129 protein-coding genes and 1 rRNA gene (1 of these 130 cut by a window edge) are annotated in these 114,933 nt (G+C 29.8%); 44 read left to right on the plus strand and 86 right to left on the minus strand.

Going from position 1 to position 114,933, the window contains the following annotated elements; all coding sequences use genetic code 11:
• The 9 genes from M6G78_RS08775 to M6G78_RS08815 all read right to left on the minus strand — a co-directional run.
• Nucleotides 1-691: the 5' end (the start) of a hypothetical protein gene (locus M6G78_RS08775; protein ID WP_138268195.1), read on the minus strand. It extends 710 nt beyond the left edge of the window; the window shows 691 of its 1,401 coding nt (coding positions 1-691); the start codon lies at nt 689-691; its stop codon lies off the left edge, out of view.
• A 15-nt stretch (nt 692-706) separates the two neighbouring features.
• Nucleotides 707-1,150, minus strand: a complete 444-nt coding sequence (gene rimI, locus M6G78_RS08780; protein ID WP_138268196.1) for a ribosomal protein S18-alanine N-acetyltransferase — start codon at nt 1,148-1,150, stop codon at nt 707-709.
• A gap of 1 nt (nt 1,151) precedes the next feature.
• Complete coding sequence (tsaB, locus tag M6G78_RS08785; RefSeq protein WP_253230188.1) at nt 1,152-1,862, minus strand: tRNA (adenosine(37)-N6)-threonylcarbamoyltransferase complex dimerization subunit type 1 TsaB; 711 nt, start codon at nt 1,860-1,862, stop codon at nt 1,152-1,154.
• Nucleotides 1,855-2,322: a tRNA (adenosine(37)-N6)-threonylcarbamoyltransferase complex ATPase subunit type 1 TsaE gene (tsaE, locus tag M6G78_RS08790; RefSeq protein ID WP_138268198.1), complete on the minus strand. Its 468-nt coding sequence runs from the start codon at nt 2,320-2,322 to the stop codon at nt 1,855-1,857. The genes tsaB and tsaE overlap by 8 nt, the downstream gene beginning before the upstream one ends.
• A gap of 124 nt (nt 2,323-2,446) precedes the next feature.
• Nucleotides 2,447-5,872 (minus strand): pyruvate carboxylase, encoded by a 3,426-nt coding sequence (locus M6G78_RS08795; protein ID WP_138268199.1) that lies wholly within the window; start codon nt 5,870-5,872, stop codon nt 2,447-2,449.
• A 166-nt stretch (nt 5,873-6,038) separates the two neighbouring features.
• Complete coding sequence (locus M6G78_RS08800; RefSeq protein WP_171020556.1) at nt 6,039-7,292, minus strand: glutamate-5-semialdehyde dehydrogenase; 1,254 nt, start codon at nt 7,290-7,292, stop codon at nt 6,039-6,041.
• Between the two features lie 5 nt (nt 7,293-7,297).
• Nucleotides 7,298-8,083: a glutamate 5-kinase gene (gene proB / locus M6G78_RS08805; RefSeq protein WP_138268200.1), complete on the minus strand. Its 786-nt coding sequence runs from the start codon at nt 8,081-8,083 to the stop codon at nt 7,298-7,300.
• A gap of 45 nt (nt 8,084-8,128) precedes the next feature.
• Complete coding sequence (locus M6G78_RS08810; protein WP_138268201.1) at nt 8,129-8,437, minus strand: hypothetical protein; 309 nt, start codon at nt 8,435-8,437, stop codon at nt 8,129-8,131.
• 165 nt (nt 8,438-8,602) lie between these two features.
• A complete protein-coding gene (locus tag M6G78_RS08815) occupies nt 8,603-9,634 on the minus strand; it encodes an alcohol dehydrogenase catalytic domain-containing protein (protein WP_371922838.1) in 1,032 nt (343 codons plus the stop codon).
• 145 nt (nt 9,635-9,779) lie between these two features.
• On the opposite strand from M6G78_RS08815, the gene M6G78_RS08820 reads away from it, so the two are divergent.
• Entirely contained in the window at nt 9,780-11,093 is a 1,314-nt protein-coding gene (locus M6G78_RS08820; RefSeq protein WP_138268202.1) for a CCA tRNA nucleotidyltransferase, read from the plus strand.
• 7 nt (nt 11,094-11,100) lie between these two features.
• Here the strand turns inward: M6G78_RS08820 and M6G78_RS08825 are convergent, their stop codons facing one another.
• Entirely contained in the window at nt 11,101-12,309 is a 1,209-nt protein-coding gene (locus M6G78_RS08825) for an AI-2E family transporter (protein ID WP_138268203.1), read from the minus strand.
• Nucleotides 12,310-12,442: 133 nt separating this feature from the next.
• Between M6G78_RS08825 and lspA the strand changes: the two genes are divergently transcribed.
• From lspA to M6G78_RS08850, 6 genes are all read left to right on the plus strand, one after another.
• Nucleotides 12,443-12,904, plus strand: coding sequence for a signal peptidase II (gene lspA, locus M6G78_RS08830; protein WP_138268204.1), 462 nt, complete (start codon nt 12,443-12,445; stop codon nt 12,902-12,904).
• Nucleotides 12,905-13,030: 126 nt separating this feature from the next.
• Complete coding sequence (gene uvrB / locus M6G78_RS08835) at nt 13,031-15,019, plus strand: excinuclease ABC subunit UvrB (RefSeq protein WP_138268205.1); 1,989 nt, start codon at nt 13,031-13,033, stop codon at nt 15,017-15,019.
• A gap of 80 nt (nt 15,020-15,099) precedes the next feature.
• On the plus strand, nt 15,100-15,381 hold the full coding sequence (gene yabP, locus M6G78_RS08840) for a sporulation protein YabP (RefSeq protein WP_138268206.1): 282 nt from the start codon (nt 15,100-15,102) through the stop codon (nt 15,379-15,381).
• A complete protein-coding gene (gene yabQ / locus M6G78_RS10375) occupies nt 15,381-15,956 on the plus strand; it encodes a spore cortex biosynthesis protein YabQ (RefSeq protein WP_138268207.1) in 576 nt (191 codons plus the stop codon). The genes yabP and yabQ overlap by 1 nt, the downstream gene beginning before the upstream one ends.
• Nucleotides 15,865-16,236 carry a septum formation initiator family protein gene (locus M6G78_RS08845; RefSeq protein ID WP_138268208.1) on the plus strand — a complete coding sequence of 124 codons (372 nt, stop codon included), beginning with the start codon at nt 15,865-15,867 and terminating at the stop codon, nt 16,234-16,236. Before yabQ ends, M6G78_RS08845 begins: the two co-directional genes overlap by 92 nt.
• Entirely contained in the window at nt 16,229-17,005 is a 777-nt protein-coding gene (locus M6G78_RS08850; RefSeq protein WP_138268209.1) for a TatD family hydrolase, read from the plus strand. The genes M6G78_RS08845 and M6G78_RS08850 overlap by 8 nt, the downstream gene beginning before the upstream one ends.
• A gap of 12 nt (nt 17,006-17,017) precedes the next feature.
• Here the strand turns inward: M6G78_RS08850 and M6G78_RS08855 are convergent, their stop codons facing one another.
• From M6G78_RS08855 to M6G78_RS08870, 4 genes are read right to left on the minus strand one after another with little or no spacing between them, the layout of a single operon-like run.
• Nucleotides 17,018-17,674, minus strand: coding sequence for an HAD-IA family hydrolase (locus M6G78_RS08855; protein WP_138268210.1), 657 nt, complete (start codon nt 17,672-17,674; stop codon nt 17,018-17,020).
• A gap of 16 nt (nt 17,675-17,690) precedes the next feature.
• Complete coding sequence (locus M6G78_RS08860; RefSeq protein ID WP_138268211.1) at nt 17,691-18,338, minus strand: HAD-IA family hydrolase; 648 nt, start codon at nt 18,336-18,338, stop codon at nt 17,691-17,693.
• A 23-nt stretch (nt 18,339-18,361) separates the two neighbouring features.
• Nucleotides 18,362-19,009 (minus strand): HAD-IA family hydrolase, encoded by a 648-nt coding sequence (locus M6G78_RS08865; protein WP_138268212.1) that lies wholly within the window; start codon nt 19,007-19,009, stop codon nt 18,362-18,364.
• A gap of 16 nt (nt 19,010-19,025) precedes the next feature.
• A complete protein-coding gene (locus tag M6G78_RS08870) occupies nt 19,026-20,240 on the minus strand; it encodes a S41 family peptidase (RefSeq protein WP_253230189.1) in 1,215 nt (404 codons plus the stop codon).
• Between the two features lie 184 nt (nt 20,241-20,424).
• Between M6G78_RS08870 and M6G78_RS08875 the strand changes: the two genes are divergently transcribed.
• Both M6G78_RS08875 and prmC read left to right on the plus strand, forming a co-directional pair.
• Nucleotides 20,425-21,558: a class I SAM-dependent RNA methyltransferase gene (locus M6G78_RS08875; protein WP_138268214.1), complete on the plus strand. Its 1,134-nt coding sequence runs from the start codon at nt 20,425-20,427 to the stop codon at nt 21,556-21,558.
• A gap of 1 nt (nt 21,559) precedes the next feature.
• Nucleotides 21,560-22,396, plus strand: coding sequence for a peptide chain release factor N(5)-glutamine methyltransferase (gene prmC / locus M6G78_RS08880; RefSeq protein ID WP_138268215.1), 837 nt, complete (start codon nt 21,560-21,562; stop codon nt 22,394-22,396).
• A 136-nt stretch (nt 22,397-22,532) separates the two neighbouring features.
• Here prmC and M6G78_RS08885 read toward each other — a convergent pair whose 3' ends face one another.
• The 3 genes from M6G78_RS08885 to M6G78_RS08895 all read right to left on the minus strand — a co-directional run bounded on the left by M6G78_RS08885 (nt 22,533) and on the right by M6G78_RS08895 (nt 24,016).
• A complete protein-coding gene (locus M6G78_RS08885) occupies nt 22,533-22,703 on the minus strand; it encodes a YjzC family protein (protein ID WP_138268216.1) in 171 nt (56 codons plus the stop codon).
• Between the two features lie 100 nt (nt 22,704-22,803).
• Nucleotides 22,804-23,493, minus strand: coding sequence for a formate/nitrite transporter family protein (locus M6G78_RS08890; protein WP_256476328.1), 690 nt, complete (start codon nt 23,491-23,493; stop codon nt 22,804-22,806).
• Nucleotides 23,494-23,524: 31 nt separating this feature from the next.
• Nucleotides 23,525-24,016 carry a peptidylprolyl isomerase gene (locus M6G78_RS08895; protein ID WP_138268218.1) on the minus strand — a complete coding sequence of 164 codons (492 nt, stop codon included), beginning with the start codon at nt 24,014-24,016 and terminating at the stop codon, nt 23,525-23,527.
• Nucleotides 24,017-24,129: 113 nt separating this feature from the next.
• Between M6G78_RS08895 and glmU the strand changes: the two genes are divergently transcribed.
• The 6 genes from glmU (at nt 24,130) to M6G78_RS08925 (ending at nt 30,612) form a co-directional block, all read left to right on the plus strand.
• Nucleotides 24,130-25,491, plus strand: a complete 1,362-nt coding sequence (gene glmU, locus M6G78_RS08900; RefSeq protein ID WP_138268219.1) for a bifunctional UDP-N-acetylglucosamine diphosphorylase/glucosamine-1-phosphate N-acetyltransferase GlmU — start codon at nt 24,130-24,132, stop codon at nt 25,489-25,491.
• A 104-nt stretch (nt 25,492-25,595) separates the two neighbouring features.
• Nucleotides 25,596-26,549, plus strand: coding sequence for a ribose-phosphate pyrophosphokinase (locus tag M6G78_RS08905; RefSeq protein ID WP_138268220.1), 954 nt, complete (start codon nt 25,596-25,598; stop codon nt 26,547-26,549).
• Nucleotides 26,550-26,554: 5 nt separating this feature from the next.
• Nucleotides 26,555-27,391, plus strand: a complete 837-nt coding sequence (locus tag M6G78_RS08910) for a transketolase (protein ID WP_371922840.1) — start codon at nt 26,555-26,557, stop codon at nt 27,389-27,391.
• On the plus strand, nt 27,391-28,326 hold the full coding sequence (locus M6G78_RS08915) for a transketolase family protein (protein ID WP_253230191.1): 936 nt from the start codon (nt 27,391-27,393) through the stop codon (nt 28,324-28,326). The genes M6G78_RS08910 and M6G78_RS08915 overlap by 1 nt, the downstream gene beginning before the upstream one ends.
• On the plus strand, nt 28,326-28,997 hold the full coding sequence (locus M6G78_RS08920) for a TVP38/TMEM64 family protein (protein ID WP_253230192.1): 672 nt from the start codon (nt 28,326-28,328) through the stop codon (nt 28,995-28,997). The genes M6G78_RS08915 and M6G78_RS08920 overlap by 1 nt, the downstream gene beginning before the upstream one ends.
• 10 nt (nt 28,998-29,007) lie before the next feature.
• Nucleotides 29,008-30,612 (plus strand): CTP synthase, encoded by a 1,605-nt coding sequence (locus M6G78_RS08925; RefSeq protein WP_253230193.1) that lies wholly within the window; start codon nt 29,008-29,010, stop codon nt 30,610-30,612.
• A 27-nt stretch (nt 30,613-30,639) separates the two neighbouring features.
• On the opposite strand, the gene M6G78_RS08930 is transcribed toward M6G78_RS08925, so the two are convergent.
• Together M6G78_RS08930 and M6G78_RS08935 are read right to left on the minus strand one after the other, a co-directional pair.
• Nucleotides 30,640-32,676, minus strand: coding sequence for a HAMP domain-containing sensor histidine kinase (locus tag M6G78_RS08930; RefSeq protein WP_253230194.1), 2,037 nt, complete (start codon nt 32,674-32,676; stop codon nt 30,640-30,642).
• Nucleotides 32,651-33,352: a response regulator transcription factor gene (locus M6G78_RS08935; protein ID WP_253230195.1), complete on the minus strand. Its 702-nt coding sequence runs from the start codon at nt 33,350-33,352 to the stop codon at nt 32,651-32,653. The genes M6G78_RS08930 and M6G78_RS08935 overlap by 26 nt, the downstream gene beginning before the upstream one ends.
• A 316-nt stretch (nt 33,353-33,668) precedes the next feature.
• On the opposite strand from M6G78_RS08935, the gene ftsE reads away from it, so the two are divergent.
• The 4 genes from ftsE to M6G78_RS08955 all read left to right on the plus strand — a co-directional run bounded on the left by ftsE (nt 33,669) and on the right by M6G78_RS08955 (nt 37,713).
• A complete protein-coding gene (ftsE, locus tag M6G78_RS08940; protein WP_138268227.1) occupies nt 33,669-34,349 on the plus strand; it encodes a cell division ATP-binding protein FtsE in 681 nt (226 codons plus the stop codon).
• On the plus strand, nt 34,318-35,247 hold the full coding sequence (ftsX, locus tag M6G78_RS08945; RefSeq protein WP_253230196.1) for a permease-like cell division protein FtsX: 930 nt from the start codon (nt 34,318-34,320) through the stop codon (nt 35,245-35,247). Before ftsE ends, ftsX begins: the two co-directional genes overlap by 32 nt.
• 11 nt (nt 35,248-35,258) lie before the next feature.
• Complete coding sequence (locus tag M6G78_RS08950) at nt 35,259-36,419, plus strand: murein hydrolase activator EnvC (RefSeq protein WP_253230197.1); 1,161 nt, start codon at nt 35,259-35,261, stop codon at nt 36,417-36,419.
• 85 nt (nt 36,420-36,504) lie between these two features.
• Entirely contained in the window at nt 36,505-37,713 is a 1,209-nt protein-coding gene (locus tag M6G78_RS08955) for a murein hydrolase activator EnvC (protein ID WP_253230198.1), read from the plus strand.
• Between the two features lie 26 nt (nt 37,714-37,739).
• On the opposite strand, the gene M6G78_RS08960 is transcribed toward M6G78_RS08955, so the two are convergent.
• A complete protein-coding gene (locus tag M6G78_RS08960) occupies nt 37,740-38,735 on the minus strand; it encodes a dipeptidase (RefSeq protein ID WP_253230199.1) in 996 nt (331 codons plus the stop codon).
• Between the two features lie 162 nt (nt 38,736-38,897).
• On the opposite strand from M6G78_RS08960, the gene hslO reads away from it, so the two are divergent.
• Genes hslO through M6G78_RS08985 form a run of 5 tightly spaced genes read left to right on the plus strand, consistent with a single transcriptional unit; the run spans nt 38,898 to nt 42,597 of the window.
• Entirely contained in the window at nt 38,898-39,773 is an 876-nt protein-coding gene (gene hslO, locus M6G78_RS08965; RefSeq protein ID WP_253230200.1) for an Hsp33 family molecular chaperone HslO, read from the plus strand.
• Between the two features lies 1 nt (nt 39,774).
• Nucleotides 39,775-40,593 carry a PHP domain-containing protein gene (locus tag M6G78_RS08970; RefSeq protein ID WP_253230201.1) on the plus strand — a complete coding sequence of 273 codons (819 nt, stop codon included), beginning with the start codon at nt 39,775-39,777 and terminating at the stop codon, nt 40,591-40,593.
• Between the two features lie 24 nt (nt 40,594-40,617).
• The gene (locus M6G78_RS08975) at nt 40,618-41,202 is read left to right on the plus strand and encodes a hypothetical protein (protein ID WP_253230202.1); all 585 of its coding nucleotides are present in this window, start codon (nt 40,618-40,620) and stop codon (nt 41,200-41,202) included.
• Between the two features lie 8 nt (nt 41,203-41,210).
• The gene (locus M6G78_RS08980) at nt 41,211-42,026 is read left to right on the plus strand and encodes a hypothetical protein (RefSeq protein WP_253230203.1); all 816 of its coding nucleotides are present in this window, start codon (nt 41,211-41,213) and stop codon (nt 42,024-42,026) included.
• Between the two features lies 1 nt (nt 42,027).
• The gene (locus M6G78_RS08985; protein ID WP_253230204.1) at nt 42,028-42,597 is read left to right on the plus strand and encodes a thymidine kinase; all 570 of its coding nucleotides are present in this window, start codon (nt 42,028-42,030) and stop codon (nt 42,595-42,597) included.
• A gap of 260 nt (nt 42,598-42,857) precedes the next feature.
• On the opposite strand, the gene rho is transcribed toward M6G78_RS08985, so the two are convergent.
• From rho to rpmE, 7 genes are all read right to left on the minus strand, one after another.
• Nucleotides 42,858-44,429: a transcription termination factor Rho gene (rho, locus tag M6G78_RS08990; protein WP_253230205.1), complete on the minus strand. Its 1,572-nt coding sequence runs from the start codon at nt 44,427-44,429 to the stop codon at nt 42,858-42,860.
• Between the two features lie 497 nt (nt 44,430-44,926).
• Nucleotides 44,927-45,559 carry an RNA-binding cell elongation regulator Jag/EloR gene (gene jag / locus M6G78_RS08995; protein WP_253230206.1) on the minus strand — a complete coding sequence of 211 codons (633 nt, stop codon included), beginning with the start codon at nt 45,557-45,559 and terminating at the stop codon, nt 44,927-44,929.
• Entirely contained in the window at nt 45,525-46,298 is a 774-nt protein-coding gene (locus tag M6G78_RS09000; RefSeq protein ID WP_253230207.1) for a YidC/Oxa1 family membrane protein insertase, read from the minus strand. Before M6G78_RS09000 ends, jag begins: the two co-directional genes overlap by 35 nt.
• A gap of 18 nt (nt 46,299-46,316) precedes the next feature.
• Nucleotides 46,317-46,538, minus strand: coding sequence for a membrane protein insertion efficiency factor YidD (gene yidD, locus M6G78_RS09005; protein WP_138268553.1), 222 nt, complete (start codon nt 46,536-46,538; stop codon nt 46,317-46,319).
• On the minus strand, nt 46,531-46,869 hold the full coding sequence (gene rnpA, locus M6G78_RS09010; RefSeq protein WP_253230208.1) for a ribonuclease P protein component: 339 nt from the start codon (nt 46,867-46,869) through the stop codon (nt 46,531-46,533). The genes yidD and rnpA overlap by 8 nt, the downstream gene beginning before the upstream one ends.
• 60 nt (nt 46,870-46,929) lie before the next feature.
• A complete protein-coding gene (gene rpmH, locus M6G78_RS09015; RefSeq protein WP_138268555.1) occupies nt 46,930-47,064 on the minus strand; it encodes a 50S ribosomal protein L34 in 135 nt (44 codons plus the stop codon).
• Nucleotides 47,065-47,091: 27 nt separating this feature from the next.
• Nucleotides 47,092-47,292 carry a 50S ribosomal protein L31 gene (rpmE, locus tag M6G78_RS09020; RefSeq protein ID WP_138268556.1) on the minus strand — a complete coding sequence of 67 codons (201 nt, stop codon included), beginning with the start codon at nt 47,290-47,292 and terminating at the stop codon, nt 47,092-47,094.
• Between the two features lie 204 nt (nt 47,293-47,496).
• Here rpmE and lepA point away from each other — a divergent pair, with 204 nt between their 5' ends.
• Together lepA and hemW are read left to right on the plus strand one after the other, a co-directional pair.
• Nucleotides 47,497-49,302 (plus strand): translation elongation factor 4, encoded by a 1,806-nt coding sequence (gene lepA / locus M6G78_RS09025; protein WP_138268557.1) that lies wholly within the window; start codon nt 47,497-47,499, stop codon nt 49,300-49,302.
• Nucleotides 49,295-50,425: a radical SAM family heme chaperone HemW gene (gene hemW, locus M6G78_RS09030; protein WP_138268558.1), complete on the plus strand. Its 1,131-nt coding sequence runs from the start codon at nt 49,295-49,297 to the stop codon at nt 50,423-50,425. The genes lepA and hemW overlap by 8 nt, the downstream gene beginning before the upstream one ends.
• Before the next feature lie 26 nt (nt 50,426-50,451).
• On the opposite strand, the gene orr is transcribed toward hemW, so the two are convergent.
• Nucleotides 50,452-51,528 carry an ornithine racemase Orr gene (gene orr / locus M6G78_RS09035; RefSeq protein WP_253230209.1) on the minus strand — a complete coding sequence of 359 codons (1,077 nt, stop codon included), beginning with the start codon at nt 51,526-51,528 and terminating at the stop codon, nt 50,452-50,454.
• Nucleotides 51,529-51,658: 130 nt separating this feature from the next.
• Between orr and M6G78_RS09040 the strand changes: the two genes are divergently transcribed.
• Both M6G78_RS09040 and argF read left to right on the plus strand, forming a co-directional pair.
• Nucleotides 51,659-52,876 carry an arginine deiminase gene (locus M6G78_RS09040; RefSeq protein WP_138268560.1) on the plus strand — a complete coding sequence of 406 codons (1,218 nt, stop codon included), beginning with the start codon at nt 51,659-51,661 and terminating at the stop codon, nt 52,874-52,876.
• A gap of 9 nt (nt 52,877-52,885) precedes the next feature.
• Nucleotides 52,886-53,893, plus strand: a complete 1,008-nt coding sequence (gene argF / locus M6G78_RS09045; RefSeq protein WP_253230210.1) for an ornithine carbamoyltransferase — start codon at nt 52,886-52,888, stop codon at nt 53,891-53,893.
• 31 nt (nt 53,894-53,924) lie between these two features.
• Here the strand turns inward: argF and recA are convergent, their stop codons facing one another.
• The 4 genes from recA to M6G78_RS09065 form a co-directional block, all read right to left on the minus strand.
• The gene (gene recA / locus M6G78_RS09050; protein WP_138268562.1) at nt 53,925-54,944 is read right to left on the minus strand and encodes a recombinase RecA; all 1,020 of its coding nucleotides are present in this window, start codon (nt 54,942-54,944) and stop codon (nt 53,925-53,927) included.
• A gap of 55 nt (nt 54,945-54,999) precedes the next feature.
• On the minus strand, nt 55,000-56,247 hold the full coding sequence (locus tag M6G78_RS09055) for a competence/damage-inducible protein A (protein WP_253230211.1): 1,248 nt from the start codon (nt 56,245-56,247) through the stop codon (nt 55,000-55,002).
• Nucleotides 56,248-56,375: 128 nt separating this feature from the next.
• Nucleotides 56,376-59,189 carry an excinuclease ABC subunit UvrA gene (uvrA, locus tag M6G78_RS09060; protein ID WP_253230212.1) on the minus strand — a complete coding sequence of 938 codons (2,814 nt, stop codon included), beginning with the start codon at nt 59,187-59,189 and terminating at the stop codon, nt 56,376-56,378.
• 146 nt (nt 59,190-59,335) lie between these two features.
• Nucleotides 59,336-60,502 (minus strand): aminotransferase class I/II-fold pyridoxal phosphate-dependent enzyme, encoded by a 1,167-nt coding sequence (locus M6G78_RS09065; RefSeq protein ID WP_138268565.1) that lies wholly within the window; start codon nt 60,500-60,502, stop codon nt 59,336-59,338.
• Nucleotides 60,503-60,652: 150 nt separating this feature from the next.
• Here M6G78_RS09065 and M6G78_RS09070 point away from each other — a divergent pair, with 150 nt between their 5' ends.
• A complete protein-coding gene (locus tag M6G78_RS09070) occupies nt 60,653-61,084 on the plus strand; it encodes an HD domain-containing protein (protein WP_138268566.1) in 432 nt (143 codons plus the stop codon).
• Between the two features lie 9 nt (nt 61,085-61,093).
• Here the strand turns inward: M6G78_RS09070 and M6G78_RS09075 are convergent, their stop codons facing one another.
• The 40 genes from M6G78_RS09075 to rpsJ all read right to left on the minus strand — a co-directional run bounded on the left by M6G78_RS09075 (nt 61,094) and on the right by rpsJ (nt 83,520).
• Complete coding sequence (locus M6G78_RS09075) at nt 61,094-61,921, minus strand: prephenate dehydratase domain-containing protein (RefSeq protein ID WP_138268567.1); 828 nt, start codon at nt 61,919-61,921, stop codon at nt 61,094-61,096.
• Nucleotides 61,922-62,021: 100 nt separating this feature from the next.
• The gene (locus M6G78_RS09080) at nt 62,022-63,656 is read right to left on the minus strand and encodes an Ig-like domain-containing protein (protein WP_253230213.1); all 1,635 of its coding nucleotides are present in this window, start codon (nt 63,654-63,656) and stop codon (nt 62,022-62,024) included.
• 164 nt (nt 63,657-63,820) lie between these two features.
• The gene (gene rpsI, locus M6G78_RS09085; RefSeq protein ID WP_253230214.1) at nt 63,821-64,213 is read right to left on the minus strand and encodes a 30S ribosomal protein S9; all 393 of its coding nucleotides are present in this window, start codon (nt 64,211-64,213) and stop codon (nt 63,821-63,823) included.
• A 9-nt stretch (nt 64,214-64,222) separates the two neighbouring features.
• Nucleotides 64,223-64,663, minus strand: a complete 441-nt coding sequence (gene rplM, locus M6G78_RS09090; protein WP_138268570.1) for a 50S ribosomal protein L13 — start codon at nt 64,661-64,663, stop codon at nt 64,223-64,225.
• Between the two features lie 160 nt (nt 64,664-64,823).
• Nucleotides 64,824-65,558 carry a tRNA pseudouridine(38-40) synthase TruA gene (gene truA, locus M6G78_RS09095; protein WP_253230215.1) on the minus strand — a complete coding sequence of 245 codons (735 nt, stop codon included), beginning with the start codon at nt 65,556-65,558 and terminating at the stop codon, nt 64,824-64,826.
• A complete protein-coding gene (locus M6G78_RS09100) occupies nt 65,558-66,373 on the minus strand; it encodes an energy-coupling factor transporter transmembrane protein EcfT (protein ID WP_138268572.1) in 816 nt (271 codons plus the stop codon). Before M6G78_RS09100 ends, truA begins: the two co-directional genes overlap by 1 nt.
• A gap of 10 nt (nt 66,374-66,383) precedes the next feature.
• The gene (locus M6G78_RS09105) at nt 66,384-67,223 is read right to left on the minus strand and encodes an energy-coupling factor transporter ATPase (protein WP_138268573.1); all 840 of its coding nucleotides are present in this window, start codon (nt 67,221-67,223) and stop codon (nt 66,384-66,386) included.
• Nucleotides 67,214-68,047: an energy-coupling factor transporter ATPase gene (locus M6G78_RS09110; RefSeq protein ID WP_253230216.1), complete on the minus strand. Its 834-nt coding sequence runs from the start codon at nt 68,045-68,047 to the stop codon at nt 67,214-67,216. Before M6G78_RS09110 ends, M6G78_RS09105 begins: the two co-directional genes overlap by 10 nt.
• A gap of 124 nt (nt 68,048-68,171) precedes the next feature.
• A complete protein-coding gene (gene rplQ, locus M6G78_RS09115) occupies nt 68,172-68,519 on the minus strand; it encodes a 50S ribosomal protein L17 (RefSeq protein WP_138268575.1) in 348 nt (115 codons plus the stop codon).
• A gap of 25 nt (nt 68,520-68,544) precedes the next feature.
• On the minus strand, nt 68,545-69,492 hold the full coding sequence (locus M6G78_RS09120) for a DNA-directed RNA polymerase subunit alpha (protein WP_138268576.1): 948 nt from the start codon (nt 69,490-69,492) through the stop codon (nt 68,545-68,547).
• A gap of 54 nt (nt 69,493-69,546) precedes the next feature.
• A complete protein-coding gene (gene rpsD / locus M6G78_RS09125) occupies nt 69,547-70,137 on the minus strand; it encodes a 30S ribosomal protein S4 (RefSeq protein WP_138268577.1) in 591 nt (196 codons plus the stop codon).
• Nucleotides 70,138-70,197: 60 nt separating this feature from the next.
• The gene (gene rpsK, locus M6G78_RS09130; protein ID WP_138268578.1) at nt 70,198-70,593 is read right to left on the minus strand and encodes a 30S ribosomal protein S11; all 396 of its coding nucleotides are present in this window, start codon (nt 70,591-70,593) and stop codon (nt 70,198-70,200) included.
• A 46-nt stretch (nt 70,594-70,639) separates the two neighbouring features.
• Nucleotides 70,640-71,005, minus strand: a complete 366-nt coding sequence (rpsM, locus tag M6G78_RS09135) for a 30S ribosomal protein S13 (protein WP_138268579.1) — start codon at nt 71,003-71,005, stop codon at nt 70,640-70,642.
• A 123-nt stretch (nt 71,006-71,128) separates the two neighbouring features.
• Complete coding sequence (gene rpmJ, locus M6G78_RS09140; RefSeq protein ID WP_002509257.1) at nt 71,129-71,242, minus strand: 50S ribosomal protein L36; 114 nt, start codon at nt 71,240-71,242, stop codon at nt 71,129-71,131.
• 28 nt (nt 71,243-71,270) lie between these two features.
• Nucleotides 71,271-71,495, minus strand: a complete 225-nt coding sequence (infA, locus tag M6G78_RS09145; protein WP_138268580.1) for a translation initiation factor IF-1 — start codon at nt 71,493-71,495, stop codon at nt 71,271-71,273.
• Nucleotides 71,496-71,510: 15 nt separating this feature from the next.
• Nucleotides 71,511-71,780 carry a KOW domain-containing RNA-binding protein gene (locus M6G78_RS09150; RefSeq protein ID WP_138268581.1) on the minus strand — a complete coding sequence of 90 codons (270 nt, stop codon included), beginning with the start codon at nt 71,778-71,780 and terminating at the stop codon, nt 71,511-71,513.
• 8 nt (nt 71,781-71,788) lie between these two features.
• Nucleotides 71,789-72,538 carry a type I methionyl aminopeptidase gene (gene map / locus M6G78_RS09155; protein ID WP_138268582.1) on the minus strand — a complete coding sequence of 250 codons (750 nt, stop codon included), beginning with the start codon at nt 72,536-72,538 and terminating at the stop codon, nt 71,789-71,791.
• Nucleotides 72,538-73,185: an adenylate kinase gene (locus tag M6G78_RS09160; protein ID WP_138268583.1), complete on the minus strand. Its 648-nt coding sequence runs from the start codon at nt 73,183-73,185 to the stop codon at nt 72,538-72,540. The genes map and M6G78_RS09160 overlap by 1 nt, the downstream gene beginning before the upstream one ends.
• 12 nt (nt 73,186-73,197) lie before the next feature.
• Nucleotides 73,198-74,454: a preprotein translocase subunit SecY gene (secY, locus tag M6G78_RS09165; protein ID WP_138268584.1), complete on the minus strand. Its 1,257-nt coding sequence runs from the start codon at nt 74,452-74,454 to the stop codon at nt 73,198-73,200.
• 4 nt (nt 74,455-74,458) lie between these two features.
• The gene (gene rplO, locus M6G78_RS09170) at nt 74,459-74,899 is read right to left on the minus strand and encodes a 50S ribosomal protein L15 (protein ID WP_138268585.1); all 441 of its coding nucleotides are present in this window, start codon (nt 74,897-74,899) and stop codon (nt 74,459-74,461) included.
• Nucleotides 74,900-74,915: 16 nt separating this feature from the next.
• Nucleotides 74,916-75,113, minus strand: coding sequence for a 50S ribosomal protein L30 (rpmD, locus tag M6G78_RS09175; protein WP_138268586.1), 198 nt, complete (start codon nt 75,111-75,113; stop codon nt 74,916-74,918).
• A gap of 5 nt (nt 75,114-75,118) precedes the next feature.
• Nucleotides 75,119-75,622, minus strand: coding sequence for a 30S ribosomal protein S5 (gene rpsE / locus M6G78_RS09180; protein WP_138268587.1), 504 nt, complete (start codon nt 75,620-75,622; stop codon nt 75,119-75,121).
• 17 nt (nt 75,623-75,639) lie between these two features.
• Entirely contained in the window at nt 75,640-76,008 is a 369-nt protein-coding gene (gene rplR / locus M6G78_RS09185) for a 50S ribosomal protein L18 (protein ID WP_138268588.1), read from the minus strand.
• A gap of 12 nt (nt 76,009-76,020) precedes the next feature.
• Nucleotides 76,021-76,560, minus strand: coding sequence for a 50S ribosomal protein L6 (rplF, locus tag M6G78_RS09190; RefSeq protein ID WP_138268589.1), 540 nt, complete (start codon nt 76,558-76,560; stop codon nt 76,021-76,023).
• 25 nt (nt 76,561-76,585) lie between these two features.
• On the minus strand, nt 76,586-76,984 hold the full coding sequence (gene rpsH, locus M6G78_RS09195) for a 30S ribosomal protein S8 (RefSeq protein ID WP_138268590.1): 399 nt from the start codon (nt 76,982-76,984) through the stop codon (nt 76,586-76,588).
• Nucleotides 76,985-77,023: 39 nt separating this feature from the next.
• The gene (locus M6G78_RS09200; RefSeq protein ID WP_007050816.1) at nt 77,024-77,209 is read right to left on the minus strand and encodes a type Z 30S ribosomal protein S14; all 186 of its coding nucleotides are present in this window, start codon (nt 77,207-77,209) and stop codon (nt 77,024-77,026) included.
• An 11-nt stretch (nt 77,210-77,220) separates the two neighbouring features.
• On the minus strand, nt 77,221-77,763 hold the full coding sequence (gene rplE, locus M6G78_RS09205; protein WP_138268591.1) for a 50S ribosomal protein L5: 543 nt from the start codon (nt 77,761-77,763) through the stop codon (nt 77,221-77,223).
• Nucleotides 77,764-77,779: 16 nt separating this feature from the next.
• Nucleotides 77,780-78,088: a 50S ribosomal protein L24 gene (rplX, locus tag M6G78_RS09210; RefSeq protein WP_138268592.1), complete on the minus strand. Its 309-nt coding sequence runs from the start codon at nt 78,086-78,088 to the stop codon at nt 77,780-77,782.
• 13 nt (nt 78,089-78,101) lie between these two features.
• Nucleotides 78,102-78,470, minus strand: a complete 369-nt coding sequence (gene rplN, locus M6G78_RS09215) for a 50S ribosomal protein L14 (protein WP_138268593.1) — start codon at nt 78,468-78,470, stop codon at nt 78,102-78,104.
• 29 nt (nt 78,471-78,499) lie between these two features.
• Nucleotides 78,500-78,754, minus strand: coding sequence for a 30S ribosomal protein S17 (gene rpsQ / locus M6G78_RS09220; RefSeq protein ID WP_007050812.1), 255 nt, complete (start codon nt 78,752-78,754; stop codon nt 78,500-78,502).
• 20 nt (nt 78,755-78,774) lie between these two features.
• Nucleotides 78,775-78,975 carry a 50S ribosomal protein L29 gene (gene rpmC, locus M6G78_RS09225; protein WP_138268594.1) on the minus strand — a complete coding sequence of 67 codons (201 nt, stop codon included), beginning with the start codon at nt 78,973-78,975 and terminating at the stop codon, nt 78,775-78,777.
• On the minus strand, nt 78,975-79,412 hold the full coding sequence (gene rplP / locus M6G78_RS09230; RefSeq protein ID WP_138268595.1) for a 50S ribosomal protein L16: 438 nt from the start codon (nt 79,410-79,412) through the stop codon (nt 78,975-78,977). Before rplP ends, rpmC begins: the two co-directional genes overlap by 1 nt.
• A gap of 34 nt (nt 79,413-79,446) precedes the next feature.
• On the minus strand, nt 79,447-80,088 hold the full coding sequence (rpsC, locus tag M6G78_RS09235) for a 30S ribosomal protein S3 (RefSeq protein WP_138268596.1): 642 nt from the start codon (nt 80,086-80,088) through the stop codon (nt 79,447-79,449).
• 16 nt (nt 80,089-80,104) lie between these two features.
• Entirely contained in the window at nt 80,105-80,440 is a 336-nt protein-coding gene (gene rplV / locus M6G78_RS09240; protein WP_138268597.1) for a 50S ribosomal protein L22, read from the minus strand.
• Between the two features lie 22 nt (nt 80,441-80,462).
• Nucleotides 80,463-80,744 (minus strand): 30S ribosomal protein S19, encoded by a 282-nt coding sequence (gene rpsS, locus M6G78_RS09245; protein ID WP_138268598.1) that lies wholly within the window; start codon nt 80,742-80,744, stop codon nt 80,463-80,465.
• A gap of 10 nt (nt 80,745-80,754) precedes the next feature.
• Nucleotides 80,755-81,588, minus strand: coding sequence for a 50S ribosomal protein L2 (gene rplB, locus M6G78_RS09250; protein WP_138268599.1), 834 nt, complete (start codon nt 81,586-81,588; stop codon nt 80,755-80,757).
• Between the two features lie 14 nt (nt 81,589-81,602).
• The gene (gene rplW, locus M6G78_RS09255) at nt 81,603-81,890 is read right to left on the minus strand and encodes a 50S ribosomal protein L23 (protein ID WP_207734408.1); all 288 of its coding nucleotides are present in this window, start codon (nt 81,888-81,890) and stop codon (nt 81,603-81,605) included.
• Entirely contained in the window at nt 81,890-82,507 is a 618-nt protein-coding gene (rplD, locus tag M6G78_RS09260) for a 50S ribosomal protein L4 (RefSeq protein WP_138268601.1), read from the minus strand. Before rplD ends, rplW begins: the two co-directional genes overlap by 1 nt.
• A 25-nt stretch (nt 82,508-82,532) precedes the next feature.
• Nucleotides 82,533-83,168, minus strand: a complete 636-nt coding sequence (gene rplC, locus M6G78_RS09265; protein WP_138268602.1) for a 50S ribosomal protein L3 — start codon at nt 83,166-83,168, stop codon at nt 82,533-82,535.
• 43 nt (nt 83,169-83,211) lie between these two features.
• Nucleotides 83,212-83,520: a 30S ribosomal protein S10 gene (gene rpsJ / locus M6G78_RS09270; protein ID WP_253230217.1), complete on the minus strand. Its 309-nt coding sequence runs from the start codon at nt 83,518-83,520 to the stop codon at nt 83,212-83,214.
• Nucleotides 83,521-83,928: 408 nt separating this feature from the next.
• On the opposite strand from rpsJ, the gene M6G78_RS09275 reads away from it, so the two are divergent.
• Nucleotides 83,929-84,285: an arsenate reductase family protein gene (locus tag M6G78_RS09275; protein WP_138268604.1), complete on the plus strand. Its 357-nt coding sequence runs from the start codon at nt 83,929-83,931 to the stop codon at nt 84,283-84,285.
• Nucleotides 84,286-84,307: 22 nt separating this feature from the next.
• Here the strand turns inward: M6G78_RS09275 and M6G78_RS09280 are convergent, their stop codons facing one another.
• Nucleotides 84,308-84,571 (minus strand): DUF6809 family protein, encoded by a 264-nt coding sequence (locus M6G78_RS09280; protein ID WP_138268605.1) that lies wholly within the window; start codon nt 84,569-84,571, stop codon nt 84,308-84,310.
• A gap of 239 nt (nt 84,572-84,810) precedes the next feature.
• On the opposite strand from M6G78_RS09280, the gene M6G78_RS09285 reads away from it, so the two are divergent.
• Complete coding sequence (locus M6G78_RS09285; RefSeq protein ID WP_253230218.1) at nt 84,811-85,389, plus strand: DUF5662 family protein; 579 nt, start codon at nt 84,811-84,813, stop codon at nt 85,387-85,389.
• 27 nt (nt 85,390-85,416) lie between these two features.
• Here M6G78_RS09285 and M6G78_RS09290 read toward each other — a convergent pair whose 3' ends face one another.
• Nucleotides 85,417-86,637, minus strand: a complete 1,221-nt coding sequence (locus M6G78_RS09290; RefSeq protein WP_253230219.1) for a DNA polymerase IV — start codon at nt 86,635-86,637, stop codon at nt 85,417-85,419.
• 187 nt (nt 86,638-86,824) lie between these two features.
• On the opposite strand from M6G78_RS09290, the gene M6G78_RS09295 reads away from it, so the two are divergent.
• The 3 genes from M6G78_RS09295 to M6G78_RS09305 all read left to right on the plus strand — a co-directional run bounded on the left by M6G78_RS09295 (nt 86,825) and on the right by M6G78_RS09305 (nt 90,814).
• On the plus strand, nt 86,825-87,049 hold the full coding sequence (locus tag M6G78_RS09295) for a FeoA family protein (protein ID WP_138268608.1): 225 nt from the start codon (nt 86,825-86,827) through the stop codon (nt 87,047-87,049).
• 1 nt (nt 87,050) lies between these two features.
• Nucleotides 87,051-89,060: a ferrous iron transport protein B gene (gene feoB / locus M6G78_RS09300; RefSeq protein ID WP_253230220.1), complete on the plus strand. Its 2,010-nt coding sequence runs from the start codon at nt 87,051-87,053 to the stop codon at nt 89,058-89,060.
• Between the two features lie 131 nt (nt 89,061-89,191).
• Entirely contained in the window at nt 89,192-90,814 is a 1,623-nt protein-coding gene (locus M6G78_RS09305) for a hypothetical protein (RefSeq protein ID WP_253230221.1), read from the plus strand.
• Nucleotides 90,815-90,857: 43 nt separating this feature from the next.
• Here the strand turns inward: M6G78_RS09305 and M6G78_RS09310 are convergent, their stop codons facing one another.
• The 4 genes from M6G78_RS09310 to M6G78_RS09325 all read right to left on the minus strand — a co-directional run bounded on the left by M6G78_RS09310 (nt 90,858) and on the right by M6G78_RS09325 (nt 96,146).
• A complete protein-coding gene (locus M6G78_RS09310; protein ID WP_138268611.1) occupies nt 90,858-91,253 on the minus strand; it encodes an SRPBCC family protein in 396 nt (131 codons plus the stop codon).
• 188 nt (nt 91,254-91,441) lie between these two features.
• Nucleotides 91,442-91,981 carry a CDP-diacylglycerol--glycerol-3-phosphate 3-phosphatidyltransferase gene (pgsA, locus tag M6G78_RS09315; RefSeq protein WP_138268612.1) on the minus strand — a complete coding sequence of 180 codons (540 nt, stop codon included), beginning with the start codon at nt 91,979-91,981 and terminating at the stop codon, nt 91,442-91,444.
• Complete coding sequence (gene rimO / locus M6G78_RS09320) at nt 91,981-93,312, minus strand: 30S ribosomal protein S12 methylthiotransferase RimO (RefSeq protein ID WP_171020575.1); 1,332 nt, start codon at nt 93,310-93,312, stop codon at nt 91,981-91,983. Before rimO ends, pgsA begins: the two co-directional genes overlap by 1 nt.
• Nucleotides 93,313-93,323: 11 nt before the next feature.
• Nucleotides 93,324-96,146 carry a DNA translocase FtsK gene (locus tag M6G78_RS09325; protein ID WP_253230222.1) on the minus strand — a complete coding sequence of 941 codons (2,823 nt, stop codon included), beginning with the start codon at nt 96,144-96,146 and terminating at the stop codon, nt 93,324-93,326.
• 328 nt (nt 96,147-96,474) lie between these two features.
• Between M6G78_RS09325 and M6G78_RS09330 the strand changes: the two genes are divergently transcribed.
• The 3 genes from M6G78_RS09330 (at nt 96,475) to M6G78_RS09340 (ending at nt 97,987) form a co-directional block, all read left to right on the plus strand.
• Nucleotides 96,475-96,918, plus strand: coding sequence for a cell wall hydrolase (locus tag M6G78_RS09330; protein ID WP_253230223.1), 444 nt, complete (start codon nt 96,475-96,477; stop codon nt 96,916-96,918).
• Nucleotides 96,919-96,931: 13 nt separating this feature from the next.
• The gene (locus M6G78_RS09335; protein WP_253230224.1) at nt 96,932-97,321 is read left to right on the plus strand and encodes a hypothetical protein; all 390 of its coding nucleotides are present in this window, start codon (nt 96,932-96,934) and stop codon (nt 97,319-97,321) included.
• 147 nt (nt 97,322-97,468) lie between these two features.
• On the plus strand, nt 97,469-97,987 hold the full coding sequence (locus M6G78_RS09340; RefSeq protein WP_253230225.1) for a CarD family transcriptional regulator: 519 nt from the start codon (nt 97,469-97,471) through the stop codon (nt 97,985-97,987).
• 53 nt (nt 97,988-98,040) lie between these two features.
• Here the strand turns inward: M6G78_RS09340 and M6G78_RS09345 are convergent, their stop codons facing one another.
• Together M6G78_RS09345 and M6G78_RS09350 are read right to left on the minus strand one after the other, a co-directional pair.
• Entirely contained in the window at nt 98,041-100,782 is a 2,742-nt protein-coding gene (locus M6G78_RS09345) for a UPF0182 family protein (RefSeq protein WP_253230226.1), read from the minus strand.
• Nucleotides 100,783-100,859: 77 nt separating this feature from the next.
• Entirely contained in the window at nt 100,860-102,338 is a 1,479-nt protein-coding gene (locus M6G78_RS09350) for a phosphomannomutase/phosphoglucomutase (RefSeq protein ID WP_253230227.1), read from the minus strand.
• Nucleotides 102,339-102,485: 147 nt separating this feature from the next.
• Here M6G78_RS09350 and M6G78_RS09355 point away from each other — a divergent pair, with 147 nt between their 5' ends.
• The 3 genes from M6G78_RS09355 (at nt 102,486) to M6G78_RS09365 (ending at nt 103,873) form a co-directional block, all read left to right on the plus strand.
• Entirely contained in the window at nt 102,486-103,103 is a 618-nt protein-coding gene (locus M6G78_RS09355; protein WP_138269580.1) for a manganese efflux pump, read from the plus strand.
• 70 nt (nt 103,104-103,173) lie between these two features.
• The gene (locus tag M6G78_RS09360; protein ID WP_253230228.1) at nt 103,174-103,485 is read left to right on the plus strand and encodes a hypothetical protein; all 312 of its coding nucleotides are present in this window, start codon (nt 103,174-103,176) and stop codon (nt 103,483-103,485) included.
• Between the two features lie 217 nt (nt 103,486-103,702).
• A complete protein-coding gene (locus M6G78_RS09365; RefSeq protein ID WP_138269578.1) occupies nt 103,703-103,873 on the plus strand; it encodes a DUF362 domain-containing protein in 171 nt (56 codons plus the stop codon).
• Between the two features lie 44 nt (nt 103,874-103,917).
• Here M6G78_RS09365 and M6G78_RS09370 read toward each other — a convergent pair whose 3' ends face one another.
• The 3 genes from M6G78_RS09370 to serS are packed head-to-tail and all read right to left on the minus strand — an operon-like array spanning nt 103,918 to nt 107,105.
• On the minus strand, nt 103,918-104,775 hold the full coding sequence (locus M6G78_RS09370; RefSeq protein ID WP_371922839.1) for a S66 peptidase family protein: 858 nt from the start codon (nt 104,773-104,775) through the stop codon (nt 103,918-103,920).
• A gap of 53 nt (nt 104,776-104,828) precedes the next feature.
• Nucleotides 104,829-105,827, minus strand: a complete 999-nt coding sequence (locus tag M6G78_RS09375) for a hypothetical protein (RefSeq protein ID WP_253230230.1) — start codon at nt 105,825-105,827, stop codon at nt 104,829-104,831.
• 12 nt (nt 105,828-105,839) lie between these two features.
• The gene (gene serS, locus M6G78_RS09380; protein WP_253230231.1) at nt 105,840-107,105 is read right to left on the minus strand and encodes a serine--tRNA ligase; all 1,266 of its coding nucleotides are present in this window, start codon (nt 107,103-107,105) and stop codon (nt 105,840-105,842) included.
• A gap of 178 nt (nt 107,106-107,283) precedes the next feature.
• On the opposite strand from serS, the gene M6G78_RS09385 reads away from it, so the two are divergent.
• From M6G78_RS09385 to yyaC, 4 genes are all read left to right on the plus strand, one after another.
• On the plus strand, nt 107,284-108,708 hold the full coding sequence (locus M6G78_RS09385; protein WP_138269574.1) for a hypothetical protein: 1,425 nt from the start codon (nt 107,284-107,286) through the stop codon (nt 108,706-108,708).
• A 54-nt stretch (nt 108,709-108,762) separates the two neighbouring features.
• A complete protein-coding gene (locus M6G78_RS09390; RefSeq protein WP_138269573.1) occupies nt 108,763-109,605 on the plus strand; it encodes an N-acetylmuramoyl-L-alanine amidase in 843 nt (280 codons plus the stop codon).
• 14 nt (nt 109,606-109,619) lie between these two features.
• Nucleotides 109,620-110,324 carry an ATP-binding protein gene (locus M6G78_RS09395; RefSeq protein WP_138269572.1) on the plus strand — a complete coding sequence of 235 codons (705 nt, stop codon included), beginning with the start codon at nt 109,620-109,622 and terminating at the stop codon, nt 110,322-110,324.
• A 74-nt stretch (nt 110,325-110,398) separates the two neighbouring features.
• Complete coding sequence (gene yyaC, locus M6G78_RS09400) at nt 110,399-110,947, plus strand: spore protease YyaC (protein ID WP_171020664.1); 549 nt, start codon at nt 110,399-110,401, stop codon at nt 110,945-110,947.
• Nucleotides 110,948-110,970: 23 nt separating this feature from the next.
• On the opposite strand, the gene M6G78_RS09405 is transcribed toward yyaC, so the two are convergent.
• From M6G78_RS09405 to rrf, 3 genes are all read right to left on the minus strand, one after another.
• Nucleotides 110,971-112,005, minus strand: coding sequence for an alcohol dehydrogenase catalytic domain-containing protein (locus M6G78_RS09405; RefSeq protein WP_138269570.1), 1,035 nt, complete (start codon nt 112,003-112,005; stop codon nt 110,971-110,973).
• A gap of 974 nt (nt 112,006-112,979) precedes the next feature.
• Complete coding sequence (locus M6G78_RS09410; RefSeq protein ID WP_253230232.1) at nt 112,980-114,401, minus strand: L,D-transpeptidase family protein; 1,422 nt, start codon at nt 114,399-114,401, stop codon at nt 112,980-112,982.
• 422 nt (nt 114,402-114,823) lie between these two features.
• A 5S ribosomal RNA gene (gene rrf, locus M6G78_RS09415) occupies nt 114,824-114,933 on the minus strand; the annotation flags it as partial.

Here is a 114,933-nt window from a genome sequence, read left to right on the forward strand (position 1 = left end):
GAATATTAAGACCTAAATCTTTTTTTTCTACTCCTCCTTTTATCTTGCTTTCTTTTGTCTTAACTATAGGATTTTCACTTTCATATATAAGTTTACCTTCTATCTCAGCTTCTTTTCCTATTACAAGTTCATTACATCCAACCTTAACATCACCATTTATTTTACTGTTAATTGTTACGCTATCCCCAACAATAAAAACATTTCCGTTAACAGTTCCTTTTAAAAGAACATCATCCACAAATACATTTACATCTTCTTTTATAAATGTTTTTTCGTTTGTAATTAATTTATCTCCATATACAATTAAATCACCGTTTATTGTAGCATTATTTAGATATAAATTATTATAAAAGCCTATTAAATCTTTATTGATTGTACCTGTAGAATTAAATTCAGGTGAAAATGATATAACACTTCCATCAATGTATCCCTTATTTTCCATATTGCTTGTAAGTGCTATTACATTACCGTTTATCTTTCCTTCATTTACTATATTTGTATAAACTCCCATAAAAATGGATTTATCATATGTATCTTTTTTATTTAATGAAAAAAAGGTTCTTGTTGTATTTGTTTTTTTTTCTTCTGTCCCATCAGTTTTTGATGCAGCAAGAATAAATGAAGGCACCATACAAAGTACCAATATAATTAATATAAAAATATTTATCTTATTCTTAAATTTTTTTGTCATTATATCTCCCCAAAATTATTCTTCAAATCGCCACATTATATAAGCATCTTCATGATTATCCGCATAATAATTTTTTCTTTTTCCGTAAATTTTAAATCCAGCACTTTCATATAAATTTATTGCAGGCTCATTAGATTCCCTAACTTCCAAAGTCATTTCATTAATGCCTTTTTTTAATGCGTGCTTTATAAGGATAAGCAAAAGATCCTTTCCATACCCTTTTCCTCTTCTGTTTTCCTTTATACCCATTGTCGTAATATGCCCTTGCCCGACAATATCCTGATAACCTCCAAAAGCTATAAGCTCATCTTTATCATAAAAAACTATATAATAACTTTTATCGTTTATAAGCTCTGAAAAAATAGAATTATCAGACCATGGATTTGCAAAACAACCTTTTTCAAACTCAATTATATCTTCTATATCGGTAATTACCGCTTCTCTTACCAAAATACTCATATTATACTCTTTTATTCTTTTCCAATCTTTGTTCTTCAGCTGCAGAAGGTCTTATATAATTCGGCAAGAAATTGTCATAACGGTAAATATTTTTATTTTCCTTTAAATGTTCTTTTGCTACTATACAAACACCGCTTGCCTTTGGAAGATAATTATAAGTAGTGGCAAATATAGCTTTATCTTTAAGTTTTTCCTTAATTTTATCTTTATATTTTATTATCCCGTCTCCAGCAAATAAAACCCTATCAAAGTCTTCTGCCTTTGAAATAACCTCTTCAATATTTTTTATTCCATCTTCATACTTAGCTGATAATTTAGAATCTTTTTCAATAAACATATTAAAATAAGTATCATTTCTTTGTGCATCAAAAATAACAAAAATAACATCATTTAGTCCTTTTACATTGTTTGCACAAGCTTCCAAAGAAGAAACAGAAATAATAGGCTTATTTTTTGTTTGAGAAAATGCCTTAACTGTAGCTGCCGCTATTCTAAGTCCCGTAAAAGACCCAGGACCATTGCCTACAGCAAAATAATCAATATCATCAATAGTAAGTCTTACGTCTTCAAGAAGATGTTTTATCATAGGAAGAAGTTTTTCAGAATGTTTAAGTTTATACGCAGTATATTCTTCTCCAAGTATTCTATCATCTTCCAAAATTGCAACGCTTGCCGCAACCGTTGAAGTATCTATTGCAAGTATTCTACACATACATTTCCTCCAATTTATCTATAATATCTTTAGACTCTTCATCTAAAGCTTTTATATTTATATTTCTTTCATTAAAATCATTTGTTGATTTTTCTATATTTACAATAATACCGCTATAATCAAGTTCATCCATTATCATGTCTGCCCACTCAATTATCATTTTATGTTTTTTATAAATATCATAAAATCCTATATAATCAAGTTCGCTTATATCTTCAATTCTATAAGCATCCATATGATAAAGAATATTAACGCCATCTTTATATTCGTTTATTATGGTATATGTTGGAGAAGAAAATTCTGATATTAATCCAAGACTTTTAGCAATACCTTTGCTAAGCTGAGTTTTACCGCTTGCCATTTCTCCAATCAAATAAACAGTCGTATTATCCTTTAAAAGTTTCCCTATATTTTCTCCAAGTTTCGTAGTTTCAATATCATTTTTTGTTACTAAATTCATAAACTTTTCCTATTCTATTTTAAACTTAAAGTATATTATATCAAAAAATAATATATTAATAAATATATAACGCATATTTCATAAATAAAAAAGAAGCGGTTAACCGCTTCTTTAAATTGATATTTTATTCAAATTCTATTAATAATTGACCGGCTTTTACATTGTCAAGTTCTTGAACCAATACGTCTTTTATTACACCGTCACATGGAGCAACAACTTCAGTTTCCATCTTCATTGCTTCAACAACACATACAGATTGGTTTTTCTTAACTTCTTCTCCGATTGCAACATTTACTTTAATTACAGAACCAGGAATTGGAGAACCTATATGTTTTTCATTTTTAGGATCAGCCATTTCAATTATTTTATCAGTTGTTTGATTAACCACAAAGTTTGGATCATTTACATATAAAACTCTTCTGAAGCCGTCAACTTCATAAACCATTCTTCTTGTTCCGTCAGGATGAGTATTACCGATTCTTACAAGTTTAATTACATGACTCTTACCTTCACCAAAGAATATTTCTGTTTCTTCGCCTAGTGCTAGCCCTGTAAAGAAAGCATCTGAAGGCATATAAGTTAAATCACCATAATCTTCTTTGAATTTTAGATAATCTTTATAAACTTTTTTATAAAGTGCTGCAGAAAGAACTTGTTTTTCATTTAATTCCATACCGAATTCTTCTCTAAATTCTTCTCTTATCTTATCGAAGTCTTCATCTGGAAGAAGTTCACCTGGACGTTTTGTAATATATTCTGCACCTTTAAGAACAACTTCTCTTAATTTTTCATCAAAGCCCCATTCAGGTTGACCAATCATTCCTTTAAAGAAATCTACAACACTGTCTGGGAATGCTAAGTCTTTTCCTTTTTCATAGATATTTTCTTTATCTAAATCATTTTGTAGCATAAAAATTGCAAAGTCACCTACAACTTTTGATGTTGGAGTTACTTTGATTATATCACCAAGAAGTTCATTTGCTTGTTTATATTTTTCAAGAACATCTGTAAATCTATGTCCAAGTCCGAAACTTTCAACTTGAGATTTAAGGTTACTGTATTGTCCTCCGGGAACTTCATATTTATAAATTTGAGTTGTTCCTGTTTTTAAGCCTGATTCAAATCCTGTATAGTATTTTCTTGCTTTTTCATAGTAGTCACTTACGATTTGAATTTCATCTAAATTAATATTACTTTGTCTTGGAGTATATTCAAGACCTGCAACTATTGCTTCAAGAGAAGGTTGTGATGTAGTTCCACTCATTGAAGAAAGAGCACCTTCTACAATATCTACTCCTGCGGCACTTGCCATTAACATACTTGAAACACCGTTTCCTGCTGTATCATGAGTATGGAAATGAATTGGAATATTTACTTCATCTTTTAATGCTTTTGCAAGTTTCATTGCTGCAGCAGGTTTTAATAAGCCTGACATATCCTTAATTGCAAGAATATGCGCACCCATTGCTTCAACTTCTTTTGCTTTTTTAATGTAGTAATCCAATGTATATTTAGTTTTGTTTTTATCTAATATATCTCCAGAATAACAAATTGCAACTTCTGCAACTTTTCCAAGTTTTAATACTTCTTCAACAGAAGGTTTAATTTGATCTAACCAGTTAAGAGCATCAAACACTCTAAATACATCAACACCGCTTTTTGCACTTTGTTTGATAAATTCTTTAATTACATTATCAGGATAGTTTTTATATCCTACGGCGTTTGAACCTCTAAGAAGCATTTGGAATAAGATATTTGGAATCATTTCTCTTAATAATTCCAGTCTTGCCCATGGAGATTCTTTTAAGAAACGATAAGATGTATCAAATGTTGCTCCACCCCATACTTCAAGAGCATAAACATCTTTTTCATAGCGGCTTACGCTTTCTGCTATTTTCAAGAAATCAACGGTTCTCATTCTTGTTGCAAATAAAGATTGTTGCGCATCACGCATAGTTGTATCCATGAATAAAAGCTGTTTTTGATCTTTTATCCATTTTACAAGTCCGTCAGGACCTTGTTCATCAAGAATTTGTTTTGTTCCTCTAAGAGCAGGCATGTCTTTAAATCTAGGAACTTCTATTTTTGGTATAATTTCTTTATTTTGATTATCATGTTTTAATGTTGTTTCAGATAAATATGTAAGAACTTTTGCAAGTTGATCATCAAATTTTTCAATATTGAAAAGTTCAGGATGATCTTCAATAAAGTTTGTATTACATATTCCTTTCTTAAAGTCAGGATGTTTTAAAACATTGATAAGGAAGTCTTTGTTTGTAGAAACACCTTCGATTTCGTGTTCCTTTAAAGTTCTTATCATTTTCTTTCTTGCTTTGTCAAAGTCTCTTGCATATGTTGTTGTTTTAACAAGAAGACTGTCAAAGTAAGGTGTTATTTCAGAACCGGCAAAACCATTACCACCGTCAAGTCTTACCCCTGGACCTGCACCTGTTTTGTATATTGTAATTTTACCTGTATCTGGCATAAAGTTATTTAATACATTTTCTGTTGTAACCCTACATTCAATTGCCGCACCACTCATTTTTATATCATCTTGAGATTGAATGTTTATTTCTTCATCTGTAAGTTTATATCCTTCGGCAATTAAAATTTGAGCTTGAACCAAGTCTACATTTGTTACAAGTTCTGTAACAGTATGTTCAACTTGGATTCTTGGGTTAACTTCCATAAAATAATGTTTTTCATTTTCATCAACCAAGAATTCAACTGTACCTGCATTTGTATATCCAACGTGTTTTGCAAGGTTTACTGATTCTTCACAAATTGCTCTTCTTGTTTCTTCACTAATTGATTGTGAAGGTGAAAATTCAATAATTTTTTGATGTCTTCTTTGAATAGAACAGTCTCTTTCAAAAAGATGAACAATATGCCCGTATTCATCGGCTAAGATTTGAGCTTCAACGTGTCTTGGAGAACGAACATATTTTTCAATAAAAACTTCTCCATTGTTAAAAGCTTTTTTTGCTTCTCTTACGGCAGATTCAAATTGACCTTTTAAATCTTCTTCCCTTTCACAAACTCTCATACCTCTTCCACCGCCGCCGGCACTGGCTTTTATTATAACAGGGTATCCGATTTTTGCACTAATGTCTTTTGCTTCTTCAACCGTATCTACTTTTATACCATCAAGAACACTAACTCCGGCTTCTATCGCTGCATTTTTGGCATTAACTTTATTTCCAAGAAGTTCGATAACTTTTGAATTTGGTCCGATAAATTTAATACCGGCCTTTTCACATTCTGCCGCAAATTCAGGATTTTCTGATAAAAATCCATATCCTGGATGTATTGCATCAATATTTTTAGCCTTTGCAAGTTCAATTATTGCTTCTATGTTTAAATAGGCGTCCGTTGGTGAATTGGTACCTTTAATTAGATAAGCCTCATCTGCTTTACTTCTAAAAAGTGATAATTTGTCTTCTTCGCAGTAAATACAAATAGCTTTCATTCCAAGTTCTTGTACCGCTCTTATTATTCTAATTGCAATTTCACCACGGTTTGCGATTAAAACTCTTTTAAAATTTTTCATCATGCCCTCCTCTTTCCATATATTCTAAATATTATACTAAATTTTCTTAATTTTTAAAAGACTTTTTATACCATTATTATAAAAAAATATATATTTATTAATTTTTTGTAATATTTATGCATAAATTATCTAAATTATATAAAAAAAGCAGCTTAAAGCTGCTCTTTTATTTTCTAATTTGTCCATTACCGGTAATAATATACTTAATTGTTGTAAGTTCATTTAATCCCATAGGACCTCTTGGAAGAGTTCTTTGTGTTGCTATTCCAATCTCACTTCCAAAGCCAAACTCTTCTCCGTCGGTAAATCTTGTAGATACATTTACATAAACACAAGCACTGTCTATTTTTGATGTGAACATATTCATTCTTGAAATATCATTTGTAACTATACATTCTGAATGTTTTGTAGAATATTTATTTATATGATTTATTGCTTCTTCAATACTTTCAACAACCTTTACAGCAATAATATAATCATTGTATTCTGTTTTATAATCATCTTCAGTTGCTTTTTTAACAGCCTTGCTTCCAAGGATTTTTATTGTCTTTTCGTCTCCCCTGAATTCAACATTATGCTCTTTTAATCTATTATATATTAAAGGAAGAACTTCTTTTGCTTTCTTTTCATGAACAAGTAATGTTTCAAGAGCATTACATACACTTGGACGTTGAGTTTTCCCGTTATCTGTTAAATTCACAGCCATTTCATTATCGGCAAATTCATCTATATATATATGGCAGTTTCCCGCTCCTGTTTCAATAAAAGGAACTGTTGCAATGTCTTTTATCGATTTTATAAGTCCTGCACTTCCTCTTGGAATTAAAACATCTATATAATCTGTTAATTTCGCCATTTGAGAAACATATTTTCTGTCAGTATCTGTAACAAGCTGTATAATGTCATGATTAAGCCCTGCTTTTCTTATTGCTCCTCTCATAATTTCCACAAGCTTTGTATTTGTGTTTATAGCTTCTTTGCCACCTCTTAAAATACAAGCATTACCCGATTTTAAGCATAAACATCCGGCATCAACCGTAACATTAGGACGAGACTCAAAAATAATTCCAACTACTCCATAAGGAACTCTTTTTATTACGATTTCCATTCCATTAGGCCTTTTTGAGCCTCCGGAAACAATCCCAACAGGGTCGCTTAAATTTATAACTTTATCAATAGAGCCTGCAATTGCTTTTATTCTGTCTTCGTTAAGCATAAGTCTATCCACCATAGACTCCTTTATTCCGTTGATTTTCGCAGCAGAAATATCTTCTGTATTAGCTTTTATTATTTCTTTCATATGAAGAATAAGTTCTTCTTTAATGCTTCTTAAAGCCTCGTTCTTTTTATCAGTATTCAAATCCATAAGACTTCTGCTTGCAATTTTTGCTTTCTTTCCCAAACTTGCCATATTAAACATTAAAATCACCTCACCTTAAATAATGTTCCTTTGTTTTCACCGTCGAATAAATTATATAAATCATTTGGATTTTTTGATGAAAGAATAACCATATCAAAATTATTTTCAAAAGCAATTTGCCCTGCTTTTATTTTTGTAATCATTCCGCCCGTACCAAGATTATTCACAGCGCCACCACAACAATCTATAATCTCATCGGTAATTTCTTCGACAACTTCAATTCGTTTTGCATTTTTATTTTTCTTTGGATTATCAGTATAAAGTCCATCAATATCCGTAAGAATAACAAGAAGGTCTGCTCCTATTATTGAACTTACAACGGCAGATAAAGTATCATTATCACCAAACTCCAACTCTTCCGTACTAACAGTGTCATTTTCATTTACTATTGGAATTACATTATATTTTAAAAGCTGTTCAAAAGTATTATATATATTTGAAATATCAGCATTTTCACCAACAACGTCATTTGTCAAAAGAACCTGCGCTACATTGTGGTTATATTCACCAAACAACTTATCATACAGATACATTAATTCACATTGTCCGATTGCCGCAAGAGCCTGTCTTTTTGATATTGTTTTGGGCTTTTTATCAAGACCAAGTTTCCCCATTCCAACCCCAACAGCACCTGAAGAAACCAATACAATTTCTTTTCCTGAATTTTTAAGGTCAGAAATAATCTTTACCAAATGTTCCACTCTTCTTATGTTTATATTCCCCGTTTTGTGAGTCAAAGTGGATGTTCCGATTTTAATTACGATTTTTTTTGCTTTTACTACGTTTTCCATATTATGTCCTTATTTTTATTTTATATTAATTTTATTATTGATAAACTAGAAAATACCTTTATTGTATTTAAACTGTCCGTAAAGCATGATAACTAGCCCAATTATTATCCCTAATACAACTAAGTGCTCAATTATGTCAGTTTTAAAAACAAGTTCAAAAATAGCACAAACGACAAAAGAGAACCCTATTATTAAACTTCCAACCCCCATACATTTACCATATTTAGGAATATCAGCTTTTACAACTTTTCTTCTGTTATAACTATGAATAGTGGAAATATTTCCCCTTATATTTAATATACCGCATACTAAAAGAATAATACCAATAAGAATAAATGTAATAAATTTTTCCATTGCTTTTCCCTTTACTAAAAATCAAAAATTAATATGTTATTTATTATAAACTTTAAAACAAATACGGTTTAAATATAGTCATACAGATTTTTATTTATTATATAAAAATTCCCTAATAAAGTAAAGCAAGAAAAAATAAAATAAAAACTTGGCAAAGCCAAGTTTTTAATATGTTATGTAATTTTTTATTACGTTTCCTTCATGATGATTCATTAAAGCTTCTTTTATATCTTCAAGCTTATATTCATTATATACAAAATCTTTTTCATCTATTACTTTCATTTTCAAAAGTTCAAATGCTTGATTTACGTATAAAGGAGTAGTATGGTAAAGACCTTTTATTGTAACTTGTGAATAATGAAGAAGTTTTGTGTCAACAGTTAGAACCTCTCCTGCTTTTGTTCCGCCGTATAATAAAACAAAACCTCCGGGACGAACCATATTAATTGACATTTCCCAAACTTTTACGCTTCCTGCCGCTTCAATTGCTGCATCAACACCTCTTCCTTCAGGTGTAAGATCTTTTACTGCTTTAACTTGATCTTCAACTTCATCTATATTAATCACATCATAAGCACCAAGTTTTTTTGCTGTTTCAAGTCTAACTTTACTTCTGTCACAAGCTATAACTCTCGCACCTTTTAAATATAGAAGTCTTATAAACATAAGACCTGAAGGTCCACATCCGTTAACTGCAACATAATCTCCTTGTTCAACAGGAACTTGAGAAACTCCATATACGCTACATGCAAAAGGTTCTAATAAAGCTGCTTGTTTAAAACTCATATCATCTGGAATATGGAACATATTTTGTTTAACAATTCTTTCAGGAATAAGTTGATATTCACTAAAAGCACCATTTTTCAACTGATTTGCAAGGAAATCTTCACACATACAATGAATACCTTTTTTGCAATAATAACATTCATTACATGGTGCAGAATTGTGAGCAACAACTCTATCTCCAACTTTAAACTTAGTAACCCCTTCACCTACACTATCAACAATACCGCTTGCTTCATGTCCAATATTATAAGGAGGTGTATGTTTTGCATATCCTCTTAAATAACTTTTTACATCAGAACCACAAGTAAGAGAAACTTCGTTTTTAATTAAAACTTCGCCCTTTCCAGGTTTTGGCTTTTCACATTCGATAATTCTTAAATCCCCCGGTTCATGCAACATTACTTTTCTCAATTTAACGTACCTCTCTTTAAATTAATATGCTATTCATAGTTTATCATTAAACGGTATCATTCATCAAGAAATAAATTTATTAAATTTTACAAAACTACTGTTAAAATGTTTAGGCTAAATGTTAAAATACATTTAGGTGGATATTATGAATTTAAGGATAGATACAAAAGCGGAATACATTTTAAATAAATTAAAAGAAAACGGATTTGAAGGTTTTATTGTCGGTGGATGTGTCAGAGATTTAATTTTAGGAAAAACACCAAAGGACTATGACATAACAACAAACGCAAAGCCAGAGAAAATAATAGAAACATTCAAAGACCATAAAACAATATTAACGGGAATAAAATACGGAACCGTTACTGTTTTAATAGATAAGATACCTTTTGAAATAACCACATATAGAAAAGAACAAGAATATATAAACAACAGAAAACCAAAAAGTGTTATATTTTTATCTTCAATAGAAGAAGACTTATACAGAAGAGATTTTACAATAAATTCCATGGCTTATAATAATGATAAAAAACTAATAGATTTATACGGTGGCGTAAATGATATACAAAAAGGTATTATAAGAGCAATTGGAAACAAGGATAAAAAATTTGAAGAAGATGCAATTAGAATTTTAAGAGCATATAGATTCGCAGGAAGATATGATTGGAAAATAGAAGAAGAAACAAAAAATGCAATGTTAAAAAACATGAATTTACTTAATAACATTGCAAAAGAAAGAATCATACCTGAGCTTAAAGAAATATTTGAAAGCGGTATGGATATTAACAAAATGGAATTTATTACAACTTTATTCCCTGTAATAAAAGATTGTTTTAATACCTATCAAAATAATAAATATCATATGAGTAGTGTTGGAGAACATATTTACAATACATTTAACAATATAGATAATGTATTTCATTTAAAAATGACCATGCTTCTACATGATATAGGAAAAGTTGACACGAAAACGACAGATCAAAACAATGTTGACCATTTCTACAATCATGCAGATATTTCCCGGGAAAAGTCAAAAATAATTCTAAATGAATTTAAATTCGACAATAACACAAAACATAAAATACTTACATTAATAGAAAATCATGATAAGTATATGGCACCTGATCCTAAATATATAAAAAAAATGTTAAACAAAATAGGCGAAGATTTGTTTTTTGATTTAATTAAAGTAAGAATTGCAGACGACAGTGCAAAGAATCAAGAATTGGTTAAAAACAATATAAAGATTTTCAATGAAACTTTAACTCTTACAAAAAAAATCATAAAAGAAAAACAACCTTATAGTATTAAAGACCTTGATATTTCAGGCAAAGACCTTATAGAACTTGGATATGAAGGCAAAGAAATTGGAGAAAAATTAAATTATTTATTAAGTAAAATAATTGAAGCTCCATCTTTAAATAAAAAAGAAACGTTAAAAAAGTTAATAATAAAAAAATAAAAGCCTGTTATTCAGGCTTTTTATTTTCAAGTAATGGCGGTTTGTTTTCATCTTTTCTATCACTAAGCCACTGAGAAATCAAAATCTTAAGAACTGCAAATATAGGAATACCTATAACCATACCCACAACGCCAAACAGACTTCCACAGAAAATAATGGATACAATAACCCAGAAACCGTTAAGTCCAACCACATCACCAAGAATATTCGGAGCAAGAACATTTTGATCTATTTGTTGTATAAATATAATGATTAATACCATTATAATCCCCTGAACAGGTCCACCGGAAATCATGGCAAAAATAGAACAAGGTATTACGCTGAAAATAGGACCAAACAACGGAATCATATTTGTTATGGTTATTATAAAAGCAATTAATGTTGCATATTTAATTTTAAATAATGTTGCAAGAGCAAGACCTAATGCCCCAACTATTAAAGAACAAATAGCTTTACCGGATAAAAATTTAAAAAACATATAATCCATAAGTCCCAGAACATAAGAAGCTCTTCCATACATTCTTTCAGACAAAATAGCTTGAGTAAATCTTTTTAATTGACTTAATAGAATTTCTTTGTCTATAAGCATATATAAAGCTATAAAAATTGCTATAAAAACATTATATATTGTTTTACCAAGGCTCATTGTGGCATTAAATAAATTTGCACCAAGTCCTTCAACCCAAGTTTTAAAGAAACTTAAAGTATCGAGTATTGTAGCATTCATTCCATTTGAGGTAGATATGTCTATATTGAATATATTACAAATACTAACAAACACAGGATGATTTGCTAACCTTGTGATAAAACCTTCAATCTGCCCCATGTTTTCCTGAACAGAAGCTATAAGAGAACTTATACTTGTAATGGTACTCGGTAAAACTATATAAACAATTAAAGTAATTATCAAAAGAGCTATAATCATTACAATAAGAGAAGATAAAACTCTTTTTGCTCCATCTTTTTTTATGTTTGTCCTTTTTTCTAAGATATCATGTAATTTATCAACCGGCTGATATAAGAAAAAGGCAATAATAAAACCTATTAAAACGGGCTTTAACGGAATATAAAATATATTCCATATATCTTTTAATTCTTCAAGAAAAGAAGATATGTTTTGAATTCCAAAATAAAAAGCTATAATGAAACAAGCTGAAAGAGTAAACAGAATTGCATATTCTTTATATTTTTTGTCTATGTTTCTAAATTTTTTCATTAAACCACTCTCTTTTAAATATTTATGGATAATATTATACCATACATATTAATTAAAATATTTAAAAATCCTATTTTTAAATATAATTTATGATATAATTAAAAAAATTTTAATAATTTTAAAAGAGGTTGAAATGATTTATTATTTAATTGTAATTTTATGTATAATTATAGACCAAATAAGTAAATATATTGTTATAAATAATTTAAAGCCGATTGGAAGCATACCTATAATAGAAAATGTTTTCCATCTTACTTACTGTGAAAATACCGGAGCCGCTTTTAGTATGTTTTCAAAAAACACAGCAGTGTTAACAGTAGTAAGTTTAGTATTTATTTTTCTAGTATTTTTCTTTTTATTAAAAAGCATCAAAAAGGGAAAAACATCAAAAATCATGTCTTTCGGTCTTGCTTTTATATTAGGAGGAGCAATTGGAAATTTCATAGATAGATTCTTCCATGGTTTTGTTACAGACTTCTTTGATTTTAGACTTATAAATTTTGCTATTTTTAATGTAGCAGATATATTTATTACAATCGGGGCAATACTATTTTGTATATATGTTATTTTTACAAAAGACGAAAAAATATTTTAAAAAGAATAGACAAAAGTTTATTCTTTTTATTTTAATAATAAAAGAACAAATGTTCATTTTGTTATATACTTTATAAACACTATATGATAAAATATGTTAATAAAATATTTTTAAAAAGGAGAAAAAATGCCAAAATTTAAAGTACATTCACCTTTTGAACCTTCAGGAGGACAGCCTGAAGTAATAGAAAAATTATCTAACAGCATATTAAACAACGAAAGAGATCAAACACTTCTTGGTGTTACAGGCTGCGGGAAAACTTATATTATGGCAAAAATAATAGAAAAAGTTCAACGTCCTGCTCTCATAATGGCACATAACAAAACATTAGCAGCTCAACTTGCAAATGAGTTTAGAAGTTTCTTTCCTGAAAATGCGGTAGAATATTTTGTAAGCTACTACGATTATTATCAACCGGAAGCATATGTTCCCGGTAGAGATTTATATATAGCAAAAGACTCAAGCATAAACGATGATATAGATAAACTTCGTCACTCAGCAACATCTGCATTATTTGAAAGAGATGACGTAATAATCATTGCATCTGTAAGCTGTATATACGGACTTGGTAGCCCAATTGACTATAAGGAAATGGTTTTATCATTAAGACCCGGAATGATAAAAGAACGAGATGATGTAATAAGAAAGTTAATTGATATACAATATACAAGAAATGATATTGATTTTCACAGAGGAACTTTCAGAGTAAGAGGAGATAGCGTTGAAATATTCCCTGCAAACAGCAGTGAAGAAGCAATAAGAGTGGAATTTTTTGATGATGAAATAGACAGAATCGTTGAAATAAACTCTATTACCGGAGAAATTTTAAGAAGTTTAAAACATGCTTTTATTTATCCTGCAAGCCACTATGTTACAAACGAAGAAAACATAAACAGGGCAATAAAATCAATAAGCGAAGAGTTAAAAATTAGAGCAAAAGAATTTGAAGATAATGGGAAATTATTGGAAGCACAAAGAATAAGGGAAAGAACCAATTATGATATTGAAATGTTAAGAGAAATTGGTTCTTGCAAAGGAATAGAAAACTATTCAAGACATATAAACAATCTTCCTGCGGGAGCACCTCCTTATACTCTTTTAGACTACTTCCCTAAAAATTATGTAACTTTCATAGACGAATCCCATGTTACCGTCCCTCAAATAAGAGGAATGTATGCAGGAGACAGAGCAAGAAAAATGAATCTTGTTGATTATGGATTCAGACTTCCTTCAGCTTTAGATAACAGACCTCTAAACTTTGAAGAATTTGAAGAAAGAATGAATCAATTAGTCTATGTATCTGCAACCCCTAATGATTATGAAAAAGACTTATCAACAACAATAGCAGAATGTATTGTTCGTCCAACAGGTCTTATTGACCCTAAAATTACCGTTAAGGAAACAAAAGGGCAAATTGAAGATTTAATAGGAAGAATAAAAGAAAAAACTGCTAAAAAAGAAAAAGTTCTTGTAACAACTCTTACAAAAAGAATGGCAGAAGATTTAACAACATATTTAAGTGAAGTGGGAATAAGAGTTGAGTATCTTCACTCTGATGTAGACACAATAGAAAGAATGAAGCTTATTAAAGACTTAAGAGATGATGTTTTTGATGTTTTGGTAGGTATAAACCTTTTAAGAGAAGGACTTGATATACCGGAAGTATCCTTAGTTGCTATTTTAGATGCCGATAAAGAAGGATTTTTAAGAAGTGAAACATCACTTATTCAAACAATAGGAAGAGCCGCAAGACATTTAGACGGCGAAGTTGTAATGTATGCAGACACAATAACAGCTTCCATGGATAAAGCCATAAAAGAAACTCAAAGAAGAAGAAAAATACAAACAAAATATAACAAAGACCATAACATTACGCCTAAAGGAATAGTAAAATCTACGGATAATGCTATGTCTGCACTGTCAATGGAAGATATCGAAGATAAAAAATCAGCTAAAATCCAAAAGAGAAATAAAAAAGACTTTAACAAAGATATTGATGAAGAAATTGAACTTCTTACAAAACAAATGAAATTATATGCTAAAAATCTTGAATTTGAACTTGCTGCAAAAGTCAGAGATGAAATTGAACAATTAAAAAAATTAAAAACAAAATAAACTCCATAAGGGAGTTTTTTTGTTCTATTTTTTTATAAAGCCAATATATATTAATAAATAATATTTTTAGGAGAAAAACTATGGACAACAAAAATATAACAGATCAAAGACTTGAATTATACAACAGAGGCAATTTAAAAATAAATGATTGTCTTGATGTTCATAACTTTAATGACGAAACGGTGGTTCTTGAAACATCTCTTGGAATTCTTACCATAAACGGAGAAGAATTAAAAATTGAAAAACTAAATTTAGAAGAAGGAGAAATTGCATTAAACGGAAATATATATGCTCTAAATTATGATGATGACATAACATTTATGGAAAAATCCTCAGGATTATTTTCCAAGATATTCAAATAATGACTGATACTATTTATTCTCAATACCTTATCCTTTTTGAAACCTTTTACGGAGGTTTTATTTTAGGAATCATGTATCACACAATAACTATAATAGTTTATGCCATAACAAAAAAAATAAATTTATCGGATTTATGTTTTTGCCTTGTAGGAGCAGTATTTACCATTGACTTATTCTTTAAAACCACATATTTTGAATTACGATATTATAGTATTGTAAGTTTTATTATGGGATTTGTAGCTTATTACTTTATAATATCCCCTATTTATAAAAAACTTTTATTTTTTATTACTTCAAAAATAGGACGTACAAACAAAAAAATAAAAAGAAAAATAAACATGAAAAAAAATAGAATAAAAAATAAATACAAAGGTCCAATAATAAAAATTAAAACTTTATTAAAACATATTTTATCTATTCCATTAAAAATAAAAATAAGTTATAATACATTCAGAATATATAAAAAAGAAGGAATAGGTATTAATGAGAAGAGAAAATTATTCTTTACAAAATACCAACAACAGCATAGACGCAAAAAGAAGAATAGTAAAAAGAAAAAAAAGACGTGCGGGTAAGAAAAAAAGAGTTATAACTTTAATTCTAATTGTTACCTTTGTTCTTTTTGCGGGCAGAATGCTTACGCTTGAGTATAAATATTATACTTTAAACAAAACAAAAGAAGAACTTTCTCAACAAATAGAAGAAGAAAATTTAAAGTCAAAAGAATTAAGTGAAGAACTTGAGAATTCAAACAGCAAATCATATATAGAATACCTTGCAAAAAAATATTTGGGACTTATATATCCCGATGAAAAAGTATACGTAACAAACGAAGGGGACAATAAAAGTGAGTAGTTTTTTATTTGACACACATGCACATCTTAACGATGAAGCTTTTGATAAAGACTTAACAGATGTAATAAAAAAATTACAAAATGAAAATATGGATGGGGTTGTGAATGTCGGTTATGATCTTGAATCGTCAGTAAAAGCCATTGAGCTTAGTAAACAATACGATTTTTTCTATGCATCGGTAGGGCTTCACCCTCATGACAGCAAAGACTATAACGAAATTCTTGAAAATGAATTTATTAAGCTTATAAAAGAAAATGAAAAAGTAGTTGCTTATGGAGAAATAGGACTTGATTATTATTATGACAATTCTCCAAGAGATATTCAAAAAGAAGTATTTATAAAACAAATCAAAGCTGCAAATAAATTAAATAAACCTATCATAGTACATTCGAGAGACGCCGTAAAAGATACATATGATATTTTAAAAGAATATTTAGGTAATAATACAGGAATCATTCATTCTTGTTCGGCTTCTGCGGAAATGGTAAAAGAATATTTAAAACTTGGGCTTTATATATCTTTTTCCGGAAGCGTTACATTTAAAAATGCTGAAAATGTAAGAAATGCGGCAAGAGCTGTGCCTTTAAACAGACTTCTTATTGAAACAGACTGTCCTTATCTTACTCCGGTACCTCATAGGGGAAAAAGAAACGACCCTTCCTATGTAAAACACACTGCAAAACAACTTGCAGAGATTAATGACGTAAGTTATGAAGAATTAGTTGAAATTACAAATAATAATGCAAAAGAATTATTTAGAATAAAATAAAAAAGGAATGTTTTACATTCCTTTTTTTAATACGATATCACATATTTCCATAGGAGAAGAAACTATATAGTCAGGTTTATATTTTTCAAGTTCAGCCCTTGAACCATATCCGTAAGTAAGACCAATGGTACTTAGTCCATTTTCTTTACCTCCCTCAATATCATTGTATCTGTCTCCTACCATACATACCCTGCTTATATCATTTACTTTCATTTCCATCATTGCCATTTTGATAAATTCACCTTTTGTTCCTCTATTTTCATCCCAGTTATTTCCAACAACAACATCAAAATATTTTATAAGATCAAAATATTTTAACTGAGAAACAGAAGCCTCTTCAGGTTTATTTGTAGCTATAGCAAGTTTTACATTATAATCCTTTAAAGTTTTTAACATTTCAGGAATTCCTTCATATACACTGCATTCATAAATACCTTTTTCCATAAGTCTTTTTCTATGAAGTTTCATAGCTTCAATTCCATCTTCTTTACTTAAACCGTAAACTTTTACTATCGTCTCAGATAAAAGAGGACCTAAATGATTTTTTATATTGCCAATGCTTTCTTCTATGCCATAAGCCTTAAGTGCTGATTGAAATGACCTGCAAAGACCTTCATGTGAATCCAAAATAGTTCCATCCAAATCAAATATCAGATATTTAAATTTCATATTATCATATATTTTATTAATTTAATACAATATCAGCAATATCAGAAGGTTTTTTTGCAATATGAGTAGGTTTGCAATTAACAATTTCTTCTTCAGAGCCATATCCGTAAGTTACACCAATTGTATCAAGTCCATTTTCAACACCACCTTCAAGGTCGTTGTATCTGTCCCCTACCATGCAAACTTCACTTTTATCCTCTACACCCATATGGTCCATAGCCATTCTTATAAAATCGCCTTTTGAACCTCTGGTTTGAGTCCAGTTATTACCAACAATAATATCAAAATATTTTGCAAGTTTTAAATGTTCTAATTGTAAAACAGATGCTTCTTCAGGTTTATTAGTAGCAATTGCCATTTTTACGCCATTATCATACAAAGTCTTTAACATTTCAGGAATTTCATCATATATTTTACATTCATAAATACCTTTTTCCTTAAGTCTCTTCATATGTATTTTCATTGCAGCTGCACCGTCTTCTTCACTAAAACCATACTTTGTTATGATTGTTCTTGAAAGTGGAGGACCTAAAAGTTTTTTAATATTATCAACGCTTTCTTCAACTCCGTATGCTTTAAGTGCTTTTTGGAAACACTTACAAATACCTTCATGTGAATCTAAAATTGTTCCGTCTAAATCGAATACTACATATTTATATCTCATTTTATTACCTCATTTAATGTTTATTAGTTTAATACAATATCTGCTATTTCAAGAGGTGTGTTTGCAATGTAAGTAGGTTTACAATTTTCTATTTCCTCTTTTGAACCATATCCATAAGTTACACCAATTGTGTCAAGTCCATTTTCAACGCCGCCTTCAAGGTCATTGTATCTGTCTCCTACCATAACAGCTTCTTTTTTATCCTTAACGCCAATAGCGTCCATAGCCATTTTTATAAATTCTGCTTTTGTTCCTCTTGTTTGTTCTTCATTATTACCAACTATAAAATCAAAATAATCTTTTAGTTTTAAATGTTCAAGTTGTTTTATTGAAATTTCTTCAGGTTTATTTGTAGCAATGGCTATTTTAATGCCGTTTTCTTTTAGCTTATCAAGCATTTCAAACATTCCATCATAATACTGAGCATCGTAAATACCTTTTGTTTTAAGATAATTCATATGAAGTTTCATTGCTGCTTTTCCGTCTTCTTCGCTAAAACCGTATTTTGTTATAATTGTTTTAGATAAAGGAGGACCTAAAAGTTTCTTTATATTTTCCAAACTTTCTTCTACTCCGTATGCTTTAAGTGCACCTTGGAACCCCTTACAACTGCCAAGTTGTGAATCTACGATTGTTCCGTCAAGATCAAATATTACGTATTTGTATCCCATATTACTTCTCCTTTTATTATTTTATTTGTTGTTTTAAATATGATAACGCTTTTTGTAACTGATTATCTTCGTCAAGCGTTAATTTACTTATTGCTTTGTCGCTATTAGCTTTAACTGTAACGTCAGGTGTGATACCTTTTTTATGAATTTGATGTCCTTTTGGGCTTAAATATTCGTCTATTGTTACTGTAATTCCAGAACCGTCATTAAGAGGTTTTACTTCTTGGATAATTCCTTTTCCATAAGATTTTTCACCTATAATCGTAGCCATTTCATTATCCTGTAAAGAACAAGATAATATTTCTGAAGCAGATGCAGAATTTCCGTTTACTAAAACTACAACAGGAACTTTTGCATATTCGTCAGTAGTATCCTTTTCCGTTTGAGTTTCCCCAGATTTATTTGTCGTAGATATAATTGTCATATCTTTTTTAAGTAAAATATTAGCTATATCAGTAGCTTCATTTACAAGGCCCCCCGGGTTATCCCTTAAATCAATAATAAGACCTTTCATATTTTCACTTGTAAATTTGTCATAATAAGTTCTAAAGTCCTTTGCAACATCACTTGAGAATTCGCTGATTCTAATATATCCCATATTATCAATCATTTTTCCGCTAACGTATGTTGCTTTAACTTTATCTCTTGTTATTGTCATTTTTACTTCTTTATTATTTCTTAAAACAACAACATCTACTTTTGTTCCCTTTTTCCCTCTTAGTTTGTTTGAGGCTTCTGATACACTTACGTTTGATGAATCAAAGTCATCAATTTTTATAATAATATCTCCGGCTTTCATTCCGGCTTCTTCGGCAGGAGAACCTTGGAATACGGAATCAACCAAGACTGCACCGTCTTCATTGTTCATTATTTGTACCCCGATACCGTAAAACTCACTATCAAGCTCCGAAGTATATTCTTCAAACTCTTCTTCAGTATAATAATTTGTATACAAGTCTCCTGTACCCTTTGCAAGACCTTTAAATGCATAATCCCATAAATCTTGTTCGTCTAATTCTTTATAATAATCTTCCTGTATTAATTCTTCCAGTGCAATCAACTTTGTGATATTTTTTGCACTTTTAGAACTTGGAGTGTTTATAAGCACTTTATTACCAATTGCCATATTACATGATGCCGTTACAAGAAATGTTAGAAGGTTTGTTATAATAAGCAAACTCATAACAACGGCTATTACAATAATTTTACCTTTATTTTTTTTGTTTTCCATATTTACTTTCCTTTATGTCTATTTAACTACTATATTATATGTCATCACTTTTTTAATATCAACATTTAAAAATAAAAACCTGATTTTTAATTTTTGAAATATACAATAATCATTTTATCACTTTAAAAATTTATTTTTTTCTGATACACTTTATTTTGATAATTTATAAAAAAGGAAATTTCAAATGGATAAATTAAATATAGTTGCTACATGCACTTTTGGGCTTGAAAGAGCATTAAAAAGAGAAATTATAGATTTAGGATATGATATAGATAAAGTTGAAGATGGGAAAATATATTTTAAAGGAAACCGCAATGACATGATGAAAGCAAATCTTCATCTTAGATGTGCCGACAGAGTTCTTATTTTCCTTACAAGCTTTGATGCTTTTTCTTTTGATGAACTTTTTGACAAAACAAAAGATTACCCTTGGGAAAACATTTTTGATAAAAATGCAGGATTTAATCCTACAAAAATAACAACGGTAAAATCAAAACTTTATTCAAAAAGAGACATACAAAAAATAATAAAAAAAGCAATAGTAGAAAGACTGAAAAATAAATATCATACAAAAAGACTAAGCGAAGAAGGAGCATATTATCAAATAATCGTAAACATAAAAAAAGATAAAGTAAGTTTATTTTTAAATACTTCCGGAGAAGGTCTTCATAAAAGAGGATACAGAGAAAACGCACTAAAAGCTCCTTTAAAAGAAACATTGGCAAGCGGAATAATAGAACTAAGCGGATATAGAGGAGACCGACCATTTAGCGATATAATGTGCGGAAGCGGAACAATAATAATAGAAGCAGCAATGAAAGCAAAAAACATTGCTCCGGGACTTAACAGACATTTTGCCTTTGAAAACTGGAAAGACTTTAATAAAAAAGAATTTGATCTAATTAAATTACAGGCAAAAGAAAATATTGTACCTGCTCCTATAAGGCTACTTGGGAACGACATAGATTACAAAGCAATAAAAGTAGCAAATGAAAATGCAAAAAAAGCAGGTGTTGATGATGCCGTGGCATTTCAAAAAATGGATATGAGAGAATTCAGATCAAAGAAGAAAAACGGAACAATGATTGTAAATCCTCCTTATGCCGAAAGAATCGGAGAAGAAAAAGAAGTAATAAAATTATATAAAGATTTTGGCAAAGTATATGAAAACTTGGAAGATTGGAAATTATTTGTACTTTGCGCACATCCTCTTTTCCAAAAGCACTTTGGGAAAAAAGCGGATAAAAACAGAAAACTGTTTAACGGCAACATGCTTTGTTACCTATATCAATATTATCCAAATAAAGGAAATAAGTAAAATGATAATAAAAGAAGCTCTTATGAAAGCAAGTAAAAAACTTGAAGAAAATAATATTCCAGGTTCACTAAACGAAGCAAAATATCTTTTAAAATTTCTACTAAAAAAAGATGATATATACTTTATTACAAATTTAGATAAATCTTTAAATGACGATGAGCTAAAAAAATATAAAGAACTGGTTAACAAAAGATGTAAACATGTTCCTTTCAGCTATATTACAGGAGTAAAGGAATTCATGGGACTTGAATTTTTTGTAAATAATCAAACTTTAATACCTCGTCCAGAAACAGAAATTATAACAGAATATGTTATAAATAATTTTAAAGATAAAAAACTTGATATTTTAGAAATTGGTGTTGGAAGCGGATGCATAAGCATATCCATAGCAAAATATTTAAGTAATGTAAATATTTTAGGCGTAGATATAAATGAAAAAGCAATTGAAGTTGCCAACAAAAATATTAAATATAATAATGTAGAAAATAAAGTTAATTTTATAAAAAGCGACTTATATGAAAATGTAAAAGGAAAATTCGATATTATAATTTCAAATCCACCTTACATCAAAAGCGATGTTATTAAAACCCTTGAAGATGACGTAAAAAAATACGAACCGATTTTAGCTTTGGATGGAGGAAATGACGGGCTTTACTTTTATAAAAAAATAATAAATGATGCAGATAAATTTTTAAAAGATAATTCCTACATTATTTTTGAAATAGGTTACGACCAAGGTGAAGATGTAAAAACACTTTTAGAAAAAAAACAATTCAAAGAAATAGAAATAATCAAAGATCTTGCAGGTTTTGACAGAACAATAATTGCAAAAAAATAAAAGACAGCTAAATGCTGTCTTTTTAAAATATCACAAAACATAACACTTATATTAATAAAAAACTTTCTTAAATTTATAGTGATATTTTTAATCTTATTCTTTTCAGAAAAATATAAATAATAAAACAAACACATTATTAGTTTTCTTCTTTCATCCAACGTCTGCCTTTTTTGCCTGTCGGTGGAAGTCTATCCCCTTGTTCTATATTGACTATTCTTCCATTTTCAATATAAGAACCGTCTTTTTCTACTTCTCTGTATTCACCTGCAGGTAAATCATCAGTACCGGGTTTATATAAATTACTCATAATCTTTTCCTTTCATAATTTATTCTCGATATTATTTTTCATCAATTTTTGTTAATTATTCAAAAAATATGATGTTAAAATTTACAAAAAAAAGATATCCTTAAGATATCTTCCTTTCACTTTTTTCTTTTATTATTTTACAAACGGGAAAAATAAGTCCGCCAATACTATTACCCAAAGTTATTACTAAAATTGAAATAAAAGTATTAACATTCCATATTCCGGCAACAGAAAAATAGAACATATCGGCAATACTATGTTCAAAGCCACATAGTATAAAACCCATAACTCCAAATATAAGCCCTAAATATTTACCTATTTCCGTTTTATTGCTTTTATAACCGTCAACTGCTATGTAAATAAGAATATTACAAAGTATTGCAAGAATAAATAAGCTAAGCAAATTCCCGCTTAACTTTGTATTACAAAGATTTACGGCACTCTCATAAAGATTGACAGTTGAGCCAGGAGTATTAAAAAATCTTGTAAGTTTAATCATATTAGCAAGCAAAAATGCTCCAATAAAATTGCCAATCCAAACAATTATTAAATTAAAAGCATACTTTTTATCATTTTCAAATAAATACAAAACTTTTCCAGTAAATAAGTTAAGCTCAAAAGTACAAACACTAAAAAGTCCAACGGAAAAGAGAAACGCACCTATTACATGGTTTTCCATAGATAAATAAGCACATCCACCAATTCCTATCATAATTCCTGCTAAAACTGCATATATAAATACAACTAATCTACTTTTACTCATTTTTACCTCTTTATTTTTGCAAAACAAAGTTCAGTGAAATATCACTGAACTTTGTTAATTATTCTTCTATTATTTCTATTTTCTTTATTTTTCTTTCTTCAAGAGGTTTATCCATATAATCTGTAGGAGTTTTTGCAATTTCATCAAGAACATCAAAACCTTCAGTAAGTTTACCAAAAGCAGCATATTCACCATCTAAGTGAGGTGCATTTTGGTGCATTATAAAGAACTGACTTCCTGCAGAGTTTTTATCCATGCTTCTTGCCATAGATATAACGCCTCTTTCATGTTTTAAATTATTTTCAACTCCGTTTGAAGCAAATTCACCTTTAATTGTATGCCCAGGGCCACCCATTCCATTACCGTTTGGACATCCTCCTTGAATCATAAAACCTTCTATTACTCTATGAAAGATTAATCCGTTATAAAATCCATCTTTTACCAAATTAATAAAATTTTCACATGTTATAGGAGCAATATTTTCATATAATTCAACAACCATTACTCCGCCGTTTTCCATTTCTATTTTAGCTTTTGTCATAATAACCATTCCTTTCTTTTTGTAAGGAGTATTTTACCATATATATTAAATAAATAAAACAAATTTAAAATTTTTGTGTACTTTTTTCAACTTCTTTATTATAATGTTGGTTGGGTGATTATATGGAAAAGAAAAATAATAATGTATCTGCTTTAATCCTTGCAGGAGGATTAGGCACAAGAATGAAATCAGAAAAACCAAAAGTTTTACATGAAATATGCGGTGAAACTTTACTTAAACACGTAATTTTAAACGTTGAAGAAGCAAATATTGACGATATAGGTGTAGTAGTAGGATACAAAGCCGATATGGTTAAAGAAGTTACTGGAGAAAAATACAGTTATTATCTTCAAGAAGAACAACTTGGAACAGGTCATGCAGTAATGATGGCAAAAGACTTTCTAAAAAACAAGAAAGGTAAAATCCTTGTTCTTTGCGGAGATGCTCCTTTAATCAATAAAAACGTAATAAATGATTTTATAAATTATACAGATGAAAACAGCTTGGATCTTTGCGTTCTAACTGCAATATTAGATGATGCAAAAAGCTATGGAAGAATAGTTAGAAAAGACGATAGACTTGAAAAAATCGTAGAACTAAAAGATGCAAATGAAGAACAAGCAAATATAAAGGAAGTTAATTCAGGTACTTACATTTTTGATGTAGAAAAACTATTAAAACATTTGGATGAACTTTCAACAAACAATGCTCAAAAAGAATATTACATTACAGATATGATTGAAATATTCAAAAACAACGGTTATAACGTTGATGCATTTGCCGCAAAAGAAAGCAGTATAGTTGAAGCAGCAAACAACAGATATGAGCTTTCAAAATGTGAGGAACTTTTAAGAGAAGAAATAAATAAACAACATATGCTTGAAGGGGTTACAATTATAAATCCAAAAGCAACTTACATTGACAGAAACGTTAAAATCGGTGTTGATACAGTAATTTATCCAAATACAATAATTAAAAAAGGAAGTATCATCGGTGAAAGAAACGAAATATATGCTTCAAGAATAGAAAACAGCTGTATTGGAGACGAAAATAAAATAGATAACTGCGTAATAACAGATGCAAAGGTAAGTAACCAAAACCAAATAGGTCCTTATGTACATTTAAGACCAAATGCCGATATAAAAGACGGTACAAGACTTGGCAACTTTGTTGAAGTTAAAAACTCAACAATCGGAAATGGCACAAAAGTAAGCCATTTAACATATGTTGGAGATGGTGAAATCGGAGAAAACACTAACGTAGGATGCGGTGTCGTATTTGTAAATTATGACGGTAAAAACAAGTATAAAACAAAAGTAGGAAACAACTGTTTTGTAGGATGTAATGTAAATCTTGTTGCTCCTATAACAATAGAAGACAATGTATATATAGCTGCAGGTTCTACCTTAACAGATGATGTGGAAAAGAACTCTCTTGCCATTGCAAGAAGCAGACAGACTATAAAAAAAGATTATAAAAAATAATAAATTTTAGATTTACAATTTAAAAACATATAAAATTTTGTTATAATGTGTTTATAAATAGTTTAAAACTATTTTAAATAAATATAATTTATGGGGAGTAGAAAATGATAGAATCTTTTTCAGACATTTGTTTACTTGCAGGTAATTCAAATAAGGCTTTAGCACAAGAAATAGCAGACAATTTAGCATTACCTCTATGTTCAGCAAAAATCGGAAAATTCTCTGACGGAGAAATTAATGTTACAATTAATGAATCTGTAAGGGGAAGGGACGTTTTTGTTATTCAATCGGTTTGTTCGCCGGTTAACGATAATTTAATGGAATTATTAATTATCATTGATGCATTAAAAAGAGCTTCGGCAGGAAGAATAACTGTTGTTATGCCATACTATGCTTATGCAAGACAAGACAGAAAGGAAAAAGGAAGAGTTCCTATTACCGCAAGACTTGTTGCAGATATGCTTACAACAGCAGGAGCAGACAGAGTAATATCAATTGATTTACATGCTGATCAAATTCAAGGATTCTTTAATATACCTTTTGATAGGTTATTCGGCAGACCAATCATTGCAAATTACATTCAATCTCAAAATGAATCAATGGAAAATGTAGTCGTTGTATCACCTGATGCAGGAAGCGTAAAACGTTCAAGAAAATTAGCCGAAGATTTAAACGTACCTTTGGCAATCATCGATAAAAGAAGACCTAAAGATAATGTTGCGGAAGTAATGAATGTTATCGGTGAAGTAAGAGGCAAAAAAGTTATAATGATTGATGATATGATAGATACGGGAGGAACTATAGTTGGAGCTGCAAATGCTTTAGAACAACTTGGAGCAGACAGAATAATTTGTGCTTGTACACATCCTGTTTTATCAGGACCAGCTGTGGAAAGGATTGAAAATTCTGCTATTGACAAATTAATAGCAACAAATACTATCCCATTAACATCTGATAAGAAAATTGACAAGATTACCGTATTATCTGTTGCACCGCTGTTAGCAAAAGCAATTAAGATTATACATACAGGTAAATCTATCAGTTCAATTTTTTCATAAAAAATATAAAACGAAAGGAAATAAAAATTATGGATTTAAAAACAATTGCTAGTAATGTCAGAGTTGGCATTATTACAGAAGTAGCCGCTGCACAAAGTGGACATCCAGGCGGATCTTTATCAAGTGCTGATATCGTTACATATCTTTATTTTGAAGCTATGAACATCAATAAAGATAATCTTGATGATCCAAACAGAGACAAATTTATTTTAAGTAAAGGACATGCATCGCCTGTTTTATATGCTGCTCTTGCAGAAAAAGGAATCATCGAAAGAGATGAACTTAAAACATTTAGAAAAATCAACACAAGACTTCAAGGACATCCAGCTATTCATAAATGTCCAGGCGTTGATATGACTGCAGGTTCTTTAGGTTTAGGTTTCCCTGTTGCTGTTGGTCTTGCTCTTGGTAACAAAATTGACGGAAAAGATTCAACAGTTTACTGCTTATGTGGTGATGGTGAAATCCAAGAAGGTTCAATTTGGGAAGCTGCTATGGCTGCAAGCCACTACAAATTAGATAACTTAATCTTATATGTAGACAACAACAACTTACAAATTGATGGACCTATAACAGATGTTATGTCTCCATATCCAATTGATGAAAAATTTGCTGCATTTGGTTTCAATGTAATCAATGTAGAAGATGGTCATGATTTTGATCAACTTAGAGAAGCAAACGAAAAAGCTAAAGCTTGTAAAGGAAAACCTAGCGTAATTGTTTGTAAAACAGTAAAAGGTAAAGGTGTTTCATTCATGGAAAACCAAGTAGGTTGGCATGGAAAAGCTCCTAGTGAAGAACAAGCTAAAGAAGCTATTGAAGAATTAGGAGGTTGGAAATAATGAGTAAAATTGCTACAAGAGAATCTTACGGAAACGCTGTAACAGAACTTGGTAAAGAAAATCCTAATATCGTTGTATTAGATGCTGACTTAGCAGGTGCTACAAAATCAGGCGTATTTAAAAAAGCTTTCCCAGAAAGACATTTTAATGCTGGTATTGCTGAAACAGATATGGTTTGTTTAGCTGCAGGTTTATCTCTTGCAGGTAAAATCCCATTTGTTTCTACATTCGCTGTATTCGGTACAGGTAGAGCTTATGATGCTGTAAGAAACGCTGTATGTTATCCAAACTTAAATGTTAAACTTGCTTTAACTCATGCTGGTTTAACAGTAGGTGAAGACGGTGCTACTCACCAAATGTTAGAAGATATCGCTTTAATGAACGCTCTTCCAAACATGACAGTTATCGTTCCAGCTGATGATACAGAAGCTAGACAAGTTGTTAAAGCTGCTGTTGAAATCAATGGTCCTGTATTCATGAGATTTGCAAGAGCTGCTACTCCAGTAGTATTCGGCGATGACTATAAATTTGAAATCGGTAAAGCTGCAACAATTAAAGAAGGTAACGATGTTACATTAATCGCTTGCGGTATCATGGTTCAAAAAGCTTTAGAAGCTGCTGATGAACTTGCTAAAGAAGGAATCAACGCAAGAGTAATCAATATGGCTACTATCAAACCTCTTGATAAAGATGCTGTAATTAAAGCTGCTAAAGAAACAGGTGCTATCGTAACATGTGAAGAACACTCTATCTATGGTGGTCTTGGAAGCGTTGTTTCTCAAGCTTTAAGTAGTGAATGCCCAGTTCCTATGGAATACGTTGCAGTAAGAGATACATTTGGAGAAAGTGGTACACCTGATGCATTACTTGCTAAATACCACATCGATACTCCAGACATTATCGAAGCTGCTAAAAAAGCTGTTGGTAGAAAATAATGGACAAAAAACGGATTACTAAAGTATCCATAATAACTTTGATTATTATCGCTTTATGTATATTCGTTATAGACAAAGTAGGGTACGGTTTCTTTACCGACCCTACAAAACTAAAGGAGTTCATTTCCAGCTTTGGCATATGGGCACCTTTTGTTTTTTTTAGTTTGCAGTTTTTACAGGTTATTATGGCCTTCATTCCGGGAAATGTTCTTGGAGTGGTTGGAGGCGGGTTGTTTGGTCATTTTAACAGCTTTTTACTTAATTCAAGCGCCATTTATTTGGGAAGCATTGTAATGTTTATGCTTGGAAAACATTTTAGTGAAAAAGTTGCGTTAAAGTTTGTAAAACAAGAAACCTATGATCACTACTTAGAAATAGTGTCCGGTAAAAAAGGTAAACTTACATTATTTATTGCATTTTTATTACCATTTTTTCCTGATGATGCTTTATGTTTAATTGCCGGAAGCAGTAATTTAACATATAAAGAGTTTCTTATTTTTTTATTTTTAGGAAGAACTCCGGGAATAATTTTCCCAACTTTTCTTGGTGCAGGAATAATGGGAAAAGATTATAAATTGTTAGTTGCAATAAGTATTGTTTATGGTATTATATTATTTATAATATATTTTTTTAGAAACAAAATAATAAAAGATGATATAAAAGATGAGTAAGGAGTAAAGTATGCAACCGTATTATATTTTTGTAACAGGTGGAGTAGTTTCATCACTAGGAAAAGGCATCACAGCAGCAAGCTTAGGTAGACTTTTAAAAGCAAGGGGAATTAATGTTTTTATTCAAAAACTTGACCCATATCTAAACTTTGACCCTGGTACAATGTCTCCTTTCCAACATGGGGAAGTATTTGTAACAGAAGATGGTGCCGAAACTGACTTAGACCTTGGACATTATGAAAGATTTATAGACATTAATTGTTCAAATAAGAGTAATATTACTACAGGTAAAATATACTGGTCAATAATCTCTAAAGAAAGAAAAGGAGATTTCCTTGGTGGAACAGTACAAGTTATACCTCATATTACAAACGAAATTAAAGATTTTATTAAAGCAGCAGGAGAAGAATCAGGTGCTGATGTTGTTATTAGTGAAATCGGCGGTACGGTTGGAGATATAGAAAGCCAGCCTTTCCTTGAAGCAATCAGACAAATGAAAAGCGATTGCCCGGGAAGAGTATTGTACATTCATGTTACTCTTCTTCCATATCTTGGAAAAGCAATGGAGCTTAAAACAAAACCTACACAACATTCTGTAAAAGAACTTAGAAGCATAGGTATTCAACCAAATATCATTGTTCCAAGAAGCGAACTTCCTGTAAGCGAATCAATCAAAGAAAAAATTGCTTTATTCTGCGATGTTCCAAAAGAAGCTGTTATTCCTAACTATGATGCTGAAACTCTATACGAAGTACCAATGTCACTTGAAGATGAAGGTCTTGCAGATTACGTCATAAAATGCTTAAATATTCCTGCCAAAGAGCTTGATTTAAGTGAATGGGAAAAAGTAGTAGATAAAGTTAAATCAATGAACAAGAAAGTTAAAATTGCTCTTGTAGGTAAATACGTAAGCTTAAGAGATGCTTATTTATCTGTTGCGGAAGCTTTATATCATGGCGGAATAGAAAATGGGACAGAAGTTGAAATAGACTGGATAGATTCAGAAGAAATAAATGAATCAAACGTTAATGATATTCTTAAAGATGCAAACGGAGTTATCGTTCCAGGTGGATTTGGAACAAGAGGAATAAAAGGTAAAATGCTTGCATGTAAATATGCAAGAGAAAATAAAGTTCCTTTCCTTGGACTTTGCCTTGGAATGCAAGTTGCTGTTATCGAATTTGCAAGAAACGTTCTTGGAATAGAAGATGCAACAAGCTCCGAATTTGATGAAAACACAAAAAATCCTGTAATAGATTTAATGCCTGAACAAAAAGATGTTGATAAAAAAGGTGGCACAATGAGACTTGGCTCTTATCCTTGTGATTTAAAAGAAGGTACAAAAGCTTATGAAGCATATGGAGAAGAACATATCTCTGAAAGACACCGTCATAGATATGAAGTAAATAACGAATATAAAGACAGATTGGAAGAAGCAGGAATGATTATTTCCGGTCAATCACCAAATAGACTATTAGTTGAGATGGTAGAAATAAAAGACCATCCTTGGTATGTAGCAACACAAGCTCATCCTGAATTTAAAAGCAGACCTAACAGACCTCATCCTTTATTCAGAGAATTTGTCAAACATGCACTAAACAATAGTGTACAGTAATAAAATCAAAGACCGTTTAATGTTATATTAAACGGTCTTTTTCATATTTTCATCATTAAATACTAATTTTGCTTTAAATAAATCTTTATCAATGGATATGGAAAAATCAATATTCATTAAATCAGTAAAACTCTGTACGATTGATAAACCAAGTCCAAACCCTTCTAAATCTCTGGCTTTATCGGCTCTTGCAAACCTTGTTAATATTTCTTCACTTGTAAAATTCATTTCATAATTTGAAATATTGCTTATAATTATAGAAGGTTTATTCTCTTGTCTTTTAAGATCTATATATATTCTTGAACCCGTAAGAGAATATTTAACTGCATTTTGAATTAAATTTTCAAGGATTCTTCCAAGTTTTTCCCCGTCAGTATTAACAACAAAGTCATCTTCAAAATCAACTTTAACTGTTAATCCATTTTCTTCGATTTTATCGCTAAATTCTCCAATACTTTGGTTTATTATGCTTTTTAAATTTATATCACTATTGTTTAATTTAATATTTCCGCTGGATGCTTTTGATATTTCAAAGATATCTTCTACCAGTTTTTTTAATTTCTGAGATTTATTATCTAAAATTTCCAAATATTCTTTTGCTTTATCAGGCTTAATATCTTCTCTTTTCATTAAGTCCACATAGTTTATTATAGAAGTTAGTGGTGTTTTTAAATCATGGGAAACATTTGTAACAAGCTCGCTTTTCATTTTTTCACTTTTAACTTGTTCTTCAACGGTATTTTTAATATGCTCTTTAAGACTGTTTAAATTATATTCTATTTCTTTATAATAACTTTCGTCATTTAAATGTATATCAGTATAAAGACTTCCCTCTCCTAAACTTTCTATGTAATAATAAACTTCATCTATATCTCTTATGCTTTTAATGGAATAAACATATAACTTAACAATGGAATATAATAAATATATTAAACAGGCAAAGAAAAATCCTGTCATTAAATCGCTATAATATCCCATTCCTACAATAAGCAAAATTAAAATTATAAAAGATAGTCCTCCTGATATAACACATCTGGTAATTGAACCTATTATTCTTGAGCGGACTTTTTTACTGAAATTTGCTCTAACCTTAGTTGTTTTATATGAACTTGTTATATATTTATATAAACTGCAAGATATAATATTTGTATAATCATATTTAACAGCACAAATTATAAGAATTGCAAAAATAACAAGAACTATTTTAAATTCAAAAGCATTTATATTCATTAAAACAAAAAGTAAAATTAATATTCTTATTTCAATAAATGTATCATTAAATAATTTACCTAAAACTTCAAAAGTTTCCTTTAACCCAAATTTATCTTTTATAACTTTAAATAAAACAATTGAAAGTATCAAAAAGAAAATAAAATTAGATATGTTCATATAGGCATTTTTTCTATAATCGTTTAAACTTGAACCAAAGTATCCGTCTTCACTAAAATCATGGCTTATGGCAACATAAACGGTAGGAGGTTTTACAACATCTCTTAGAAAATAATTATCTGCATTATTCATATCAAAATTATTTGAAAGATTATATGATACACTTATATACTTTTGGACATTATTTATATAAACATCTGTTGCATTATTGGTAGTATTTATGAAAGTATATCCCTTTTTCTTATAATTACTTTCAAAGGTTTTAAGTGATGCTAAAGTAGTATTTGTATAAATTTCTCCGTTATTATTATCAACAATAAAATATAAAACCTCTGCCCCGTAGTTTTCAATTGTGTTAAGTTTTATTGAAGACCTTAGGGTCGTGGATAATTTTTTTATTTCAGCATTTTTATCTTTTACGGAATTATCAACATATACTTGATAATACTGATAATAAATACTGTTATTTAAATTTGCATGAAGATTATCAAGCTGAGATGCATATTCGGAAGAATTCAAATATCCATTTGAATTTACTACCTCATAGGAACGATTACTAATTATATCAGCAAAAGAATTTATCATTATCAACACTGATAAAAACATTATTAAACATATAGAAACCTGGCTAAATAATGTTTTATCTTTTCTAATATTTTTCAATTTTATATCCAATTCCCCACACCACCTTTAAATATTTTGGATTTTTAGGGTCTATTTCTATTTTTTCTCTTATATGTCTAATATGAACCGCAACGGTATTATCTGTCATATAAGAAATTTCACCCCATACGCTTTCATAAATTTCTTCAATTGAGAAAACTTTATTAGGTCTATTCATAAGTAATTTTAAAATTTTATATTCTGTACTGGTAAGTTTAACCTCTTCCCCATCAATAAAAACCTGTGCTGTTTCTGTATTTAAACTTAAACCTCCCGTAGTTAAAATATTGCTCGTTTCAGCTTTTGTCATATTACCTAAAACCGTATATCTTCTTATTAATGATTTAACTCTTGCAATAAGCTCCAATGGATTAAAAGGTTTTGTAACATAATCATCGGCACCTATATTTAGTCCTATTATCTTGTCAGTATCCTCTGACTTTGCGGAAAGAAAAATAACTGGAACATTTTTTTCTTTTCTTAATTTTGTTAGTGTTGATATTCCGTCTAATTTCGGCATCATAATATCCAATACAATCAAATGAATTTCCTCCTTTTTTACTACTTCCAAAGCAGCATAACCATCGTAAGCTTCAAATATGTTATAGCCTTCATTTGAAAGATATATATTTATTGCTTTTACAATTTCTTTATCGTCATCTACAACTAAAATATTATATGTGTCCATTTTATATCTCCTATTGAAATCTTGATATGATTATAAAACAAAATTTTTAATATTGATTATGGAAAAATATTAATATTTTATTAATATTTTATAATTTCAAATTCAAAAGAATTTCACTTTAACTTTTTTTATTTTTCACTTTTATTTCATTTTATTATTTTTTGGAATATATTACCGATTCAAAATTATTAAAATTCGACAATTTAATTGATAATGTAACAAATTATGTTATAATGATTAAATAAACGTCTAATAAAATTCTTAAAAAAATTAGATGTGTATTTTTGGTATTCAAAAAAACAGGACAGGAGTAAACATGATTACTTTAAAAGACGTATCGTTGATATATGAAGGCGGAGAAAATCCAGCTCTTAAAGATGTTAATATCAACATTGACAAAGGCGAATTTATTTTTGTTATAGGAAAGAGCGGCGCAGGAAAATCTTCATTAATAAAGTTAATTTTAAAAGAAATTGCACCTACAACAGGAGAAATTACCGTTGCAGGTTATGATTTAAATAAACTAAAAAGCAAACAAGTTCCATTCTTAAGGCGTCATGTTGGAGTTGTATTCCAAGATTATAGACTTCTTGAAAACAGAACTGTTTATGAAAATGTAGCTTTTGCAATGGAAGTTATGCAGCATAAACAAAGCAAAATACAAAAAAGAGTTCCAAACGTTCTTAGAATGGTAGGACTTAAAGATAAAGCAAGAAAATATCCCAACCAATTATCAGGTGGAGAGCAACAAAGAGTTGCAATTGCAAGGAGTATTATAAACAATCCTAAAATACTTATTTGCGATGAACCTACAGGTAACTTAGATCCACAAACCTCAATTGGCATTATGAAACTTCTTCATGATATTAATAAAAGAGGTACAACTTTACTTGTTGCAACACATGATAAAACTATCGTTGATGCTATGCAAAGAAGAGTTATAGCATTAAAAGACGGAGTAGTAATTGGAGACAGAAAAGGAGGATACGGCCATTAAACCATCAACTTTAAAGGTTTTTATAAGAGATTCCTTTCAAAATATAAAAAGAAATTCATTAATGAGTGTTGCTTCTATATTATCAGTAGTTGCCGCACTTATAATAATCGGTGTATTTTTAGTATTTGCACTTAATTTAAATTATATGACACAAGGCATTGAAGATAACCTTGAAATAAAAGTTTATCTTAATGACAACTTAAATGATACTCAATTAAGTCAAATAAAAACACAGCTTGAAAGCAGTAAACTTTGCAAAAGTGTAACTTATGAATCAAAAAATGATGCTCTAACTAATTTCAAGCAAGACTTTGGAGATAAATCATATCTGTTAAATGGATATGAGGGCAAAAATAATCCATTACCTGCATCTTATATAGTAAAAGTTACAGACTCTACAAGACTAAAAGATATGTATGAATATTCAAAAAATATAGAAGGCGTAAAAGATGTTGTTTACGGCGAAGAAGTTGTTGATAATTTGCTTAAATTCAACGACATGGCAAGTATAGTATGCATAATTATTTTTATAGTTTTAAGTATTGTAAGTATTTTTATTATTTATAACACAATCAAACTGACCGTTTATGCAAGAAGAAATGACATTACCGTTATGAAATACGTTGGTGCAACAGACTGGTTCATAAGATTTCCATTCTTAATAGAAGGAAGCATACTTGGATTACTGGGCTCTAGTGTATCAATATTAATAATAAGAAATATTTATTATTATGTGGTAGGTTTTATTCAAGGCGGTGGTACGGGACTTCCTATAGGAAGCAGCATAGCACCTCCTGGATTTATTATGGGGGAAGTTACAATTCTTTTTATAGTATATGGAATTATAATAGGAGCTGCAGGAAGCGCTTTTTCAATTAGAAAATTCTTAGACGTATAAAGGAGATAGACATGAAAAAGAAGATAATTCCCTTAATTTTGGTAATGGCTTTTATTACTACTTTGGTATTTTCACCAAATATAATAAATGCAAAAACCACAAAACAACAACTAAATGAAGTTGAAGATGAACTTGATACAAAAAAAGATTCTTTAGAAGACAAAGAAAATACCGCAAGCGATTTGGAAAATCAAATTGAAAGTTATGATACAAAAATTTCTAATTTAACAGAAAAAATTAATGAACAAGAAAAAAACAAAGAAGAAATTGAAAAAGAATTAGAAAAATCACAAAAAGAACTTAGAGAAGCAAAAGAGAAAAGAAAGAAATATCAAGATTTACTTTCAGAAAGAATGGAAGTAATGTATATGTATGGAGATACCGGTTATCTTGATTTAATATTCTCTTCTAAAAGTTTTTCCGATTTAATAAGTAAAGTTTCAACAGTGAAATCACTTGTAAGCTATGATCAAAGCATAGTAAAAGAACTTCAAGAAGTTGAAAATGAAATAAATACTAAAACAGAAAAAATTGCAAAAAACAAAGAAGAGTTGGAAAAAGTCATTGCTGACTTAACAGAAAATAAAGAAAGCCTGGATACATTAAGGGTTGCAAAAAATGCAGAACTAACAAATGTTAATGGAGATATTGATGATTTAAATGCAGAAATTGCAAAACTTGAAAAAAAGAAATCAGAACTTGACAATAAAATTGCTGCTCAAAGCGGTTCATCATCAAACAATAATTATAACTCTGGAACCGGAAAAGGGGCCCTCGGATGGCCAACACCGGGGAATTATTATATAACCAGTTATTTCGGATATAGAGATCAGCCTACCGCAGGTGCCAGTACAAATCACGGCGCGGTTGATATTGGAGTAAGTACGGGAACCCCTGTATTATCACCTGGAAATGGAGTCGTTACATATTCAGGATGGAACGGCGGATATGGTTATGCAGTATCAATAGACTGCGGAAATATAGGAGGAGATCATATTACAGTTCTACTTGCACATAACAGTTCTTTGGCAGTATCGACAGGACAAAAAGTTTCAAGAGGTCAAGTAGTTGCATATAGCGGAAGTACAGGTATTTCGACAGGACCGCATTTACATTTTGCCGTATATTGTAACGGTTATGCAGTTGATCCACTTAATTACGTAGACATTTAAAATTATAAATATAAAAATAAAAATAAAAAGGGGTTTTGAATAAATTCATTACCCCTTAAAACGCCTTTAAAAGCGGAGGGGAAAAATGTTAAAAAAATTTATTTCTTTTGCACTAATTTTATCAATAATAGTTTCTGTTACATTTTTACCAAATAATGTAAGTGCTAAAACTACACAAGAAAAATTAGATGAAGTTGAAGAACAAATCGACAAAAAAAAGGGAACGCTAAATTCTAAAGAAGATACCGCTAATATTTTGATAACAGAAATTGGTGATTATGAAACTGCAATAAGCGAGCTTACAACAACAATTAATGCACAAGAAGAAAAACAAACAAGTCTTGAAAAGGAGCTTAAAACATTACAAGAAGACTTAAAAAAAGCAAAAGATAAGAAAGTAAAATATCAAGATTTATTTTCTGAAAGAATGGAAACAATGTACATGTACGGAAATACCGGATATCTTGAATTAATATTTTCTTCAACGAGTTTTTCTGATTTAATAAGCAGAATTGTAACAATACAATCTCTTGTAAGTTATGACCAAAATATTATTTCTGAACTTGAAAAGATTGAAAGTGAAATAAATACAAAGACAAATCAAGTTGCATCTGATAAAAAAGAACTTGACACATTAGTTTCTAATTTAGAAAAAAACAAGCAAACAATGAACTTGGTTAAAGTTGCTAAAAATGCAGATTTACAAAATGTAAATGGTGATATAAACAGCTTAAAGAAAGAAATTGAAAACCTTGAAGCAAAACAGGAATCTTATAGTAATCAATTATCTGCCGACAGCGCAACAGATACAGATACTGTTTATGAAGAAAATACAAACAGTAATAAAAATGATGGTTCCAGTTCTTCGGGAAGTTCTTCAAGCAGTTCAAGCAGCAAGCTTTTATGGCCTACACCAGGAAATTACACTGTAACAAGCGAACAAGGCTGGAGAATTCATCCAATATTCGGATATGAAAAATACCATTCAGGAATGGATATAGGTTTAAGCTATGGTGATAAAGTAGTTGCTCCCGCAAGTGGAAAAATAACAAGAGCTTCTGATTATGGCGATGGATATGGAATTGCAATATCTATTGACTGCGGGAAAATAAACGGAAAACATGTTACTATTTTATTAGCTCATAACTCAAGAGCCGCAGTATCTGTTGGGCAAACAGTAAAAAAAGGACAAGTTGTTGCATACGGAGGTGCAACAGGATGGGCAACAGGTCCTCATTGTCATTTTGAAGTTCATGCCAATGGAGTAGTTCAAAATCCAAGAAATTGGTTATAAAAAAAGAGGTTTAAAACCTCTTTTTTTTATAACACATCGTTAAAAACTCTAAGTGCATTCCTATAAAATAATTTTTCTATTTCGTATATATTAAATCCTCTTTTTTCAAGAATAGGAATAAGTATTGGAACACCTGAACAATCTTTCATTTCAAGTTTACAGCTTATGCCGTCAAAATCACTTCCAAGAGCAATAACATCGCTTCCTCCAACATTTTTTATATATTCAATATGTCTTACAATATCTTCGTTTTTGCTTTCAAAAGTTGACATTAATTTATCCAAAGCATCATAGTCTTTTTTATTTAAAAGAGAAAATAAACTTTTTTTAGTTTCTTCATCTATATCCCTTAAAAATAAACTATAAAAATTTATCCCTATTACTCCCCCTTTATCTGCAATTTTTCTTATCATATCATCTGTTAAATTCCTTGAATTATTGCATAAACTTCTGGCACAGGAATGAGAAGCAATAAAAGGATGTTTACTTATATCATATACATCATAAAATCCTCCATCGTTTAAGTGAGATACATCTACAATCATACTCAGTTCGTTCATATATTCTACTGCTTCCCTGCCAAATCTTTTAAGCCCTAAGCTTTGCTCCATTGTATTTGGATAACCTATACAGTTTTCATAATTCCATGTAAGAGCAGCCATTCTAATCCCACAGTCATAATAATATTTAATATTATCAAAACTATTATCTACACTTCCCATATCTTCATTTGAAAGTATAATATTCTGCTTATTATCTTTTGTATCTTTTATAGATTTTATAAAGTTTATTTTTTCTTCATTTTCTTTTATCATTTTATGAGAAAAGTTTATTAGCTTTTTATAATTATCAATTTTATAATCTGATTTATCTTTTTCATCGAATAATGCAAATACTTGAATAAATGAATCCGCTTTTTTTAGTTTATTTAAATCAATATGTAAATTATTACTGTCAAAATCCAAAATATTTTCATAAAACATTTTAGAAAAAGTATCACAATGTAAATCTATTAATTTCATACAACCACCTTTTTTTAATCTATTTTATATTTTTATTGAAATATATACCTATATATTATATCATTATATCTCATATAAAACACAAATAATTACATTATCAAAATATAAGATAATTTGAAAAAAATTCTTAAAAATAGTATACTAATTTAACGAGGTGATTATATGGACTACATGATAAGAGGAAATTTAAAAAACAGACCAATAAGATTTTTTGTTATTTCTGCAAAAGATACAATAGAAAAAATGAGACAAATACACGAGGCAATGCCTAACGCTTCCGCTTGCGCAGGTAGAAGTTTAATGGCAACTGCATTAATCGGATATACAATGAAAAATGATGATGACATAGTTACTACAATTTTAAATTGTGATGGAGAAATTGGTAAAGTAACATGCACAGCTAACAACAAAGGACAAGTTAAATGCGACATAATAAATCCTAAAACAAATATATATTTAAACGAACTTGGGAAATTAGACGTAAAAAAAGTTGTTGGTAACGGAACTTTAAGGGTAATAAAAGATATAGGTTTAAGAGAACCTTATGTAGGAGAAACAGATATTGTAAGCGGTGAAATTGCTCAAGATTATACTTACTATTTTGCAATGAGTGAACAAACACCAAGTGTAGTGTCTCTTGGTGTACTAGTTGATAAAGATAAATTTGATATAATGTATGCAGGAGGGCTTATAATACAATTACTTCCCGGTAATACAGAGGAAGATATTGAATATCTTGAAGAAAAAGTTTCTCATTTAAAATATATGACTACACTCTTAAGCGAAGGAAAAACTCCCGAAGACATTATTAAAGAAATTTTCAATGATGAAGAAATTGAAATAACAGACAAACAAGATGTTGTTTATTTTTGTAACTGTTCAAGAGAAAAAATAGAAAAAGTTGTAATAGCGCTTGGGAAAAAAGAACTTGAGGATATTATTGCTACAGATCATAAAATAACTTTAAAATGTCATTTCTGCGGTAAGGAATATACATTATCAGAAGAAGAATTAAATAATTTACTAAAAGAGGCTTAATATGAATAAAGCTGATTTACACGTCCATACAATAATGTCAGATGGTATGCATACCGTAGAAGAGCTTATAAAAATGTGCAAAAAAAGAGGTATCACAACTATAGCAATCACTGACCATGACACAACAAAAGCCTTACAAAACATTCCTTCTTCATCTGATGTAAACATAATAAACGGAATTGAACTTTCCACAACATTTGACAATAAGAGCGTGCATATTTTGGGATACTATATTAATCCTGAAGATAAAGCTTTAAACGAAAAACTAAAATTTCTTAGAGAAAAAAGGAAAACCAGAGCAAAAAGAATGGTTGAAAAGCTGAAAGAAATTGAAGGTATAAACATTGATTATGAAGAAATAAAAGAAAAGAATCCTAAAAGTGCAATTGGAAGAGTTCATATAGCAAAAGAACTTTTTGAAAAACATTATGTCAAAAATATTGCAGATGCTTTTGAAAAATATATAGGAGATGATTCTCCCTGTTTTGTTAGAAACGAAAAACTTACCATAGAAGAAGCCGTTAATTTAATTAAAAATGCCGGAGGTATAAGCTTTTTAGCTCATCCTGGATTAATAAAAGATATGGAAAGTTATGAAGAAATTCTAAAGTATGGCATAGAAGGAATAGAAGTATTCTATCCTAAACACTCTGAAAAACAACGTCAGTTTTTTTATGATTTAGCAATAAAAAACAACCTTCTAATAAGCGGAGGTAGTGATTTTCACGGTCTTAAAATGAAAGGCAAGAATAAGCTTGCCAGTGCATATCTTACTGATAAATATTTAAATCAAATAATAAATTACCATAATAATATTTAATTTATTTTAATAAGGAGAAAAATAATGTTAAATGAATTAAAAAACATAGATAAGAATAAGGAGTTTATCATTAATGCTTTTATTAAAGCTAAAAATTTAAAAGTAAAAAGAATAACATATATATCAAATGAAGGATATGGCAGCGGAGTAAATATATATATTGCAAAAAAAGATAAATCTTTATTGCCTGTTGAAGTCTTTTTAGGACTTTGGTTAAAAAACACATTATGGGAAGAAGAATTAAACGACTTTAATTATTCAAAAAACGAATGTGAAACCATTTTTGAGGAATTATTTAAAGACATAGCAAATGAATATACATTAAAAAAATTAGCACCTAAAGATGCTTCAATAATTCTTGCAAAAGCCATTAAAAATGAACTTGACAATATTAAAAAGGAAAATGTTGAAGTAAATAATCCTGAAAATATAGAATTTTTAGATGTATCAGGTATTTATGTGAATAAAAAATATACACTTTCTACTCCTTTAATTTTAAGAAATACAGATGAAATAATTGATGCAATAGAACTTTTCTCCAATAATATAATGGGACAATATGAAGAAATGTTTTTGGAAAGTAAAGAAAGATATATATATTTCTTTTAGGTAAAACAATGAAAAAGTTCTTATTTATTTTAATGATATTATTTTTAGTATTTTCGTTTTGCGGTTGTAATAATTTAATTAACGATGAAGACGGAAAGATACAAAGTGATGATATTGCTCATAAATATATAGACGGAGAATATTATATATTTTCATCTAAATTTGATAATGATGCAAAAGCTGCTTATATGTCATTAAAGGTAAAAAACAGTATTATTACAAATATAGATTTTAACTATATATACCAAAATGAAAAATTATATATAAACAAAAAAAATATAAGCAATGAGATAACTTTTTATGTTAATTCTTTAAATACACAACTCCTCCAAAATCAAGAGACAATAAAAAACACAAATCCTGATTTTGAAGAAATATTTTCTGACTACTCAAAATTATTAACAGAAGGTCTTAACCTTGCAAAACAAGGAACAATTAAGTTAAGTTATGTTAATATTGACTATACTTATAGTGAAAAAACCACAAAATACGATAAAAATGGTTATGATGGAGAATTAATAGTCACATATAAAAATGGACTAATAAACAGTATATCTTATACAAAAAGAAACAATAAAAATGAAGTTGTTACATCAAACAATGATTTTTTAAGAACATTTAAAGATACAAATAATATTAATTATCAAAAATACATTCAAAATATTATAGATATGTCAATAGAAAAAGAAAGTATTGTTCTATCTACAAATAATTTAGATATAGATAAAGAGTACAACAGTCTTGCAAATAAAATAAACGAAAAATCAAAAGACTTCGATTATACAAAATATAAAATATTTAATAATATTGGAGAAAGTATTTAATATGGCACAATTATATTTTAGATATTCTACAATGAATGCAGGAAAATCAATTGAAGTATTAAAAATAGCTCATAATTACGAAGAACAAGGGAAAAACGTACTATTATTTACTTCTGAGCTTGATAATAGATATGGAAAAGGATTTGTTGCATCTAGAATAGGAATGAAAAAAGAAGCTATTGTTTTTAATGATGAAACAGATTTTAAACAAATTGTCCAAATGCAGGAAAAAGAAATTCATTGTATTTTAATTGATGAAGGTCAATTTCTAACAGGACAACATGTTTTAGATTTAACACAAATAGTAGATTATATGAATATACCTGTTATTGTATATGGATTAAAAAATGACTCTCAAAATAATTTATTTGAAGGAAGTTTAAACCTACTTATTTATGCCGATAAAATAGAAGAAATCAAAACTGTTTGCTGGTTTTGTAATAAAAAAGCCACAATGAATTTAAGAATAATAGATGGGAAACCTAATTATTCAGGAAAACAAATCCAAATAGGTGATAATCAAAACTATCTTCCGGTTTGCAGAAAATGTTATGGAAATCCAAAATTATAAACAATTTAAAAAGCTCCTCTGTTGAGGAGCTTTTTATGATAAAATGAGGGAATGATATGAAAATTTATTTACATATCATTTAGGGGAAATTATGAAAAAGTTTTTCAACTTTTTACTCTGTTAGTATACTATTACAAATTGATATCATATTGTTTTTAATGTGAAATTTTTAAGAATATTTTATGTCTTTTATTCTACATTTTATTTAGAAAACATATCATATATTTTTTTATATATCGCTATTTTATGTTATTACTCAATTAAATATTTTTAGTACAAACATTTATAAATTCTTTGTTATTTCTTGTCTTTTTCATTAGGTTAATTACTCTTTCAGAAAGCTCCAAGCTGTCCATAGAGTTTCTTCTTAAAAGATTAGCACAATTAAGTTCATCTTCTCTTAAAAGTAAATCTTCCCTTCTCGCTCCTGATTTTACAATATCAATTGCGGGAAATACTCTTCTTCTTGCGAGCGATTTATCAAGCACAAGTTCCATATTTCCGGTACCCTTAAATTCTTCAAAAATCAAATCATCCATTCTGCTACCCGTTTCAACCAATGCAGTAGCTAAAATCGTAAGACTTCCGCCATTTTCTATATTTCTTGCCGCACCAAAAAATTTCTTAGGATAATAAAGACTTTCCGGATCAAGTCCTCCAGATAAAGTTCTTCCTGAAGATGGAACAACAAGGTTATTTGCTCTTGTAAATCTTGTAATACTATCCATTAAAATTACAACATCTTCACCTATTTCAACAAGTCTTTTAGCCCTGTCTAAGACCATTTCAGCCGCTTTTATATGATTTGCAGGGTTTTGATCAAAGGTAGAATAAACCACGTCAGAATCAATGCTACGTTGTATATCAGTTACCTCTTCAGGACGTTCATCTATAAGTAAAACTATTAAATGTATATCAGGATTATTTACTCTTATTGCCTTTGCTATTTGTTTAAGAAGAATAGTTTTTCCTACCTTTGGCGCTGCTACTATAAGTCCTCTTTGCCCTTTTCCGATAGGAGAAAAAATATCTATCAATCTGGTTGAAATAATATTTTTTTCTGTTTCAAGATTTATTCGCTCGTCAGGGAAAATAGGTACAAGCTTTTCAAAATCTTTTCTTCCTACAATACTTTCAGGTGCTTTTCCGTTTACTTGTTCTACATATAATAGCGCATCGAACTTTTCACCTTCTCCCGAAAGCCTTATTCTTCCTCTTACCAAATCCCCTGCTTTAAGTTTATACTTTCTTATATGCTGTGGAGCCACATATATATCATTTTCACCTTGAAGATAATTATTTGTTCTTAAAAATCCATAACCGTCTGATAAAATATCCAAAACCCCTTCATGAGCTTCTGAATATAAAGTCATATCTTTTTCATCATTTTTTTGAAGTTTTTGTTTTTCTTCTTTTAGAATATCACTTGTCTTTCTTCCGTTTACACCTTCTAGAAAAAGCATTGCATAATACTTTTCACCTTCTTTTGGAGGTCTTACCTTTCCTGATAAAATATCTCCTGTCTTAATTTTAAACCTTTGAACCTGACTTGCAGCAACATAAACAGCATCTTCAGGCTTTTTCATATCCTTAGGACGTAAAAAAGCAAAGCCTTCAGGTAAGACTTGAACTTCACCTTCCATATTAAAACTATTTGAAATTGGATCTTTAAGTTTTGAATATCGTTTATTTTCTTCTTCTTCGTTTAGTTTTTCTAATATTAAATCAATAATTTCTTGTTTTTTTAACCCACTTATTTTTGTAATACCATATTCACAGGCTTTTTCTTTAAGCTCCGTTACTTTTAATTTTGATAATTCAATACTATTCATAAATACCTCCGGGAAAATGAAAAGAATAAAAATTAAATATATAAATATTTTGAAATTCAATATAAGATATCTACTATTTTACTATGATAAAAAAAATAAATCAATCAAATTGTTCTTATTTAAGTTTTTGTTAATATAATTTATAAAGGAGAAAAAAATGTGGATAGGAATTAATATTAATAAAATTATTTTTTATATATTTTTTTTAATAATACTTTATTACCTTACAAAAAAATTATTATTAAAAAGATAAATTACGGATTATTTAATATTCTAATCTAATTTTAATAAAAAAAGTGTAATTTTTTCCTTTTTTTTTCACAATTAAAACAACAAAGTATCATAGCATAATACTATACTAAATACCGTAAAACAAATAAGTTTTACAAATACAATTTCCCCTTTAATTTTAAAAATGTTATGATTTTCTTTAATTTAGGAAAGTATCCTTTAACAGGAAGAAATAAATAACAAAAAAAAGACCGTAAGGTCTTTTTTTATTTAGTATATTCTATTATTAAATGTCTGTTTGTACCTTCATCAACAGAATATGTTGTTATATGTTCCCTGCCTTGAAGATATGAATGAATAATTCTTCTTTCATATGGATTCATTGGTTCAAGTTCAACATTTTTTCTTCTTTTTACGGCTTTAGTAGCAAGTTTATCTGCCAAATGTTCCAAGGTTTCTTTTCTTTTTTCTCTATAATTGTTTATATCAAGAATTACTCTAATATAATTTTCAGAACTCTTATTTACAACAAGACTTGTTAAATATTGTAAAGAATCTAATGTTTGACCATGTTTTCCAATTAATACACCTGTATTTTCTATATCAAGAGAAATAAACATATTTTCATCTTTTTCATCATAATCAATGCTTATAGAATGTTCAATACCCATTTTATTTAAAACACTGTCTAAGAATTCTTTTGCAATTTCATCAAATTTTTCAATTAAAAATACTTCTACCTTAGCACTTTTTGCACCTATTCCCATAAAACCTGAAGTAGGCATTTCTAAAACTTTTGTATCAACTTCTTCGCTTGTTGCATTAAGTTTTTCAAGAGCATCTTTTATTGCATCTTCAATTGTCTTACCTTTTCCTATTGCGCTTTTTCTTCTTTCCATTAGATACCTCCGTATAATTACTTATAGGTTTTACATGTAAAGATTCAGCTGTTACAGGCATAAATTTATACATAATTTCTGTTTGTAAAATACCAAGTAATGTCGTTGCTGCCCAGTATATAGCAAGAGCTCCTGGGAATGTTAAAGACATCCAGCCTATCATTAATGTCATAACAAAATTCATCATTTGCATACTGCCGCCCATTTGATTAGGTTGGTTAGCCATTGATTGTTTCATTTGAATATAAGTAGCTAAAGTAGTAATTATAGGAATAATTAGGGCATATAAAGTATCAAGAGAAAACCCGGTTGTTCTAACAATATCCATTGCAGATATACTTATATCTTTTAACCAGAAAAATGACATAGAGATATTTGTCATTCCCTCAGTAAAAACATATGCTTCTGGTTGTCTTATAACACCAAATAAACCAATGATTATAGGAAATTGAATTAACAAAGGAAGACAACCACTCATTGGATTATAATTATATTTTTCGTAAACTTTCCACATTTCTTCGCCTTGTTTGGCTTTATCATTTTTATACTTTTCCTGAACTTTCATAACTTCAGGATTGATAACTTTCATAATTTGCGTTGATTTAATTTGTTTGTATGTAAGTGGAAGCAAAATGATTTTTGCAAATAAAGCAAAAAGAATAATTGCAAGCCCGTAGTTACCTATAAAATTATAGAGAAACAACAAAACTTTTCCAAATAACATATATAAATACGACATGTTTTTTCTTTTTTCCTCCTATAGAAATTTTTCCGGTACCGGGTCGTATCCCCCTTTTGAAAAAGGGTTACATCGTAAAACTCTGTATACACTTAATATAGTGCCTTTAAAAAAACCATGTTTTTTATAAGCTTCAATAGCATAATTTGAGCATGTTGGAATATACTTACAACACGGTCTTTTTAATCCAGATAAATATTTTTGATAGAAGATTACCAGTTTAGTCATCAATTTAGCCATTTTCATTCACCTTTAATAATCCAAGTTTTTTAATCAAATGAAGAAATGAATTATTCAATGTTTGATAATCAATATCTTTTGCTTTAACTCTGACAATGCATATTATATCATAGCCGTCTTTTATTTGGTATGCATTTAACCTAGAAATTTCCCTAAGTCTTCTTTTTATTTTATTTCTGGTTACCGCATTGCCAACTTTTTTACTTACCGAAAAACCTATTCTGCTTTCATTATCGGTTTTTAAAATATATAAAACCAAATGTCTGTTTGCAAAAGATTTTTGGTTATTGTAAACTTTTTTAAAATCTATACTGTTTTTTAATCTTTGCATGATTTACCCTTATCATATATAAAAAAAGGCTACATTTACAGTAGCCCTAGCAGTTAATATCTAAGCAGATAATTGTTTTCTACCTTTTCTTCTTCTATTTCTGATTACATTTTTTCCGCCTGGAGTAGACATTCTGCTTCTGAAACCATGATTTTTCTTTCTTTTATGATTGTTTGGTTGAAAAGTCCTTTTCATAAGAATATGCCTCCTTCTATATTATACTTAGTCCAAATTATATCTTTTCTTAAATCTATCAACTCTACCGCCTGTATCTACAAGTTTTTGTTTTCCTGTATAGAATGGATGACATTTTGAACAAATTTCCACACGGATTTCGTCTTTTACAGAACCTGTTTCAAAAGTATTTCCACAAGCGCAAGTAACTGTGCATTTACCATAGTTTGGATGGATTCCTTCTTTCATTTCTTTCACCCCTTTTGACAAATTATTATATAAAAATAATTTTATATTCTTTTACTATATTCGTAGCCTAATAAGTATACTATTTTTTTTACAATAATGCAAATGTTTTTTTTATTTTTTATAATATTTTTTTTATCATGCTTTTACTTATGTTTATTTTATGGTAAAATTTATTAGCATTATTATAATAATATAAGGTGAAAGATGAAAAGTAAACAAGAAAGAACAAGAAATTTTTGCATTATTGCACATATTGACCATGGTAAATCAACCTTGGCAGACAGATTAATAGAAAAAACAGGCTTAATAGCCAAAAGAGATATGACAAGTCAAGTTCTTGATAAAATGGACCTTGAACAAGAAAGAGGAATAACTATTAAACTTCAAGCTGTAAGACTTGTTTATGAAGCAAAAGACGGTGAAGAATACTATCTAAATCTTATAGATACACCGGGACATGTTGACTTTACTTATGAAGTATCACGTTCTCTTGCTGCATGCGAAGGTGCAATATTAATAGTAGACGCAACTCAAGGAATTCAAGCACAAACAATGGCAAATGTATACCTTGCTCTTGAAAACGACCTTGAAATTATTCCTGTAATAAATAAGATAGACCTTCCAAGCGCAGACCCTGAAATAGCAAGAAGGGAAATTGAAGATTATATCGGTCTACCTGCAGATGAAGCACCTCTTATTTCAGCGAAAGAAGGAATAAATATAGAAGATGTTTTAGAAGCAATCGTAAAAGATATTCCATCTCCAAAAGAAAACAACAAACAACCACTAAGAGGACTTATTTTCGACTCATATTATGATCAATATAAAGGGGTTGTTATAAGTACAAGAATAGTTGACGGTGAAATAAAAAAAGGCACAAAAATTAGATTTTACGCAACAGGAAAAGAATTTGAAGTTGAAGAAGTTGGAATCTTTACAAGCACTTTAACTCCTGTAACAAAACTTGAAAGTGGAGATGTAGGATATGTTTGTGCCAGCATAAAAAATGTTGAAGACACAAGAGTTGGGGACACAATAATGGATGCTCATAACATGGCAAGTGAACCTCTACCTGGATATAAAAGCATTACTCCAATGGTTTACTGCGGTATCTACCCTGCTGACGGAAGCAAATATGAGGACTTAAAGGAAGCTTTGGGAAAACTTAAATTAAACGATGCTTCTTTATTATATGAACCTGAAACTTCCGTTGCTCTAGGATTTGGTTTTAGATGCGGATTTTTGGGACTTTTACACTTAGAAGTAACACAGCAAAGAATAGACAGAGAATATAATATAGATATTGTAACAACAACTCCAAGCGTTATATATCATGTAACAAAAACAGACGGCAGTGAACTTAAAGTAGACAACCCTACAAATCTTCCTCCAATTCAAGAAATAAGTTACATGGAAGAACCTTTTGTTGATGCCAATATAATGCTTCCAAGTGAATATGTTGGAGCTGTTATGGAAATTTGTCAAAATAAAAGAGGCATTTACAAAACAATGGACTACATTGATGAAAACAGAGTTAACTTAAAATATGAAATGCCTTTAAATGAAATTATTTACGATTTCTTTGATACATTAAAATCAAGAACAAAAGGATATGCTTCTCTTGATTATGAACTACTTGATTATAGAAAGTCAGACCTTGTAAAACTTGATATACTTCTAAACGGAGAAATGGTAGATGCACTTTCATTTATCGTTCACCGTGACAAAGCTCAAGCAAGAGGAAGACTTATTGTAAAAAAACTTAAAGAAGAAATTCCAAGACAAATGTTTGAAATCCCTATTCAAGCAGCAATAGGCGGAAAAATCATTGCAAGAGAAACCGTAAGAGCTTTAAGAAAAGACGTTTTAGCTAAATGTTACGGTGGAGATATTTCAAGAAAAAGAAAGCTTCTTGAAAAACAAAAAGAAGGGAAAAAGAAAATGCGTCAAGTTGGTAAAGTTGAAGTTCCTCAAGATGCATTTACGGCAGTGCTTAAATTAGATGAATAATATTTCAATATATATACACACACCATTTTGTAAACATAAATGTTATTACTGTGATTTTGCTTCTTATGCAAATAGTGAAAACTACATTAGAGATTATTATGAAGCATTAGGTAAAGAAATTCTTTTAAAAAAGGAACAGCTAAAGAGTAGAAGTATTTCTACTCTTTATTTTGGCGGAGGAACTCCAAGTTATGTAGACAGCCAATATATAGGTCAAATCATAAATATCATTAAATCAAATTTTAATTTTGAAGATAATGCTGAAATAACAATAGAGCTTAACCCCGAAAGTGTAACAAAAGAAAAACTTCAAGATTACAAAAATTTTGGTTTTAACCGACTAAGTATGGGATTACAATCTGCAAATAATGAAACTTTAAAAAAGATAGGAAGAATACACACTGTAGAGAAATTTAAAGAAGCTTTTCTCCTTTCAAGAGAAGAAGGCTTTAACAATATAAATGTAGATTTAATGTTTTCTCTACCGAATGAAAAATTAATAAATTTTATTGATTCTTTAGAATTTGTATTATCCCTTAATCCAGAACATATTTCTACCTATTCTCTTATATTGGAAAAAGGTACAAAGCTTTACGATTATTACCAAAACAACAATATAGAGCAAAACGATAATTTAGACAGACAAATGTATCATTATTTAATACAAAAATTAAATGAATATGGATATAATCAATATGAAATTTCGAACTTTGCAAAAGATGGATATGAAAGCAGACATAATTTAAGATGTTGGGACTTTTATGATTATGTAGGATTTGGGAGCAATGCTTCAAGCTTTAATGATAATAAACGGAGTACAAATAAAGAAAATATAAAAGATTATATTGAAGACATAAAAAAAGATACTATTCCAATAAAAGAAGAACATATACTTACAAATGAAGAATTAATTGGAGATTATATTATGCTAGCATTAAGAAAAACAAAAGGCTTAGACATAGATGATTTTAATAAAAAGTTTAATTTAGATTTTGAGGATATATATAAAGACAAAATAAATAAATTTAAAGAAATGGGACTTGTACAAATAAAAAACAATCATTTTTCTTTAACATATAAAGGACTGGATTTTGCAAATGTTGTAATGATGGAATTCATATAAAAAAAAGCACTGAAATCAGTGCTTTTTTATTTTGATTTAAAATGAACATATTCTCTTTCAACATAATTACTTGTCATTGCCGCAAGAGCTGCACCATAATCAAGTTTAAAAGATATTACATCACCAAACTTATACATATTATCGGCATTTGTTAAATCAAGTATAGTATGGTCACTGCTCGCTCCCAAAATTTCTATATCACTATCAACAGGTTCCATCCCCTCTATCTTTACATCTTGTCTTCCTAAAGCAACAATTGCTCTTCTCATTGTTCCTTTATTCGTAAATTCAGGAGTATTCCCAAATGCATCCATACCAATTTCTCCAATTGGAACAGAAGGTTTTTCTTTTAATTCCACTATTTGAGCTTCTAAAATAAAGTTATCATGATAAAGCCCCTCTACAGGTTTACCATAAGTTGTTTCATTACCTAATAATATAACTTCACCAAGTCTTAGATTGTTTATTCCGCTTATCATCTCTCCACTTTCAACTAAAGTATAAGAACTTGAATTACCTCCTGAAACAACTTTTAACTCAATATCAAAATCTTCTTCAATTCTTTCTTTAATTTTAACAAGTTTTGAAAGATTATCAGGTCTTGGAATAACACCACCAAAACAAGTAAGATTTGTTCCTATTCCATAAAGCTCAATATTTTTAAGCTGTAATATTTTATCTATATCACTATATAAATCATCAGTACTAAAATAACCTTCCCTTAAATCCCCAAGATCTACCATTAAAATAACTTTATGTACTTTATTTTGTTTATATGCTTCTTTATTTAATAGTCTTATTGTTTTTAATTCGCTGTTTAAAGATACATCACTATATCTGATAACATCTTCTATTTCACATTCCATAGGAATTCTTATAAGCCATTTTTGCATATTGAAACAACTTAACTTTTTAAGATTTTCAATTCTGGAATCACCAAATGCATTTGCTCCACCTGTAACAAAACATTCTGCAATATTCTCGTCTGCCAAAAACATCTTTGTTACAGCCGTTACATTAATATCGTACTTTGCACATTTTTCACATACTTTTGAAGTATTCTCCCTTATTCCTGCTAAGTTTATTTTAATTTTGGGAAACATAATATTACTCCTTTTATATAAAGTTTTATAAATTTTTTTCAATCTTGTTTCAATACCATGTTATAATATGTTAATATATTACAGTATAGATATTATTATATCAAAAAAAAAATAAAAAAAGTAGGTTATTATGGATAAATTATTGATTAACAATGAAATTGGTAAGTTAAAAAAAATATTACTTCATAGACCGGGCTTTGAACTTGACAGAATTACACCTGACGATCTAAAAGAAGTTTTATTTGATGACATCCCTTGGATGAGCAGAATGAGAAAAGAACATGACGGTTTCGCAAATATCCTAAGACAAACAGGAACGGAAGTATTATATGTAACAGACTGTTTACTTCATGTTATAAGTAATAATAAGCAGGCAAAAGAAGAGCTTGTTGATATTGTATTAAGGGAAGTACAATATGACGATATAACTGTTATGGGACTTAGGGAATTTTTATTAAGCCTTGATAATAAAGAACTTATAAGATGTGTTATTGCAGGACTTAGCGAAAGCGAAATAAAATCAAACAGAGTTACATTATCTGATTATATGCAAGATAAATATCCTTATTATTTTAAACCAATACCAAATCTTTACTTCATGAGAGACGTAGGTGTTGTAATAAAAAACGGTGTTGCTTTTTCTAAAATGAGAACTCATATCAGAAGAAGAGAAAGTTTAATAATAAGACTTATTTATAAATATCATCCTGATTTTTCAGGTTCCCCTGTATATTTTGACAACGAAAGAGAGAGAATGACACTTGAAGGCGGGGACGTTCTTATTTTAAGTAAAGAATGTGTTCTTGTAGGTTTTTCAGAAAGAACATCTCTTGAAGGAATAGACAGGCTTGCACAAAATCTTTTAACTTCAGGTAGTGGAGTTAAGAAAGTATTAGCCGTAAAAATTCCACATGAAAGAGCATTTATGCATCTTGATACGGTATTTACAATGGTAGACTATGATAAATTCATAATCTTCCCTAATATATTAAAAGACATTGAAGTGGTAAGTATAACAGCAGGAGAAAAAAATACATTAAAATACGAACAAGAAGAAAGCTTAAAAACAGCGCTTGCAAAAGCTTTAAATCTTCCAAGCGTAAAACTTATAAAAAGCGGTGGCAGCAGCAGTGTTATTTCAGCCAGAGAACAATGGAATGACAGCACAAACACACTTGCTATTTCCCCTGGAGTTGTTATAACATATAACAGAAATGAAATTTCAAACGAAATACTTGATAGAAACGGTATTAAAGTTCTTTCAATAGAAGGAAGCGAACTTGTAAGAGGAAGAGGCGGCCCAAGATGTATGAGTATGCCTTTAGTTAGAGAAGACATAGATTTTTAGGAGGAACAAATGAGCGTTAATTTAAAAGGAAGAAGTTTTTTAACACTTAGAGACTATACAACAGAAGAAATCAAATTTTTACTTGATTTGGCAAAAGAACTTAAAGCAAAGAAAAAAAGAGGCGAAATCGGTGATTTACTAAAAGGTAAAAACATCGTCTTACTTTTTGAAAAAACATCAACAAGAACAAGATGTGCATTTGAAACAGCAGCATATGACGAAGGTGCTCATGCAATATTTTTAACAAATTCACAAATGGGTAAAAAAGAATCTTTGGAAGATACAGCAAAAGTTCTTGGCAGAATGTTTGATGGTATTGAATTCAGAGGTTTTAAACAAGAAACAGTTGAAGACCTTGCCAAATATTCAGGGGTTCCTGTTTGGAATGGACTAACAGATTTATATCATCCAACACAACTTCTTGCAGATGTTCTTACAATGTATGAAAACATAGATAAAGAAAACAACAACGACATGAAACTTACTTATGTTGGAGATGCAAGAAATAACGTATCAAATTCTCTATTAATTGGATGCGCAAAACTTGGAATAAATTTTGCTGCGGCAGCTCCAAAATCTTTATGGCCTGATGAAAATTTAGTTAAAGAAATGGAAGAAATCGCAAAAGAAAACGGAAGCACAATTCTTATAACTGATAATGTTGATGAAGCCGTTAAAGATTCTGATGCAATATATACAGATATTTGGGTATCAATGGGTGAAGAAGATAAATTTGAAGAAAGAATCAATCTTTTAAAAGATTATCAAGTTAACATGGATATGCTTAAAAAGACAGGAAATGAAAATGTAATATTCTTACACTGCCTACCTTCTTTCCATGATTTAAATACTGAAATAGGAAAAGATGTTTATGAAAAATACGGATTAAAAGAAATGGAAGTAACTGATGAAGTATTCAGAAGTAAACATTCTAAAGTATTCGACGAAGCAGAAAACAGAATGCATACAATTAAAGCGGTAATGTGTGCTACACTTTCAGATAAATTATATGAATAATATAAAAAAGAACAGCTAAGCTGTTCTTTTTTTATTCTTCAATATTTTCTTCTTCTTCATGAGTTCTTCCAAGAACTTCATCTAATACTAAGTTTTCTATAATCTTAGCAGTTTCCGGATTATCTTTAAGGAATTGTTTTGCCTTATCTCTTCCCTGTCCTATTTTTTCATCTTGATAAGAATACCAAGCTCCTGCCTTTTTGATAATACCGTATTTTGCCGCCATATCAACTATATCGCCTTCTCTTGATATTCCTTTTCCATACATAATATCAAATTCAGCAATTTTAAATGGTGGTGCAACTTTATTTTTTACGACTTTAACTTTTGTTCTGTTACCTATAATGTCTTGACCGCTTTTTATTGAATCAACTCTTCTCACTTCAAGTCTTACTGAAGAATAGAATTTTAAAGCTCTACCTCCCGGAGTAACTTCAGGATTACCAAACATTACCCCTACTTTTTCTCTTAATTGATTTATAAATATAGCTGTTGTATTTGATTTATTTATTGCTCCCGCAAGTTTTCTCAAAGCTTGAGACATAAGTCTTGCTTGTAAACCTACATGACTATCTCCCATATCTCCTTCGATTTCAGCTTTTGGAACCAATGCCGCAACAGAGTCCACAACTACAACATCAATTGCAGAACTTCTTACAAGTGCTTCTGTTATTTCAAGAGCTTGTTCTCCTGTATCAGGCTGAGAAACAATTAATTCATCTATATTAACACCAAGAGCTTCTGCATATACAGGGTCAAGAGCATGTTCAGCATCTATAAAAGCGGCAACTCCGCCGGCTTTTTGTGCTTCTGCAACAACGTGTAATGCCACTGTTGTTTTACCTGAAGATTCAGGTCCATATATTTCGATAATTCTTCCTCTTGGAAGTCCGCCTACCCCAAGGGCAGCATCAAGAGAAATTGAGGATGTAGAAATTGTATCAATAGTAACAGCCGGCTTGTCACCAAGCTTCATTATCGCACCTTTCCCAAAACTGCTTTCTATATTTTTCATTGCAAGCTCTAAGGCTTTTTCTTTATCTGGATTCATATCTTAACGTCCTTTCAAACATTTGTTCTTGTATATTATACAATTACTTTAAAAATTAGTCAATATTTTCATCAATTATTTTTAATATATTATTAATTGCATAATATGCGCTTCTTGTTTGAACTCTTTTTCTTTCACCTGTTATGTTGTAAAGTTTTGAAGTTACTTTTCCATTATAATAAAATCCCATATACACTGTTCCTACAGGTTTTTCTTCACTTCCTCCTCCCGGGCCTGCAATACCGCTTATGGAAATTGCAACATTAGTGTTAAAACGTTTGGCACATCCTACAACCATCTCTTCTACGCAGTTTGCACTTACCGCACCATACTTCTTTAGAGTTTCTTCTTTTACACCAAGAAGGGAGTGTTTTACTTCGTTTGTATATGTAACTGCACTACCCATAAAAACTTCACTTGCTCCTGCAATTTCTGTAATATAACTTGCAAGAAGACCTCCCGTACAAGATTCTGCACAAGAAAAAGTAAGTCCTTTTTCTTTTAATGTTGCAATTAATTTTTGAGGAAGAGTTTCTCCTTTAACAGAATAAATATATTCTTTAAAGTTACTTGTTATTATTTTATCTACCTTGTCTAAGTTTTCAACAGCATGCTTTAAGTTATCAGCTTTTGAAACAGCTTTAACTTTTACACCGCTGTCATTAAAGTATGTATTTACATTTACTCCTTCAATATCAGGAAGCAAATCTCTAAGTTTATATTCTATTTCAGATTCACCAATACCTGAAGTCATATAATCTTTTACGGCAAAGAATTTATTTAATTTATTAACCAAGTATTCTTTAATATGTTTATAATACATATTTGTATTTTCTCTTGGTGGTCCAGGAAGCATAATAATCATTTTATCTTCAATTTCAAGAAGCGCTCCGGGAGCAGTTCCTCTGTCGTTATCTAAAATTTTTGCTCCTTTTGGGAATAATGCTTGTCTATAATTATTAGGTGTTAAAACGTAATCTTTTCCTTTTCTGATAAAATAACTTTCAACGTGTTTTCTTGCTTCTTCATTCTCTTCCAAAGGTCTGTTTGTAACCTTTGCAATGGCTTCTTTTGTCATATCGTCCAAAGTTGGTCCAAGACCTCCTGTTGTAATGATAACATCACTTAATTTAACCGCATCCATAAATGCGCCTTCTACCATATCTTCGTCATCACTTACAACCACATGTTTAACAACTTCAATTCCTATTTCAGTAAGTTCTTTTGCAAAAAAAGTACCATTTGAGTTTAATACATCTCCACATAAAACTTCATCGCCTATGCACATTATTGTCGCTTTCATATTTTCTCCTTTAACACATAAATTTACATTGCTATTTTAAATTATACTATTTAAAAATTCAAAATTACAGTATATATAATTAAATTATTCATTATTTTTATAAAAAAAAGACTCTATTAAGAGTCTTTTTATTTTAATATTTTCTTTAGATATTGTCCCGTATAACTATTTTTAACTTTAGCAACCTCTTCTGGTGTTCCCGTTGCAATAACTTCGCCGCCGTTATCTCCTCCGTCAGGACCTAAATCAATTATATAATCTGCACATTTTATAACATCAAGATTATGCTCTATTATAAGAATAGTATTTCCACCTTCTCTTAACCTATAAAGAACTTCAAGGAGTTTTTTTACATCTTCCATATGAAGACCTGTTGTAGGTTCATCAAGAATATATAATGTTTTGCCTGTTTGACGTTTTGATAAATATGTTGCAAGTTTTATTCTTTGAGCCTCTCCTCCCGATAGAGTTGTAGAAGGTTGTCCAAGTTTTATATAACCAAGCCCTACATCATAAAGAGTCTGTACTTTTGATTTAATTGAAGGGATATTTTCAAAGAAATCAAGAGCTTCTTCAACACTCATATCTAATACATCGGCAATGGTTTTCCCTTTATATTTTATCTGTAAAGTTTCATCGTTATATCTTTTTCCGCCGCAGACTTCACAAGGAACATAAACATCAGGTAAGAAGTGCATTTCAATTTTTATTATTCCATCTCCCTTACAATGCTCACATCTTCCACCTTTAACATTAAAACTGAAGCGTCCTTTTTGATAACCTCTCATTTTTGCTTCATTAGTTGATGCAAAAACATCTCTTATCATATCAAACATTCCCGTATAAGTTGCAGGATTTGACCTTGGCGTTCTTCCTATCGGAGATTGGTCTATGTCTATTATCTTATCAAGATACTCTGCCCCTTTTACTTCCTTATGTTTTCCCGGTCTTTCAAGGGAACCAAGAATCTGTTTCCTTAAAGATTTAAACAGTATTTCATTTACAAGAGTACTTTTTCCTGAACCTGAAACACCTGTAACACAAGTCATTTTACCAAGTTCTATCTTAACATCAATATTTTTAAGGTTATTTTCCTTTGCCCCTATTATTTCAAGATACTGACCGTTTCCTTCTTGTCTTTGTTTTGGAACCTCTATTTTCTTTCTTCCAGAAAGATAATCTGCTGTTATAGAGTTCTTATTATCAATGATTTCTTCAAGAGGACCGCTTGCAACAACTTCTCCACCATGAATTCCTGCTCCCGGACCTATATCGACTATATAATCCGACTCACGCATTGTATCTTCATCATGTTCCACTACTATTATCGTATTTCCAATATCTGTTAAATCACGAAGTGTCTTTAATAATTTATCATTATCTTTTTGATGAAGCCCTATACTTGGTTCATCTAAAACATAAAGTACTCCTGTCAGTTTTGAACCAATTTGTGTAGCAAGTCTTATCCTTTGACTCTCACCACCTGATAAAGTTGATGCAGCCCTGTCTAAAGTAAGATAATCAAGTCCAACATCTATTAAAAATCCCAGCCTTGATTTTATTTCTTTTAATATAAGTTCCGCAATCTTAGCTTCGTTTTCTGTTAAAGTTAAATTATCAATAAATTTCTTACAGTCTTTTATCGACATTTCCGTAAGCTCAATTATGTTTACTCCGTTTATCTTCACTGCAAGAGAGTTTGGATTAAGCCTTTTTCCGTGACATGAACTACAAGTTATATTTGATAAGAATTTAGCAAATTTCGCTTTTATATATTCACTGTTGCTTTCAAAATATCTTCTTTGAATATTGTTTATTATTCCTTCAAACTCTACTTCTCTTTCTTTGTATCCTCCAAAATGAGAATTAAATCCTATTTTAATTTTACCTTTATCTCCATATAAAAGAGCATTCATAAATTCTTCGCTTGCTTCTTTTAAAGGTTTTTCCAAAGAAAAATCATATTTCTTTGCCAATTCTTTTACTATAACAGAATAATAAGTACTGTCATCAGAACTTATAAAGTTTGAAAGAGCACCTTCCCTTATTGAAATATCTTTATTTGGAATAACAAGGTCTGGGTCTATGGTTTGATGATATCCTATACCATTACAGTCCATACACATACCAAAAGGAGCATTAAAAGAGAAGTTTCTTGGCTCAGGCTTTTCCATTGCAATTCCACAATCCATACATGCAAACTTTTCCGAATAAAGTTTATCTTCATCGTTAAATTTACATACAACCAAACCATCAGTAAGTTTTAATGCCGTTTCAACAGAATCATTAAGTCTTGATTTTATTCCTTCTCTTATTTTAAGTCTGTCAATTACAACGTTTATGTTATGTTTTTTATTTTTTGAAAGTTTTATTGAATCATCAAGGTCAAACATTTCCCCGTCAATAAATGCTCTTAAATAGCCATCTTTTTTTAAATGTTCTATTAAATTTTTATGAGTTCCTTTTTCTCCTCTTACTACAGGAGCCAATATTTGAACCCTTGTACCCTCTTCATGAGATAATATATCTTTAATAATAGTATCTATACTTTGACTTTCTATTTTTTTACCGCATTTTGGACAGTAAGGGATACCTATTCTTGCATATAAAAGTCTGAAGTAATCATATATTTCTGTTACTGTTCCAACGGTAGAACGAGGGTTTCTGTTTGTTGTCTTTTGATCGATAGAAATAGAAGGACTTAAACCTTCTATGCTCTCTACATCTGGTTTATTTGTCTGACCTAAAAATTGTCTTGCATATGCAGATAAACTTTCAACATATCTTCTTTGTCCTTCTGCATATATAGTATCAAAAGCAAGAGATGATTTACCGGAACCTGAAAGTCCTGTAAAAACAATAAGTTTATCTCTTGGAATTGTTAAATTTATATTTTTTAAATTGTTTTCTTTAGCGCCTCTTATAACAATTTTATCTGACATTGTCCCCTCCTTTTTTACATTAAACTGATATTATCATAAAAATTTTTTATTTACAATAATGAGAAAAATTTTCCTTATTTCTTTTTATTTTTCCCCTATAAAATATAAGAATGTACAAAGAAATAAATCAATGTACATTCAAAATTTTATTTTAATATATCGCTGTTTTTTATGCTTTCAATTGCTTTTTTCATCTCATCTTCATCTTGAACAAGTGCCATTCTCACATGCCCTTCTCCCGATGGTCCAAAAGCACTTCCGGGAGTAACCAAAACTCCGGTTTTATCAAGAAGTTCTATACAAAATTTCTCTGAAGAAGTATACTTGCTTGGAATCTTTGCCCATACAAACATTGTTGCAGGACATCTATTCATTTTCCATCCTATTTCATTTAATCCGTCACAAAGAATATTTCTCCTGTTTTCGTATGCTTTTCTTACGGTTTCAACACAAGATTGATCTCCTGTTATAGCAGCAATTGCCGCCTTTTGAACAGGTAAAAACATACCATAATCCATATTTGACTTTAAATTTGATAAGTTTTTAACTACTTCTTTATTACCAATACAAAAACCTACCCTTGCCCCTGCAAGTCCATATGTTTTTGACAAAGAATTGAATTCTACCCCTACATCTTTTGCACCTTCATAACAAAGGAAACTTCCACAGGTATTCCCGTCAAAAACCAAATCGCTGTATGCATTGTCATGAAGAACAATAATGTCATATTTTTTTGCAAAAGCTATTAGCTTTTTATAGAAGCTGTCAGGCGCCATAGCTGTTGTTGGATTATTAGGGTATGAAACTACCATAAACTTAGCTTCTCTTCTTATATCCTCCGGTATCTCGTCTAAATCAATTATATAACCATTCTCTTCTCTTTGAGGCATATAGTATAGCTTTGCCCCTGCAAGTCTTGGACCGTCGGCAAAAACAGGATAGCATGGATCCGGAACTAAAACAGTATCTCCAGGATTGACTATTGAAAGTGCTATATGAGCAAGACCTTCTTGTGAACCAAGTAAAGATGTAACTTCACTTTCAGGATCAATATCAACGCCGTATCTATTTTTATACCATACTTTCACAGCCTGTTTTAAATCTTCTTTATCATTTAAAGGATACAAATAACTTTCCAAATTCCCGGCTTGTTTTATTAAAGCATCTACAATATGCTTTGCAGGCGGAATATTTGGAGCGCCTACGCTTAAATCAATTACATGCATTCCCTCTTTTATTTTTTCTTCTTTTAAATGAGCAAGTTTGGAAAAAATCCCTTCTTGGAACATATCCATTCTATCTGCAAACTTCATTATTACCCCTCCTATTCAGATACTTGCTTCAAAATAATATAGCAAAATATATGCCATATCTATGTATTATATTCGTTTTTTTTAATAAAGTCCACTAATGCACAAATTTAATCAAATTTTTTTATGATATAATATAAAAGAGGTAATAAAATGCAAAATAAAAACATAGAAAAAGCTCTGAAAATTGCATATAAAGCACATGAAAATCAATTTGATAAAGGTGGAAAGCCCTATATAAACCATCCTATTCATATTGCAAAAATGCTAAATTGCGAAGATGAAATAATTACTGCACTTTTACATGATGTAATGGAAGACAGTAATATTACAAAAAAAGATTTAATAGACTTTGGCTTTAATGAAAATGTAATAAATGCTTTATCTTGTTTAACAAGAAAAAGAAATGAAGATTATTTTTCTTACATAAATAAAGTTAAATCAAATACACTAGCTAAAAAAATTAAAATTTTAGATCTTGAACATAATCTTGATGTAAAAAGATTATCTAAAATTACAAACAAAGATTTACAAAGGATAGAAAAATATAAGAAAGCACTTGCCATATTAAAAAAAGACCGCTAAATCGGTCTTTTATATTGAATAAAATCCTAATACTTTTAATCCGTATTCTTTTCTAATGTTTTCCAAAGATCTTTGTACAATTTCCATCTGATTGGAATCTCCATTAATCTCCAAATAAAAATTATATTTCCCCATATCTGTCTTTGTTGGTCTAGACATTATTGCAACCAGGTTTATTTTATTTATAGAAAACTCATGTAATATATCAAAAAGGATTCCGGGTCTATCTATATTTGGCATAATATACATTGGAACTTTAAAATTCTTATTTTCTTGAGCCGCATATTCATTTTCACCTTTTTCCACAACAACAAATCTTGTAAAATTATTAGATGCATCCGTTACATTTTCTATTTTACATTTAGCATTTGCATATTTTAGCATATGCATAGGTATTATACCGCCTTCTGCCAATATCCCCTTACTTACGTTATTATAAGATTCCATATTACTGTCGGTTGTAATAATATTTACATCATCTAACGAATCTAAAAACTTTCTGCATTGACCATTTGTTTTAAATTGTACATATATTTTTTTTATTTGCTCGATATTTTCACTGTTACCTATAAAAGAAAACTGAACAGGAACACTTATTTCTCTTACAATATGAACATCCATTTCAAGAAGTAAATCAAGCGTTCTTTGAACGAATCCATCAAGTGTATTTTCTATTGGAATTATTCCCATATCGCATTCTTTACCAATGCTGTGAAAAGTTTCATCAATGGTATTATAATATACTACATCAAAATCTCCGTTTTCTTCATTTAAAAATAAACTGCAAGCATTATCGCTGAATGTTCCCTTTGGTCCAAGTACTGCTAATTTTCTCAAATTCTTTCTCCATATTTTTTAATTACCATAAAAAAGGATATCAAAAATATACATTTTATTCAATAGCAAGTAAAATAAAAAACATCCATAAGGATGTTTTTTATTTTACTTTTACTTTATATACTTTTGAGAAAGAACCTTTTGTACTTCCGTTTACGGCTCTTACTTTGTAGTAATAAGTTTTCTTTGATGTAAGTTTTTTATTCACATATTTTGTTGATTTCACAGTTGCAACTTTTTTAAATCCTGTTGATGTATTTGTTGATCTGTAAATTTCATAATATTTTGCATTTGAAGCTTTTGAAATTGTGATTGTTGCACTTTTCTTTCCACTTGCTATTTTTAATGAATTTACTTTTCCAACTGTAATTTTCTTTTTTGGTAGATTAACTTTAACATTGCAATATGCTATTTTTCCGTCTTTTGTTTCAGCTTTAATAACAGCGCTTCCGTCTGCAACAGGTGTAATTTTACCATTTTCAACTTTTGCAACTTTTGTATTGCTACTGCTCCACTGTATTGTCTTATCATCTGCATTTGAAGGATAAACTTCTCCTGTTAAATATACAACATCAGTTAACTTATTTAATTGTACACTTGTTTTATTTAATTTAATACTTGTTGTTTTTACTTTTTTTACGTTAATACTGCAAACCGCAACAATATTTCCATTTTCTTTAGAAATTGCTTTAACTTTTGTATTTCCTGAATTTTGAGCTGTTACAACTCCATTTTCATCTACATTAGCAATATTAATATTTTCACTTTCCCATTTTACATCTTGATTTTTAGCATCTATTGGATAAATTGATGCATTTAATTTTACAGTATCGTCTACATCTAATGTTACATTTTCTTTATCAAGAGAAATACCTGTTACCTTTTTTTGTGAAACATTTACTTCAACTGTTTTTACAATATTATTTACTGTACTTGCAGTAATTATTGTTTTCCCTTCTTTAATTGCTTTTATTTTACCATTATTATCAACTGTTGCAATTTCAGGATTAATGCTTTCCCATTTTACTGTTTTATCAGTTGTATTCTTAGGCAAAACTTCATATGTTACAACTTTTTCTTCCTCTTTAAATAAATTTAAAGTACTGTAATCAAGTCTTAAAGAACTTGCCATAACAGGTTTTACACTAACTTCAAAAGATGTACTTACACCATTTCCCATGTTAACTTTTATTGTTGTAGTACCTACTTTTTTTGCTGTTAGTTTAAAGCTGTTTGAACTGTAGAATGATTTTGGATATGATACAATATCTTCATTTGATGATGTTAAAGTAACGTATCTGTCTGTAGTATTTGAAGGTAAATATTTAATAAAGTAATAATCTCCACCACCCATGTAAATACTTTCAGGACCTATTACATTAACTCCATTAATTTTAACTTCATTTACAGTTACTTTACATTCTGCTTTTTTACCGTTTGCTGTCATTGCAAAAATAGTACCTGTCCCAACCCCTGAAGAAACAACAACACCATCTGCATCTACACTTGCAACATTTTTATCAGTACTGTTCCAGTAAATTAAGTCTTTATCATATGACGCAGGCTCAATCGCTGCCTCTAATTTAAATGATTCTCCTATACCGTTTAATACTAATTCATCTTTGTTAAATGTAATATTTGTAGCATTAACGTTTTCTTCGTTAGATGCATAAATAGGGGGTATAATACTAAATACTAGCATCACTGTAAGAAATATACTTAATATTCTTTTCATGATTCCCTTCACTTTTTTTCAATATGTTTTTCAAAATTTTTCATATCCTACCATATCTGTAGGAAAAAGTACCCCCCCCTTTTTCAATTTAAAAATATTCAGACTATTTATATTTTCGTAATAAAAAAAGAACAGCCATAGGCTGTTCCCATATATATAATATATTATCTTTTTGAAAATTGTGGAGCTTTTCTAGCTTTCTTAAGACCATATTTTCTTCTTTCTTTCATTCTTGAATCTCTAGTTAAGAAACCTGCTTTTTTAACTTCTTTTCTTAAGTCAGGATTTTCTGCAACTAAAGCTCTTGAAATACCATGTCTGATTGCTCCTGCTTGACCAGAAATTCCACCGCCGTATACATTTACACTTATATCATATTTATCAGCATTATCTGTTAAAACTAATGATTGTCTAACAATTACTTTAAGTGTATCATTACCGCCGAAATATTCTTCTATATCTCTACCATTAATAGTTATCTTTCCACTACCTTGTTTTAAAACTACTCTTGCAACAGAATTTTTTCTTCTGCCTGTAGCCATAACTTGTTCTGCCATCTATTCCTCCTACTTAATATCAAGTACTTCAGGTTTTTGTGCTGCATGTTCATGTTCGCTACCTGCATATACTTTTAATTTCTTAAATTGAGCTCTTCCAAGTTTATTTTTTGGAAGCATACCTTTAACTGCTTTTTCGATTACAAATTCTGGTTTATTAGCAATTAAATCTTTGTACATTACTTCTTTTCTTCCACCAGGATATCCTGTGTGTCTGTAATATTTTTTGTCTAATAATTTATTTCCAGTAAGATGAATTTTTTCTGCATTAATTACAATTACATAATCCCCAGTATCAATATTAGGTGTGTAACAAGGTTTGTTTTTACCTGTTAATACTTTTGCAACTTCACTACATAATCTACCAAGTGTTTTGCCTTCAGCATCTACTACATACCATTTTTTATCAATTTGTTGGGGTTTAGCAATACTAGTTGACTTTGTTAACATTTCGTTAAACCTCCACAATACGTATAATATTTTTTATTTTAGATTATCTGCTCTACACTTTCCATGCACGGGGCTAACGATACACGAAAAATATCTAGCCTATATATTTTAGATTATTTTACCTTTTATGTCAATATATTTTTTTATAATATGTAAGTTTTTAGTAAAAAACTTCCTTTAAATAAAGCCCTTCCGCAGGTGCCGTAACATTTGCCATGCTTCTGTTTTTACTTTCTAAGATTTCATCTATTCTATTTTCGTCAAATCTTCCTCTTCCTATATCAATTAGACTTGCAACAATGATTCTTACCATATTATATAAAAAGCCATTACCTTTTATTTTAAAAATAATTAAATCATCTTTTTTAGTTATTTTAACATCATATATTTCTCTTATGGTACTTTTAACATTACTGCCACTTCCCATAAATCCAGCAAAATCATGCTCACCAATAAGTTTTTTTGAGGCTCTAGTCATCTTATCCAAATCAAGTTTATAAAAAACATGAGTTGCCCTTCCTATAAAAAGAGGATTCATTATACTGTTATTATAAATTAAATACATATATTCTTTCCCTGTGGTATCATATCTGGCATGAAAATTCTCATCTTTTTCTTCTGCCTCTATTACCCTTATATCCTTTGGCAAAAATGCATTAATACCATAAGGAAATTTATCTATGGATATATTAGAATTTGTATAAAAATTTGCTCTTTGCCCTAATGCATGTACTCCGCTGTCTGTTCTTCCACTTCCGTAAAGTTTAACCTCTTCTTTTACAAGACTTTCAACAGCTGTCTTTACTTTCTCTTCAACACTCATTCCGTTATTTTGCATCTGCCAGCCAACATAATTTTTACCGTCATATTGTATTGTAAGGACTATATTTTTCATTAAATAATCCCCTTAGTATAAAGAATATTTGTTACTACTGTAAAAATTATCATGAATACAATATATAAATAAGTATAAAAATCATTTTTTGTATACTTTAATTCTTTCATTCTTGTTCTGTTTTCTCCGCCGGTATAACACCTTGCTTCCATTGCAAGAGCTAAATCCTCTGCTCTTTGAAAAGCAGATAAGAATAAAGGAATTAAAACCGGAATAAAAGCTTTTGCTCTGTTTATAAGATTTCCGCTTTCGAAATCTGCACCCCTTGATTTTTGGGCATTAATAATCCTTGTTGTTTCTTCCATAAGTGTTGGAATAAATCTAAGTGCAATACTCATCATCATAGATAGTTCATGTGCATATTTTTTTAATAAAGGTACTTTTTTCATTAGTCTTTCTAAGCCATCAGTAAGAGATATAGGCGATGTTACAAGTGTTAATAAAGAAGTACCCGTAACAAGCAAAACAAGCCTTACAGCCATTAATATGGCGTTATGAAGTCCTTTATCGGTAATCTTTAAAAAACCTAATTGATATATTACATTACCGGGTGTCATAAACATATTAAGACAAACGGTAAATAAAATAATAATAATCAGTGCTTTTAAACCTCTAAGAAGATATCCTACCGGAACTTTTGAAATAATTAAAGGAATTAACAATAAAATAAACATTCCCAAAAATCCAATAAAAGATTTAACAAAAAAAAGTAAAATCATATACAAAAAAGTAGCCATTATTTTACTTCTCGGATCTAATTTATGAATCATCGATCCGGTTGGATAATATTGTCCTATTGTAATATCATTTAACATATTTATCCCCTTAAATAACTTTTTCTATTTCTTTTATTACTTCATTAAATGTAAATAAGTTTGTATCTACATTAATTCCTTTTTCTTTAAGTTTTAACATAAGTTCTTTTCCTTCCGGAACATTTAAACCTATGCTTCTTAAAAGTTCAACATTTTTAAAAACTTCTCTTGGTGTATCATAAAGTTTTAATTCTCCCGAAGAAAACACCATTATTTTACTTGCATATTCACATACGTCTGTCATTGAATGAGATACTAAAAAAGTTGTCAAATTATTTTCTTTATGAAGTTTATATATATTATCAAGTATCTCTTTTCTTCCCACTGGATCAAGTCCGCTTGCAGGTTCGTCCAATATAAGTACATCCGGGTCCATAGCAATAACACCGGCTATTGCAACTCTTCTTTTTTGACCTCCCGATAAATCAAAAGGAGATTTATCTTTATAAGTTTCAAAATCCAACCCAACCATATCCATTGCTTTTCTTACTGCTCCGTCAATATCTTCCATGCCTATATTTTTAGGACCAAAAGCAATATCTTTATATATTGTTTCTTCAAATAATTGATATTCAGGATATTGAAATACAAGACCTACTTTTGAGCATATATCTTTCATTAATACGCCTTTTTCATTTATATTAAGCTCATCTAAATATATATCCCCGCTTGTGGGTGTTAATAACCTGTTTATATGTTGAATCAAAGTGGATTTTCCGCTTCCCGTATGACCTATAATTCCAACCAATTCACCATTATTAACTTCAAAATTTATATTTTTTAAAGCCTTAAACTCAAATATACTGTCTTTTCCGTATGTATGACATAAATCTACAACTTTTACTGACATATTTCCTCCACTAATTCATCTAACGTAAGGATTTTATCATTTTTTATTTTTCCTTGTTTTTTTAACTCATATGCAACTTTAGTAGCATATGGAGGTTCAAGCATTAGTTCTTTTAAAATATCACCCTTTGCAAAAACTTCCCTTGGTTCATCTTCAAGGACCTTTACTCCTCTATCAAGAATTATTACCTTGTCTGCATTTACTACTTCTTCCATATAATGCGTTATTAAAACAATGGTTGTACCTTTTTCATTTAATTTTTTGATTGTATTAATTACTTCATTTCTTCCTTTTGGGTCTAACATGGCTGTAGGCTCGTCCAAAATAATACATTCAGGGTTCATAGCAAGAATTCCTGCGATTGCAATCCTTTGTTTTTGTCCTCCGGAAAGTTCGTGAGGCTTTTTATCTTTAAATTCGCTCATGCTTACGCTTAAAAGAGCTTCATCGACTCTTTTTCTTATTTCACTTGGCTCAACCCCCAAATTTTCAGGTCCAAAGGCAACATCTTCTTCTACTATTGTTGCAACCATTTGATTATCAGGATTTTGAAATATCATACCGGCTTTTTGTCTAATATCCCATATCTTTTTTTCATCTTTGGTATTCATTCCGTCAATTAAAATATCGCCGCTTTCAGGAAGTAAAATACCATTTAACAATTTTGCAAGGGTTGATTTTCCGGAACCGTTTCTTCCGATTATACCAACAAAACTTCCCTTTTCAACACAAAAAGAAACATCTTTCAATGCTTCTACAATCGTTTTTCCTTCATTATCCTTATAAGAATAATTAACGTTTTTTATTTCTATCATTTCGCTCATATTTTTTCTCTCTTATATATATTATAAACTTACACAATTTCAAATTATACAAATTTATAATATATATTATATAGAGCTAAAGGAACAGTGCTTATACTGTCCCTTTGTACTATATTTTATTAGATTATTCACTTACTAACTCTAAAATCGCTGTTTCAGCGCCGTCACCACGTCTTGCACCAAGTTTATAGATTCTTGTGTATCCACCGTTTCTGTTTTCATACTTTGGAGCAATTTCATTGAATAATTTATCAACTACACGTTTGTCATAAATGTAAGCAAGAGCTTGTCTTCTAGCATGTAAATCGCCACGTTTACCTAAAGTAATCATTTTATCAACGATTTTTCTTGCTTCTTTTGCACGAAATAGAGTAGTGTTTATTCTTTCATATCTAAGTGTATCTGTTACTAAACCTCTTAGCATAGCTTTTCTTTTATCACTAGCTTTACCAAGTTTTCTATATCCTGACATTATAAACCTCCTTTATTAGTGTTTACTATTCATCACCTTGTCTAAATGATAAACCAATTTCGGCAAGTTTCTTTTTAATTTCATTTAAAGATTTCTTACCTAAGTTTCTTACTTTAGACATATCTTCTTCACTTCTTGAAATTAATTCTTCAACCGTATTTATACTAGTTCTCTTTAAGCAGTTGCTTGAACGAACAGAAAGTTCTAATTCGTCAATTGACATTTCTAAAACTTTTTCTTTTTCGTTTTCTTCTCTTTCAACCATTAAACTAGCATTTGGTAAATTTGCATTCATATCTATAAATAATTGAAGATGGTCATTGATTACTTTTGCTGCAAGTGAAACAGCTTCTTCCGGAGAAATAGTTCCGTCTGTCCAAACTTCAATATTTAATTTATCATAATCAGTAACATTACCAACTCTTGTATTTTCAACAGTAAAGTTTGCTTTCTTTACAGGTGTAAAAATACTATCCACCGGAAGTGTACCTATTGGCATATCTTCCTTTTTGTTTTTTTCGCTTGGAACATATCCTGTACCGCTATCAATAGTGATAGTCATATCAAGTACAGCATCATTCATAAGTGAAGCTATATGCAAATCAGGATTTACAATTTCAACATCGCTATCGCAAATTATATCTCCCGCAGTTACTTCTCCTTCTCCTTCAGCGTGAATATGAACATCCACAGGTCCATCAGAATGTAACTTTACAGATAGTTCTTTTAAATTTAGAATAATTTGCAATACATCTTCTGCTACACCATCAACTGTAGCAAATTCATGTAATACATTTTCAATTTTAATGTTTGTTACAGCAGCACCAGGTAATGATGATAACATAATTCTTCTAAGAGAATTACCGATTGTCATACCATATCCTCTTTCAAGTGGTTCTACAACAAACTTACCATAAGTTCTATCTGCACTAATTTCCGCAATCTCAATATTAGGTTTTTGAAATTCTAACATATATAAAACCTCTCAATTCCTTAAATATAACCAACAATATATCAAAACTATATCTTATCTAGAATATAATTCGACAATTAAAATTTCATTTACAGGAACATCTATTGCTTCACGTTTAGGAAGTTCTTTGATAGTTCCGCTTAATTTTTCAATGTCTACATCTAGCCATTCAGGAACTACACGTGAACCAGTCACTTCAACAATTTCTTTATATCTTGGAGATTTTTTATGTTTTTCTTTAATTTCGATAACATCTCCTGCTTTTGTTAAGTATGATGGAATGTTAACTTGTTTACCGTTAACAAGTACATGTTTATGATCAACGATTTGTCTTGCTTCACGTCTTGTTCTAGCAAATCCCATACGGAAAACGATGTTATCAAGTCTTGATTCTAATAAAGTCATTAGATTTTCACCTGTAGCACCACTCATTTTTTCAGCTTTTTTGTAGTAATTTCTGAATGGTTTTTCTAATACTCCGTAAATGAATTTCGCTTTTTGTTTTTCACGTAATTGAAGACCGTATTCGCTTAAATTACCAGATCTTTTTGCTTGTCTGTTTGACTTTTTATCAATTCCTAAATATACAGGATCTAAATCTAAAGATCTGCATCTTTTAAGAACAGGAACTCTATCTACAGCCATATTAATTTTTTCCTCCTACAAATTTTCAATTCTTTATAATACAAATTTAACTAACCCAAATTAGACTCTTCTACGTTTAGGTGGTCTACAACCATTGTGAGGGATAGGAGTAACGTCTTTAATTGAAATAACGTTTAGTCCAGCAGCTTGAAGTGCTCTGATTGCAGCTTCTCTACCTGAACCAGGTCCCTTTACAAATACATCAACAGTTTTTAAACCATGTTCCATAGCTCTTTTAGCAGCTTCTGTTGCAGCTGATTGAGCAGCATATGGAGTACTTTTTCTTGAACCTTTGAAGCCTAATTCTCCGGCACTTGACCATGCCAAAGCATTACCTGCAACGTCAGTTAAAGTAACAATTGTATTGTTAAAAGTAGAGCGAATATGCGCTTGTCCTTTTTCAATGTTTTTCTTAACTCTCTTTTTTCCTCTTCTAACTACTTTCTTTGCAGCCAATTTTAAATCCTCCTTAATTTGTGAGAATAATAATCTATCTATTTATTTATTTTTTTCTACTTACAGTTTTCTTAGGACCTTTTCTTGTTCTAGCGTTTGTTTTACTTTTTTGACCTCTAACAGGTAATCCTCTACGATGTCTAAGTCCTCTGTAACTACCAATTTCCATTAGTCTTTTTATGTTAAGTGAAACTTCTCTTCTTAAGTCACCTTCAACAGTTACTTCTTCATCAATAAGAGCACGAAGTTTGTTAACTTCATCTTCTGTTAAATCTTTAACTCTTGTATCAGGATTGATTCCTGCTTTTGCCAAAAGATTATTAGAAGTAGCTTGACCAATTCCGTAGATATAAGTTAAACCTATTTCTACTCTTTTATCTTTAGGTAAATCCACGCCGGCTATTCTCGCCATCAATCGCACCTCCGTATGATTTTTTAAGTTTAATGTTTAACTATTATTTTCTAAAAATTTATATATATAAAAGATTTTGTCAGATAAATTCCAGCCGCGACAAAATACTTTATACCAAATTAATTAACCTTGTTTTTGTTTGTGTTTAGGATTTTCACAAATAACCATTACTTTGCCTTTACGTTTAATAACTTTGCATTTTTCGCAAATAGGCTTAACACTAGGTCTTACTTTCATTATTTTTTCCTCCTACTATATAGTAATTTTATTTACCTTTTTCTCTCCAAATGATTCTACCTTTTGTTAAATCATATGGGGAAATTTCTAAAATTACTTTATCTCCCGGTAATATTTTAATGTAGTTCATTCTTAATTTTCCAGATATATGTGCTGTAATTTCGTGTCCGTTATCCAACTTTACTTTAAAAGTAGTATTAGGCATTGCTTCAACAACAATTCCTTCTGCTTCCACATAATCACTTTTACTCACTTAAAACACATCCTCCTACAATTCTTCTTTAATTCTCTCAATTTCTTTTCTAATAAGTGCATTGGGAATTTTTTCATTACATTTTATTTTATCACAAATTAATGTACTTTTTACATTTATTTTGGAAATATGTTTAATTTTTTTTAGTTTCGGCTTTTCTATTTTTCTTGATTTTCCATCAGCAAGAAAAACCATTTTATCATCCAAAACACCAACCACAATTAGAAAACTTGCTTTATCTCTTCCGGCTTTTGATAACACCAAATCGCCTATTTCATATTTCATATTTCACCTTATAATAAAGTTAAAATTATGGGTTCACCATCCGTAACAGCTACGGAATGCTCATAATGGGCAGAAAGTTTACCATCATCGGTAACAACTGTCCAACCATTATCCAAAACATGAACATCGTATGTTCCTTGATTAACCATTGGTTCAATGGCTATAGTCATACCTTTTTGAAGTCTTGGACCTTTTCTCATTCCAACATAATTTGGAACTGAAGGATCTTCATGCATGTTTTGTCCAACTCCATGACCTGTATAATCTCTGACCAAACTAAAACCATAACTTTCAGCGTAATCTTGAATAGCTCTTGATACATCACTTATTCTGTATCCTTCTTTTACGAATTTCAAACCTTCATAAAAGCTTTGTCTTGTTACTTCTACAAGTTTTTTTGCCTCTTCAGACACATTGCCTACCATAAAAGTTTTCGCTTGATCTCCAACATAACCTTCATAAGTCGCTCCGATATCAACACTAACTATATCTCCATCTTTAATGATAACATCTTTGCTTGGAATTCCATGTACAACTTCATTATTAACTGATGCACATATATTTCTTGGATAATCCATATAGCCTTTGAATGTTGGTATAGCATTATTAGATAAGATAACATCTTCAACTATCTTATCTAATTCAAGAGTGCTCATACCAGGTTTAATATATTTTTTTACAGCTTCATGAGCCTTTGCTGTTATCTTTCCGGCTTTTTTCATAAGCTCTATTTCATGATTTGATTTTAATATAATCATTATTTACACTCATCAAGAATTTTTGAAATATCTTCAAATACTTCTTCAACTGTTCTTGACCCATTTACTGTTTTTAGTATATTTTGTTTTTTATAATAATCTACTAGAGGTTGTGTCTTTTCTTCATATTCTTTCAATCTTTTTACTACAGTATCTTCTTTATCGTCGTCTCTTTGGTATAATTCTCCACCGCATTTATCGCAAATACCTGCAGTTTTTGGTGGTTGAAATTCTACATGATAAGTTGCACCGCATTTGCACATTCTTCTGCCAGTAATTCTCTTTGTAAGTAGTGAATAATCTGCTTCGATACAAAGGGCCAAATCTAATTTTTCACCATTTTTTTCAAGAATTTTATCCAAAGATTCTGCTTGAGAAATTGTTCTTGGGAAACCATCAAGCATATAGCTTCCTTCTATATCATCCCAAGATAATCTATCTTCAACCATTTCAACCGTTACATCATCAGGAACAAGCAAACCTTTATCCATATATTCTTTTGCTTTTTGACCAAGAGGAGTATTTTCACTTAAATTTTTTCTAAAAATATCTCCTGTAGAAATATGAACTAAATTATATTTATCAACAATCTTGCTTGCTTGTGTGCCCTTTCCAGCTCCTGGAGGGCCTAAAAGTATTAATTTCATTTTAATCACCTACTATTTTAAGAAACCTTTGTAGTTTCTCATAATCATTTGTTGTTCTAATTGATTTACAGTTTCAAGAGCAACACCTACAACGATAAGCAAACTTGTACCACCGAATTGTAAACTTAAATCCATTACATTACCTACGATAATAGGAAGTACAGCTATAACAACTAGGAATAAACTTCCGGCAACCATAAGTCTGTTTAATGTTCTTTTTAAATAAACAATCGTAGAATGACCGGGTCTGATACCTGGAATAAATCCACCGTATTGTTTTAAGTTTTTAGCAACATCATCAGGATTAAATGTAACAATAGTGTAAAAATATGTGAAGAATATTATTAACACTATATAAAGTATAGTAGAAGCTGTTCCTCCCCATGCTAAGGCTTTGCTTAGCCATGCTGAAAATCCCCAGTTAGGGAAGAAAGATGCAAGTGTTGATGGGAACATTGTAATTACACTGGCGAAGATAATAGGCATAACCCCTGATTGATTTATCTTTAGAGGAATATGTGTATTTTGTCCACCATACATTTTTCTACCAACAACTCTTTTTGCATATTGAACAGGAATTTTTCTAACTCCTTGATTTATTTCTACAACTCCCGCTACAACTAAAATAGCGAATACTAAGAATAGTATAAGCATTACTGAACTAATCGCACCAGAAGTTACTTGTTCATACAAGTAACCTAAAGCTGATGGAATATTAGCTATAATACCGGCAAAGATAAGAATTGATATACCATTACCGATACCATGTTCAGTTATATTTTCTCCAAGCCACATTAAGAATGTTGTACCAGCTGTTATTGCAAGTGCAACCATAACCATTGCAAGTGCTGAATCACTAGTTAAAATTTCTTTAAAACTAAATGAAATTCCAAGTGCTTGAATTAATGCCAAAACAACAGTCAAATATCTTGTATAAGAAGAGATTTTCTTTCTTCCTTCTTCTCCTTGGTGAGAAAGTCTCTCTAACGCCGGAATAGCTATTGTCAATAATTGCAAAATAATTGATGCATTGATGTAAGGTGTAATTGACATAGCAAAAATAGAAAATGTTCTAAAGTTATTACCAGAGATAATATTTAAAAGTCCGAACATTGAATTGTTATTTACCATTGAGTCTACTGCAGCTGTATCGATAAACGGAACGGTTATAAAACCGCCAAGTCTAAAGATACAAAGCATAGCAAGTGTAAATAAAATTCTTTTTCTTAATTCTGGGATATTCCAGGCATTTTTGATAGTTGTAAGCATTCTATTATACCTCTACTTTCCCGCCTGCTGCTTCTATTTTTTCTTTAGCTGATTTACTTACTTTATCAACTTTAACAGTTAAAGGAACAGTAATTTCTCCGTTTCCTAAAACTTTAACATATTCATATTTATTTTTAACCATACCTAGTTCTTTTAAAAGATCATTAGTTACAACGCTGTCTTTTTCAATTTCATTTAATCTGTCAAGATTAACAACAGCAAATTCTTTTTTGAAAGGATAGTTAGAGAAACCTCTTTTAGGAACTCTTCTTGTTAGTGGCATTTGACCACCTTCAAATCCAGGTCTTACTCCGCCGCCTGAACGTGATTTTTGTCCGTCTTGACCTCTACCTGCAGTTTTACCTCTGCCTGTAGCTGTACCTCTACCTTTTCTAATAGTCTTTCTTGTTGAACCTTCAGCAGGTTTTAGCTCGTGTAATCTCATTATTGCTAACCCCCTATTATATTTCTTCAACGTCTAACATGAAGTCCATTTTTTGACAAATACCTCTCATTTGAGGATTATCTTGTTTTACAACGCTTTGACCGATTTTTCTTAGTCCTAAAGCTTCAATACTTCTTCTTTGTTTTTCATTTCTACCTATTAAGCTTTTCTTAAGCGTAATCTTTAATTGTTTTTCTCCAGCCAATTCTCTCACGCTCCTTATCCTAAGATTTCTTCTACAGTCTTACCTCTTTTTTTAGCAACTTCTTCAACTGTTACTAAACCAGATAAACCTGCTAATGTGGCTTTTACCATGTTGCTTGCATTGTTTGAACCTAAAGATTTAATTCTGATATCTTTGATTCCAGCAAGTTCGATTACTGCACGGGCAGGACCACCAGCGATAACTCCTGTACCTTTAGCAGCCGGTTTCATTAACACTTTTCCGGCACCAAATCTTCCGATTGTTTCGTGAGGAATTGTTGTGCCTGATAAAGAAACTTCAATCATGTTCTTTTTAGCATCAGCAATACCTTTTCTGATTGCTTCAGGAATTTCAATGGCTTTACCAAGGCCTACACCTACGTGGCCGTTTTCATCGCCTACTACTACAAGAGTACTAAAACGGAAATTTCTACCACCTTTAACAACTTTTGTTACTCTGTTTATGGCAACAACTTTATCTTTTAAATCTAATTCTTCAGGATTAAAATTTTTATTCATTCTTCCCTTTAGCCTCCTTAAAATTCAAGTCCAGCTTCTCTTGCACCTTCAGCTAGAGCTTTTACTCTACCTTCATATACATATCCGCCTCTATCGAAAACGCATTCGCTAATGTTATTTTCTTTAGCATTTTTAGCGATTTCTTTACCAACCAATGTTGCACTTTCAAGTTTTGGTAACTTAGCGCATTCTTCTTTGATTGTAGCATCTAAGCTTGAAGCAGCTGCAAGAGTTACTCCGTTTACATCGTCAATAAGCTGAGCATAAATTTGCTTATTGCTTCTAAAAACATTTAGTCTTGGTCTTTCAGGAGTGCCGCTAATCTTATTTCTTACTCTAAGATGTCTTTTCTTTCTGATTTCATTTTTATTAACTTTTGATATCATCTATTCGCCCTCCTATTTACCTGATTTTCCTTCTTTAATTCTTACTCTTTCGTCAGCATATCTAACACCTTTACCTTTGTATGGTTCAGGACTTCTTTTAGCTCTGATATTAGCAGCATGTGCGCCAACGAATTGTTTATCAATACCTTTAACGATAACTGTGTTTTGTCCTTCAACAACAGTTTCGATGCCTTCTGGATCTTCCATTTCTACTGGATGAGAATATCCAAGGCTAAGTACTAATGTTTTACCTTGTTTTTGTGCTCTGTAACCAACACCAACAATTTCAAGTTTCTTTTCAAAACCATTAGTAACACCAATTACCATGTTTTGAATTAAAGCTCTTGATAAACCATGAAGTGAACGATGTCTTTTGTCGTCACTAGGTCTTTTTACTTCTAAAACATTATCATTAATTTCAATAATGATATCTTTATCTATAGCTTGTGTTAATTCACCTTTTGGGCCTTTTACTGTAACTACGTTATTTTCGTCAACTTTTACATCAACTCCAGCTGGTAAATTAACAGGTGCATTTCCTACTCTAGACATAATCTATTTCTTCCTCCTATTTTTTCTACCATACGTAGCATATTACTTCGCCGCCAACGTTATTTTTTCTAGCTAATTTATCTGTCATAACGCCTTTTGAAGTTGATATAATTGCTACCCCTAAACCATTTAAAACTTTTGGTAAGTCTTCATTTGAAGCATAAATTCTAAGACCTGGTTTAGAAATTCTCTTTAAGCCTGCGATTACTTTTTCACCGTTTTGACCGTATTTCAAAGTAATTTTAAGCATGCCTTGTTTATTATCTTCTATAAAATCTACTTTCTTTATATAACCTTCTTCTAATAAAATGTTTGCGATAGCTTTTTTAATATTAGAAGCTGGAACCATTACATCTTTGTGTCCTGCGTTATTTGCGTTTCTAATTCTAGTTAGCATATCCGCAATTGGATCTGTCATAGACATATTAGAAAACCTCCTTAATTACTTTCTTTAAAATTATTTCTACCAACTTGCTTTCTTTACGCCAGGGATTTCACCTTTGTAAGCAAGTTCTCTAAAACATATTCTACAAATACCATATTTTCTTAGGTAAGCATGAGGTCTTCCGCATATTTTACATCTTGTATATGCTCTTGTTGAATACTTTGGTGTTCTTTTTTGCTTTTCTACCATTGCTTTTTTAGCCATATCTTATCCTCCTATGCTTCTTTGAAAGGCATACCCATTAATTTAAGTAATTCATAGCCTTCTTCATCTGTATTTGCTGAAGAAACGAATGCGATATCCATTCCTCTTAATTTTTCAATTTTATCATAATCAATTTCAGGGAAGATAAGTTGTTCTTTAATACCTAAAGAATAATTTCCTCTTCCGTCAAAACTCTTTGGATTTACACCTCTGAAGTCTCTGATTCTTGGAATAGCAACATTTAGAAGTCTATCAGCGAATTCATACATTCTTTCACCTCTAAGTGTTACTTTCGCACCGATTGTCATACCTTCTCTTAATTTGAAGTTTGATACTGATTTTTTTGCTTTAATCATAACTGGTTTTTGTCCAGAAATTAAAGCAAGTTCGTTTGCAGCTGCTTCCATTTGTTTAGAGTTGTCTTTACAATCCCCAAATCTCATGTTAATAACGATTTTTTCAAGTCTTGGTACTTGCATTACGTTTGTATAGCCGAACTTTTCAGTAAGTGCATTTATAACTTCAGCTTTGTATTTTTCTCTTAATCTACTCATTAATTACTGCCCCCTACTATTTAAAAGTTGCATTGCATTTTTTGCAGTATCTTTCTTTTTTGCCGTCGTTAACTTTTACACCTGTTCTAACACCTTTTTTGCAAGTGTCACAGTATAATAAAACGTTTGAAGCATCAATAGGACATGCTTCTTCGACAATACCTGCTTGTTGCATTTGATTTGTTGCTTTTAAATGTTTTTTTCTTACATTTACATTTTCAACTATTACTCTGTTTTCTTTTGGAAAGCTTTTTATAACTTTGCCAATAGTTCCTTTATCTTTACCAGAAATAACAATTACTTTATCATCTTTCTTTACATGCATTATAAAAGCCTCCTTATAGTACTTCCGGAGCTAGTGAAACGATTTTCATAAATTTCTTACTTCTAAGTTCTCTAGCAACAGGTCCGAAAATACGTGTTCCTCTTGGTTGATTATCTTCTTTTAATATAACAGCAGCGTTTTGATCAAATTTGATATAAGTACCGTCTGGTCTTCTAACACCGCTTACTGTTCTAACGATAACAGCTTTTACAACATCACCTTTTTTTACCATTCCGCCTGGAGCAGCACTTTTAACACTTGCTACGATAACATCACCGATGTTAGCAGTTTTCTTTTTGCTTCCTCCAAGAACTCTGATACATAATAGTTCTTTTGCACCACTGTTATCAGCTACTTTTAATCTACTTTCTTGTTGTATCATTCTTTAAACCTCCTTAAAACGCCGAAAGGCTATTTAACCTTTTCTACGATTTCAACTAATCTATGACGTTTTGATTTGCTAAGTGGTCTTGTTTCCATAATTTTAACAATATCGCCAACATCACACATGTTTTGTTCATCATGAGCCATAAACTTAGTTGTTTTCTTTACACGCTTTTTATATAATGGATGGTTTACCATTGTTTCAATAGCAACAACGATGCTTTTATCACCTTTGTTTGAAACAACCTTACCAATTCTTACTTTTCTATTTCCTCTTTCCATATTATCCTACCTAAAAATTACTAAGCGTTAGCTTGTAATTCCCTTTCTCTAAGCACAGTTTTCACTCTAGCGTAGTCTTTCTTAACTTCCTTAATTTTTAAAGGATTATCAAGTTGTCCTGTTGCATGTTGAAAACGTAGATTGAATAATTCTTCTTTTAAAGAGATAAGTTGATTATTTAATTCTTGTTCACTCATATTTCTAATATCTTGCGCTTTCATTATGCTTCACCACCTACTAATTTTTCTTGTTCTGCTCTAGTGATAAATTTTGTCTTGATTGGTAGTTTATGTTGAGCAAGTCTCATAGCTTCTCTTGCTGTTTCTTCATTTACACCAGCAAGTTCAAACATAACTCTACCTGGTTTTACAACCGCTACCCAATATTCTGGAGCACCTTTACCTTTACCCATACGAGTTTCGGCTGGTTTCTTTGTTACAGACTTATCTGGGAAAATTTTAATCCAAACTTGTCCGCCTCTTTTGATATATCTTGTCATGGCGATACGGGCTGCTTCAATTTGATTTGAAGTAATCCAAGCTGGTTCTAATGCTTGAATAGCGTATTCACCGTAAGTTATTTTATTACCTCTCGTAGCTTTTCCTTTCATTCTGCCACGATGTACTTTTCTATGTTTTACTCTTTTAGGCATTAACATAACTGTTATTTATCCTCCTTAATTGAAATACTGATTATTCACCTTTAGTTGGAAGAACTTCGCCTTTGTTTATCCAAACTTTTACACCGAGTTTACCGTATGTTGTATCTGCTTCCGCAAAACCATAGTCGATGTCGGCTCTTAATGTTTGAAGTGGCACGTTTCCATCACTATATTGTTCAGTTCTAGCCATTTCAGCACCGTTTAATCTTCCTGAAACGCTTGTTTTAATACCTTCAGCGCCACCTCTTAAGGCTCTGCCGATAGCTTGTTTCATAGCTCTTCTGAAAGAAATTCTTCTTTCAAGTTGTGCTGCTATGTTTTCAGCAACTAATTGAGCGTCACAGTCAACATTTTTTACTTCGATAATGTTGATATAAACATTTTTGCCTGTCATTTTTTGAAGTTGTTTTCTTACAGCTTCAATACCTGAACCGGCTTTACCAATAATCTTTCCAGGTTTACCTGTATAGATAAAGATTTTAATTTTTTCACCGAATCTTTCGATTTCGATTCTTGAAATACCTGTATTGTATTGTGTTGTTTTAATATATTTTCTAATATTGTAATCTTCTACTAATAAGTCTCCAAAGTCTTTATCTTTAGCATACCATCTTGAAGACCAATCTTTGATTACGCCAACTCTTAAACCATGTGGATTTACTTTTTGACCCATTTAGATTTTCTCCTCCTTATGCTCTTTCTTTAAGAACTACACTAATGTGTGAGCTTCTTTTTAATATCATAGACGCTCTACCTTGAGAACCAGCTCTAAATCTTTTTAGTGTAGGTCCTTGATTAGCACTAATTTCAGAGATATATAGCTTTGTAACGTCCATATCATGATTATTTTCAGCATTTGCTGCTGCTGATTTTACTACTTTTTCGATTTCTCTTGCAGGTTTGTTACCTGTAAGTTTTAAAATATTAATAGCTTCGCCTAAATCTTTACCTCTTACTAAAGAAGCAACTCTTTTTACCTTAATAGGTGAAACTCTTAAATATTTTGCAGTTGCTTTTGCTTCCATTTACTTTTCCTCCTATTAAGCCTTATTTTTTAACTCCAGTTTTCTTTTCGCCTGCATGGCCTCTGAATGTTCTTGTTGGTGCAAATTCACCAAATTTATGTCCTACCATATCTTCAACAACAAAGATTGGAACATGTTTTCTACCGTCATGAACTGCTACGGTATGTCCTACCATTTGAGGGAAGATTGTACAATCACGAGACCAAGTTTTTACTACTTGTTTATCGCCGCTTTCATTCATTGCTTCTATTCTTTTTAGAAGTCTTTCATCCACGTAAGGGCCTTTTTTAGTTGATCTACTCATCTCCTACCTCCTATTTACCGTTTCTTCTTCTTACAATGTATTTATCAGAATGTTTATTTTTCTTACGAGTTTTATAACCAAGTGTTGGTTTACCCCAAGGAGTAACAGGACCACTTCTACCGATTGGAGCTTTACCTTCCCCACCACCGTGTGGATGGTCGTTAGGGTTCATAACAGAACCTCTTACTGTTGGTCTAATACCCATATGTCTTTTTCTACCAGCTTTACCGATAGTAATAATTTCATGTTCAAGATTTCCTACTTGACCGATTGTAGCTCTGCATTCTTTTCTTACAAGTCTCATTTCGCCAGAAGGAAGTCTTAATGTTGCATAGTTACCTTCTTTAGCCATTAATTGAACATAAGTTCCGGCACTTCTTGCCATTTGAGCACCTTTTCCTGCTTTAAGTTCAATATTGTGAAGAATTGTACCAACAGGAATATCTTCAAGATTTAATGCATTACCTACTTTAATATCAGCATCTTTACCTGACATTACTGTATCGCCAACTTTTAAGTTGTTAGGAGCGATAATATATCTTTTTTCGCCGTCAGCGTAGAATAATAATGCAATGTTTGCACTTCTGTTTGGATCGTATTCGATAGCATTTACTTTTGCTGGAATACCATCTTTATTTCTTTTAAAATCAATGATTCTATATTTTTGTTTAGCACCGCCACCATGATGTCTAACAGTGATTCTACCGTTGTTGTTTCTTCCGGCAGTTTTTGTTTTCTTAGAAACAAGTCTCTTTTCTGGAGAAGTCTTTGTGATTTCTTCAAAAGTAGAAACTGTCATACCTCTAAGACCTGGTGAGGTTGGTTTATATTTTTTAATACCCATCAGTAATAGCCTCCTTAGATATTTTCAAAGAACTTAATTTCTTTACTAGCTTCTGTTAAAGTAACAATAGCTTTTTTCCAATTAGCTCTTCTACCTTGTGTTCTACCCATTCTTTTAACTTTTCCGTTCATGTTCATAACATTAACTTGTTTAACATCAACATCGAAAATTGCTTCTACAGCATCTTTAATTTGATACTTGTTTGCATTTTTCATAACTTTGAATGTGTATTTTTTGTTTGCTGCATCAATCATACTTTGTTCTGTAACGATTGGTTTAATAATAATATCATGAGGATTCATTATTTATATACCTCCTCTATTTTGTTTAATGCATCTTTAGTTAAAACTAAATTGTTGTATTTTAACATTTCATATGCGTTTAATGTTCCAACTGTTGAACATTTAGCATCTTTAATGTTTCTTACTGAATTAACAACATTTACGTCATTTTCATCAATAACAACTAAAGTTTTGTCAATGTTTAAGTTTTTGAACATATCAACAACTACTTTAGTTTTTGGAGCTTCAAGCTTAAGTTCATCAATGATGAATAATTCTTTATCGCTTGCTTTAGCTGAGAATACAGATTTCATAGCTAATCTTCTCATTTTTTTGTTAATGCTTTGAGAATAATCTCTTGGTTTTGGAGCAAATGCTACCCCACCACCAGTCCAAACTGGGTTTCTTGAAGAACCAACTCTAGCTCTACCTGTACCTTTTTGTCTCCATGGTTTTCTTCCGCCTCCACGCACTTCTGCTCTTGTTTTAGCACTTTGAGTACCTTGTCTTTGATTAGCAAGGTAAGCTTTAACATATTGATGAACAACTGGCATGTTAGGCTCTATTTCAAAAATTTCAGCGTTTAAGTCAACGCTTCCAACTACTTCGCCTTTTATGTTTAATACATCTGCTTTCATTTCTATCCTCCTTACCTAGTACTCTCTATTTAGAAGCCTTGATACTATCAGTAATTGTTACGATAGAACCATTAGACCCTGGAACAGCACCTTTAACAAGGAGCATGTTATTTTCACTATCAGCTTTAACAACAGTTAAGTTTTGAACTGTTACTTTTTCGCTACCCATATGTCCGGCCATTTTCTTACCCTTCATAACTCTACCAGGGAAAGAAGCTCCACCCATAGCACCAACTACTCTATGAGATTTACTACCGTGCCCCATAGGACCTCTTGATTGACCGTGTCTTTTGATAGCACCTTGGTATCCTTTACCTTTGCTGATACCTGTAATATCAATTTTATCTCCGGCTTCAAATACATCAGCTTTGATTTCATTTCCAACTTCATAACCTGAACAATCTTCAAATCTGAATTCTTGGATTTTTCTTACAGGTTTAACACCTGCTTTTTCAAAGTGACCTTTCAAAGGTTTGTTTACATTTTTTTCGTTAATTTCACCGTAACCAAGCTGTACAGCTTCATAACCGTCCTTTTCGATTGTTTTAACTTGTAATACACAGCAAGGACCAGCTTGTAATACAGTTACTGGAATAACTCTTCCGTCTTCTGCAAAAACTTGAGTCATTCCGACTTTTTTAGCCATAATAGCTTTTTTCATGTTTTTACCTCCATTAGCGGACTACTTTTTGGTAGTCATAATTTTATAACTTGATTTCAATGTCAACACCAGCTGGTAAGTCTAATTTCATTAAAGCTTCAACAGTTTTTGGTGTTGGGTTAAGGATGTCTACAACTCTCTTATGAGTTCTCATTTCAAATTGTTCTCTAGAATCCTTATCTTTATGAACCGCTCTGATGATTGTAACTACTTCCTTTTGTGTTGGAAGTGGAATAGGACCAGATACTTCCGCTCCTGTTCTTTTTGCTGTGTCAACAATTTTAGCTGCTGACTTGTCAATCACTGCGTGATCATAGGCTTTTAGCTTAATTCTGATTTTTTGATTTGCCATACTTTCTTCCTCCTAATTATGATTCGACAGTACGACCATGCTTGATACACTGTTCCGTGTGTTTCACTTGTGAGTTAGACGCACAAAAACACCAAGCATGCCGCCCCATTCTAGATGGTGACATACTCCACGGAAAAACCCGTTCACACGGCAACCTCCCGCTTCAACGCATTTTCTTCTGTCATAGCTTACTAATAATACACTATAAAACCCTATAATGCAAGGCTTTTTTTACATTTTTTTTTATTTTTTTTATAAAAATTTTACGTAAAAAAATTGTAACATTTATCAATAATTTTTACCATATTTTTTATTAATAAACAAAATTTTTTTTAAAAATTTATTTTTTTTATTTTTTTATGTATAATAAAATATGAAATAAAATAAAAATATTATGGAGAAATTACAATGAAATATTTATTTTTAGAATACCCAAAATGTTCTACTTGCAAAAAAGCAAAAAAATGGCTTATTGAAAATGATATTGATTTTACATCAAGACATATAATCGAAAATAACCCTACAAAAGAAGAACTTACAGAGTGGATTAAAGAAAGTAATCTACCAATAAAAAGATTTTTTAATACAAGCGGCATGAAATACAGAGAACTTAACCTAAAGGATAAATTAAAGGAAATGAATGAAGATGAAATGATTTCTCTCTTGTCCACTGACGGCATGCTTGTAAAAAGACCTATAATAATAGGTAAAGATAAAATACTTACAGGATTTAAAGAAAAAGAATGGGAAGAATATATAAAATAAAAAAAGAGTATGCTCCTTTTTTTTATTTATAAACTTCTGCCATCATCTTTACCCCAAGTTTATATCCTTTTATATATGCATCTCTAAGCTCTAAAGGATATAAACTTATCCATCTTTCTATAATTTTATAAAATTCATTTTGCATATCTTCATCCAGCTTTTTTATAAAATTCTCTTCCGTTTTAGTCATCTCTCTAAGTTCTAAAGCATATTCATCCAAAGCAATTTTCATCTCTGCATAAGGATTTATATTGCCCTCATATAAATCTTTCAATATACTACTCATACCAATCCCTCATTTTTATCAATATTATTTTTTTATCATAAAATAATATGAATAAAATTTTATTCTGATTTTATTATATACACGAAAAACATTTAGACAATAATATGAAGCAAACAGGTCACATTTTAGTCACAAAAGTTACATTTGTCTTAAAAAAGTAAAATTTAATATTTTGAATAACATTATAAGTTTATTTCTGCTATAATAAAAATGCAGATTTATAAAACAGGAGTGAAACAATGAGCAAAATTTGGGGACATTTTTATACCATCACAAGACACAAAATTATAGTTTTAAAAACCTGTTTTAAAGCAGGATTATATAAACAAGGTTTGCTTCATGACCTTTCAAAATACAGCTTTATAGAATTTGGACGAGGCGTAAAATACTACCAAGGAGGCAAAAGAAGCCCAATAAACAAAGAAAAAGAAGTTAATGGATATGCTCTTGGCTGGCTTCACCATAAAGGAAGAAATAGACATCATTTTGAATATTGGATAGATTATAAACCTAATCCTCACGAAGGAATAACGGGCGTAAAAATGCCTAAAAGATATGTTGCAGAAATGGTAATTGATAGAATAAGCGCTTCAAAAAATTATTTAAACGGAAATTACAAAGAAGACGAACCTTTAAAATACTGGCTAAAAGGAAAAGACTTCTATATTATTGACGAAGACAGCAAGAAACTTACAGAATATCTTCTTATTATGTTAAGAGATAAAGGTGAAAAAGAACTTCTACATTTTATAAAACATACATTAATGAAAGAAAAAAATAAAGATTATAAGTTTGACGGAGATAAATTAGTATTATAAAAAAAGAGAATATTAATATTCTCTTTTTTATTCCCATTTATCTTTTATTGATTTACTAACCTTTCCCTCAGGCATACCTCTTTTTATTATATCTTTACCATAACTCTCTCTAAGTTTATCCATAACTTTCTCCACTTTTCCCATTTTATCATTTTCAGCATTATTTTCAATTAATGACAGCTGAGATACCGTATTTTCACTTACTCCGGATATACTAACACCAAGCAGTCTTACACTGTTTCCGTTCCATAATTCATCAAACAATAATAAAGCCTGCTTATAAATTGTATCAGTGGAGCTGGTATAAAATGACAAGGTCTTTCTATGTGAAAATACTTTAAAATTACTATATTTTATTGTAACAACAATAACATTTCCTTTTACATTTTTCTCTCTAAGCCTTGAACCTATGCTATCGCATAAAGCAAGAATAATTTTTCTTATTTTTAAAATATCAGAAGTATCTTCACTTAAGGTTGTACTATTTCCAACAGATTTTATTTTTCTTTCAATTTCTACTTTAGAATCATCTATGCCATGAGAATAATTATAAAGCATTATCCCCTGTGAATTTTTAAAGTGAGTAATAAGATACTGCAGGGAACAATTACTAAGTTCACCAATTGTATTTATTCCAAGCTTATTAAGTTTTTCTTTTGTTTTTTTACCGACCATAAATAGATTATCTATACCAAGGGGATATAATTTTTCTTCAAGCTCATCTGGGAAAAGAGTTATTACTTTATCGGGCTTTTCTAAATCCCCTGCCATCTTTGCAAGAAGTTTATTACAGGAAACTCCCACGTTCACACTAAATCCAAGCTCTTTTTTTATTCTTTCTTTTATTTTATATGCAACTTCAACAGGCTGACCAAATAGCTTTATACTCTCGCTCATATCCAAGAATCCTTCATCAATGGAAAACCTCTCTATTTTATCACTATACATTGAAAGAAGTTCAAACATTTTATTTGAATACATCCTATAAATTTTAAAGTCAGGTTTAGCTATTACAAGATTAGGACAAAGCCTCTTTGCTTCAAATAAACTTATTCCCGTTTTTATACCATACCTTTTCGCCTCTTCTGATTTTGCAAGAACAACACCTTTTCTTGCTTCTTCATCGCCACCTATCACAGAAGCAACTTTCCTTAAATCCAAAAATTCCGGATTGATTTTTTTATTATACGCACAGTGCCATGATAAAAACGCAGAATTAACATCAATGTGAAATATAATTTTCTCCATTTTTCTTACTCACCTTTCTTATAATAAAAATATACCACACAAATGGGAATAAAACAAACATTTGTTCATAGATGAAAATATTTTGTTAGTTTTCACTAATAACAATGCTCTTTCCCATTGACTTAAATATTATATTGAATGTATAATCAAAAACGGAACAAACGACATAAAAAAGAAGGGATAAAAAATGACTTTAGACAAACTTGAAATTGGTCAAAAAGCAGTAATAAAAAGTACAGGCGGAGAACCTGCCATAAGAAGAAGACTTTTAGATATAGGACTAATACCTAAAACAGTGGTATTTATCAGAAAAGTAGCCCCTCTTGGAGATCCGATAGAAATAAATCTAAGAGGTTTTGAACTTACTTTAAGAAAAGAAGACGCAAAAAAAATTGAAGTAGAGGTGCTTTAATATGAAAAGAACCTTTGCACTTGTAGGTAATCAAAACTGTGGTAAAACGACATTATTTAATGCCCTTACGGGAAGTAATGCTCATGTTGGAAATTTCCCAGGTGTTACAGTAGACAAAAAAGAAGGTCCAATAAAAGGACATGAAAACATAAACCTTGTAGACCTGCCGGGTATATATTCACTTTCACCTTATACAAGTGAAGAAATAGTTACAAGAGACTTTCTAATGGAAGAAAAACCTGATTTAATAATAAACATCATAGATGCTTCCAATATAGAAAGAAATTTATATCTTACACTTCAACTACTTGAATTAAATATTCCAATGGTTATTGCACTTAGCATGATGGATGAAGTGATAGCCTGCGGAAATAGTATAGATATTGATACAATCTCAAAAAGATTAAATGTAGAATGTATTCCTATACAAGCCGCAAAGAATCAAGGAACAGAAGAACTTATTGCCGTTGCAACGGACTTACTTGAAGAAAATGCGTATAGAGGCAAAATTGATTTTTGTAGCGGATATATTCATAAAGCAATACATTCAATATCTCATATAATAGAAGCAAATGCAGAAGAAAAAAATCTTCCTGTAAGATTTTGTGTTTCAAAAATAGTTGAAGGTGATTCCTTAATGGAAGATAAACTTGAACTTAGCGATGCGGACAAAGATATAATAATGCACATTGTAGACGAAATGGAAAAAGATGTAGGTCTTGACAGAGCCGCTGCAATTGCAGAAATGAGATATGATTTTATAGAAAACCTATGTAGTGACACTGTACATAAAGTCTCTCATACAAAAGAACATATTAAAAGCGTAAAAATAGATAATTTCCTTACAAACAAATACTTTGCAATACCTATTTTTATACTTATTATGGGAGCAATATTTTATCTAACCTTTGGAGTTATCGGCGCATTTTTAAGCGATGCATTTGAACTTTTACTTGAACACATAAAAGTTCTTTTAAACGGAGGACTTACAACACTTCAAATAAACCCAACACTTCGTTCATTAATAATAGACGGAGCATATAACGGAATATCATCTGTATTATCGTTCTTACCTATCATTATAACGTTATTCTTCTTCTTATCATTACTAGAAGACAGCGGATATATGGCAAGAATAGCATTTATCATGGACAAACCTTTAAGAAAAATAGGTTTAAGCGGTAAAAGCTTTGTTCCTATGCTAATAGGTTTTGGATGTTCTGTTCCGGGAATTATGGCAACAAGAACTCTTACAAGTTCAAGAGACAGAAAAATGACGGTGCTTTTAACACCTTTTATGTCATGCAGTGCAAAACTTCCTATATATACTGTATTTGCAGCAGCATTTTTTGGAGATAATCTTCCTCTTGTAATGATTTGTTTTTATCTGCTTGGAATATTAACAGCTGTATTTTCAGGATTTTTATTAAAAAATACAATTTACAAAGGAGAATCAATGCCTTTTGTAATGGAACTTCCTCCATACAGACTTCCATCAATCAAATCTCTTACAAGACTTAGTTATGAAAAAGCAAAAGATTTTGTAACAAGAGCATTTACTATAATATTTGTTGCCAGTGTACTTATATGGTTACTTGAAAACTTTGATTTTAGATTTAATATGGTGGACAACCCATCTTCAAGCATACTTGCTTCAATAGGAAACTATCTTGCAATAATTTTTAAACCTTTAGGTTTTGGAGATTGGAAATTCGTAACTTCACTTATTGCGGGATTTAGTGCAAAAGAGGTCGTTGTAAGCACACTTGCAGTGCTTACGGGAAGTACACTAAATACATTACCTCAAATTTTAAGCACAATGCTTACTCTTCCTGCTGCAATATCGTTTTTAACATTTACGCTTCTTTATATGCCTTGTGCAGCAGCATTTGCAGCAGCAAAAAGAGAAATAGGCTCATTTAAGGGGGCTGTTTTAACTGCTATGTACCAAACGGGAATAGCTTATGTAATTGCGTTAATAGTTTATAATATAGCAAAACTTATTTTATAGAAAACAAGCAATATGCTTGTTTTTTATTTATAAATAAACAAAAAACAAGTATATTATGTTTATTGTTAAAAAAAAAATATTATGATATAATTTATTATCAGTAAATTTTTAATCCCCAAAAGAGGTTTAACATGAAATTTAAAATAAATTCAAAAAGAAAAATTGCATTAATAATATTAATATTTTTATTTATAGCAGGATGTTTTACGCAACTATATTCAACAAATACATATTATAAAATGGATAAGGTAGAATTCTATAATCTGGATGAAGAAGAAATATCCGCAAGATATTATAAAGGTTCTACCAACATGGGTGTATTTATAGCAAATGATTTAAGCGCCAACGCAAAAGACACATGGTTTATGGTTGAAGAATTTGCAAAGCTTGGTTACAGCGTTTATGTTTTTGATTATCCAAGTCAAGGACATTCTGATGGACACATCGAATTTGGATATAAACAAAATGAATACTTGGCAGAACAATATTATTCGGCTATTGTAGCATTTTCGCAAATGGCAAAACTAAATGAAGAAAACATACATATTGTTGCCGTAGGTGAAAGTGCAAGAACAGCTCTTCAAACAGCAACTAAAAGATTTTTCAACCCTAAAGATCTAACATTAATTTCAACTAAAACAAATATACTTGGAAAAATCGATTTAGATGTAATTAACTTTGTAAAAGAAGAAAATGTTACGTTCATGAAAGAACTTAATGCTTCAAACCCCGGAGAAAATATTCACTTAATAACATCAAACTTAAATGATCAATCAAGTGTTAAAGAAAATGAAGCTTTAAAAACAAGACTAGAACAAGGAAAAACAGGAAGTCCAGAAGAAAATGAAGTAACTCTAACAGTTGCACAAAATGTTTTACCAACAAATGAAATTACAAGCAGCAAAATAATAAAAGAAACAGTAAGTTATATAGCTCAAAGAGATGGGTATGAATATACCCCAAGTAAATTCTTAACATTAAAAACAATGTTACCTGCTGTACTTTGCATAATTGCTTTCTTTATAATATTTCTTTCTTATAAAATAACTGCAAAAGATTATTATAAAGAAAAAGGAACAATACCTTTTAACAAGGAATTTGTAATATCAAAACTTTTAGCAGTAATCCCATCCTTAATCATGGTATTCTTGCTACCGGTAGCACTGTACTTTTTATTAAGTCCGATTATGTCAATTCCGTATTACACTTTAGTTAAATTATCATTGTTATCATGCTACGGAATGATAATATTCTATCTTTACTATAGAACAAATTTTGCCTGCGATATAGGAAGTCAGATATTTTATAAAGATCCTAAAAAGAATGTTAAAGGCGGTTTAATTGTTGCTATTGGTATAATTGCAATACTATACCTTCTTTCGGTAGCAGGATGCAATGTTGTTTTCAACATTACATCAATAAAAGTATTTTGGCTAATACTTTCAACAATACTATGTTATTTTATATTCTACATAGAAGAAAGAGAAAAAGAAGTTATGATTGCAACACAAATGCAAAGATTTATAATATCATGTTTTAACTTCCTTATTATTCCTATTGTTGCCATAGTAATGTTAATAATGGGTCAATTTTCGATTGCAATAAGTTTTATGGGACTTGTTTTCCTACTTGTGTTTGTACTTGCAGTTGGAAAACTATTAAAAGCCGTTGATTCACCAACGAGACTAAACGCATTTATACAAGCTTTAATATTAAATGCATTAATACTTGCACAAACAGTTTTATTCTTCTAAAACAAAAAGCCTCTTTATAGAGGCTTTTTTATTTCATATTTTTTTATTCTAATATTTTTTTTAAATCTTTAATAAATTGTTTCTGTTGTTTCTTTAAATATAATTTTACAAAAGGCTTCATAATTTTTTTCTTTACTGTTATATGTTCTGAAAAATCAACCTGAGTCTTATCTTCTTTTGACGTAAAAACGCCAATCCAATGACCTTTTATATTGCTGTTTTCCATATCAAATTCCCATCTTTTATAAGGCTGTAATAAAGTAACTGTAAAAATTGTATAATAACCTTTTTTCGTATATTCAACAAATTGATTTTGACTAACAATTTTTGTTTTACTTAGGTCACTTCGCCATGTATTATATTTACTAACATTTAAAGTCATTTCCCAAACTTTATGTATATCACTATCTATAACATCTTTTATATTAACAGTTATCATTTTTATACATCCTCTCATAACTTAAACTTTCATATACTCATAAAATACTACATTATAATTGTATCAATTTACATATTTTTCTATATATTATTTAAAATATTTTATACTTATTATAGTGTTATATTTTTTATCTTCAAAACCATATTTATTAATATATTTTATTTTTATAAAAAAAGAGTAATTTAAAATTACTCTTTTACATTAAATAAACTTCTGTTTAAATATAAATAATTTACTCCTGAAACTACAGTTAAAATTAATGCTATATACATAAGGCCTAAAGAAATATTAAAAATAATATTACTTAAAGCTGAAAAATGCATTAATACCAATGCTATCATTTGAGTAGTCGTTTTTAACTTACCTATTTTATCAGCTGCTATAACAACTCCCGCAGATGCAGCAAGAACTCTAAGCCCAGTTACAATAAACTCTCTTGCAAGAATTACAATTACAACCCATGAAGGAATAAAGTTTATTTCAACGAAGCAAAGCATCGCTGCCATTACAAGAAGTTTATCTGCAAGAGGGTCAACAAATTTTCCAAAATCTGTAACCATATTACATCTTCTTGCAATCTGACCATCAACAAAATCTGATATTGAAGCAATGATAAATATCGCTCCAGCAATCATATAATTATTTTGTATACCTGTAAGCATCATAAAAACAACATATACAGGTATCATAAAAACTCTGAATAACGTAATTTTATTTGCTAAATTCATTATATCGTCCTTCCTATTAAATCATATTCCATTGAATCTTCTATTAATATATCATAAAACCCACCTATTTCTAAAGGTTTATGGGCATAAATATAAACTTCTCCGTCAATTTCAGGACAATCCATATAGCTTCTTCCTATATAAACATTATCTTCTCCCTCTACTTCTTCTTCAACAAGAACCTCTAATGTCTTATCTAGATACATTTCCATAAGCTCTTCAGAAACTTCTTCCTGAGCTTGCATAAGTTCAATATATCTTTCTTCTTTAATTTCTTCATCAATTTGGTTATCCATATTGTAAGCAGGCGTTCCCTCTTCTCTGGAATATTTAAAGAACCCTACCCTGTCAAGTTGATATAATTTTATAAATTCTAAAAGTTCTTCATGCTGCTCTTTTGTTTCTGATGGGAAACCTGTAATGAATGTAGAACGGATTTTTATTCCTTCAACATTCTTTCTTAATTTCCTTATAATAGAAAGTATATCTTCTTTTGAAGTTCTTCTTCCCATTTTCTTTAATATATCGTTATTAATATGTTGAAGAGGCATATCTATATATTTTACAACTTTATCAAGTTTTGCAAGTTTATCGATAAGCTCATCTGAAATAGTTTCAGGATAAATATATAAAACTCTTATCCACTTTAAGCCCTCAATATTATTTAATTCCTCAAGCAAATCAGGAAGTCTTCTCTTACCATATAAATCAGTACCATATTCTCCAACGTCTTGAGCTATTAAGATTATTTCTTTAACTCCTCTTTGGGCAAGTCTTTTTGCCTCAGATACTATATCTTCAAGCTTTCTGCTTCTTTGTTTTCCTCTGATACTTGGAATGACACAATATGTACAATGTTTATCACATCCTTCACTTACCTTTAAATAAGCCGTATATGAAGGTGTAGACAATATTCTGTCTGTTTCAACAATAGGACAATTTATATTTTCAACATTAACTAAAGTACTTTCACTATCTTTATCAAGTTTTTCAAGAACTTTTGCCATATCATAAAATTCACCTGTTCCAACAAAAGCATCAACTTCAGGTATTTCCTTTAATAACTCTTCATGATATCTTTGAGCAAGACATCCAGTAACTATTATTTTTACTTCATTTCTGTCTTTTTTTACCAAAGTAGCTTCAAGTATCGAATTAATGCTTTCTTCCATTGCATCATGAATAAAAGTACAAGTATTGATTATTATATAATCGCTTATTGTTGCATCATCAACAATTTCATACCCTTGCTCTTTTAATAAATACATTATATTTTCACTATCTACGGTATTCTTTGGACATCCCAAAGTTAAAATAAATACTTTTTTCATATCTATCTCCATTACATTATTTCATCTTCTATATCCAGTGTTCCCTCAGGATAAACTTCATCACTTTCTACAACACTATTGGAGAAGAAATCTTCTCTCTTCTTTAAAACTTTTCTTGGTTTACTTCCATCTTTAGGAGAAATTATTCCCCTTTGTTCCAATTCATCAATAATACTCCCTGCCCTTGCATAACCTATTCTAAGTCTTCTTTGAAGCATTGACGTTGAAACTTCTCCAAGTTCAAATGCTAAGTTAAGTGCATCATTAAACTTTTCGTCAATGAAGTCTTCTTTGTGAAGATTTTCCTTACTTCCCGGCATATTTTCTTCAGCGGAAACTGTTTCAATACCTTTTATTGCATCTTCATCATAATTTGGTCTTTGTGTTTCCTTAATGAATTTTACAACCGACTCAACTTCTTCATCACTAATAAAAGCGCACTGTGCACGCATAGGAGCATTACTTCCCACAGGAGAATATAACATATCCCCTCTTCCTAAAAGTTTTTCTGCTCCTGCCATATCAAGAATCGTTCTTGAATCGATTTGCGATGATACAGCAAAGGATATACGAGAAGGTATATTTGCTTTAATAAGCCCCGTAATAACATCAACAGATGGACGCTGAGTTGCTAAAACCAAATGTATACCTGCAGCTCTTGCAAGCTGAGCAAGTCTACATATTGCCGATTCAACTTGAGAAGCACAAGTCATCATTAAATCCGCAAGCTCGTCTATAATGATAACCCACTGTGCCATTTTTTCTCCACCGGTCTTTTCCATTTTCTTATTATATCCGTTTATATCCCTTACTCTATTTTGAGCAAATAAATCGTATCTTATTTTCATCTGTTTTTCAGCCCACTTAAGAGCTCCTGCTGCATGATTTGGGTCTGTCTCTACTGGTACAAGCAAATGAGGAATGCCTTCGTATATATTAAGCTCAACCATTTTAGGATCTATTAAAATAAGCCTTACTTCGTTTGGATCTGCGTGGAATAAAATAGAATTTATTATTGCGTTAATGCAAACACTTTTTCCTGAACCTGTAGCACCGGCAATCAAAAGATGAGGAAGTTTGGCTATATCCATTATAACCATATCTCCCGTAACATTTTTACCAAGCGCAACAGATAATTTAGATTTTGCATTTTTGAATTTTTCATCTTCTACAATTTCTCTAAATCCTACAACAGATACTTCTTTATTAGGAACTTCTATACCTATTGCACTTTTTCCCGGAATAGGAGCTTCCATTCTAATTCCATTTGCTGCAAGAGCCATTGCCAAATTATCTTGAAGCCCTACAACTTTACTTACTTTTATACCAGGTTCAAGTTCCATTTCATATCTTGTAACTGTAGGTCCTATACTAACTTCAGTTACTCTTGCCCCAACTTTAAAGTTTGCAAGAGTTTCTTCAAGTATTCTTGTATTTTCTAAAACTCTATCTCTCTCCCCTTTATTATTTCTATTTTTATTTGGTTTTAAAAGAGAAGACTTAGGAAATACATAAGGTATCTGCTCTTTTTCTGTAACTAAAGGTTCTTTATTTTCTATTTCCGTAATTTTTGCAATACTTCCGTTATCCATTGCAACTCTTAATTTATCAAGCTGTTCTCTTTGAGCTTTATTGGCTCTGTCTATATCACTTATATCAATTCTTTCAATAGGTATTTCTTCCCCATCTTCAATAAAATCTTCTTTATTTATAGGTTTATGATTTACAAAGTCTTTTGTTCTTTCAATTTGTTTATTTGTTTCATCTTGCTTTTCCTGAGTTTCTTTTATTATCTCATCAAAGCCTTGTTCTTCTCTTACTTTGTTTTTTATCTCTTCTTTACTTAGTCTTTCATTTTGAATAATTTCTTCTTTTGGTTTTTCTTCGTTAACTTCTTTTTTAAAGTCTCCGTTTTCGTTTCTGTAATAAGTCCTTATTATAGGTTCTTCTTTCTTTACTTCTTGTTTTCCTTCTTCAATATTATCTTTTTTCTTAAATGGATTCTTGCTTTTCTTATATTCATCTTCCCATTTATTTAAAACTTCTTCTTTATCTTTACTTGTTTTTATCGCGTCCTTTTCATCATATGGATTTTTTATAAGTTTGCTTTTAAAAGAAGGAAAGAAAGATGTTCTTACAGGTTGTCTCTCTGCTTTTGTTCTTAACTGATCTTCTCTGTCTTGTATTTTCTTTGTTAATCTTTGAGCTTTTATCTCTTTTTTTACTTCTCTTTCTTTTTGTCTTATTGCTTTTCTATCTTCTTTATAACTTGCAATATTGTCTTTGAATATTAATATTAAACAAACTATAATGCAGGCAAAAATAAATATATATGAACCTGTTTCACCAAGGAAAGTTGTATACAATCCTCCAAGCCATATACCTATTATGCCGCCTTTTGTTACAACATTTAGCACAGCATTAAAAAGCTGATTTGTAAAAGCACCATATTTTAAAAGGTCTCCTCCAACATTAAAAAATGCCATTATGTTAAATATAATAAAAACAATACAAGTTAAGGTAAGTGTTTCATTAAAAGGCTTTAATTTGGATGTTATATAAACACCAAGCCCCAAAAAGGATATTCCTATTAAAAAAGCTCCTACACTACCAAATAGAAACATAGAAATATTATGCAAATTATTTCCAAAAACACCACTGTCTTTTGACCATATAGAATAAAGCATAAAAACACCAAAAAAGAAAATAATAACGCCTATTATTTCATTTTGAATTATTTTCTTTTTAAACATTTCTTGTTCAAGCTGCTTTTTTGTAGTTCTTCTTGATGATGTTTGAGTTCTTTTCCTTGCCGTTGTTTTTTTTCTTGCCAAGTTCATACCTCACATATGTAAATTTAATATTATTCTTTATTTATGTATCAGTATATTTTATCATATTTTCATTTTAATTCATAGGATAATATATCTTATAATTTATAAATAAAATATAATAAATTGTAATAAAATATAAAATTTATATTTTATGAATTAATTAAGTTGCATTTTAATATTAATACATTTTCATTTCCATATGTATTTTTAAATTAATAATAATTTATCAAAATTTTTTTAATCCAGTTAAAACAAATCCTTTTTTTATTTTGTCATATTAAGAAAATAACACAATATAAATATATTATAACATTTATTGGAGGAAGCAATGGCTTATTCGGACAGAGAACTTTTAGCAAGATTAATTGAGTGCGAAGCGGGAGGCGAAGGCAATGAAGGTATGGCCGCAGTAGCAAGTGTAGTCATGAACAGAGTTTATACTCCATATGGAGAATATTCAAGAGTTTCAAACGGAGGAAGTATCAGAAACATAATATATCAAAAAGGACAATTTACCTGTGCCATGGAAACCGTAAACGGAGAATATAATCCACAAAACATATACAATATGAATCCTACAAATATTCATTATCAAATAGCAGACTGGGCAATATCGGGAGGACGGCTTTATAATCTTGGATACGCACTTTGGTTTTATAACCCTTTTCAAAATGACTGCAGAGATTTTTTCCCAAGTGAAGTCGGAAGTTTAATAACCAAAATAGGAAGACATTGCTTCTATAATCCTACTGAAAAATATTTACAAACTTAAAAGAGAGGTAAAAATGGATAGAGAAGATAATTTGGGCAGAATCTTCAGAGGTCAAAACTATAATAAACACCTTGATAATCAAATGGATAATAATTTTGAACCGGAAAAAGACAGTGACGGTTCCAATGTACCTTCTGTATTTACAGTAGGTACTACTCCTGATATACTAAACAGAATTAAAGGCGAATACTGCGTATGCGAATTTGTTATAGGCAGTGATACATTAATAACAAAATCCGGAATAATGTATAATGTTGGACTTAGCTATTTTACTCTTTTTAATATTTCTAATAATGAATATATAGTTTGCGATATATATTCGGTTAAATTCATAACAGTTTCAAGATCAGATGTAATGTCTCAAAGAAACATTTCTTCAAATCAAAGAAGAAACAGACGATAGTCTTTTATAGAAAGAATTTCAAAGTTTCTATTACATAATTCCTATAAAAATGGTATAATATATTTATGGCAAACAGCTTAATCGTAGACATCATGACTGCTATTAGGCTGTTTTATTATAACATTTTATAAAAAAGGGGTTGTTGTAATGTTTAGTTTAAATGAAATAATTCAATATGATAACGAAGGACTATGCAAAATCAGTGAAATTGTAGAAAAAGATTTTGCAGGAGCTAAAGCAAAATTTTACGTTCTGACTCCTATAAATAAAGATAGCCTTACAATATTTGTTCCTGTTAACAATAAAAAACAAACACAAAAAATGAGAAAAATTCTTACTCCAAAAGAAATTGAAGATTTAATAGACAATATAAAAGATGATGATTTAATATGGATTAATGATGACAACGAAAGGAAACAAACATACAAACAAATTATACATTCAGGAGACAGAAAAAATATAATCAAGTTAATAAGAACATTATATTTACATAAAAAAGAACAAATAAAGAATGGAAAAAAACTGCATATGAGCGATGAAGAGATATTAAAAAATGCAACAAGACTTCTACATGAAGAGTTTTCTCATGTATTAAATATAGAGCCGGAAGAAGTTGCTCCTTTTATATCAGAGCATATTAAAGTTAAAGAAAAAATAAACGTATAATTATTTTTCCCGGGAAATAAGGAACCGATTTACTTGAAGTAAATCGGTTCTTTTTACATTGAATTTAAAATATTATCAAGCTCATTCATATATTTATTATATGCTTTGCTATCTCCTTTTGCCTGTGCATCTTTCATTTTATTCATTAGATCTCTTGCTTTATCCTCAAGAGAGGATTCAGTATCTTCCTGCCTACCTTCTTTCAAATTAAATATAGCATTTATTCCTTCACTTAAAGAATCTTCCATTACGATTTGTTCTCCATAAGCAACTATAACTTTTTTTACTTCAGGCAGTGCCATCTGATCTGTTTTTGATTTAACATATATTGGCTCAACATAAAGTATACTGTCTTCTATAGGTATAGTAAGCATATTACCTCTTGAAACCTCGCTGCTTGCCTGTGAAAGCAAGTTTAATTTAGGAGCAATGTTCGTATCCTGATCAATTCTTTGCTCTATCTGCATCGGTCCATAAACAAGTTTTTGTTTCGGGAATGTATATACTTTCAATTTACCATAATCTTCACCATCACATATACCTGCCATCCATGCAACCATATTATTTTTGTTATTTGGCGTAAAAGGTGCCATAATCATAAACTCCTCTTTGTCACTGTCAGGAAGTTTCATCATCATATAAGCACTGTTTACATTTACAGCTTCTTTTGCTGTTCCATAAAATTGTTTTGCAGTCTGCCATTGATCTTCTTTGTTATAAAAAACCTGTGGATTTGTCATATGATAAGTTTCATACATACTGCTTTGAATGTTAAACAAAACTTCTGAATATCTCAAATGCTCTTTTAATATCGGATCCATTTCTTCAAGTGGTTTAATAAATCCAGGATACATTTTAGAGTAAAGAGTTGCTATAGGATCGTTTTTATCTACCTGATAAAATTCAACTGTTCCGTTATATGCATCAACAACAACTTTAACAGAGTTTCTTATATAATTGAAGTTTTGCCCATCTTGAAATTTAGAAGGTGTTGAACAAGGATATTTGCTGCTTAAAGTAAAAGCATCTATTATCCAATATAATCTGCCATTTGCATTTACAATATAAGGATCTTCATCATATTCCAAAAATGGAGCTATAATACTTACTCTTTCTTTTATTTCTCTTCTAATAAGAACCTTACTATCAGAGGTTATATCTGATGAGAATATAAATCTGCTATTCATATTATTTATTGAAAAAGCAATTCTATTTAAGAAATTTAATTGTATCCCTCCACTTCCGCCATATCTGTTTTCAACATTATTATCACCTTCAGGATAATCAAATTCGTCACTTTTACAATTTACAATGGCATAATCAGTAGTCATTTCTCCATAATATATTCTAGGTTCGGTTATTTTTAAATCATCATATATAGTAGTTGCAGGTATATCCTTTTGAATCAAAACGGGCTGACCTGATGAATTTATTTGGTTAACAGGAGCAACTACACTTCCATAGCCATGAGTATATTTTTGATGTTTATTTACAAAACTTCTTACATTTTCTTTACTGCTTGGTTGCATTTCTCTTACAGAAATAAATACTTGTGTGGGATCTCCATCAAGATTATATCTGTCAACATCAACATCTTTAAAAGAATAATAAGACCTAAACCCTTGAAGAGAGTTAAAAGTATCAAGGGTAGGAAGGAAATCATTTATAGGAATATTACTTATTGTTACAGAGTTATTTTTAATATCTTCTTTTGTTAAGTTGTTATCTGCTTTAAAATCTTTAACCTCTACGTCTGCAATATTGTATGCATCTCTTGTCATATCAATATTATTATTAATGTATTTTTCCTCTTTAGCATATTCATTTGGAACTACTATATAATTTTGTATTACAAACTTTAAGCCGACTAAACCAACTACAAATAAAGGAACTATTATAATGCATATAATAACAGGTTTAACTTTATTTTTAAAACAGCATATCCAAAGAATAACGGCAAATAAAATCATAAATATACTTAATATTTTATATTTGTTAACATCAATTAACATATCTGCATAAGTAGCTCCGTAGACAATCCCCGAAGAATCATAGCATACATTAAAAATATTAAGATAAAAATGAATACTTAAACATAAACAAAGTATACTTATAAAAATACAAAAAGGAAGTTTAAAATTTTCCCATAAATACTTTATTACACCTTCTTTTTTGTTTCTTAAACCTTTTGATTTAAAAACGATAAACAAAATAACTGTTATTATAAATATTGTTAAAATAAACATAAATAAAAGTCTGTTTAATGAAGTATAAAAGGGAAGTTTAAAAACATAAAAAGATATATCCTTATTAAACAAACCATCATTTTTATTAAAAGGAACAGCATTTATAAACTCAAGAAATTTATACCATAATCTTGAAGTAATGATAAAAGAAAATATAAAAGAAAAAAATACTGATGTTAAAACAGATATTTTTTTCCAATATTTATTTAAAACATTATTTTCTTGATCAAATGATTTCTTTAAGAATTTTATATATACCATAAAAAAAATAAATAATATTAAAAATAGAGGCACAAACATATAAATCTTTGTCTTTAATTCTTTGAAGAATATATTTAAGTACCCTACTTCTTTAAACCATAAATAATCTATATAAAATCCGTTTATCAAATATAAAAATAGTCCAATAAAAAACAAAACAAAAATTAAAGGAAGAACTACTTTTCTTATTTTCATTTTGGGTAATTTTAACTTTCTTTTTACCTTATTATTTTTAAAACTGCTTTTTACTTCTTCAAATTCTCCGTCAACTACATTTTTAAATTCCATAATAAACACCTATAACTTTTTTTATATTATATAAAAAAAGCACCAATAAAGATACCCTTATTGATGCTTTTATTTAATTAGAATTTAACTTCGTAGTCTTTTAAGAAGTCTAAAATTTCTTTCTTAATGTTTTCAACTCCGCCTTCGTTTTCTGATTCGATATTTATTGGAAGTACAGGATCATGTAGAGATAATCTTAAAAGTACCCAACCTTTTATTCCGTCTCTTTCAACATTTACTCTAACACCTTCAAAGTTTGGTTCTTCAAAACTAGCGCCTTCCATTTTTTCTTTAACATATACCTTAAAGTCTTCAAGAAGATTTGCACCATATTCTTTAAAATCTTCAACCAAGAATGTAGCTCTAAGTTCAGCTTCTTCTTTAGCTTCTTTTAATGAACCTATAAGGTCATCAAATGTTTTGTTTTCTTTGCTAAGTTCAAAGAATTTAACAAGAATTTTTACAACCATATAAGCACCGTCATCTAAGAAGTAGTTTTCTTTTAAAGCACAGTGTCCGCTTGTTTCAATTGCAAGAAGACATTCTTTTCCTTCTTTGTTAAGTCTTATACCTTCGTTTATTACATTCTTGTATCCTCTTTTAAATCTGTGGTGAACTCCGCCTTTTTCTTCTATAAATTCTTTTAATCCGCTGCTTGTTACGCTGTCAGTTACTATATAGCTTCCTGCAGCTTCTTCAAGACAAATGCTTGCCATTAAAGCAACAAGTTTATTTCTGCTTATTTCTTCTCCGCTTTTATCTACTGCGGCAGCTCTGTCAACGTCTGTATCAAAGATAATTCCAAGATCAGCATTTTCTTTTTTTACTATTTCAGAGAAGCTGTCCATAACATCTTTAAGTTCAGGATTTGGAACATGATTTGGGAAACTTCCGTCAGGATCTAAATATACACTACCTGAAGTATCAGCTCCTAAAACTTCCAAAACCTTGCTTGCAAAGAATCCACCTGAACCGTTTCCTGCATCAACGATAATTTTTTTACCACTGAAAGGTTTTTCTTCTCCGGTTCTTTGCTTGATTTTCTTTACTAAATCAGCAGCATACATACTTAAGAAATCAAGAGTTTCATATTTTGCTTCAACATCTTCTAATTCCATTTCATTTGCAATTGTAAGAATATCTATAATATCTTCTTTTTCTGCTCCGCCGTCTTTTGTAAAGAATTTAAGACCATTTCTGTTGAATGGTAAATGACTTGCTGTAATCATAATAGCGCCATCAGCATTAACTTCTTCATTCACACAGCTCATAAACATTGCAGGTGTTGTACATAAATTAAAGTAAACAACTTCAACATTTTCTTCACTGCTTAAACCTTTCATTACATTTTCAGCAAGAGCAGGACCTGAAAGTCTTGAGTCCCTACCAAGTGTTATCTTTACACTGTCTTTATTTAGTCTTTTCTTTAACCATATTGAAAAAGCTTTTGCTATTTTATAACTGGCTTCGTTTGTTAAGTTAACTTCTTCACCTTTTACGCCTTCTAAGGCAATACCTCTGACATCAGAACCATTTTGTAATTTTTTTAAATCCATTTCGTCCTCCCTAAAATAAGTTATCTTACTTTAAATATACCATAAATTTATAAATTTTTATATATCTAATATTAATAATTTCAAACATGCACACAAAGTCTTTCTCATTAATATTATAAATTATGACTATAAAAGGGAGGAACAAGAATGATAAAAATCATTATTTTAATATTGGCCCTTAGTATGGATACTTTTCTAATAAGTGCAAATTTTGGAAGTAATAAAATAAAAATTAATATACCTACATCAATTATAATTTCTCTTTCAAGTGCATTTTCTCTTTGTTTGTCTATCTCTTTATCAAATATTCTTTCAAAGATAATACCGATATATTTATTTAACATACTTTCGTTTTTTCTTTTAATAACAATAGGCAGCTACAATATTTTTGCCTTTGCAATAAAAACATATCTTAAAAATATGCAAATAATTAATAGAAATATTAATAAAAAAATTAAAAAAGAAAATTTATTTTTTAACATATTTATTGATGAAACAAAAGCGGATGTAAATAATTCAAATAATTTAGATATAAAAGAATCATTTTTAATCGGCATTCTCGGGTCAATAGACTCAATATGCGCAGGACTGTCTTTCCCTTATACAAACATTTTTATAGTCTTTATACTTACCTTTTGCATTTGTTTTTCACTTATAATTGCAGGATTTAAAACGGGAAATATCTTCAGTGAAGCATCAAAAATAAACTTAAGCTGGTTTAGCGGAATACTTTTAATAATTCTTGCTTTTACAAAAATAATGTAAAGGGTAACCAAAATTATAATTTATCATATTATATATCGAAAACAGTAATATTATAAAGGTGGTAAGATAAATGAATTACTCAAATAGAACATCATGTGGATGTAACAATTCTTCTATAAGAACAAATCAAGAAAGATGCGGATGTTACGATAATGAAATTGAATATCAAAACGAACAAAGAAATAATTCTTGCTCAAAATGCAACTGCAATAATCAAAACTCATCAAATTGTGCATGCAAAAAAGAAAGTCATTGCATAAATACAAATCATAGTAGCTGTTGTAATAATAATTGTTGTAAATGTAAAAATAAATGTAACTGCAGAATAATAAAAACATGTGATGGAATATTAATTTATTTTTTTGATGATATAAGAAAATAACAAAGGAGGAGTATTTCCTCCTTCTTTACATAGAAAAGCAAAACACCCTTAAATAAGGCTTAAACGTTACTTTTAATTACTTTTCATATTATAATATGCTTTCAATTTATGATTTTTAAATATATTACAATATATGATTTTAAAATTTTCCTATTGCAATAAATTATTAAAAATGTTATATTAATACAAACAAACAAATAATATGGAGGTATCAAACATGGCTCATGTAATTACTGATGAATGTATCGCTTGTGGCGCTTGTGCTGGTGAATGCCCAGTAGGTGCTATTTCTGAAGGCGATGGAAAATACGAAATTGATGCTGCTACATGCATCGATTGTGGAGCTTGTGCAGGCGCTTGCCCAACAGGAGCAGCTCAACCTGAATAAGATTTATTTATTCGTACGAAAAAAGGAGGTATCCCCTCCTTTTTTTATTTACTTAAATTATATTCTTTTCCTATTACAATACATTTAGAATCGCTCCCATGACCTATTTCATTTGTTTTTACAATCGGAATGTTATATTCTTTTGTTATATCAAGGGCAATTTCTTTTATATTAGGACAACTATTTTCTCTTTCCATTTGAGTAAATGTTCCAAGAATAATACCTCTAATATCTTCAAATACATTCATTTGCTTTAATTGATTAAAAAATGATATCATCAAAGAACTTTTCCCGCTCCTGCTTTCAAGAAATAAAATTTTATCTTTAAAGTCAGGGATATAACTTGTTCCGGCAAGTTTTAAAAAGCACCTTATATTACCTCCGATAACAACACCTTTCATACTATCTCCTCTTAGAAACTCATAATCAAATTTGAAAATATCATCTTTCCCCTTAAAGAAACTTTCATTAAAATTACGTATCTGTTTTTCTTTATTATCTAAAATTATATTTTTTATTTGATATAAATAATAAAGGTTTTTTGTATTAGAATAAATAGCATTTATAACAGTTGTCAAATCACTATATCCAAAGAAAGGCTTATAATTATTTTTTATTATTTCAAAATCAATAAAAGGTAATATTTCATTTGCCAAATTTCCTCCGGAAATATCAAATATAGCTTTTATATCCTTATTTTTATAAAAATCCATTAAAACTTTAGCTTTTTTTTGTGCTATTAACAGGCAATGATTTTCTTCACTGTAAATATATTCTCCAATTATAGGAACAAGTCCTAAATTTTTTATTTCAACAATTAATTGTTTAACTTGTTCTTTTTTATTTTTATCAATACCATTTGAAAGAACAACAATTCCTATTTTATCTCCCTTTTTAAACATAATCATTCTCCTTTAAAATAAAAAGCAATAAACAAAAGTTTATTGCTTTATTTTTACTGTGCATTTTCAGAATCTTGAGGTGTCTCTTGGATACCCATTTCTTCCTGTTCTTTTTTAATTTCTTCTTGGTTTTTCTCAATTGTTTCATTTAAGTTAGGAAGTGTACTTAAACCTTCTTGAACCTTTATTGCCTTATCATATATATCAAATAAAATATAAACTTTATTATTTGTTAAATATGATTTATCAATTTCAAAAACATCTACATCATCTCTAGTTGAAGATGCAGCTAGGGGATCTAAATCATCCCTAAGATCAAGCCCCATTACATATGAATATTCTCTTAAAGCATCTTTATTGATACTATCATTATCCAATATTTTTATTGATTTTGAACCAATATCATCACTATCAAAAATACCAAGAGTAATATAAGGAAAATCTTCCCATTTTATTTCATTACCTGAAATATTCGTAAATTCATAATAAATACATACAAAAGTTTTACCTTCACTGGCTTTTATTGTAGATATAGTATCAGTAACAACAATATCTTCAACAACACATTCAACTTTACCATTTGATAATGTATCATTCAAATTTACAATACCACTAAAAGTTTTTCCTCCCGGGAATAACTTATAAAGCCCAAAACCCAACGCAGAAGCGGCAATAATAATACCTAAGAATATTAAAATTGTCTTTTTTGTTATTTTAAAATTCAAGGCTTCTTTTAAAGATACTCTTTCTTCATTATCCTCTTCTTGATATTCAAAATATTCCTCATCGTCTTTTTCTATATTTTCTTTTTGAATTTCATCCTCAAAATAATTATCTTCTATAACATTTTCATCTCCAGGCTTTACTCTTGATTCAAAATCCGTATTTACGAAAATATCTTCCATATCTAAATCATCAATATTAAAATTATCTATTTCTATTTCTGGTTCTTGTTTTTCTATTTCATTTTCAATTTCAAATTGCTCTTTATCTATTTTATGGGTTGGTCTGCTTTTTTTTATTTTTTTTACTCTTCTTACTCTTTTTTCCATAACAAAATAAGTCTATTTAATGACTTCTAATCCTCCAAGATAGTTTCTTAATACTTTAGGAACAGTTACACTGCCGTCTTCATTTTGATAATTTTCTAAAACTGCCGCAAAAGTTCTTCCAACAGCCAAGGCAGAACCGTTAAGTGTATGAACAAACTTAACATTACCGTCTTTATCCCTATATCTTATATTTGCTCTTCTTGCTTGATAATCCTCAAAATTTGAACATGATGATATTTCTACATATCTGTTATAACTTGGAAGCCATACTTCAATATCATAAGTTTTTGCAGCTGAAAAACCTAAGTCACCTGTGCATAATTCTATAACTCTATATGGAATTTCTAATAAATCAAGAATTTTTCTTGCTTCTAAAGTTAAATCTTCTAACTCATCATATGAATTTTCTGGTTTTGAAAGTTTTACAAGTTCAACTTTATCAAATTGGTGGTTTCTAATTAAACCTCTTGTATCTCTTCCTGCACTTCCTGCTTCAGCTCTGAAACATGGTGTATATGCAGTAAAATATTTAGGAAGATCTTCTTCTTTTAAAATTTCACCTCTATGGATATTTGTAACAGGAACTTCTGCTGTTGGAATTAAGAAGTAATCATTATTTTTAATGTTAAATGCATCTTCTTCAAATTTTGGAAGTTGACCAGTTCCTGTCATTGATGTTCTGTTTACCATGAAAGGAGGAGAAATCTCAATATAGTCATTATCTATTGTATGAGTATCAAGCATAAAAGCAATTAATGCTCTTTCAAGTTTAGCCCCCATTCCTGTAAACATTGAAAATCTTGCTCCAGAAATTTTTACAGCTCTTTCAAAATCAAGTAATCCTAAATCAACACCTAAATCCCAATGAGCTTTAGCTTCAAAATCGAATTTTCTTGGTGTACCGACCTTAATTAATTCTTTATTGCTATTTTCATCTTTACCTATAACAATATCTTTGTTTGGTGTATTTGGAATAGAAAGAATAAGTGAATTTATTTTTTCTTCCAATTCACTGATTTGTGCATTGTATTCTTTAACTTCACTTGAAAGTTCTTTCATCTCTTTTAATAATTCGCTTACGTCTTTGCCTTCCTTTTTCATCATAGGAATTTGCTTTGACACTTTGTTTTGTTTTGCCTTTCCTTCTTCGGCTTTAGATAACAATTCTCTTCTTTTTGTATCTAATTCTAAAACTTCGTTAACACTGTAATCCCCTCTTCTTGCAAGAAGTTCGTTTACTTCATCTGTATTATTTCTTATTCTTTTTATATCTAACATAATATCTCCTAACAGTACACAATTTTTATTTTTTATTATAATATTTTTTTTTAACTTTTGTCAACTCAATCACCTTTATATATAAAAAGATTATATATTTTTATATTTTATTAAATATCATTTTGGTATTATATAAATTTATGTTATAATGTATAAACAATTTAAAAAGGTGATTATATTGAATAAAGAAAAAACAATTAAGACAGTATCCTTAGTTTTTATTGATATATTTTTCATGGCTATTACATATATTGTAGCCAATTTAATTTTTAATAAAGCAAATTTAACAATTGATCCTAATTTCCCTAAATTTATACCTCTTCTAATTTTAATTAAAATTGGTATTTATTTTCTTGCCGGTTTATATAAAGAAGAAACGAGAGGTATGGTATTTGAAATTTCTTGTGTTACTCTCGCTAATATCATTGTTTTTATTTTAGTTCGATTTATTCTAAAAGTAGGCGTTTCTACCTATCTTCAACTTATTGCTTTAACCGTTGATATTATTGTTGAAACAATATCTCGTTCTCTATTACTAAGCATAAGCGAAGAAGAACTTCAAGAAGAAGAAAATGTACAAGTTTTTGATGATCCTTATGACTATAGTGAAGAATTAAGACTTAATAAAATGAAAAAAGAACTTATAGAAATCAAAAACCAAGAGCAGCAACAACAAGAAGAAACAAAGCAAGCTTTGGAAGAATTAAAAGAAAAAGAAAATCAATTAAAACAAAAAGAAGAACAATTAAAAACATTTGAACATACGCTTTCTTTAAAAGAATTAAATATTCAAAAAGAACTTGAAAAACTTGAGAAAGAAAAAGAAGAAAAGATCAAAATTGAACAAGAAATAAAAAAACAGGAACAACTAAGAAAACAAAGACTTCAACAGCAAGAAATATTGGATGGAGTTTTAGATAACATTAAAACAATTCATACATCCTTAAATGAACGCTCGAAAGTAGTTGACTTACAAGAACATAATTTAATGATGAAAATGTATGATATTACCCAAAAGGAAATAGAGCAAAAAACATCTAAGGAACAAGTAAAGAAAAGAAAACATCTAAGCGATAAAGAACTACTTGAAGAAACATATAAAAAAATAGGACAAAAAAGAAAAAGAGTAAATCCTTATGCAAAAAGCAAATCAATGCAATCACAAAAACAAACAGAAGATAATAAAAAATTAAAAAATAAAGATAAAAATTTATCCGAAGCTTTAAAAAACAGTACACTTCTAAATACATCAAAAGAAGAAAAAGAAAATGATGAATTTATGGAGTTTTTATTTAACAGCTCAAACTTAAAAGAAGAAAACGATGTTATAAAGATAGAAACAACCAAAAAAGAAAAAAACAAAGCAAATAAATCTAACAAAAAAGCAAATGTTTTAAAAAACAAAAATATAACAAAAAACAACTCAAAAATAAAAACTTCATTAGATAAGAACGAAACAACTAAAACCTCATCAAAACAAAATAATATAAATAATGATAAAAAAACAAATAAAAACATTAAACCTACAAAACAAGACCAAATTGATTTAATGTTTTCAGAAGATGACTTTGATAAGATTGCAGACTTAATTGATAAAATGTAAACTAACCCACAAAATATTGCATTTTGTGGGTTTATTAAAATATAGAATAAATATATGAGAATTAAAATATCCAAAAATTTATTTTTATGTTTTTTAATTTTTATACTTATTCTGCTTTTTACAATTAATATAAAAAACAAAAATAATTATGTAATATTGCTTGATCCGGGGCACGGTGGAAAACTTTCGGCTGATAAAGGTGCAATTGGTGTAGACAGTGAAAAAACAAATGAATATACGCTTAATGACCAAGTTACAATCAAGCTTGCAAATGCACTAAAAAAAGAAGGCTATATTGTTAAATTCACAAGACAGCCCTACAAAGATGAAAAAGAAGTCACATTAACAAACAGAACAATAATTGCAAATAAAATTAAGCCTGATTTACTAATAAGCATACACCATGATTCAACAGGCACCAAAAACAATAAAAGCGGTTATACAATTTACTATTCATCTTTTAAAGCCAATTTAGACTTTAATGATATATATGTTGAAGAAAACGGAAAAACTTACCCATTTATTAAAGAAGAGATTAATAACGGTATAACAACAGTATATTATACAAATGGAATAAATATACTTTCATCAACAGGAAGAAGTAATGTAATAGTAAAAGACATAACACTATGCAAAGAGGCAAAACAAAGTTTAAAGTTCGCTAATATTTTAAACGAGGAACTTTCTAGGCTTGATTATATTGCGCCTCTTCTCGCAAATAAAAATAGTGCAGTAAAAGATAATAATTTTAGAATATTAAGAATGACAAACTACCCAAGCGTATTAATTGAATGTGGTTTCATTTCCAACAAAAATGAAATAGAACAATTAAAAAATGAGAAAAATCAAAACAAACTTGTAAATGCAATTGTAAAAAGTATAAATAAATATTTTTAGAAAAGGAATATAACATGAGAAAAACACTGGGATGTATCAGAAAAGCAGTAAAAGATTATAACATGATAAATGACGGAGACCATATATGTGTAGCTGTATCAGGAGGAAAAGACAGTATGCTCCTTTTAAAAGCCTTAAAAACATATATGTATTTTTCCCCCGAGAAATTTAAACTGACCGCAATTTGTATAGATGTTGGATTTGATAATATGAAACTTGATAAGCTTGAATCATTTTGTGATGAAATTCAAGTCCCTCTTGAAATTGTTCATACGGATATAAAGAAAATTGTATTCGATGAAAGAAAAGAAAAAAATCCTTGTTCTTTATGCTCAAAAATGAAAAGAGCGGCTTTAAACGAAACGGCGTTAAAACTTGGCAGTAATAAAATTGCTTTTGGACACCATAGAGATGATTTTATAGAATCTTTTTTACTAAGCCTTTTTTACGAAGGAAGAATACACACTTTTAAGCCTGTAACTTATCTTGATAGAACAGGTGTTTATTCCCTTAGACCTCTTTTATATGCTAAAGAAAACGATGTAATTCATGCTGTTAAAACTGAAAATATTCCTATAATAAAAAGTGAATGCCCTGCCGATGGATTTACAAAACGAGAAGAAATGAAAAACTTAGTAAAGTATTTAAAAAAGCAAATACCAAATGCAGATGAAAGAATGTTTACCGCAATAAAAAATAATCTAGAAAATATGAAATAACTTTAAACAAATATCTACATTTTACTTATACCCTATTATATATAATTAGGGTATATTTTTTTTGGAGAATGAATATGCAAAAAACATTTAACTATTTACAAAAAAATGCTGCAAAATTGCTTGCAGAAGAAATCATAAAATTAACATCTAAAGATTGTATTTTGCTTTTTATAGGAACTGATAAATGTATCGGAGATGCATTTGCTCCAATTGTAGGAAGCTTGCTTGAAAGTTATAATTTTTTAAATAATCCTATTTTTGGAACAATCAAACATCCTGTTCATGCCCTTAACATAAATAAAACCCTTTCTTATATTGAAGCTTTATATCCTGGTAAAGAAATTTTCGTTATTGACTCAATGATTTCACAAAAAGGAAATGTAGGAGACATTATTTTATTTAATGAAGGTATATTCCCCGGAAAAGCTACAGGGAAAATATTACCCAAAACAGGAGATACGTCCCTTACTTTAGTTGTAAGCAACAATGAAAAAGATGCAATAAATTCTCTTACAACGCTGCGTTTAAATAATATTTATGAAATGGCAAAAGTAGTTTCTGATGCACTTACTTATGCCTTTTCAGATTCCGTTTATTCTGTTACAAGCGATGTATTACAATAAAAAAGACAGCAAATTGCTGTCTTTTATGGTTTTAAAACTACTTTTAAGGCTTCTCCGCTTTTTAACATTTTTACACCTTTTTCCATATCTTTTAAAGGTAAAATATGAGAAACTAAATTTGCATTTATCATTCCGTTTGCAACAACGTCAAAGGCTTTTCTAAAACTATCAGGAGTTGTTGAAAATCCTCCAATAACTTGAACTTCACTGTAATGAAGCAAATTACCATCTAAACTTACATTTGGATTGTCTTTTGGAAGACCACCAAAAATTAATAATTTACCTTGTTTTCTTAGTAAATGTATACCTTCTTCAATAGGTTTTGTTGCAGGAGTTGAATTTATTACTACATCTGCTCCTCTTCCATCAGTAATATCCATTACTACTTCTTTTAAGTTCTCTTTAGATGTATTTACAAAATGTGTTCCGCTGAAAGCTTTACTTTTTTCAAGTCTTGCTTCACTTCTATTTGCCATTATAATATTTTTAGCGCCTCTAAGCCTTGCAATTTCACTATGTAAACATCCAAGTGGACCTGCCCCAATTATTACAACAGTATCTCCAAGAGTTACATTAATTAAATCTTGAGAATTTACAACGCTTGACAATAGTTCAACTACAACCATATCTTCACTTTTTACGCCTTCAGGTATTTTTAGAATTTGTCCACGTTGTACCCCAATACCCGGAATTAACATATATTCAGCAAAACCACCATGCAAATGATGCCCATATGTAAGTCTTGTTTCACATAAATTTTGCATACCTTTTTCGCAGTAATAACAGTTACCACAAGGTATAACAGGATTTACAATTACTCTTTCTCCAACACTATATCCTTTTACTTCTTCACCTATTTCTTCGATTATACCTATATTTTCGTGTCCTAAAATAAAAGGAAAATCCAAGCCATTTACACCTGACGAATATGTTCTTACGTCTGAACCGCAAAGTCCAACAGCGTCAATTTTTAAGAGTATTCCATCTTTTGTGCATTCAGGTTTTGGAACATCTTTATAAACAACTTTTTCTTTATCTTCTAATACGATAGCTTTCATTTTTGCCTCCTAAATATTTATTATTTATATTTTAACATAAAATATAAATAAAGAAAGAGAGTCTTTTCAGACTCTCCTTCTTTTACTAGTTTTACCTAGTATCTCGATTCTTGTGACTCAGAATTTGGTTTCACAGTACTATCATTTTTTTGCAATATCTTCAGTTTAATTTTTTATCTTTTTTTTTATTTTTCTTTTTTTATTATTTAAACTTACTTCCCAATTGCTTATATAAACTTCCTGTTCTATTTTTCCTTAATATAGTTTACCCTTAACGTTTCATTTTCTTCTTTTTTATTTATTATTTTTATCTATTTTAAATTTCAGAGGTTTACTCGCCTCTTGCTTATCAGCAATCTATTCTTATTTTATTGCTTTTTTTTTACTATATTAAGTTTTCTTTTCCTCCTTCTGTTTCACAATCTCTTAATTTCCTTAATGTACCTTTTCTTAAAAGATTTTTTATAATGTACTTTGACATTTTATTTTTTCTTTTTGATACATTTGGAATTTTATAGCTTCAACGTTTAACAAACTTTAATTTATTTAATCGAATTTTCAAAAGATATATATTTCTGTTTAAATATACTTTTCATCTTTTTACACTTTCTTTTTTTGATGTACTTTTGCATCTTTTCTTTTCATTATTCTTTTTTGTGTAGTTTCGATTCTCTCTTTTTCAAATTCTTTTCTAACTATTATGTTAGCTTTTTTAAATAACTTAAATGCAATTTATATATCTTTCAATATATTTTCTTGCTTCCATTTTGTTTTGGATTTGTTAACGTTTTCTATGGTTATATTATATGCATAATATATATAAAATTCAATACTTTATAAAATTTTGGTAAAAAAAAATTTATTGAAATCTTTTTTTTATAAAATATATACGTTTTCATTTTTTTTTTTTACTAAAAGATTACTTTTATAAGTATTTTTTTATCAATATAAAAAAAGAAGAAGTTAAACTTCTTCTAATAATGAACTACTATAGGATAATTTGCCTGTATTGTTTCATATGTTTTTTTTGCATTTTTCTTAGGCATATTTATACAGCCGTGACTTCCGTTATTTTTATATATTGTTCCTCCGAACTTACTTCTCCATGTTGCATCATGCATTCCAATCCCTCCGTTAAAAGGCATCCAATAGGAAACAGGTGAATTATATGTACTTCCATCAGCATTACTTCCACTTAAAGTAGTATCTCTTTGTTTATATTTTAAGTAATATATTCCTGCAGGTGTTGAGTATCCACCAGCTTCATCTCCTGTTACAATATCTGATGTAACAATTTTTTTACCATCTTTATAAACCCAAAGTTTTTGATTTGTTAAATCTATTTCAACATATGAATCGCCTACTTCATCGGATGTATCATAAGGGATTTGTGAATAGCAAGGTTTTCTGTTTATATTTTTTTTCTTATTTAATTCTGATGTTAACTTTGTTATTTCTTTATCTTTATTTATGACATACCCGTAATCGCCACCGGTTATAGATATAGTACCACTTAAAGTTGATTTAAATTCTCTCATTCTTCCGCTTGTATTGTATTTTGCGGCTAAGTCATTTACAAAACTTTTTACTGCACTTTTATCTACTCTTAATTTATTTTCTTTCATTTTTGTTTCAATTGTTTTATTTGTTATTCCATATAACTTTAGCACTTGTTCTTGCTCTATTTTTACATCTTTATTTGCCATTTTATATGTGATAGAAGGCAAATCTAAATTTTTCAAATATTCTTGTTCTTGTTTTAAAATTGTGCTTGTTGATATAATTTCAGGTTTATCATAATAATTTTTTTCGTTATAGCTAAGAGTAAATTCTCCCTTTGCAACGAACTTTAATATATCTTTTTTTAACAAATAGGAATCAATATTCGTTCCATATACTTCTTTAATTATTTCATACTCTTCGCTATTTAAATTTATATAAGCATTTTTTGTTTTAGTTGTATCTTCACCATCTTCTAATACTGATAATTTTTTTAACGATTCATTAAATTCATCGCTTGTTTCCTTAATAGTCATAGAAATTGTATATTTGTTATCTTTTAAATGTGTCTTATGCATGACATATGAAAAATATCCAGGATTTACAATATCGTTTAATTGTTCATCAATATTATATGTAACATTTGATAAAGATATAGTTTCGGTTTTTCCATTTCCTTCATTAATAATAAACTCTTTTTTATTCCAATCTTTAACAATTTTTTCTTTTGCCTGACTCACAGTAAGTCCGGAACAATCTATCCCATTTATATATGTATTTTTTAAATATTTTTCTCCTTTGTTTAAATACATAAAAATAAAAACCATATTTACTATAAATAAAATTAAAAGAACTAATAATATATATAATTTATTTTTTTTCAAGAATTTTTTCATTATTTTTCCTCTTTTAATATATAACTTCAACAAATTTTGACACTTATTATAACACATCAATATGTTAAATTTAATACTTTTAATAAAAATGTTAAATAATTATCTCTTTTATTTTATATAGTAAAAAAATTTATTCTTAATATTTTAGATTAATAAAATAATTATATTAAGAAAAATAACATTTAAATGAATTAAATATTAGTCTTTCCCTAAAAAGTAAACTAATAATCAAAAAAATATAAACAATATAAAGTCAGTAACAAAGTTTAAATAGAATAAAAACTAAGAAAGACCTAAAGGCCTCTTTTTTGTTGTTAGGAAATATAAGAAAGTAAGTAAATATCATTCTATTATAATACTTCATAAAAGTATAAAAATTATAAAAAAAAGAACCTAAAAAGCAGGTTCAAAGGAATAAAAAAACCCCGCGACTACCTACCCTCCCAGTCCGTCTCCAGACAAGTACTCTAGGCGTGGACGGGCTTAACTTCTGTGTTCGGAATGTTTACAGGTGTTACACCGTCGCTATCGT

This window comes from Anaerofustis sp. NSJ-163 (genome assembly GCF_024135845.1).
In the GTDB taxonomy this organism is placed as follows: Bacteria; Bacillota; Clostridia; order Eubacteriales; family Anaerofustaceae; genus Anaerofustis; species Anaerofustis butyriciformans.

What these genes read in the sequence shown, in the direction of transcription:
- M6G78_RS09410 (WP_253230232.1), bottom strand. Translation starts at nt 114,401, where the DNA reads ATGAAAAAATTCTTGAAAAAAAATAAATTATATATATTATTAGTTCTT.
- rpmH (WP_138268555.1), bottom strand. Translation starts at nt 47,064, where the DNA reads ATGAAAAGGACTTTTCAACCAAACAATCATAAAAGAAAGAAAAATCAT.
- uvrB (WP_138268205.1), top strand. Translation starts at nt 13,031, where the DNA reads ATGCCAAAATTTAAAGTACATTCACCTTTTGAACCTTCAGGAGGACAG.
- rplQ (WP_138268575.1), bottom strand. Translation starts at nt 68,519, where the DNA reads ATGTCAGGATATAGAAAACTTGGTAAAGCTAGTGATAAAAGAAAAGCT.
- M6G78_RS09065 (WP_138268565.1), bottom strand. Translation starts at nt 60,502, where the DNA reads ATGAAGTTTGCAGATAGAATGGATATGTTCCAAGAAGGGATTTTTTCC.
- recA (WP_138268562.1), bottom strand. Translation starts at nt 54,944, where the DNA reads ATGAATCCAGATAAAGAAAAAGCCTTAGAGCTTGCAATGAAAAATATA.
- rpsS (WP_138268598.1), bottom strand. Translation starts at nt 80,744, where the DNA reads ATGAGTAGATCAACTAAAAAAGGCCCTTACGTGGATGAAAGACTTCTA.
- M6G78_RS09200 (WP_007050816.1), bottom strand. Translation starts at nt 77,209, where the DNA reads ATGGCTAAAAAAGCAATGGTAGAAAAGCAAAAAAGAACACCAAAGTAT.
- M6G78_RS08820 (WP_138268202.1), top strand. Translation starts at nt 9,780, where the DNA reads ATGAATTTAAGGATAGATACAAAAGCGGAATACATTTTAAATAAATTA.
- M6G78_RS08800 (WP_171020556.1), bottom strand. Translation starts at nt 7,292, where the DNA reads ATGTTTAATATGGCAAGTTTGGGAAAGAAAGCAAAAATTGCAAGCAGA.
- rplO (WP_138268585.1), bottom strand. Translation starts at nt 74,899, where the DNA reads ATGAGATTACACGAGCTAAAACCTGCTGAAGGTTCAACAAGAAAGACT.
- truA (WP_253230215.1), bottom strand. Translation starts at nt 65,558, where the DNA reads ATGAAAAATATAGTCCTTACAATACAATATGACGGTAAAAATTATGTT.
- yidD (WP_138268553.1), bottom strand. Translation starts at nt 46,538, where the DNA reads ATGGCTAAATTGATGACTAAACTGGTAATCTTCTATCAAAAATATTTA.
- M6G78_RS08855 (WP_138268210.1), bottom strand. Translation starts at nt 17,674, where the DNA reads ATGAAATTTAAATATCTGATATTTGATTTGGATGGAACTATTTTGGAT.
- feoB (WP_253230220.1), top strand. Translation starts at nt 87,051, where the DNA reads ATGAAAAGAACCTTTGCACTTGTAGGTAATCAAAACTGTGGTAAAACG.
- M6G78_RS08970 (WP_253230201.1), top strand. Translation starts at nt 39,775, where the DNA reads ATGAATAAAGCTGATTTACACGTCCATACAATAATGTCAGATGGTATG.
- yabQ (WP_138268207.1), top strand. Translation starts at nt 15,381, where the DNA reads ATGACTGATACTATTTATTCTCAATACCTTATCCTTTTTGAAACCTTT.
- rpsH (WP_138268590.1), bottom strand. Translation starts at nt 76,984, where the DNA reads ATGTCTATGACAGATCCAATTGCGGATATGCTAACTAGAATTAGAAAC.
- proB (WP_138268200.1), bottom strand. Translation starts at nt 8,083, where the DNA reads ATGGAAAACGTAGTAAAAGCAAAAAAAATCGTAATTAAAATCGGAACA.
- M6G78_RS09160 (WP_138268583.1), bottom strand. Translation starts at nt 73,185, where the DNA reads ATGAAATTAATACTTTTAGGCCCTCCAGGAGCTGGAAAGGGCACACAA.
- rplD (WP_138268601.1), bottom strand. Translation starts at nt 82,507, where the DNA reads ATGAAAGCAGATGTATTAAACATAAAAGGCGAAGTAGTTGGAAGCGTT.
- rpsM (WP_138268579.1), bottom strand. Translation starts at nt 71,005, where the DNA reads ATGGCGAGAATAGCCGGCGTGGATTTACCTAAAGATAAAAGAGTAGAA.
- rpmC (WP_138268594.1), bottom strand. Translation starts at nt 78,975, where the DNA reads ATGAAAGCGCAAGATATTAGAAATATGAGTGAACAAGAATTAAATAAT.
- rplE (WP_138268591.1), bottom strand. Translation starts at nt 77,763, where the DNA reads ATGAGTAGATTAAGAGAAAAATACAAAGCTGAAGTTATAAATGCACTT.
- M6G78_RS09405 (WP_138269570.1), bottom strand. Translation starts at nt 112,005, where the DNA reads ATGAAAGCTATCGTATTAGAAGATAAAGAAAAAGTTGTTTATAAAGAT.
- rpsD (WP_138268577.1), bottom strand. Translation starts at nt 70,137, where the DNA reads ATGGCTGTAGATAGAGTTCCTGTTCTTAAAAGATGCAGATCTTTAGAT.
- M6G78_RS09360 (WP_253230228.1), top strand. Translation starts at nt 103,174, where the DNA reads ATGAATTACTCAAATAGAACATCATGTGGATGTAACAATTCTTCTATA.
- rpsI (WP_253230214.1), bottom strand. Translation starts at nt 64,213, where the DNA reads ATGGCAGAACAAGTTATGGCTACAGGCAGAAGAAAAAATTCTGTTGCA.
- M6G78_RS09375 (WP_253230230.1), bottom strand. Translation starts at nt 105,827, where the DNA reads ATGGAAAAAAGAGTAAGAAGAGTAAAAAAAATAAAAAAAAGCAGACCA.
- rplW (WP_207734408.1), bottom strand. Translation starts at nt 81,890, where the DNA reads ATGAATCCTCATGATATTATTATTAAACCAATCGTTACAGAACAAAGT.
- M6G78_RS09295 (WP_138268608.1), top strand. Translation starts at nt 86,825, where the DNA reads ATGACTTTAGACAAACTTGAAATTGGTCAAAAAGCAGTAATAAAAAGT.
- secY (WP_138268584.1), bottom strand. Translation starts at nt 74,454, where the DNA reads ATGCTTACAACTATCAAAAATGCCTGGAATATCCCAGAATTAAGAAAA.
- M6G78_RS08950 (WP_253230197.1), top strand. Translation starts at nt 35,259, where the DNA reads ATGAAAAAGAAGATAATTCCCTTAATTTTGGTAATGGCTTTTATTACT.
- M6G78_RS08885 (WP_138268216.1), bottom strand. Translation starts at nt 22,703, where the DNA reads ATGAGTAATTTATATAAACCCGGTACTGATGATTTACCTGCAGGTGAA.
- M6G78_RS09370 (WP_371922839.1), bottom strand. Translation starts at nt 104,775, where the DNA reads ATGTTTAAAAAGGGAGATAAAATAGGAATTGTTGTTCTTTCAAATGGT.
- ftsE (WP_138268227.1), top strand. Translation starts at nt 33,669, where the DNA reads ATGATTACTTTAAAAGACGTATCGTTGATATATGAAGGCGGAGAAAAT.
- rplX (WP_138268592.1), bottom strand. Translation starts at nt 78,088, where the DNA reads ATGCATGTAAAGAAAGATGATAAAGTAATTGTTATTTCTGGTAAAGAT.
- M6G78_RS09340 (WP_253230225.1), top strand. Translation starts at nt 97,469, where the DNA reads ATGTTTAGTTTAAATGAAATAATTCAATATGATAACGAAGGACTATGC.
- M6G78_RS08810 (WP_138268201.1), bottom strand. Translation starts at nt 8,437, where the DNA reads ATGGAAAAATTTATTACATTTATTCTTATTGGTATTATTCTTTTAGTA.
- M6G78_RS08935 (WP_253230195.1), bottom strand. Translation starts at nt 33,352, where the DNA reads ATGGACACATATAATATTTTAGTTGTAGATGACGATAAAGAAATTGTA.
- rho (WP_253230205.1), bottom strand. Translation starts at nt 44,429, where the DNA reads ATGAATAGTATTGAATTATCAAAATTAAAAGTAACGGAGCTTAAAGAA.
- yyaC (WP_171020664.1), top strand. Translation starts at nt 110,399, where the DNA reads ATGCAAAAAACATTTAACTATTTACAAAAAAATGCTGCAAAATTGCTT.
- lepA (WP_138268557.1), top strand. Translation starts at nt 47,497, where the DNA reads ATGAAAAGTAAACAAGAAAGAACAAGAAATTTTTGCATTATTGCACAT.
- rimI (WP_138268196.1), bottom strand. Translation starts at nt 1,150, where the DNA reads ATGAGTATTTTGGTAAGAGAAGCGGTAATTACCGATATAGAAGATATA.
- uvrA (WP_253230212.1), bottom strand. Translation starts at nt 59,189, where the DNA reads ATGTCAGATAAAATTGTTATAAGAGGCGCTAAAGAAAACAATTTAAAA.
- M6G78_RS08860 (WP_138268211.1), bottom strand. Translation starts at nt 18,338, where the DNA reads ATGAGATATAAATATGTAGTATTCGATTTAGACGGAACAATTTTAGAT.
- M6G78_RS09290 (WP_253230219.1), bottom strand. Translation starts at nt 86,637, where the DNA reads ATGGAGAAAATTATATTTCACATTGATGTTAATTCTGCGTTTTTATCA.
- M6G78_RS09120 (WP_138268576.1), bottom strand. Translation starts at nt 69,492, where the DNA reads ATGTTAGAATTTCAAAAACCTAATATTGAGATTGCGGAAATTAGTGCA.
- hemW (WP_138268558.1), top strand. Translation starts at nt 49,295, where the DNA reads ATGAATAATATTTCAATATATATACACACACCATTTTGTAAACATAAA.
- rpsE (WP_138268587.1), bottom strand. Translation starts at nt 75,622, where the DNA reads ATGAATAAAAATTTTAATCCTGAAGAATTAGATTTAAAAGATAAAGTT.
- M6G78_RS09080 (WP_253230213.1), bottom strand. Translation starts at nt 63,656, where the DNA reads ATGAAAAGAATATTAAGTATATTTCTTACAGTGATGCTAGTATTTAGT.
- serS (WP_253230231.1), bottom strand. Translation starts at nt 107,105, where the DNA reads ATGTTAGATATAAAAAGAATAAGAAATAATACAGATGAAGTAAACGAA.
- rnpA (WP_253230208.1), bottom strand. Translation starts at nt 46,869, where the DNA reads ATGCAAAGATTAAAAAACAGTATAGATTTTAAAAAAGTTTACAATAAC.
- rplP (WP_138268595.1), bottom strand. Translation starts at nt 79,412, where the DNA reads ATGTTAATGCCTAAAAGAGTAAAACATAGAAAAGTACATCGTGGCAGA.
- M6G78_RS09000 (WP_253230207.1), bottom strand. Translation starts at nt 46,298, where the DNA reads ATGTCGTATTTATATATGTTATTTGGAAAAGTTTTGTTGTTTCTCTAT.
- M6G78_RS08845 (WP_138268208.1), top strand. Translation starts at nt 15,865, where the DNA reads ATGAGAAGAGAAAATTATTCTTTACAAAATACCAACAACAGCATAGAC.
- orr (WP_253230209.1), bottom strand. Translation starts at nt 51,528, where the DNA reads ATGTTTCCCAAAATTAAAATAAACTTAGCAGGAATAAGGGAGAATACT.
- tsaE (WP_138268198.1), bottom strand. Translation starts at nt 2,322, where the DNA reads ATGAATTTAGTAACAAAAAATGATATTGAAACTACGAAACTTGGAGAA.
- pgsA (WP_138268612.1), bottom strand. Translation starts at nt 91,981, where the DNA reads ATGAATTTAGCAAATAAAATTACGTTATTCAGAGTTTTTATGATACCT.
- M6G78_RS09395 (WP_138269572.1), top strand. Translation starts at nt 109,620, where the DNA reads ATGAGAAAAACACTGGGATGTATCAGAAAAGCAGTAAAAGATTATAAC.
- M6G78_RS09335 (WP_253230224.1), top strand. Translation starts at nt 96,932, where the DNA reads ATGGATAGAGAAGATAATTTGGGCAGAATCTTCAGAGGTCAAAACTAT.
- lspA (WP_138268204.1), top strand. Translation starts at nt 12,443, where the DNA reads ATGATTTATTATTTAATTGTAATTTTATGTATAATTATAGACCAAATA.
- prmC (WP_138268215.1), top strand. Translation starts at nt 21,560, where the DNA reads ATGATAATAAAAGAAGCTCTTATGAAAGCAAGTAAAAAACTTGAAGAA.
- M6G78_RS09365 (WP_138269578.1), top strand. Translation starts at nt 103,703, where the DNA reads ATGGCTCATGTAATTACTGATGAATGTATCGCTTGTGGCGCTTGTGCT.
- M6G78_RS08975 (WP_253230202.1), top strand. Translation starts at nt 40,618, where the DNA reads ATGTTAAATGAATTAAAAAACATAGATAAGAATAAGGAGTTTATCATT.
- M6G78_RS08825 (WP_138268203.1), bottom strand. Translation starts at nt 12,309, where the DNA reads ATGAAAAAATTTAGAAACATAGACAAAAAATATAAAGAATATGCAATT.
- M6G78_RS08955 (WP_253230198.1), top strand. Translation starts at nt 36,505, where the DNA reads ATGTTAAAAAAATTTATTTCTTTTGCACTAATTTTATCAATAATAGTT.
- M6G78_RS09355 (WP_138269580.1), top strand. Translation starts at nt 102,486, where the DNA reads ATGATAAAAATCATTATTTTAATATTGGCCCTTAGTATGGATACTTTT.
- M6G78_RS08915 (WP_253230191.1), top strand. Translation starts at nt 27,391, where the DNA reads ATGAGTAAAATTGCTACAAGAGAATCTTACGGAAACGCTGTAACAGAA.
- rimO (WP_171020575.1), bottom strand. Translation starts at nt 93,312, where the DNA reads ATGAAAAAAGTATTTATTTTAACTTTGGGATGTCCAAAGAATACCGTA.
- M6G78_RS09305 (WP_253230221.1), top strand. Translation starts at nt 89,192, where the DNA reads ATGAAATTTAAAATAAATTCAAAAAGAAAAATTGCATTAATAATATTA.
- M6G78_RS08980 (WP_253230203.1), top strand. Translation starts at nt 41,211, where the DNA reads ATGAAAAAGTTCTTATTTATTTTAATGATATTATTTTTAGTATTTTCG.
- M6G78_RS08920 (WP_253230192.1), top strand. Translation starts at nt 28,326, where the DNA reads ATGGACAAAAAACGGATTACTAAAGTATCCATAATAACTTTGATTATT.
- M6G78_RS09390 (WP_138269573.1), top strand. Translation starts at nt 108,763, where the DNA reads ATGAGAATTAAAATATCCAAAAATTTATTTTTATGTTTTTTAATTTTT.
- rplN (WP_138268593.1), bottom strand. Translation starts at nt 78,470, where the DNA reads ATGATACAACAAGAAAGTAGATTAAAAGTAGCTGATAACAGTGGTGCA.
- M6G78_RS08905 (WP_138268220.1), top strand. Translation starts at nt 25,596, where the DNA reads ATGATAGAATCTTTTTCAGACATTTGTTTACTTGCAGGTAATTCAAAT.
- M6G78_RS08870 (WP_253230189.1), bottom strand. Translation starts at nt 20,240, where the DNA reads ATGGAAAACAAAAAAAATAAAGGTAAAATTATTGTAATAGCCGTTGTT.
- M6G78_RS09070 (WP_138268566.1), top strand. Translation starts at nt 60,653, where the DNA reads ATGCAAAATAAAAACATAGAAAAAGCTCTGAAAATTGCATATAAAGCA.
- M6G78_RS09110 (WP_253230216.1), bottom strand. Translation starts at nt 68,047, where the DNA reads ATGAGCGAAATGATAGAAATAAAAAACGTTAATTATTCTTATAAGGAT.
- tsaB (WP_253230188.1), bottom strand. Translation starts at nt 1,862, where the DNA reads ATGTGTAGAATACTTGCAATAGATACTTCAACGGTTGCGGCAAGCGTT.
- rplC (WP_138268602.1), bottom strand. Translation starts at nt 83,168, where the DNA reads ATGAAAAAAGCTATTATGGCTAAAAAAGTCGGAATGACTCAAGTTTTT.
- M6G78_RS09310 (WP_138268611.1), bottom strand. Translation starts at nt 91,253, where the DNA reads ATGATAACTGTTAATATAAAAGATGTTATAGATAGTGATATACATAAA.
- M6G78_RS09105 (WP_138268573.1), bottom strand. Translation starts at nt 67,223, where the DNA reads ATGTCAGTAAAAGTTGTAGATTTATGTCATACATACGGAAAAGACAGT.
- rpsJ (WP_253230217.1), bottom strand. Translation starts at nt 83,520, where the DNA reads ATGGCAAATCAAAAAATCAGAATTAAGCTAAAAGCCTATGATCACGCA.
- rplR (WP_138268588.1), bottom strand. Translation starts at nt 76,008, where the DNA reads ATGATATCAAAAGTTAATAAAAATGAAATCAGAAAGAAAAGACATCTT.
- M6G78_RS09100 (WP_138268572.1), bottom strand. Translation starts at nt 66,373, where the DNA reads ATGTTAAATGATATTACAATAGGACAATATTATCCAACCGGATCGATG.
- M6G78_RS09040 (WP_138268560.1), top strand. Translation starts at nt 51,659, where the DNA reads ATGGATAAATTATTGATTAACAATGAAATTGGTAAGTTAAAAAAAATA.
- M6G78_RS08985 (WP_253230204.1), top strand. Translation starts at nt 42,028, where the DNA reads ATGGCACAATTATATTTTAGATATTCTACAATGAATGCAGGAAAATCA.
- rplB (WP_138268599.1), bottom strand. Translation starts at nt 81,588, where the DNA reads ATGGGTATTAAAAAATATAAACCAACCTCACCAGGTCTTAGAGGTATG.
- M6G78_RS09055 (WP_253230211.1), bottom strand. Translation starts at nt 56,247, where the DNA reads ATGAAAGCGACAATAATGTGCATAGGCGATGAAGTTTTATGTGGAGAT.
- M6G78_RS08925 (WP_253230193.1), top strand. Translation starts at nt 29,008, where the DNA reads ATGCAACCGTATTATATTTTTGTAACAGGTGGAGTAGTTTCATCACTA.
- map (WP_138268582.1), bottom strand. Translation starts at nt 72,538, where the DNA reads ATGATTATATTAAAATCAAATCATGAAATAGAGCTTATGAAAAAAGCC.
- argF (WP_253230210.1), top strand. Translation starts at nt 52,886, where the DNA reads ATGAGCGTTAATTTAAAAGGAAGAAGTTTTTTAACACTTAGAGACTAT.
- M6G78_RS09330 (WP_253230223.1), top strand. Translation starts at nt 96,475, where the DNA reads ATGGCTTATTCGGACAGAGAACTTTTAGCAAGATTAATTGAGTGCGAA.
- M6G78_RS09350 (WP_253230227.1), bottom strand. Translation starts at nt 102,338, where the DNA reads ATGGATTTAAAAAAATTACAAAATGGTTCTGATGTCAGAGGTATTGCC.
- rpsC (WP_138268596.1), bottom strand. Translation starts at nt 80,088, where the DNA reads ATGGGTCAAAAAGTAAATCCACATGGTTTAAGAGTTGGCGTAATCAAA.
- M6G78_RS08960 (WP_253230199.1), bottom strand. Translation starts at nt 38,735, where the DNA reads ATGAAATTAATAGATTTACATTGTGATACTTTTTCTAAAATGTTTTAT.
- glmU (WP_138268219.1), top strand. Translation starts at nt 24,130, where the DNA reads ATGGAAAAGAAAAATAATAATGTATCTGCTTTAATCCTTGCAGGAGGA.
- M6G78_RS09345 (WP_253230226.1), bottom strand. Translation starts at nt 100,782, where the DNA reads ATGGAATTTAAAAATGTAGTTGACGGAGAATTTGAAGAAGTAAAAAGC.
- rplF (WP_138268589.1), bottom strand. Translation starts at nt 76,560, where the DNA reads ATGTCTAGAGTAGGAAATGCACCTGTTAATTTACCAGCTGGAGTTGAT.
- yabP (WP_138268206.1), top strand. Translation starts at nt 15,100, where the DNA reads ATGGACAACAAAAATATAACAGATCAAAGACTTGAATTATACAACAGA.
- M6G78_RS09280 (WP_138268605.1), bottom strand. Translation starts at nt 84,571, where the DNA reads ATGAGTAGTATATTGAAAGATTTATATGAGGGCAATATAAATCCTTAT.
- rplM (WP_138268570.1), bottom strand. Translation starts at nt 64,663, where the DNA reads ATGTTAACAAAGTCAACTAGTATTGCTAAACCCCAACAAATTGATAAA.
- rpmJ (WP_002509257.1), bottom strand. Translation starts at nt 71,242, where the DNA reads ATGAAAGTAAGACCTAGTGTTAAGCCTATTTGCGAAAAATGCAAAGTT.
- M6G78_RS09285 (WP_253230218.1), top strand. Translation starts at nt 84,811, where the DNA reads ATGAGCAAAATTTGGGGACATTTTTATACCATCACAAGACACAAAATT.
- jag (WP_253230206.1), bottom strand. Translation starts at nt 45,559, where the DNA reads ATGGAAAGAAGAAAAAGCGCAATAGGAAAAGGTAAGACAATTGAAGAT.
- hslO (WP_253230200.1), top strand. Translation starts at nt 38,898, where the DNA reads ATGGACTACATGATAAGAGGAAATTTAAAAAACAGACCAATAAGATTT.
- rplV (WP_138268597.1), bottom strand. Translation starts at nt 80,440, where the DNA reads ATGGAAGCAAAAGCAACTGCAAAATATTTAAGAGTTTCACCTATTAAG.
- M6G78_RS08895 (WP_138268218.1), bottom strand. Translation starts at nt 24,016, where the DNA reads ATGGTTATTATGACAAAAGCTAAAATAGAAATGGAAAACGGCGGAGTA.
- M6G78_RS08865 (WP_138268212.1), bottom strand. Translation starts at nt 19,009, where the DNA reads ATGGGATACAAATACGTAATATTTGATCTTGACGGAACAATCGTAGAT.
- M6G78_RS08875 (WP_138268214.1), top strand. Translation starts at nt 20,425, where the DNA reads ATGGATAAATTAAATATAGTTGCTACATGCACTTTTGGGCTTGAAAGA.
- rpmE (WP_138268556.1), bottom strand. Translation starts at nt 47,292, where the DNA reads ATGAAAGAAGGAATCCATCCAAACTATGGTAAATGCACAGTTACTTGC.
- M6G78_RS09275 (WP_138268604.1), top strand. Translation starts at nt 83,929, where the DNA reads ATGAAATATTTATTTTTAGAATACCCAAAATGTTCTACTTGCAAAAAA.
- M6G78_RS08795 (WP_138268199.1), bottom strand. Translation starts at nt 5,872, where the DNA reads ATGAAAAATTTTAAAAGAGTTTTAATCGCAAACCGTGGTGAAATTGCA.
- rpsQ (WP_007050812.1), bottom strand. Translation starts at nt 78,754, where the DNA reads ATGGAAAGAGGAAATAGAAAAGTAAGAATTGGTAAGGTTGTTTCAAAC.
- M6G78_RS09150 (WP_138268581.1), bottom strand. Translation starts at nt 71,780, where the DNA reads ATGAAATATGAAATAGGCGATTTGGTGTTATCAAAAGCCGGAAGAGAT.